Raw genomic sequence first — 110252 nt, 5'->3', positions numbered from 1 at the left:
TCGGCGAGGGTGCCGCCGACCTGGCCGGCCCCGAGAATGATGATCTTCACGCGATCACTCCTGAAAGATGGGCGATTGCCGCCGCTTCCATGTTGGGCCCGGACGGGCTGCGCCCGGGTTCAGCTTACGAATGCCGCTCGCGCGGTTGCGCTGCGATCTTGATCAGCTTGGCATAGTAGAAGCCGTCGTGGCCGTCCATCTGCGGCAGCAGCTGGCGGCCATGGGGCTGCGCCAGGCCGAAGCCGCCTGGCAGGTCCAGCTCGCGGGCGCCGGGAGTGCGCTCGAGGAAGGCGCCGATCACCTCGCGATTCTCGGTCGGCAGCACCGAGCAGGTGGCGTACAGCAGCACGCCGCCGACCTCCAGGGTCGGCCACAACGCATCGAGCATCTCGCCCTGCAGCGCGGCCAGCGGCGCAATGTCCTCGGCCTGGCGGGTCAGTTTGATGTCCGGATGGCGGCGGATCACGCCGGTGGCCGAACAGGGCGCATCGAGCAGGATGCGCTGGAACGGCTGGCCGTCCCACCACTGCGCGGTGGCGCGGGCATCGGCGGCGATCAGTTCGGCATCGAGCTGCAGCCGCTCGAGATTTTCCCGCACCCGCGCCAGGCGCTTGGGCTCGAGGTCGAGGGCGATCAGCCTGGCCAGCTGCGGCTCGCGCTCGAGCAGATGGCAGGTCTTGCCGCCCGGCGCGCAGCAGGCATCGAGCACGCGCTGGCCCGGCGCCAGCTCGAGCAGCCCGGCGGCCAGCTGCGCGGCCTCGTCCTGCACGCTGACCCGCCCTTCGGCGAAGCCGGGCAACTGCTGCACGTCGCAGGGCGTGGCCAGGCGGATGCCGTCTTCGCTGAATGCGCAGGCGAAGGCCTCGATGCCGGCGGCCTGCAGCTCGGCCAGGTAGGCGTCGCGACTGGCGTGGCGGCGGTTGACCCGCAGCATCATCGGCGGGTGCGCGTTGTTGGCCGCGCAGATGGCTTCCCAATGCTCCGGCCAGTGCGCCTTGAGCGCCTTCTGCAGCCAGCGCGGATGCGCCACACGGATCACCGGGTCGTGTTCCAGTTCGGCCAGCAGCGCCTCGCCTTCGCGCTGGGCACGGCGCAGCACGGCGTTGAGCAGGCCCTTGGCCCAGGGTTTCTTCAGCCGGTCGACGCAGCCGACGGTCTCGCCGATGGCAGCATGGGCGGGAATGCGGGTATGCAACAGCTGGTAGAGGCCGACCAGCAGCAGCGCCTCGACGTCGCGGTCGGCGGCCTTGAACGGCTTCTGCAGCAGCTTCGCCGCCAGCCCGGCCAGGCGCGGCTGCCAGCGCGCGGTGCCGAAGGCCAGTTCCTGGGTCAGGCCGCGGTCGCGCGGCTCGACCTTGCCCAGTACCTCGGGCAAGCTGCTGCCCAGCGACGCCTTGCCGGAGAGCACCACGGCGAGTGCGCGGGCCGCCGCCAGGCGCGGATTCATTGGCCGAGCACCTGGCCGGGGGCGAATTGCTCGCGGCGGCTGTTGTACAGGTCGGCGAAGGCCAGCGGCTTGCCGCCGGGCAGTTGCAGGCGGGTCAGCAGCAGCGCGCCCTCGCCGCAGGCGACGGACAGCCCTTCCTTGCCGGCGGCGAGAATCAGGCCGGGCTCGCCCTGCCCTGCGCCGAGCCGCGCGCCATGGATCTTCAGCGCCTCGCCGGCGAGCGTACTGTGGCAGATCGGCCAGGGATGGAAGGCGCGGATCAGTCGCTCCAGCTCGACGGCCGGGCGCGTCCAGTCGATGCGCGCCTCGTCCTTGTTCAGCTTGTGCGCGTAGGTGGCGAGCGCGTCGTCCTGGACCTCGGGCGCCAGCGTGCCGGCGGCCAGGGCATCCACCGCCTGTACCACGGCTTGCGCACCCAGTTCGGCGAGGCGGTCATGCAGCGTGCCGCCGGTATCGCTGGCAGCGATCGGCGTGCTCACCTTGAGCAGCATCGGGCCGGTGTCCAGCCCTGCCTCCATCTGCATCACGGTGACGCCGGATTCGCCGTCGCCGGCCTCGATCGCCCGCTGGATCGGCGCCGCGCCGCGCCAGCGTGGCAGCAGCGAGGCATGGCTGTTGATGCAGCCCAGGCGCGGCAGGTCGAGCACCGCCTGCGGCAGGATCAGGCCGTAGGCGACCACCACCATCAGCTCGGCCTGCAGGCCTGCCAGTTCCGCCTGCGCCGCCGGATCGCGCAGGGTCTGCGGCTGGTAGACGGCGATGCCGTGCTGCAGGGCGAGCTGCTTGACCGGGCTGGGCATCAGTTTCTGCCCGCGTCCGGCCGGTCGGTCCGGCTGGGTGTAGACGGCGATGACCGACTGGCCCGCATCGAGCAGGGCCTGCAGATGCCGGGCGGCGAATTCCGGGGTGCCGGCGAAAACGATGCGCATGGGGGAAGACTCGTCAATAAAAAAGGCTTGCGGTCGCAAGCCTTCGGGGATTCGGGGCTCAAGCCTGCTGGCGGTGGATCTTTTCCAGCTTCTTCTTGATCCGGTCACGCTTGAGGTTGGACAGGTAGTCGACGAACAGCTTGCCGTTGAGGTGATCGCACTCGTGCTGGATGCACACCGCCAGCAGGCCTTCGGCGATCAGCTCGTAGGGCTGGCCGTCGCGGTCCAGCGCCTTGACCCTGACCTTCTGCGGGCGCTCGACGTTCTCATAGAAACCCGGTACCGACAGGCAACCTTCCTGGTACTGCTCCATCTCCTCGGTCAGTGGTTCGAACTCGGGGTTGATGAAGACCCGCGGCTCGGACTTGTCCTCGGACAGGTCCATCACCACCACGCGCTTGTGCACATTGACCTGGGTCGCCGCCAGACCGATGCCGGGGGCGTCGTACATGGTTTCGAACATGTCGTCGACCAGCTGACGGATGCCGTCATCGACCACGTCCACCGGCTTGGCGATGGTGCGCAGCCGCGGATCGGGAAACTCAAGGATGTTCAGAATGGCCATATGCGTTTGTGATGCACTTATGGAATAAAGTCAAAAGCCGCTGCTAAGATGCCGAGCAGCTTGGAAAACGGCTTAATGCCGCGTTCCACAAGGGTTCCGCGGCGCTAGGGCGCTTTACGTGAAGGCACATAATAAAGGGATTCACCACATGAGGAAATCACTACTCGCCCTGCTGCTGGTGGCTGTCGGCGGTATCGCCCAGGCCGCGGTGCAGCTCAAGGACAACCATCCGGAGCGGTATACCGTGGTGAAGGGCGACACCCTCTGGGACATTTCCGGACGCTTCCTGCGCGAGCCCTGGAAGTGGCCTGAACTGTGGCACGCCAACCCACAGATCGAGAATCCTCACCTGATCTACCCGGGCGACTCGCTCAACCTCGTCTACATCGACGGCCAGCCGCGGCTGGTGCTCGACCGCGGTGCCTCGCGCGGCACCATCAAGCTGTCGCCCACCGTGCGCACCACGCCGATGGCCGAAGCCATCCCGACCATTCCGCTGGAGGCGATCAACAGCTTCCTGCTGAGCAACCGCATCATCGACACCGCCGAGCAGTTCGAGGGCGCGCCCTACATCGTCGCCGGCAATGCCGAACGGGTGATCAGCGGCGCCGGCGACCGCATCTATGGGCGTGGCGACTTCAACGAACACCTGCCGGCCTACGGCATCTTCCGCCAGGGCAAGACCTACGTCGATCCGGAGACCGGCGAGTTCCTCGGCATCAATGCCGACGATGTCGGCACCGTGGAGATCGCCGAGGTCGAAGGCGACATCGCCACCATGCAGCTGACCCGCACCACCCAGGAAGCGCGTATCGGCGATCGCCTGTTCCCCAGCGAGGAGCGTGCGGTCAACTCCACCTTCATGCCCAGCGCCCCGGCCAGCGAGATCGAAGGCGTGATTCTCGACGTGCCGCGTGGCGTCACCCAGATCGGCCAGTTCGACGTGGTCACGCTGAACAAGGGGGCGCGCGACGGCCTGCAGGACGGCAACGTGCTGGCGGTCTACAAGACCGGCGAGACCGTGCGCGACCGCGTGACCGGCGAGAACGTCAAGATCCCGGACGAGCGCTCCGGGCTGCTGATGGTGTTCCGCACCTACGACAAGCTCAGCTATGGCCTGGTGCTGCAGGCGACCCGCTCGCTGGCGGTGAAGGACAAGGTTCGCAATCCGTAAGGACGAGGCCCCGCCGATGCGGGGCCTGTTTCACCTGGCCTGAGAAAACCACCGCACGGATGCGGTGCGACGAGACAAGGAGCGCTCGCCCATGCCTGCCGTTTCCCCCGCCGAGCTCGAAGCCCGGCTGCGCCTGCACCTGCTGCCCGACCTCGGGCCGCGACGCCTGCACACGTTGCTCCGCGCCTTCCCCGATGCCGCGTCCGCGCTGAGTGCGCCGGCCAGCGCCTGGCGCTCGCTGGGGTTGCCGCCCAGCTGTGCCGAACCGCGGCGCAGCGCCGAAATCCGTGAACGGGCCGGCGCCGCCTTGCTCTGGCTGGAGCAGCCCGACCATCACCTGCTGAGCTGGGACGATCCGGCCTACCCCGCCCTGCTGGCCGAACTGCCGGACGCCCCGCCGCTGCTGTTCGTCGCCGGCGCCCCGGGCCTGCTCGAGCGACCGCAGCTGGCGATGGTCGGCAGCCGTCGTGCCTCGCGCAACGGCCTGGACAATGCACGGGCCTTCGCCCGCAGCCTGGCCGGCGCAGGGTTCGTCATCACCAGCGGCCTGGCGCTGGGCATCGACGGCGCGGCCCACCAGGGTGCCCTGGACGCCGGCGGCCGGACCGTCGCGGTGCTGGGCACCGGGCTCGAACGGCTGTATCCGCAGCGTCATGCACGGCTGGCGCAGCAGATCGTCGAGCAGGGTGGCGCGCTGGTCTCGGAACTGCCGCTGGATTGCGCCCCGCAGGCGAGCAACTTTCCGCGACGCAACCGCATCATCAGCGGTTTGTCGCTCGGCGTGCTGGTGGTCGAGGCGAGCCCCTCCAGCGGCTCGCTGATCACCGCGCGGCTGGCGGCCGAGCAGGGCCGCGAGGTCTATGCGATTCCCGGCTCGATCCACCATCCCGGCGCGCGTGGCTGCCACCAACTGATCCGCCAGGGCGCGGCGCTGGTGGAGTCGGTCGAGGACGTGCTCGAGGGGCTGCGTGGCTGGCAGCGACTGGCTCCGGGGCCGGCGGCCGCGGCGGCGGATGTGCAGGCCGGGCATCCGCTGTTGCGCGAGCTACTGGCCGCGTCGCTGAGCAGCGAGGCGCTGGCCCTGGCGCTCGAGCGCCCGCTGGCGCAGGTGCTGGCCGAACTCACCGAGCTGGAAATCGAGGGACAGGTGGTTTGCGACAACGGCCTGTGGTCGGTCCGGACACTGCGGTAGGTTGGGTTGAGGAGCATAGCGACGAAGCCCAACCCACGCCGCGGTTATTAAGCCGAGACTCCCCGTGCCGGGCTTCGCTGCATTCAACCCAATTAGGCAAGCCATTCAACCCCTGCGCGCGCTGGACGGCTTGGGTACACTGCCGCCATTTATCGAGCAGAGGTCGGCATGATCGGCAGTTGGCGTGTGCAACAGGTCGCCCGGGTGGTCCGGGCCGGTGGCGTGATTGCCTATCCCACCGAAGCGGTCTGGGGGCTGGGCTGCGATCCCTGGGCGGAAGAGGCGGTGCTGCGCCTGCTGGCGCTGAAGGAGCGACCGGTGGAGAAAGGGCTGATCCTGGTCGCCGGCCATATCGAACAGTTCGAGTTCCTGCTGGACGACCTGCCCGAGCGCTGGCGCGACCGGCTGGCCGGCAGCTGGCCGGGCCCGAATACCTGGCTGGTACCCCATCGCGACCGGCTGCCCGAGTGGATCACCGGGCGTCACGACAGCGTGGCCCTGCGGGTCAGCGATCACCCGCTGGTCGCCCGCCTCTGCGCATTGACCGGGCCGCTGGTGTCCACTTCGGCCAACCCCGCCGGGCGCCCGGCGGCGCGTTCGCGACTGCGCGTGGAGCAGTACTTCCCGCAGCAGCTGGATGCCGTGCTCAACGGCCCGCTGGGTGGGCGGCGCAACCCCAGCCTCATCCGCGACTTGCGCAGCGGCGAGATCATTCGGCCGGCTTGAGCGTAAAAATCGGCAGCAGGCTTCAGGCCACAGGCGGTAAGGAAAAGCGCAAAGCTGCCTGACGGGGCGCGCGCAGGCCCGCACATCGATTCGCCTGAAGCTTGAAAAGCATCGCCCCGGGGGCGGGCCTCCCACCAAAAACAGCCGATGCACTCCGCATCCTTTGTGGGCGCGCCCCCGCGGCGATTGCAGGCCGGCCGGCCTGCCAAAGGCATGAAGCCCGAAACCTATGGCACCAGCACGGTCGAACCGGTGGTTTCCCGCCCGGCCAGCTTGCGCTGGGCGGCGGCGGCCTCGCCGAGCGGGAAGCGCTGGCCGATCTCGACCTGGATCTGGCCGCTGGCGATCATCGCGAACAGCTCGTCCGCCATCGCCTGCAGGCGCTCCGGGGTGTCGGCATAGCCGGCGAGGGTCGGCCGGGTGACGAACAACGAGCCTTTTTGCGCCAGCACGCCTAGGTTCACGCCGTTGACGGCGCCGGAGGCGTTGCCGAAGCTGACCAGCAGCCCGCGCGGTGCCACGCAGTCCAGCGAGACGTCCCAGGTGTCCTTGCCCACCGAGTCGTAGACCACCGGGCATTTCTTGCCGTCGGTGAGTTCCAGTACGCGCTGCACCACGTCCTCGTGGCTGCGGTCGATGGTTGCCCAGGCGCCGAGCGCCTTGGCCCGCGCGGCCTTCTCCGCCGAGCCGACCACGCCGATCAGCCGCGCGCCGAGGGCACGGGCCCACTGGCAGGCAATCGAGCCGACCCCACCGGCGGCGGCATGGAAGAGGATGGTTTCGCCGGCCTGCAGCGGGTGGATCTGGCGCAGCAGGTACTGGCAGGTCAGGCCCTTGAGCATCACCGCGGCGGCCTGCTCGAAGCTGATCGACTCCGGCAGCTTGACCAGATGCCGCGCCGGCAACGTATGGTGCTCGCCATAGGCGCCCAGCGGCCCGGTGCCATAGCCGACCCGGTCGCCGGGACGAAAGCCGCTGACGCCCTCGCCTACCGCCTCGACCACCCCGGCGCCTTCCATGCCCAGCCCCGAGGGCAGGCTCGGCGGCGCATAGAGGCCGTCGCGGAAATAGGTGTCGATGAAATTCAGGCCAATGGCATGGTTGCGCACGCGTACCTCGCCGGCGCCCGGTTCGCTGAGCGTGACCTCGACCTGCTCCAGGACTTCGGGACCACCGTGCTGGCTGAATTGGATGCGCTTGGACATGTCTGACTCCTGGTTGCCGGGGGAAAAGGCTTCTATCCAACCTGCCGCGATCGAGTTCGTCAATCGGCCAGGTGCTATGCTTGGCCGGCTATCGGGCCGTGGAAGCGGCCGCTACCCTTTCCAGCACCGGCCTGCCCGGCGGCCGTGCGGTTTTTCCAAGGTGATTTCGTGAACGACAGGACCGAAGCCGTCAAAGCCTATCTGCTCGATCTGCAGGATCGAATCTGCGCAGCACTGGAGGCCGAGGACAGCAGCACGCGCTTCGTCGAGGACGCCTGGACGCGTCCGGGCGGCGGCGGCGGCAGAACCCGGGTGATCGAGAATGGCGCGCTGATCGAGAAAGGCGGCGTCAATTTCTCCCATGTCTACGGCGCCGGCCTGCCGCCCTCGGCCAGCGCCCATCGTCCCGAACTGGCCGGGCGCGGCTTCCAGGCCCTCGGCGTGTCGCTGGTGATCCATCCGGAAAACCCCTACGTGCCGACCTCGCATGCCAACGTGCGCTTCTTCAGCGCCGAGAAGGAAGGCGAGGCGCCGGTCTGGTGGTTCGGCGGCGGCTTCGACCTGACGCCCTACTACGGGGTCGAGGAGGACTGCGTGCACTGGCACCGGGTCGCGCGCGACGCCTGCGCGCCGTTCGGCGCGGACGTCTATCCGCGCTACAAGCAGTGGTGCGACCGCTATTTCTACCTCAAGCACCGCAACGAGCCGCGCGGCGTCGGCGGGCTGTTCTTCGACGACCTCAACCAGTGGGACTTCGATACCTGCTTCGCCTTCATGCGCGCGGTGGGCGATGCCTACCTCGAGGCCTACCTGCCGATCGTGCAGAAGCGCAAGGCGATGCCTTACGGCGAACGCGAACGCGAGTTCCAGGCCCTGCGCCGCGGCCGCTACGTGGAATACAACCTGGTCTACGACCGCGGCACCCTGTTCGGCCTGCAGTCCGGCGGCCGCACCGAGTCCATCCTGATGTCGTTGCCGCCGCTGGTGCGCTGGGGCTACGACAAGCATCCGCAGCCGGGCACGCCGGAAGCGCGCCTGAGCGAATACTTCCTGCAGGAGCGCGACTGGCTCGCAGAGCAGCCGGAAGCCTGAAGCTGGAAGCTGGAAGAAAAAAGCTTCAAGCTTCCAGCTTTCGGCTTTCATTTTAGGATTCCCATGGACCGCTACGGCGTCTTCGGCAACCCCATCGGCCACAGCAAATCACCGCAGATCCACGCCATGTTCGCCGCGCAGACCGGCCAGGCGCTGAGCTACGAACCGCTGCTGGCGCCGCTGGACGACTTCCCGGCGTTCGCCCGCGCGTTCTTTCGCGACGGCCTGGGCGCCAACGTCACCGTGCCGTTCAAGGAGCAGGCCTACCTGCTGGCCGACCAGCTCAGCGAACGCGCCCGCCGTGCCGGTGCGGTAAACACGCTGAAGAAGCTCGACGACGGCCGCCTGCTGGGCGACAACACCGATGGCGCCGGGCTGGTCGGCGACCTGATCCATTCCGGCGTGGCGCTCGCCGGCCAGCGCATCCTGCTGCTGGGCGCCGGCGGCGCCGTGCGCGGCGTGCTCGAACCGCTGCTGGCCCACAAGCCCGCGGCGCTGATCATCGCCAACCGCACGCCGGGCAAGGCCGAGCAGCTGGCGCATGAATTCGCCGAACTCGGCGCGCTGGCGGCCTGCGGCTTCGAGCAGCTCGGCGAGCCGGTGGACCTGATCATCAACGGCACCTCGGCCAGTCTCGGCGGTGAGTTGCCGCCGCTGCCCGACAGCCTGGTGGTTGCGGGGCGGACCTTCTGCTACGACATGATGTACGGCGCGACACCCACGCCCTTCTGCCGATGGGCGACGGCACTCGGCGCGCAGGCCCGCGACGGCCTCGGCATGCTGGTGGAACAGGCGGCGGAGGCCTTCGAACTCTGGCGCGGGGTGCGCCCGGACACCGCGCCGGTGCTTGCCGAACTGCGGCGCCAACTGAGCGCCGGCTGAGTTCGGCTCAGCCGCGGAAATGGATGCGCTGGTGGATGTGCTGGGGAGACTCCAGCTCATCGACGATGCCGGCGGCGATGCGCTGCAGCTGTCGGTGGGGATTGGCGTCGCCCTTGCCGGCGGCCCCGGCCAGGGCCTCGACGCTCAGCAGGCCGCCCGAGGATGGCGTGTCCACCAGCGTCCAGCGCAGTGGGTGGGCCGCCAGCCGCTGCAGCGCCGCCGCGACCTCGGGTTGCTGCTCGATGGCCGGGAAATCGGCGATCAGCAGCAGGCGATTCACGGCGGCCCGTTCCAGCCCGCGCAGCAAGGCCAGCACCGCCTGATAGAAGTCGCGCTGGGGCGACTCGCCGCTGACGGCATCGGTGCTGGGCAGCCACGGCAGGTGGAACAGACAGATCACCGCGTCCATGCCCGCCACGCTCTCGCTGACGCTCAGCGGGTCGAAGGGGTCGCCCGGCTTGGTCCGCAGACCCGGCCGGGCGGCCATCGAATTGAGATCATCGAGCAGCACCACGGCCTCGTGCTGGCGGCTGAGCAGTTCCACCAGCAGCGCGCTGCCGAGATCCGAGTGCGCACCATAGAGGGCGAACTTCAGGCGTGGCGTTTCGGCATTGAGCATGGCACGGCTGCCGATCAGCGACGGGTGACCAGGTAGCCGATCAGTGCGCAGGCGCCAGCGGCCAGCGCCACGGTGCACAAGGGATGCTCGCGGGCGCAGTCGCGGGCCATGCGGCTGGCCTCGCGGGTGCGCTGGGACAGCTCGGCATAGTGCTTGTCCCAGTGCTGGTCGTGCCAGAGCGATTCGGCGCGCGAACGCAGGTTATCCAGATGGTGGCGCGAATCCCGTGCGGCGTCGTGGCGGAGTTCGTCCAGCGCACGCATCAGGCTGTCGATCTCGTGCTGGACTTCTTCGCGGGTGGTGGGCTTGTGGCTGAAGCGGGACATGGCGGGACCTCCCCTCGGTAAGTGTGAGCGTTAGACCCCGGAATCGCCCAGAGGTGCGCCGGCCCACGCACCCTGCCCGGCTCAGTCCAGCACCCCGTGCAGCACCTCGAAGACGATGCCGGTGGCAACGGCCACCAACAGTAGATCGCTGCCGGTGCGCCGCCATTCGTAGCCGTGGTAGTGCGGCAGGTAGCGCAGCTGTTGCGGGCTCAGGCGCTTGCCCCAGCCCCGCGGCAGCGGCTTGCCCTTGACGATGTGCACGTGTGCCGGCAATGCCGGGCCGCGGCCGATGTGGTGGCGATTGGCATGGACCGAGCGATGCACCTCCCGGAAGTCGCTGGGCGGGTTCCGGTACTGCTGGCGCGCCGGTTGCGCTTGCGTCTTGTGCGGCTGCTTCACGGCGGGCCGCTCGCGGTGCGCCGCGGCCGGTTGCTTGGCGTGCTGGCCATGCGGGTTGCTGCGGGCGGCCTGGTCGTGCGGCCCCGGTGCTGCCTGGGCCAGGGCACTGCCCAGGCAAAGGCCGATGATGCCCAGCGTGGTGACGAGACGGGAGGTTTTCATGGCGAGACCCTCGTTGCGGGAAGCCCAGTTCGGTTGAACGATGCACTGCCCTCAGGCAGCGGACGGCCCCATCCTACGGGCGAAATGGCGGCGCGGGCCGTTGTCAGCACGGCTTTACCCGGACTTTTACATATCCCCGGCTTTTGTCAGCACGGCTTTACCTTGTTGCCCGCACGACGGCTGAGCGAGTCGTCGAATGATTCCCTATACTGCAGCGCAGAGCGCCCGGGGCGCCCCTTTCCAACCCCCTTCGAGTCGGGAAACCCTATCGTGAATATTCGTCGTACGATGGCCAGCCTGCTGCTGCTCTGCATCGCCGCGCTACCCGCTATCCAGGCCCAGGCCGCAGGCAAGGCGGCCGTCCAGGAACTCGCCTCCGGCAGCGCCCTGCTGGTCGATCTGAAGACCAACGAAGTGCTCTATTCCAGCAACCCCGACATGGTGGTGCCGATCGCGTCGGTGACCAAGCTGATGACCGCCATGGTCACCCTCGACGCCAAGCTGCCGCTGGACGAACAACTGGCGGTCACCATCCGTGACGCCAAGGAAATGCAGGGCGTGTTCTCGCGCGTGCGCCTCGGCAGCGAGATCAGCCGCCGCGAACTGCTGCTGCTGACCCTGATGTCCTCGGAGAACCGCGCCGCCGCGAGCCTGGCGCACCACTATCCGGGCGGCTACACGGCGTTCGTCCAGGCGATGAACGCCAAGGCGCGGGCGCTGGGCATGACGCAGACTCACTATGTCGAGCCGACCGGGCTGTCTGAGCGCAACGTCTCCAGCGCCAAGGATCTGGTCAAGCTGGTCCGTGCCAGCCGCCAGTACCCGCTGATCCAGCAATTCAGCACCAGCGACGAGAAGACCGTGGCCTTCCGCAAGCCCAACTACACGCTGGGCTTTCGCAACACCAACGCGCTGGTGCGCAAGCACAACTGGGACATCCAGCTGAGCAAGACCGGCTTCACCAACGCCGCCGGTCACTGCCTGGTGATGAGCACCACCATGAACCAGCGCCCGGTGGCTTTCGTGGTGCTCGATGCGTTCGGCAAGTACACCCACATGGCCGATGCCAGCCGCCTGAAGAAGTGGCTGGAAACCGGCACCGTGACGCCTGTCCCTGCCGCGGCGCTCGCCTACAAGCAGCAGAAACAGGCGCAGCGCCAGCTGGCTGCCAAGTCCGGCACGGCCGCCCAGGTCATGGCCGGGGCTCGTTGACGCCGCCGACCGGCAAGCGGCGAACCGGACGGCGGTAAACCCGGGACTGCGGACGCTCGGCAACGATTCTTGAGTTTGCGCAACTCTTTTTCCTGATAAACGTTCCTATCATGAACGTCATTCGCAACTGCGCTGTTCTGGACTGTCGATGAAGCATCGCCGTCTTCCCGCCTGGCTCGCCGGCCTGGCCCTGTTGATGCACCTGCTGAGCATGCCGCTGGCCGGCATGTTGCCGGCCGACGCCAAGCGCCTGCTCGGCTGGAGCGGCCATTGCCCGGCGATGCAGGCCGCGTTGCACCGGGCACATGCGCTGCACGCCTCGGCAGCACCTGCCGAGCATGACCCGGGTAGCCACAGCGGGATGCCGCCGTGCTGTTGCTGCGCCGGTTCCGTCGGACTGGCGGCGCTGCCCAGCGCGGCGCCGTCGTTGCCGCAAGAAGCCGGTGCCAGTGTGATCAGCCGCACCGAACCGCGCAGCCATTGGCCGTTACCGCGGCAACGCTGGCCGGCGCTCAACCCCCGCGCCTCCCCCCTCGCCTGACGCCTGCCGGCGTCATTCTTCGCTGCTACGCCTGAACGCCAGCACGGCCCCCCTGGGCAGCGTGCCGGTGCCTGCCGACGGCTGCTCGCCGCGGCCATGCTGTTGCACTAAGGAAAAACGCGAGATGTTGGAACATTCTGCGCACTCGTCGCGGCGCACCGTGCTGCCGCGCCTGCTCATCGCGGCCCTGGCTGCCGCCCATCTGCCGGCGGGTTTCGCCGAAACCGCCGCCACCGCCCTGTCGCTGGGCAACAGTACCGTTACCGCCCAATCGAGCGGCGCATTGCAGACCAGCAGTGTGATCAGCTCCGTGGACCTGCTGGGCAGCGACATCCTCGAACAGCAGCCGGTGCTCTATAGCTGGGAGCTGTTCCGCCGTGCGCCGGGGGTGATGCTCACCGAGTTCGGCCAGGGCACCAGCTCCGGCAAGCTGTCCTTTCGTGGCTTCAATGGCGAGGGCGAGGTCAACGCGGTCAAGCTGCTGATCGACGGCATCCCGAGCAACAGCAACGACGGCAACATGCCCTACCTGGACATGCTGTTCCCGCTGGAGATCGACGGCATCGAGGTGGTGCGCGGTACCAACGATCCGCGCTACGGCCTGTACAACATCGCCGGCAACGTCGCCGTGCAGTCGCGCATCGGTGGCGACTACGGCAAGGCGCGGCTGCGCTACGGCAGCTACGACACGCAGGAGCTGCAGCTGGCCAAGGGCATCGAAAGCGGCAACTGGACGCAGAACTACTTCATCGGCCAGCAGAAGAGCGATGGCTACCGCGACCATGCCGGCAGCGAGCGCACCAGCCTGTCCGGCAAATGGTTCTACTCGCCGGACGTCGGCAACTGGCGCCTGGGCCTGATCGCCCGGCACTACGAGGCCGAAGCGGACGAGCCGGGGTACCTGTCCCGTGAGGACGCACGGCACTCGCCCCGCCAGTCCTATGCGCTGTCGGCCAGCGACATGGGCGAGCGGCGCATGAACCAGCTCAGCCTGCATCTGGACAGCCAGCTGGCCAGCGACCTCAGCTGGGCGACCAAGGTCTGGCTCAACACCCTGGATGACGATCGCTGGGTGCGTTTCTCCCAGGCCCAGCCGCAACAGCGGCGCACCACCGAGGAGAAGCACTACGGCGCGCGTACCTCGCTGACCTACCGCCCGGATGTCGCCTGGCTCCATGACCTGGCCCTCGAAGGCGGGCTGGACACCGAGCAGCAGCGCAACCGCAGCGAGCGCTACACCACCGTCGAACGCCAGGTCGTGACCCAGACCCGCCACCAGCGCTTCGACTACGACAGCTACGGCGCCTACCTGCAGGCGGTGATCCAGCCGGTGGAATCGCTGAAGATCATTCCGGCGTTCCGTGTCGATCGCATCAAGGGCGATTTCACCGACGAGCTCAGTGGCAACGATTACGCCGTCAACGACTACGGCAGCATCGAGCAGCCGAAGATCAGCCTGATCTACACCCCCATCGAGCAGCTGAGCCTGTATGGCAACTGGGGCCGGACCTTCCAGATCGGTACCGGCGCGGCCGCCTACAAGGTGCCGCCGCGCACCAGCGATCTCTCGCCGTCGATCAATGACGGCTGGGAAACCGGCATCAAGTTCAGCCCGGCGCACTGGATCGACGGCCGCGTCGCCTACTGGGAGCAGGTCGCCACGGACGAGGTGCGGCGCCGGCTCAACGATCCCCGCGGCGAGTCGGAAAACCTCGGCCAGACTCGGCGCTGGGGCTACGACGCCCAGCTCAATCTCTACCCCGCCAGCGATCTGAATCTGTGGCTGGCGCACTCCTGGCAGTTCTCCGAGATCGAAAAGGCCGACCCCAGCCTGCCGGCCAGCCAGGGCCAGGAGATCGACCACGTGCCGCGCCGGCTGTACTCGGCCGGCAGCAGCTACCAGGCGACGCCGGACCTGCAGCTCAGCGCCTGGCTCAACGGCCAGAGCGACTACTACCTCGAGCGCGAGAATACCCAGGGCAAGTTCGGCGGCTACGTGCTGTTCAACCTGGGCGCCAGCTACCAGCTGACCGAGCAGCTGGCCGTCGACCTGCAGCTGAAGAACCTCACCGACCGCTACCACGAATACGTCTGGTACGACGGCGCGCAGACCCTGCATGCGCCGGGCGATGGCCGCACGCTGTATGCCGCCGTGACCCTGGACTTCTGACCGGCATGAAGCGCTACCTGTACCTGATGCATCGCTGGCTCGGCATCGCCCTGGGGCTGTTCGTCCTGGCCTGGGTCGTCAGTGGCGTGGTGATGCTCTTCGTCGGCTATCCCAAGCTGACGCCGGCCGAGCATCTGGCGCGACTGGCACCGCTGGATGCCGGCTGCTGCATCGCGCCGGCTGCGGCGCTTGCCGCCAGTGGCGATCCGCGTACCCCGCTCAGTCTGCGCCTGACCGGTGCCGGCGGCGCGCCGCGCTACCTGCTGGACTATGGCGACGGACCGCTGCGGGCGGTGGACGCGCGCAGCGGTCGGCGCATCGAACGCATCGGCCCCGTCGAGGCGCTGGCCAGCGCGCGGCAGTTTGCCCGCGGGGCCGACGTGCGCCTGCTCGATCGGGTCGAAGAAGATGCCTGGACGCGCAACCATGCGCTGGCCCGCGAGCGCCCGCTGTACCGGGTGCAGGCCGACGATGCCGGACGGCACCTGCTCTACGTCTCCAGCCACAGCGGGCTGGTGGTGCGCGATGCCAGCGCCCGCGAGCGGGCCTGGAACCGGCTCGGTGCCTGGTTGCACTGGCTCTACCCGTTGCGCGAGGTGATGCCGAAGGCGGCCTGGTCGCCGCTGCTGGTCTATGGCGCCCTGCTCGGCGCGGTGCTGGTGCTGCTGGGCATGCTGATCGGCCTGCTGCGCTGGCGTTTCACCGGGCGCTACCGCAACGGCTCGCACTCGCCCTACCCGGCCGGCGCCGGTCGCCTGCATCACGTCGGCGGCCTGCTGTTCGGCGGGGTGCTGCTGCTCTGGCTGATCAGCGGCCTGCTGTCGATGGAACCCTGGGGCCTGTTCGACAAGCGCTCGACGGTCGCCGCTGGCACGCTGCAGCGGGTGCCGCTGCGTGCCGAGGCGTTGCCCACGGCGCTGGCGCCGGCCCTGCAGTGCCTGCGTCAGGCCGGCCTCGCCGCGGTGGAGCTGCAGTGGCACATGCTCGGCGATCGGCCATACCTGCTCGGTAGCGATGCCCAGGGAGCGACGCGCATCCTGCCGGCAGACTTGAGCGAGCCGGCGCGGCTGCGCTTCGAGCCTGATGAGCTGCAACGCCTAGCAAGCGCAGCTTGGCCCGGCCAGCGGCTGCGGTTCGACTGGCTGGAGCAGGAGGATTTCCACTACTACACGCGCGCCGAGCCGAGCCTGTACAGCCAACTGCCGCGCCGGTTGCCGCTGCTGCGCGTGCGCTTCGACGATCCGGCCGCCACCTGGCTGCACCTGGACCCCTACAGCGGCATGGTCATCGAACAGCTCGACCAGCGCCGGCGTGCGGTGCGCTGGGCGTTCAAGCTGCTGCACAGCTGGGACTGGCTGCCCTTGCTAGAGCGGCCGCTGCTGCGCGACGGCCTGCTGCTGGCCTTCAGTACGGGCGTGCTGGTGATCAGCCTGAGCGGCGTGTTGCTCGGCTGGCGCCGGCTCAGGCCGCGTGCCCGGCGGCGTCCGGCGCGCCGGCCGGCTCAGCCGCCGTGGTTGTCGTAGGCGTCACGAACGAAAAGGGACGGGTCGCCAACCGTTTCGGCGAAGCGCCGCGCTCAGCCGGCCAGCACCGAATCCACCAGCGCCTTGGCCTCGGCCTGGATGCGCGCCAGGTGCGCCTCGCCCTCGAAGCTCTCGGCGTAGATCTTGTACACGTCCTCGGTGCCGGACGGCCGCGCGGCGAACCAGCCGTTCGCCGTTTCCACCTTCAGCCCGCCGATGGCCGCGCCGTTGCCCGGGGCCTCGGTGAGGATGCGCGTGATCGGCTGGCCGGCCAGCTCCTTCGCCGTGACCTGCGATGCCGACAGCTTGCCCAGGCGCGCCTTCTGCTCGCGATTGGCCGCGGCGTCGATGCGCTGGTACACCGGCGCACCGAAGCGGTCGGTCAGTGCCTGGTAGCGCTCGCTCGGGTCCTTGCCGGTGACTGCGGTGATCTCCGCGGCGAGCAGGCCGAGGATCAGCCCGTCCTTGTCGGTGGACCAGGCGCCGCCCTGCTTGTCGAGGAACGAAGCGCCGGCCGATTCCTCGCCGCCGAAGCCCAGGCTGCCGTCCATCAGGCCGTCGACGAACCATTTGAAGCCCACCGGCACTTCCACCAGGCGGCGGTCGATGCCGGCGGCGACGCGGTCGATCATCGACGAGGACACCAGCGTCTTGCCGATGCCGGCCTCGGTGCTCCAGCCCGGGCGATGGGTGAACAGGTATTCGATGGCCACCGCCAGGTAATGGTTGGGGTTCATCAGCCCGCCGGAGCGGGTGACGATGCCGTGGCGGTCGTGGTCGGTGTCGCAGGCGAAGGCCACGTCGAAGCGGTCCTTGTTCTCGATCAGCCCGGCCATGGCGTGCGGCGAGCTGCAGTCCATGCGGATCTTGCCGTCCCAGTCCAGGCGCATGAAGCGGAAGGTCGGGTCGACCACCGTGGACAGCACCTCCAGCGGCAGGCCGAAGCGCTCGGCGATGCGCGGCCAGTAGTGCACACCGGCGCCGCCCAGCGGGTCGACGGCGAACTTCAGGCCCGAGCCGCGGATGGCGTCGAGGTCGATCACCCGCTCCAGCCCGCCGACATAGGCGTCGATGAAATCGAAGCGCTGGGTGGTCGCGGCTTTCAGCGCCTGGCGGTAATCCATGCGCTTGACGCCATCGAGACCGGCGACCAGCAGCGCATTGGCGCGCTCCTGAATCCACTGGGTCACGCCGGTGTCGGCCGGGCCGCCATTGCTGGGGTTGTACTTGAAGCCGCCATCGCCCGGCGGGTTGTGCGACGGCGTGATGACGATGCCATCGGCCAGCCCGCTCGCGCGGCCGCGGTTGTAGCTGAGGATCGCGTTGGAGATCGCCGGGGTCGGCGTGTAGCCCGGCTCGCCGCTGGTTTCGCTGCAGCCGGCGTCGATACGCGTCTCGATGCCGTTGGCCGCCAGCACTTCCAGTGCCGAGACGAACGCCGGCTCGGACAGCGCATGGGTGTCCATGCCCATGAACAGCGGGCCGTCGATGCCTTCCTGGCGGCGGTAATCGCAGATCGCCTGGGTGGTGGCGAGGATGTGCCACTCGTTGAAGCTGCCCTTGAGCGAGGAGCCGCGATGCCCGGAGGTGCCGAACGCCACCTGCTGCGCCGGGTCGGACGGGTCCGGCCGGTCGCTGTAGTAGCGCGCCACCAGGCGCGGCAGATGAGTCAGGGTGTGCGGGTCGGGCAGGCGTCCGGCGTTGGGGGCGATGCTCATGGGGCGGTCCTTTGTGAAGAAGGCGATACGCCGGCCGATCCGGGCGCGGCGAAGAGCGAATGAAACGCCAGTCGGCGTCGTTTATCCAGAGCTAAGACCGCAGCGACGGTGACGGTTCCCTGATCGGAGCCGCCCGCTGCGTTGTGCTCCAGCCGAACGTACCCGTCGCCCGGCATGAACCCATGCCGGGCCCGGGTAACGACTAGTAGCGAGTGGCTTGCCGTTTGGCCGGGGACGGGCTCAAACGTGTGGCCCGTCGGCACCCAGGCGCTCGCTCAGGTAATCGAGAAAACAGGCGATGCGCGAGGCCAGCGCGGTGTTGCGGTAGTACACCGCGTTGATCGGCTGGCGCACGTCGACCCGCTGCGCCGCCAGCACCTCCACCAGCTCGCCGCGCTCGCGATCCTTGCCTGTCATGAAATCCGACAGGCAGGCCAGGCCTTCGCCGGCCAGCGCCAGTTCGCGCACGGTGTCGCCGCTGGAAGCGCGCAGCGATGGCGTGATGCGCCAAGCCTCGCCGAGCTCATGGCGCAGCGGCCAGTCATTGAGGGTGTCCGGCTCGGTGAAGCCGATCAGGCTGTGTCCGGCCAGCTCTTCGACCTGTTGCGGCGTGCCATGCCGCGCCAGATAGCCCGGGCTCGCCAGCACGCGCCGAAAGCTGTGGCACAGCGGCCGCGCATGCAGGCTGGAGTCGGGCAGGGCACCGATGCGGATGGCCAGATCGATGCGTCGCTCCAGCAGATCGACGATACGGTCATCGCTGTGCAGCTCCAGCTCGATCAGCGGATAGCGCGCACGGAAATCGCCGATCAGCGGCACGATCACATGCAGCATGAACGGCGACGCGGTATTGACCCGCAAGCGCCCGGCCGGCGCCTGCCGTCGCAGCGCCATCTGTTCCTCGGCTTCCTCCACGCTGGCCAGGATGCGCCGCGCCTGGCCGAGAAATGCCTCGCCTTCCTCGGTCAGCTCCAGCCGCCGCGTGGTGCGGCGCAACAGCGTCACCGCCAGCTTCTCTTCCAGCCGACTCAACGCCCGGCTGACGCCAGAGGCGGTCTGTTCCAGCTGCTCGGCCGCAGCGCTGATCGAGCCACTGTCGACCACGCTGACAAAGGCGAGCATTTCGTCGAGGTTGGTTTTCATAAGGTGGGGGCGTGTGGATGGGAGCGGAGTGGTGGAGTCTGGCGGCAGTGGTGAATAGCTTCAACCAGGGGGTGCCGATCGCATCTTGATTGGCCGCTGCCCTGCAGCCGATCAACAGGGCGAACACCCGCACGCCCAGGGCCAATGACACATCAGGTGGCAATAGGAAAAGCGAGGATTAATCCATCGTCTGCTTTACCCGTAGGGAAGCAGTGGCTAATGTGCCATCACGCGCAGCAATTGCGCATTCGATCACGTTCCGCTGCGGCAACTTGACGTTGCACCGGCCCGTTTCCAAGGAAGGTATAGATGGCGCGCTTTTTCCCTGTTCGCTCCCAATGCCAGTTCGATACACGTGGCGAGTGGCGTTTTGCCGAGGAGAAAAGCGAGAGAAAAGGTGGCAGATTTATTATTCGCAGATGTTCCGTCCTGCTAGAAAAATAAATCTGCCCCTTTGTTATTCTAGGCAAATCAATCGAAACGCAGCTAAATGCACACCATAGGAAATTCCATGATCTTTTTCATTGCATTGGTTTTAGGTCTTATTCCAGCCATAATTGCAGCCCTTAAAGGGCGTCGCTTCTTTGTCTGGTGGATATATGGTGCTCTCATTTTTATTGTTGCCTTGCCGCACTCGCTGTTCGCGTCAATATTGAAGCGCTGTCCACAGTGCAAAGAAACTGCACGGCGCGATGCAAATATATGCCCGCACTGCAGAACAGAATTTTTACATGATAAACCAATAGCGAAAACACAAAGTCAAACGGGAGCCTCACGTTATTCATCTAACAGTTGGCCGGAATAGCTCCTGGCCGTGCCGCTTGTGCGGTAGTAAAGGCAAATTGTGGTTTTCGGTGGGCGTTTGTCTTGTCACCGAGCCGAGCTATTGGCTCTGACAAAAAAGGGACGACAAAAAAGGACCAAAAAATGGACAGATTTATTTACCTTTCAGGCCGCTAGCCTCATAAGCCATTGGAAATTTTTCGGCGTACCTTTGCCATTCAATCCCCCGAAGGTAAGCATCCATGCAGCTAACGACTCTCCTCGTCCCCACCTACACGCAAATGCTCAAAACCCTCTCAGGCTGGCTGAAGAAGGCGCAGGCCCAGCTACCGGAATCCGAGGCGCAGGCGTTGTTATCCGCGCGGTTGGCGCCCGATATGTTTCCGCTGTCGACTCAGGTTCGCTTTGCCTGCGTGCAGGCGCGAGAGGCCGTGTGCCGGCTGAGAGGCGAGGCCTTCCCGGCTGCTATCAACGAGCTGCTGGACGAGGGGCGGCAGGCCGGCGAGCGGCCGGGCACGCTGGCCGATGCCTATGCCCGGATCGATGAGACGGTGGCGTTGCTCGACGGCCTCGCGGCCGATGCGCTGGATGCCAACACGGACAAGCCAATCGCCCACGAGCTGGCAAACGGGATGATCTTCGATCTGACCGCGGAGCAATACGCCCGTGACTGGACGCTGGCGCAGTTCTATTTTCATGTGATGACCGCGTATTCGATCTTGCGTAAGGAAGGGATCGAGCTGGGCAAGGCGGATTATGTGGCGCATATGCTGCCGTATCTGCGTCCGGAATCGGTTTCGAAGGGGTAGCGAGGTAGCCTGGACGTAACGCGTGGAAAAGGCTTCGCCGTTTTCCACCCTACGCATGTCCGGTGTCGGCAGAGAAGGCCGAGTGGCGTAGGGTGGACAACGCTGCGCTTGTCCACCGATGCGAATCGACGGGCAGGGCATGTGGTTGGCGAAACGCTCGCGGGCTCGGGGCGTCCAACCGGGATGCCGCGCCCGAGCGGTCGTATTTGCGAAAGACGTTCGCCCACCTCGCCACAAAGCAGACCCTCCCATGTTGTTCCGCCGTTTCGAAAACCTGATCGATGTCTTCACGCCCAGCCCGGACGTTGCGCCGCCGGCCGGGATGCTGCGCTTCTATGCCCATTACCTGAAGCAGGTCTGGCCGTTGATGACGGCCGTGCTGGTGGTCGGCTTTTTCGCGGCGCTGATCGAGGTGGCGCTGTTCAGCTTTCTCGGCCAGTTGATCGATATGGCGCAGGCGACCGACGACGCGCGGACCTTCTTCGCCGAGCACCGCAACGCGTTGCTGTGGATGGCGGCGGTGGCGCTGATCATCCGGCCGCTGGTGTTCGGCCTGCACAACCTGCTGACGCATCAGGCGATCAACCCGGGGCTGACCAATCTGATCCGCTGGCAGAACCATCGCTACGTGCTCAAGCAGAGCCTGAACTTCTTCCAGAACGACTTCGCCGGGCGCATCGCCCAGCGCGTGATGCAGACCGGGCCGTCGCTGCGCGATTCGGCCATGCAGGTGATCGATGCGCTGTGGCATGTGATGGTCTATGCCGGCAGCGCGCTGTACCTGTTCGCCGCCGCCGATCTGCGCCTGATCGTGCCCTTGCTGCTGTGGATCGTCGGCTACAGCGCCGCGCTCTGGTACTTCGTGCCGCGTATCCGCGCGCGTTCGGCGGCGGCGTCGGCGGCGCGTTCGAAGGTGATGGGGCGGGTGGTGGACGGCTACAGCAACGTCGCCACGCTCAAGCTGTTCGCCCATTCGCGGGAGGAGGAGAGCTACGCCCGCGAGGCGATGCAGGAGCTGCTCGGCAAGTTCCGCCTGCAGTCGCGGGTGATCACCAGCCTGGATTGCCTCATCACCTGCATGAACGGCGTGCTGATCGTCGGCACCGGCGCGCTGGCGCTGTGGCTGTGGCGCGAGGCGCTGATCAGCACCGGCGCCATCGCCCTGGCGCTGGGCCTGGTGATCCGCATCAACAACATGGCCGAGTGGATCATGTGGGTGGTCAACGGCATCTTCGAGAACGTCGGCACCGTGCAGGACGGCATGAAGAGCATCGTCCGGCCGCGCGACGTGCTCGACCGTGAGGACGCCAGGCCGCTGCAGGTGGAGCAGGGCGCCGTGCGCTTCGAGGATGTGCATTTCCATTACGGCAAAAACGGCGGGGTGATCAGCGGGCTGACCATCGATATTCGCCCGGGCGAGAAGATCGGCCTGGTCGGGCCGTCCGGTGCGGGCAAGTCGACGCTGGTCAACCTGCTGCTGCGCCTCTATGACCTGGAGAGCGGGCGCATCCTGATCGACGGGCAGAACGTCGCCGAGGTCAGCCAGGAGAGCCTGCGCGCCAGTATCGGCGTGGTCACCCAGGACACCGCGCTGCTGCACCGTTCGATCCGCGACAACCTGCGCTACGGCAAGCCCGATGCCACCGAGGAAGAACTCTGGGCCGCGGCACGCAAGGCCCGCGCGGACGCGTTCATCAAGACCCTGGACGACGGCCAGGGCGGCAAGGGCTTCGAGGCGATGGTCGGCGAGCGCGGCGTGAAGCTCTCCGGCGGGCAACGGCAGCGCATCGCCATCGCCCGGGTGCTGCTCAAGGACGCGCCGATCCTGGTGCTCGACGAAGCCACCTCGGCGCTGGATTCGGAGGTCGAGGCGGCGATTCAGGAGAGCCTGGATACCCTGATGGAAGGCAAGACGGTGATCGCCATCGCCCATCGGCTGTCGACCATCGCGCGCATGGATCGGCTGGTGGTGATCGACCAGGGCCAGGTGATCGAGAGCGGCACCCACGCCGAGCTGATCGAACGCGGCGGCCTCTATGCGCGGCTGTGGCAGCACCAGACCGGTGGCTTCGTCGGGGTGGATTGAGGCTGGCCGCAGCACGGTTGCGGCAGGCGCTGGGTGGCGCAGGGAGGTGGAAAAGGCCGCGCCGTTTTCCACCCTGCGAGGATTGGCGGCGGCTCAGTCGAGGTCCGCCGCGCTGTGGCGCTCGGGCGCCTGTTCGGACTCGTCGCCCCAGCTGCGGTTGACCTTGCGCCCGCGGACGACCGCCGGGCGTGCGGCGATCTCCTTCGCCCAGCGCTGCACGTGCCGGTATTCCTGCACCGAGAGGAATTCGGCGGCGTCGTACAGCTCGCCCAGTACCAGCCCGCCGTACCAGGGCCAGATGGCCATGTCGGCGATGCTGTAGTCGTCGCCGGCGATGTAGCGATGCCCGGCCAGCTGGCGGTCGAGCACGTCGAGCTGGCGCTTGGTTTCCATGGCGTAGCGGTTGATCGGGTATTCGTACTTTTCCGGGGCGTAGGCATAGAAGTGGCCGAAACCGCCGCCGAGGAAGGGCGCCGAGCCCATCTGCCAGAACAGCCAGTTGAGCGTCTCGGTGCGCGCGCGGATTTCGGTGGGCAGGAAGGCGCCGAACTTCTCCGCCAGGTAGACCAGGATCGAACCGGACTCGAACACCCGCAACGGTTCGCCGTCGACGCTGCGATCCACCAGTGCGGGAATCTTCGAGTTCGGGTTGATCTCGACGAAGCCGCTGCCGAATTGGTCGCCATCGCCGATGCTGATCAGCCAGGCGTCGTACTCGGCGCCGCTGTGGCCGAGGGCGAGCAGCTCTTCGAGCATGATGCCGACCTTCACTCCATTGGGCGTGGCCAGCGAATACAGCTGCAGCGGGTGCTTGCCCACCGGCAGCGCCTTCTCCTCGCGCGCACCGGCGGTCGGGGCGTTGATATTGGCAAACTTGCCGCCGGAGGGCGCGTCGTGGCTCCAGACCTTCGGCGGTACGTAGGCGGTATCAGGCATGGCGATCTCCTCGAGTGGATACGGGTGTGCGCAGCATGTTACGCGTGCGACCGGGGCGGTCGAAATCGAGCCGGTCGATAGTCGTCATCGACGGTCGGTTATAGACCCCTTTCAGGCCGAGACCAAAAACTTCCGGGCGAAGTTTTGCCGCCGCTCGCAACGACCCGGCGGTGGCCGCCAGGGTTGGCCACAAAAAAGCCGCCGCCCGGATGACCGGGCGGCGGCTCTTCGATACCAGAGGGGTCAGCCGCGCGCGCCGCGTACCCCGGCACTGATCTCGCGGCACAGGCCGAGTACGCCCTCGACGGCTTGCTCGCCGGTCTTGGCATTGGCGATCTGGTCGACCAGTGCGGAACCGACGACCACGCCCTCGGCGAGACGCGCAATGGCCGCCGCCTGTTCCGGGGTGCGGATGCCGAAGCCGACGCACACCGGCAGCTCGGTGTGGCGCTTGAGGCGGGCGACGGCCTGCTCGACATGCTCCAGCGTCGCCGAACCCGCGCCGGTCACGCCGGCCACCGAGACGTAGTAGACGAAGCCCGAGCTGCCGTTCAGCACGACCGGCAGGCGCTTGTCGTCGGTGGTCGGGGTGGTCAGGCGGATGAAGTCGATGCCCGCGGCCTGGGCCGGGTCGCAGAGGTCCTCGTTGTGCTCCGGCGGCAGGTCGACGACGATCAGGCCGTCGACGCCGGCGGCCAGCGCATCCTCGACGAAGCGCGGCACGCCGTAGTGGTGGATGGGGTTGAAGTAGCCCATCAGCACCAGCGGGGTGGTCTGATCCTGCGTGCGGAATTCGCGGACCATCTGCAGCGTCTTGAGCATGTTCTGCTTGCCGGCCAGGGCGCGCAGGTTGGCCAGCTGGATCGCCGGGCCGTCGGCCATCGGGTCGGTGAACGGCATGCCCAGCTCGATCACGTCGGCACCGGCGGCCGGCAGGCCCTTGAGGATGGCCAGGGAGGTGGCATAGTCCGGGTCGCCGGCGGTGACGAAGGTGACCAGGGCGGCGCGGCCCTGCTGCTTGAGTTCGGCGAAGCGGGTCTCGAGGCGGCTCATATGCGCTCCTCCTGTTCGGCAAAGTGGTGCATGACGGTCTGCATGTCCTTGTCGCCACGGCCGGACAGGTTGACCACCATCAGATGGTCCTTCGGCAGCTTCGGCGCGCGCTTGAACACTTCGGCCAGCGCGTGGGACGACTCCAGCGCCGGGATGATGCCTTCCAGGCGGCAGCACTGGTGGAAGGCGTCGAGCGCCTCCTGGTCGGTGATCGAGGTGTACTCGACGCGGCCGATGTCGTGCAGCCAGGCATGCTCGGGGCCGATGCCGGGGTAATCCAGGCCGGCGGAGATGGAGTGGGCGTCGATGATCTGGCCGTCGTCGTCCTGCAGCAGGAAGGTGCGGTTGCCGTGCAGCACGCCGGGTTCGCCGCCGTTGAGGCTGGCCGCGTGCTTGCCGGTCTCGATGCCGTAGCCGGCGGCTTCGACGCCGATGATCTTCACGCTGGCGTCGTCGAGGAACGGGTGGAACAGGCCCATGGCGTTGGAGCCGCCGCCGATGCAGGCCACCAGCGAGTCGGGCAGGCGGCCTTCCTGGGCCTGCAGCTGGTCGCGGGTCTCCTTGCCGATCACCGCCTGGAAGTCGCGGACCATGGCCGGGTAGGGGTGCGGGCCGGCGACGGTGCCGATCAGGTAGAAGGTGCTGTCGACGTTGGTCACCCAGTCGCGCAGCGCCTCGTTCATGGCGTCCTTGAGCGTGCCGGTGCCGGCGGTGACCGGAATCACCTCGGCGCCGAGCAGCTTCATGCGGAAGACGTTGGCCTGCTGGCGGTCGATGTCGGTGGTGCCCATGTAGATCACGCACTGCATGCCGAAGCGCGCGGCCACGGTGGCGGTGGCCACGCCGTGCATGCCGGCGCCGGTCTCGGCGATGATGCGCTGCTTGCCCATGCGCCGGGCCAGGAGGATCTGGCCGATGCAGTTGTTGATCTTGTGCGCGCCGGTGTGGTTCAGCTCCTCGCGCTTGAGGTAGATCTTCGCGCCGCCGCAGAACTCGGTCAGGCGTTCGGCGAAGTACAGCGGCGAGGGGCGGCCGACGTAGTCGCGCTGGAAGTAGGCGAGCTCCTTGGCGAATTCGGGGTCCTGCTTGGCCTTCTCGTATTCGGCAGCCAGCTCGTGGATCAGCGGCATCAGGGTTTCGGCGACGTACTGGCCGCCGAACGAGCCGAACAGGCCGCGGGCGTCGGGGCCGTTGCGGTATGAAGTCATGAGCGATCTCCTGGAGTTCTTTTGTAGGAGCGGCCCTTGGCCGCGAATGAAACCACGCCAATGACCGGGCTACCGGTTCGCGGGCATGGCCCGCTCCTACGCGATTGCATGCACCCTAACCGGATGCGGCGGGGAAAAAAAGCGATAAGATCGCTGCAACTCGTCAGGAAAACTCAACTATGCAAGCCGGCCTCCCGCCACTCAACGCCTTGCGCGCCTTCGAGGCCGTGGCCCGTCTCGGCAGCCTGAAGCAGGCGGCCAGCGAGCTGCACGTCACCCACGGCGCCATCAGCCGGCAGGTTAGGCAACTGGAAGAGCAGCTTGGCCTGGCCCTGCTGGCCAAGGAAGGACGCGGCGTAAAACTCACCGATGCCGGCCTGCGCCTGCGCGATGCCGCCAGCGATGCCTTCGAGCGCCTGCGCAGCACCTGTGCCGAACTGCAGCGGCAGACCGCCGAGGCGCCGTTCGTGCTCGGTTGCCCTGGCAGCCTGCTGGCGCGCTGGTTCATCCCGCGGCTGGACCGGCTCAACCGCGAGCTGCCGGAGCTGCGCCTGCAGCTGTCGGCCAGCGAGGGCGAGCTGGACCCGCGCCGGCCCGGGCTGGACGCCACGCTGTGGTACGCCGAGCCGCCCTGGCCGGCGGACATGCGGGTGTTCGAGCTGGCCGCCGAACGCATCGGCCCGGTGCTCAGCCCGCATCATCCGCGCTGCGCCGCCCTGCGTGACGCCCCGCCCGTGGCCCTGCTCGGCGAAGCGCTGCTGCATACCGCCTCGCGCCCGCAGGCCTGGCCGCGCTGGGCGCGCGGCAACGGCCTGGAGCCGGCGCAGCTCCGGCTGGGGCAGAGCTTCGAACACCTCTATTTCCTGCTGGAGGCGGCGCTGGCCGGCCTCGGCGTGGCCATCGCCCCGCAGCAGCTGGTGGCCGACGACCTGGCCGCCGGGCGCCTGCTGGCGCCCTGGGGCTTCGTCGAAACCGAGGCGAAGCTGGCGCTGTGGGTGCCAACGCGACGCATGGACCGCCGGGCCGAGCAGCTGGCCGAATGGCTGACGCGGGAGATGCAAGGCTAATCCCCGGGACGCAGGCAGGGCGCCCGGCGCGGCTGGCATGCAACACGCATCCCATGCGTTCTCTGCGCCACGGAAACCCTGCCATGAACAAGCTGGACAATGCACTGCTCAACATTCTGATCAAGGACTCGCGTACGTCCTTCGCCGATATCGCCCGCCAGTTGAACATTTCCCGCGCGCATGCCCGTACCCGCGTGCAGGCACTGGTGGAAAGCGGGGTGATCGAGAAATTCACCGCCGTGGTCAACCCGGAAAAGCTCGGCAAGGGGATCTCCACTTTCATCGACCTGACCGTTGCGCCCGCGGCCATCGAGGCGGTGGCCGAGCGGCTGGCGGGTACCGTGGAGGTGGTCAGCCTGTACATCATGAGCGACCTGAAAAGCCTGCATATCCATACCCTCACGGACAGTTACGAGACCTTCGACGCTTTCGTCCGCGAGCACATCTTCAACCACCCGGAAATTCTCACGGTGGACTGCAAGGCCCTGCTAACGCGAGTGAAGCACCGCCGCGGTGGTGCCCGGTTATGAGACCGGCGATGCCTTATAACGGGGCCTGGCGCCTCTTCATGGTGCGTAGCTGACATTCGCTAGCCGTGACGGTTCGCTAATGCCCGATCGAATCGAAGTGGTTTCACCAAGCTGACGAATGTATCGATTCGGCAGGTCGTTCCGCCGTTTCGTCACGAAGCCGATGCCGCGGATGCGTATTTTTTGTGCAACCCAGTGAGCGGTCGATTTTTTGGAATCCAAGATAAATGATTAAAAATCAATAAGTTATAAAGATATTGGGGCTGGCACGGCTGTTGCTCCAGGGCTTGCGCACGACTTTACATCCGATAGGCACCCCGCCGATTGGAATCACGGACTGTGCAACAGGAGATCCGTCATGAGCCTCAACCGTCGTAAATTCCTCGGTGCTGGAGCCGTAGCCGCCGGCGCCGGCCTGGCCCTGGGCGCCCCGGCGATCGCGACCGCCGCCAGCGACAAGACCTTCAATTGGAAAATGACCAACGCCTATGCCCCGGGCTCGCCGTTCTATGTCCAGGGGCCGGGTAGCCCGACAGATTTCTGCAAGCGGGTCGAGGCCATGTCCAATGGCCGGCTGAAAATCCAGCATTTCGCCGCTGGCGAGCTGATTCCGGCGCTGGAGGGCTTCGACGCCGTGTCCAGCGGGCTGGTCGAGATGAATGCCGCCAACGCCTATTTCTGGGCTGGCAAGATCCCCGCCGCGCAGTATTTCACCGCCGTGCCCTTCGGCATGAACACCCAGGGCATGAATGCCTGGTTGTATAACGGTGACGCCCTGAAGCTGTGGGAGGAACTCTACGAGCCCCATGGCCTGGTGCCGATGCCGATGGGCAACACCGGCACCCAGATGACCGGCTGGTTCCGCCAGCCGCTGGATGGCGTCGACAGCCTCAAGGGCCTGAAGATGCGTATCCCCGGCCTGGCCGGCAAGGTCTACAGCGAGCTGGGCGTCGCCGTGCGGCTGTTGCCCGGCGGGGAGATCTTCCCGGCCCTGGAGCGCGGGGTGATTGATGCCGCCGAATTCGTCGGCCCTTACCAGGATCGCCGCATGGGCCTGCACAAGGCGGCCAAGAACTACTACACCACGGGCTGGCACGAGCCGACCAACGTCACTGAGCTGATCATCAACAAGAAGGCCTGGGAGAGCCTGCCGGCCGACCTGCAGGCGATCGTGCGCATCTGCGCCCAGGCCTGTAATGCCGAGAGCCTGGCCTGGTCCGATGCGGTCAACGCCGATGCGCTGGAAGACCTGGTGAGCAACGAGGGGGTGATCGCCAAGCCCTTGCCGGGCGATATCGTCACCCGCCTGCGCGAAGTGACCCAAGACACCCTGGCCAGCATGGCTGCGGCCGATCCGACGACGCGCAAGGTGCATGACCACTTCATGGCCTTCCGCAAGAAATACAGCTCCTGGTCGGCGACCGGCGAGAAAGGTTTCCTGGATCTGGGGGCCTGAGGTGATGTTTGCCGTGATCAACCGCCTGGAGCAGTTGGTCGAGACCCTGGGCGGCCTGGCACGCGGATGCGTGCTGGTGCTGGTCCTGCTGGTTTCGGCCAACGTGCTGATCCGCTATGGCTTTTCCGTGAGCCCGGTGGCGCTGCAGGAGCTGGAGTGGTTCCTGATTTCACCCATCGCCATGCTTGGCATCGCCTACGTGCTGAAGCATCGCGCCGACGTGCGGGTGGATTTCATCTACGAGAAGTTCCAACCGCGCACCCGCGCCGCGGTGGATCTGTTCAGTGCCCTGGCCACTTGCCTGATCGGCCTGTTCCTGGCCTGGGTCTGCTGGCGCTACATGATGCAGTCCTACCAGATCAGCGAAGGCTCGCCGGATCCGGGGGGCTTGCCGCATCGCTATCTGGTCAAGGCTTTCCTGCCGCTGGGATTCGCCCTGTTCGGCCTGCAAGGCATCGCCGATACCCTGCGCGCCCTGCGGGGCCTGCCCGCTCCCCAACCCATGCCCGAGGAAGCCTTGCCGTGAGTCCCAATGAATGGCTGGCGATCCTGATGGTGTTCGCCTTTTTCTCGATGATGATGGTCGGCGTGCCGGTGGCCATATCCCTGGCCGTATCCGGTTTTGTCGCCGGCCTGATCGGCTTCGGCCCGATGCTCTTCAGCCTGTTGCCGGCCCGCATGTTCGGCGTGGTCAGCAACTACACGCTGCTGGCGATACCGCTGTTCACCTTCATGGGCGTGATGCTGGAGAAATCCAGGGTTGCCGAAGACATGCTGGAAACGGTCGGCCAGGCCATGGGCGGCCTGAATGGCGGCATGGGCCTGGCCATCGTGCTGGTGGGCGTGCTGCTCGGCGCCTCCACCGGGATCGTCGGCGCCACCGTGGTCACCATCGGCCTGCTGACCCTGCCGGTGTTGCTGCGGCGGGGCTACAAGCCGAGCGTGGCCTGCGGCACCATCTGCGCTTCTGGCACCCTCGGGCAGATCATTCCGCCGAGCCTGGTGCTGATCCTGCTGGCCGACATCCTCGGCGAGTCGGTGGGTTCGATCTTCGCCGCGGCGTTCATCCCCAGCCTGATGCTGGCCGGAGTCTATGTCGCCTACATGCTGCTGCTCGGCTGGCTGCGCCCGCAGTGGGTCCCGGCGATCCCTGCCGAAGAGCGCGCGCTGATCAGCCGCAAACAGTTGCGGCAGAACATCGCCAAATCGGTATTGCCGCCGCTGCTGCTGGTGGTCTGCGTGCTCGGCTCGATCATCGGCGGGCTGGCCGCACCCACCGAGGCTGCATCCATCGGTGCCCTGGGCGCCCTGGTGATTGCCGGCTGCGCCGGCCGGCTGAACCGCGACACCCTCAAGCAGACCCTGCACGGCACCCTGAGCATCAGCGCGATGATCTTCCTCATCCTGCTCTGCTCGCAGCCCTTCTCCCTGGCCTTCCGCGGCCTGGGTGGCGAGGCGCTGGTGCATGACCTGTTCGACCTGCTGCCCGGCGGTGAACTGGGAGCGATCCTGTTCCTCATGGTGCTGTTGTTCGTGCTCGGCTTCTTCCTGGAGTGGATCGAGATCTCCTACATCGCCTTGCCGATGTTCCTGCCGGTGTTCATGGGCTATGGCACCGATATGGTCTGGCTGGCGATCCTGGTGGCGCTGAACCTGCAGATGTCGTTCCTCACGCCCCCCTTCGGCTGGTCGCTATTCTTCCTCAAGGGGGTGGCGCCGCCGGGCATCAGTACCCGGGACATCTATGCCGGTGCCCTGCCTTTCGTCGGGCTGCAGATCCTGGCCGTGGCCCTGGTGTTTTGCTTCCCGACTCTTGCCACCTGGTTGCCCAAGGCCGTCGGCTGGTAATGCCTGGAGAATCGATCATGGAATTCTTTTCTACCTACAGCCCGCTGTGGCTGGCCGGGCTGGTCAGCGCCCTGCTGTTGACGGGGGCGGTAGCCGGCATCCTCGCCGGCCTGCTTGGGGTCGGTGGCGGCATCGTCATCGTGCCGGTGCTGTATCACCTGTTCACCCTGCTCGGCCTCGATCCCGAGGTGCGCATGCACGTGGCCGTCGGGACCTCGCTGGCGGCCATCGTGCCGACGTCGATCATCTCGGCACGCGCCCATTACCGGCGTGGCGGCCTCAAGCCGGAGCTGCTCAAGCCATTGATCCCCGGCACCCTGATCGGCGTGCTCATCGGTGCGCTGCTCAGCGGCTACCTCAGTGGCCAGTTGCTGGCGGCGATCTTCGCCGTGATCGCCCTGCTGGTGGCACTGAACATGGCTTTCGAGCGCAACCTCAGCCTGCGCGACGGCCTGCCCGGCGCAGCGGGCACCGGGGTGCTGGGAGTGCTCATCGGCAGCCTGTCGACGCTGATGGGCATCGGTGGCGGCACCCTCAGCGTGCCGATCCTCAATGCCTGTCGCACGCCCATGCATATCGCGGTCGGCACCGGCGCGGCCCTGGGGGTGGTGATCAGCCTGCCCGGCGCGTTCGCCTATCTGGTCAACGGCCTGGGCGCGAGCCACTTGCCGCCGGCCACCCTGGGTTACGTCAACCTGCTCGGGCTGGCGCTGATCGTCCCGGTGACCATGCTCACCGCGCCCTGGGGGGCCCGTATCGCCCATGCCATCAACGCGAGCCTGCTGCGCCGCCTGTTCGCCCTGTTCCTCGCCCTGACGGCTGTCCGCATGCTGTTCGGCGCTTTCTCGCTCTAAGGATCGCTCATGCTGAAAAGTACCCACGCCACCCGCGGCATCTTCGTCGCGCCCCATCACCTGGCCGCCCAGGCCGGCCGCGATGTGCTCAAGGCCGGTGGCAATGCCGTCGAAGCCATGGTCGCCGCGGCTGCCAGCATCGCCGTGGTCTATCCGCACATGAACGCCCTCGGCGGCGACGGCTTCTGGCTGATCCATGAACCGGGCAAGGCGCCTGTGGCCATCGATGCCTGCGGTAGCAGCGCGGCCCTGGCCAGCCGCGACTTCTATGCCGGCTGCGAGCAGATTCCCAGCCGTGGGCCCAAGGCGGCGCTGACCGTGGCCGGCACCATCGGCGGTTGGGCCAAGGCTCTGGAGGTGGCCGCCGGCTGGGGGAACCCGTTGCCGTTGCGCGACCTGCTGGGCGAGGCCATCGGCCAAGCACGCGGCGGCATCGTGGTCAGCCGCAGCCAGGCGCACCTCACGCGGGTGAAGTTCGACGAACTCAAGGATGTGCCCGGCTTCGCCGACGTCTACCTGACCGACGACGGGCAGGTGCCGAGCGAAGGCAGCCTGATGAAGCAGGCTGCCCTCGCCAGCACCCTGGAGCAGTTGGCAGAAAGGGGCCTGGATGACTTCTACCGGGGCGAGCTGGCGGCCAGCATGGCCGCCGAACTGGAGCGGTTTGGCAGCCCGTTGCGCCTAGCCGATCTTCAGGCCTACCGGGCGCAGCTGGTTACCCCGCTGCAGGTACGCCTGGGTGACGCGACGCTGTACAACATGCCGCCGCCGACCCAGGGACTGGCCTCGCTGCTGATCCTTGGCGTGTTCGAACGCCTCAAGGTGGCCGAGGCCGAAGGCTTCGCCCATGTGCATGGGCTGGTGGAGTCGACCAAGCAGGCATTCATGATCCGCGATCGCGTGGTCACCGACCCGCGCAGGCTGCCGGCCGATCCTCAGGAATTCCTCTCGCCTGCGAGCCTGGATGCCCTGGTGGCAGCGGTCGATCGAGACAAAGCCTTGGAATGGCCCCGCCCCGCTGCCCCGGGCGACACCATCTGGATGGGTTGCATCGACCAGCAAGGGCGCGCGGTGAGCTTCATCCAGAGCGTGTACTGGGAATTCGGTTCCGGCGTCGTGCTGCCCTCCACGGGCGTGGCCTGGCAGAACCGCGGCATCAGCTTCTCCCTCGATCCCAAGGCGCTGCAGGCGCTGGAACCGGGCCGCAAGCCCTTCCACACCCTCAATCCGGCGCTGGCGCTGTTCGACGATGGAAGGGTGCTGAGCTACGGCACCATGGGCGGCGAAGGCCAGCCGCAGACCCAGGCCGCGGTGTTCAGCCGCTACCGTCTGGGCAGCGATCTGCAGGCGGCGGTCACGGCGCCGCGCTGGCTGCTGGGCCGCACCTGGGGCGACGTCAGCACCAGCCTGAAGCTGGAAAATCGCTTCGCGCCGGAGCTGATCGAGCAACTGCGCGCGGCCGGGCACGTGGTCGAGGTGCTGGACGAGGCCTTCAGCGACACCATGGGCCATGCCGGAGCATTGCTGCGCCACCCCACTGGCGTACTCGAAGGCGCTGCCGATCCGCGCAGCGACGGCAGCGTCTGCGGCCTCTAGCCGGCTGCCGCTGCGCCGAGGCGGTTCAGCTGGCCAGTGCCGCCGGCGCCTTGCGTTCCTCGGCGTAGCCGCGCGGATTGCGGCTCTGCCAGCGCCAGGCATCGGCGAGCATGGTCGTCAGGTCTTTCTCGGCGCGCCAGCCGAGTTCCCGCCAGGCCTTGCCCGGGTCGGACCAGCACTGGGCGATGTCGCCGGCGCGGCGTGGCTTGATCACGTGCGGCAGCGGCCGGCCGGTGACCGCCTCGAAGGCGGCGATCATCTCGCGCACCGAATGGCCCTGGCCGGTGCCGAGGTTCCACAGCGAGACGCCGTGCACCTGTTCGAGCCGCTCCAGCGCCTTGAGATGACCCCGCACCAGATCGACCACGTGGATGTAGTCGCGCACGCCGGTGCCGTCCGGGGTCGGGTAATCGTCGCCGTAGACGTTCAGCTGCTTTCGCCGGCCCACCGCCACCTGCAGCATGTAGGGCAGCAGGTTGTTCGGCACGCCGTCGGGGTCCTCGCCGATCAGCCCGGATTCATGGGCGCCGATCGGGTTGAAGTAGCGCAGCAGGCCGATCGACCAGCGCGGGTCGGAATTGGCCAGGCCCTTGAGCACGTTCTCGGCCATCAGCTTGGACTGGCCGTAGGGGTTGGTCGGCACCCCGGTGGGGCGTTCCTCGGTGATCGGCATCAGCGGCGACTCGCCGTAGACGGTGGCCGAGGAGCTGAACACCAGCCGGAAGATGCCCGCCTCGGCCATCGCCTGGCACAGCGCGATACTGCCGCTGACGTTGGTCTCGTAGTAGCGCAGCGGTTCGCGCACGCTCTCGCCGACCGCCTTGAGCCCGGCGAAGTGCATCACCGCGCTGATCGGATAGGCGGCGAACAATGCGTTGAGCAGGGCGCGGTTGCGCACGTCGCCCTTGACGAAATGCAGCGGCCGCCCGGCCAGTTGCTCGACCCGGTCCAGCGCCAGCTGCGAGCTGTTGCACAGGTTGTCCAGCACCAGCACCTCATGCCCGGCCTGCAGCAGTTCGAGCACCGCATGCGAGCCTATGTAGCCAGCTCCACCTGTCACCAGAATCATCGTCTACCTCCGAAATTCGCAGTTTTTTCGCACACGTTCGGGACACTGCGGCTGGCCGGGCTGGCGCTGCATGAGTCTCCGTGATCGGGATCGGCGTAACGGAACAGAACGGCGACGGCGGGCTGCGCGCGGGTTCCGATGCCGGGTCTACTGGCGTCCTGCAGATAGGGACGGAACAACCTCCGGCCAAGTTCCATCGATCCGCCAGCCGGGCGGCCGTGGCCCCACCATCGGATGATTGGCGGGAACCTGCAACGCCGCTTGCCGTCCATTACCGGCAGGCGGCGTTGCGAGCCGGGCCCCGAATGCCCCCGCGGCGCGCCGTGACGACACGCCTTACGCAGGGCTGCGCTGGCTTTTGAATGTGCCGAGCGTCCGGGCTGGAACCGCCAGGGACGCCGCCGCTCGAAACGAGGTGCCAGATGAGCTGGGCCGGCCCTTTCCAATACGACATCGGCAAATCCCGCGATGCGCGGCAGGCGCCGGCCGAGGTGGTCTTCGACGAGCAGGTGCCGACCCTGCTGTGCCTGTCGCACCTGCGCTGGAGCTTCGTCTACCAGCGCCCGCAGCACCTGATGTCGCGCTTCGCCCGCGACTACAACGTGCTGTTCCACGAGGAACCGATCCCCACCGAGGACGCCGAGCCCTGGCTGGAGGTGCGCCCCGAGGAGAACGGCGTGCAGGTGCTGATCCCGCGCCTGCCGGCCGGCTGCGAGGGCGAGGAGGCGGACCGCGCGCAGCGCCGGCTGCTCGACGACTACCTGCAGCGGCTCGGCGTCGACGAATTGCTGCTCTGGTACTACACGCCGATGAGCCTGGCGTTCTCCGGCCACCTGGCGCCGAGCCTGATCGTCTATGACTGCATGGACGAGCTGTCGGCCTTCCGCGGCGCGCCGCCGCGGCTGATCGAGCGCGAGGTGGAGCTGATGTGCCGCGCCAACCTGGTCTTCACCGGCGGCCACAGCCTCTACGAGGCCAAGCGCCAGCGCCACGACAACGCCCACCCGTTCCCCAGCAGCGTCGACGTCGAGCACTTCGCCGCCGCACGCCGGCCGCAGCACGACCCGGACGACCAGGCGGAAATCCCCCATCCGCGCCTGGGCTTCTACGGCGTGATCGACGAACGCCTCGACCTCGCGCTGATCGAGCGGGTCGCCGCGGCGCGGCCGGACTGGCAGATCGTGCTGGTCGGCCCGGTGGTCAAGCTCGACCCGGGCGAGCTGCCGCGGCGCGACAACATCCACTACCTGGGCGGCAAGACCTACGACGAGCTGCCGCAGTACCTGGCCGGCTGGGACGTGGCGATCATGCCCTTCGCGCTGAACGAATCGACCCGCTTCATCAGCCCGACCAAGACCCCCGAATACCTCGCCGGTGGTTGCCCGGTGGTGTCCACGCCGATCACCGACGTGGTGCGCACCTATGGCGACACCGGCATCGTGCGCATCGCCGACGGCGCCGAGGCCTTCGTCGCCGCGGCCGAAGCCGCGCTGGCCGACGCCGGGGACCGCGACCGCCTGCTGGCCACGGCCGACGAAATCCTCGGCGACATGTCCTGGGACCACACCTGGAGCCTGATGAAGGAGAAGATGCAATGCGCGATCTGAGCCCGCAGGACGGCAACCCCGAACACCTCGGCGGCGCCGCCGGCGATCGACCCGCCAGCGCGGGACGCGGCTTCGACTACCTGATCGTCGGCGCCGGCTTCGCCGGCAGCGTGCTGGCCGAGCGGCTGGCGGCGGGGCTGAACAAGCGCGTGCTGGTGGTCGACCGCCGTCCGCACATCGGCGGCAACGCCTACGACCACTACGACGAGGCCGGCGTGCTGATCCACCGCTACGGCCCGCACATCTTCCACACCAACTCGCAGCGCATCGTCGACTACCTGTCGCGCTTCACCGAGTGGCGGCCCTACGAGCACCGCGTGCTGGCGCAGGTCGGCGACCAGCAGGTGCCGATCCCGATCAACATGACCACGCTGAACACGCTCTACGGCCTGAACATGAGCACCGAGCAGGAGGCGGCGGATTTCCTCGCCAGCCGCGCCGAGCCGGTGGCGGATATCCGCACCAGCGAGGACGTGGTGGTTAACGGCATCGGCCGCGAGCTGTACCAGACGTTCTTCCGCGGCTACACCCGCAAGCAGTGGGGGCTCGACCCGTCGCAGCTGGACAGGTCGGTCACCGCGCGCATCCCCACGCGCACCAACACCGACGACCGCTACTTCACCGACAGCTTCCAGCAGATGCCCAGGCACGGCTACACGAAGATGTTCGAGAAGATGCTGGCGCACCCCAACATCGAGATCATGCTCGACACCGACTACCGCGCGATCCGTGACGAGGTGCGGTACGACCAGCTGATCTTCTGCGGGCCGATCGACGAGTACTTCGACTACCGCTTCGGCAGGCTGCCGTACCGTTCGCTGAAGTTCGAGCACAAGCAGCTCGACCAGGAGCAGTTCCAGGCGGTGGGGACGGTCAACTACCCCAGCGAGGACGTGCCCTACACGCGCATCAGCGAGTACAAGCACCTCACCGGCCAGATTCATCCGAAGACCAGCGTCACCTACGAATACCCCTCGGCCGAGGGCGATCCCTACTACCCGATCCCGCGGCCGGAGAACGCCGAGCTCTACAGGCGCTACCAGCAGCTCGCCGAGGCGACGCCGAACGTCACCTTCATCGGCCGCCTGGGCACCTACAAGTACTACAACATGGACCAGGTGGTGGGGCAGGCGCTGGCCGCCTACAAGCGCATCGAGGAAGCCGAGCGCGCCCTGGCGCCGGTGGCGGGTTGAGATGCGATGAATGATGCAGAGGGGGGTGAGGTGGTGGGGTGGAGTCCGCTCGTTGGGCTTCGCTTCGCTCAACCCAACCTACGTGACATGCAGGTTGGGTTGAGGAACGCAGTGACGAAGCCCAACACCCCCCACCGGTCCCCGACACGACACAGAGGTAAACGATGCACCATCCCAGCCTGTTCGACAGTTTCTTCCTCGGCGGCTTCGAATGCTCGACCCATCGGCGCGGCGATGGCCGCCGGCTCGACCTGCTGGCCGCCACCGGCCATGACCGCTGGGCCGCCGAGGACTACGCCGCGCTGCGCCGCCACGGCATCCGCACGGTGCGCGACGGCCTGCGCTGGCACCTGATCGAGCGCCTGCCCGGCGAATACGACTGGTCCAGCTTCCTGCCGCAGCTCAGGGCGGCGAACGCCGCCGGCACCCAGGTGATCTGGGACCTGTGCCACTACGGCTGGCCGGACGACCTGGACATCTGGCGACCGCGCTTCGTCGAGCGCTTCGCCCGCTTCGCCGCCGCCGCGGCGCGGCTGCTGCGCGAGGAAAGCGACGCGCCGGCGTTCTATTCGCCGATCAATGAGATGTCCTTCTGGGCCTGGGCCGGCGGCGACCACGGCATCTTCAACCCGCTGGGCCGGGGCCGCGGCGCCGAGCTCAAGCATCAGCTGGTGCGCGCCAGCATCGCCGCCATCGAGGCGATCCGCGAAGTCGATCCGCGGGCGCGCTTCGTGCAGATCGACCCGGCCATCCACATCGGCGCCCGCAACGACCGGCCCGGGCCGCAGCGCGAGGCGGAAAACGCCCGCCAGGCCCAGTTCGAGGCCTGGGACCTGCTCTGCGGCAAGGCCTGGCCGGGCCTCGGCGGCAAGCCGGAATACCTCGACATCGTCGGCATCAACTACTACGCCGACAACCAGTGGTACCTCGGCGGGCCGACCATCGAGCGCGGGCACCCCGACTACCGACCGCTGCAGGGCATCCTCGGCGAGATCCACCAGCGCTACGGGCGGCCGCTGCTGATCGCCGAGACCGGCGCCGAGGGCGACCTGCGCGGCGAATGGCTGCGCTACGTCAGCGAACAGGTGGGCATCGCCCTGCAGCGCGGCGTGCCGATCGAGGGCATCTGCCTCTACCCGGTGCTCGACTACCCCGGCTGGGACGACGAGCGCCACTGCCCGACCGGGCTGTTCGGCTTCGCCGACGCCAACGGCGTGCGCGAGCTGCACGCCGGCCTGGCCGACGAGCTGAAGCTGCAGCAGACGCGCTTCGCCGCGTTCGAGCCCGGGCGGCACCTGGCGCCGGCATGAACGCCCCGGCCATGACGCACACCGCCGCCGGGGTGCTGCCGAGCCGGCCACTGGCGTTCCTCTGGCATTACGTGCGTGCCCGGCCCTGGCATTTCGGCGGCCTGCTGGCGCTGGTGGTGAGCGCGGCGATCTGCGCCGTGGCGGTGCAGTACGGCATGAAGCTCTTGGTCGACGCCATGGCCGAGGGCGGCGAGCGTGGCGGCGCCGACGTCTGGTTCCCGCTGTGGCTGTTCCTCGGCCTGATCGTGGTGGAGAACGTCTTCTGGCGCCTCGGCGGCTGGCTCGGCTGCCGCACCGTGGTGGCCAGCTGCGTGGACATCCGCGTCGACCTGTTCCGCTACCTCACCGGCCATCCGATGCGCTACTTCAACGAGCACTTCGCCGGCGCGCTGGGCAACCGCATCTCCGCCGTGGGCCAGGCCGCGGGCACCCTCTACGGCGGGCTGGCCTGGAAGATCGTGCCGCCGGTCGTCGACTTCCTCGGCGCGGTGGTGGTGCTGTTCACCGTCGACTGGCGCATGGCCGTGGCGCTGATCGGCTTCGTCCTGCTGGTGGCGCTGCTGATCACCGGCTTCGGCATCCGCGGGCGCGGCAGGCATCAGCGCTTCGCCGCCCAGGCCGCGCGGGTCGGCGGCGAGCTGGTGGACGCGGTGTCCAACGTCTGGACCATCAAGGCTTTCTCCGCCCGCGACCGCGAGGCCGAACGCCTGGCCCAGGAGATCGGCTACGAGGCCCACGCCCAGCGGCGCAGCTGGATGTACCTGGAAAAGGCGCGGGTGCTGCACGACATCTGCCTGTCGCTGATGGCCGGCGGCATGCTGGTCTGGGCGGTGCGCAGCTGGCTCGGCGGCGCGGTCAGCGCCGGCGACGTGGTGCTGGTCAGCGCGCTCACCTTCCGCATCCTGCACGGCTCGCGCGACCTGGCCCTGGCGCTGGTCGACACCACCCAGCAGGTCGGCGCCATCGCCGACACCCTGCGCATCATCAACCAGCCCCACGGCCTGGAAGACCCCGAGCCGGTACTGACCCTGGACGAGGGCGACATCGACTTCGAACGCATCCGCTTCGGCTATCCGGGACGCGCGCCGGTGTTCGACGATTTCAGCCTGCACATTCCCGCCGGGCAGAAGGTCGGCATCGTCGGCGCCTCGGGGGCCGGCAAGTCGACGCTGATCGCGCTGATCCAGCGCCTGGACGACGTGCAGGGCGGGCGCATCCTCATCGACGGCCAGGACATCCGCCAGGTCAGCCAGGACAGCCTGCGCGAGAAGATCGCCGTGGTGCCGCAGGAAACCGCGCTGTTCAACCGCAGCATCCTCGAGAACATCCGCTACGGCCGCCCCGAGGCCCGCGACGAGGAAGTGTTCGCGGCGGCGCGGCACGCCTTCTGCGACGGCTTCATCCGCGCCCTGCCCGACGGCTACCGGACCCTGGTCGGCGAGCGCGGGGTGATGCTCTCCGGCGGTCAGCGCCAGCGCCTGGGCATTGCCCGCGCGTTCCTCAAGGACGCGCCGATCCTGGTCCTCGACGAGGCCACCTCGGCGCTGGATACCCAGTCCGAGGCGGAGATCCAGGATGCCCTGAACCAGCTGATCCAGGGCCGCACCGTGCTGGCCGTGGCGCACCGGCTGTCGACCCTGACCCATTTCGATCGCATCGTCGTGCTGCGTGACGGGCGCATCGTCGAGGACGGCGCACCGCACGAACTGCGCCGGCGCGGCGGCGAGTTCGACGCGCTGTGGCGCATGCAGGCCGAAGGCTTCGGCCGCCCGTCCGGGCCGCGCCGGTGAAGCGCATGCCGTAGGGTGGAAAACTGCGAAGCATTTTCCACGCGTCCGGTGCGCATGAACGCGGATTCCCCTGCTTGCACCGTTGTAGGCGCCCGCTTGCGGGCGAACCATAACGGCGGCGTCCAGGCCGATCGCCGGCAAGGACTCGGCGTCCCCCTGGTTTCCTACACAAAGCATGATGCGGCTCCTGCCCACGCCGCCGTACGGGGCCCAGCGGTGGATAAGCTTCGCGTTATCCACCCTGCGCCTGAACTTCGCCGGGTACTGCTAGCCTCAATTCAGGCAGGACGCGTTCATGCGGGCGGAGCCCCGGCGAAGCAGAGGAGAGATTCATGTCGGATCACCACACCTACAAGAAGATCGAGATCGTCGGCTCGTCGCGCAACAGCATCGACGAGGCCATCCGTAATGCCATCGCCGAAGCCGGCAAGACCCTGGAGAACATCGAGTGGTTCGAGGTCGGCGAGATCCGCGGGCATGTCGCCGACGGCCAGGTCGCGCATTTCCAGGTCAGCGTGAAGATCGGCTTCCGTCTCAAGAACAGCTGACGCGCCGGCGCCGGCTGGCGCGCCAGCGCTCTTCAGCCCTGGCGCAGCCCCGCGACGATCTCGAAGGCGCGGTGGCGGTCGGCGGTCTCGTAGAGGTCGCAGGTGAAGATCAGCTCGTCGGCACGGGTCTGCTCCAGCAGCACCTCCAGCCGCGCGCGGACCTTTTGCGGCCCGCCGACCAGCGCCAGGCCGAGGAAGTCGCCCACCGCCTGCTGCTCGTGCGGCAGCCACAGCCCCTGCATGCTCTGCACCGGCGGGCGCAGCACCAGGCTCTGGCCGCGGATCAGCGCGAGGATGCGCTGGTAGACGCTGGTGGCCAGGTATTCGGCCCGCTCGTCGCTGTCGGCGGCGATCAGCGGCACGCCGAGCATCACGTAGGGTTCGTCGAGCACCGCCGAGGGCTGGAAGTTGTCGCGGTAGAGCGTGATCGCCTGGTGCATGTAGCGCGGCGCGAAGTGCGAGGCGAAGGCATACGGCAGGCCCTTGGCCGCCGCCAGCTGGGCGCTGAACAGGCTGGAGCCGAGCAGCCAGATCGGCACGTTGCTGTTCACCCCGGGCATGGCGATCACCCGCTGCTCCGGCTGGCGCGGGCCGAGCAGCATTTCCAGCTCCTCGACATCCTGTGGAAAATCGTCGGCGCTGCCCATGCGGTCGCGGCGCAGCGCTTGGGCGGTGAACTGATCGGCCCCCGGCGCGCGTCCCAGACCCAGGTCGATGCGCCCGGGGTAGAGCGCCTCCAGCGTGCCGAACTGCTCGGCGATCACCAGCGGCGCATGGTTGGGCAGCATCACCCCGCCGGCGCCGAGGCGGATGCGTTCGGTATGGGCGGCCAGATAGCCGATCAGCACGGCGGTGGCGGCGCTGGCGATGCCGTCCATGTTGTGGTGTTCGGCGACCCAGAGGCGTTCGAAGCCGAGCGCCTCGACATGCCGGGCCAGCGCCAGGGCGTTGTGCAGCGCCTGCGCCGGCGTGCCGTCGTCGCGGATCGGCGCCAGGTCGAGGGCGGAAAAACGGGTCTGGGCAATACGGGACATAGGGTTCCTCGGACAATGAAGACGGTCAGTGGCAGTGCTCGGCCTTGGCTTCGACCAGTACGTTGCGCTGCTCGTCGCGCAGCCAGCCCTGCGGGGTGAAGCCCAGCGAGCGGGCCTGGAACAGGTAGCGCCGGCCGGCCTGGAAATCGTCGTAGCGGATCACCAGGGTGCAGCGCATGGTGTGGGTTTCGCCGAACAGGCCGAAGGCGCCGCCGGTGACCTCGAATTCGTAGCGTGCCTCGAGCTCATGGGCGCCCGGCGGCACCAGGAAATAGCGGCCGTCGGGGGTGCGTTTGCGGTCCAGGCGGTCGGACATGAAGATGTCGCTGGGCTGCGCTGTCATGTCGACCCAGGCCATGTTCGGATCGTGCGGCGGCAGCGGGCTGGCGCACCCGGCCAGGGCCAGGGCGAGCAGCGGGGCGGGAAGCAGGCGCATGGGGTAACCCTCCGGCGGATGGGCGGGACGAGGCGGCCCCGTCGTCATCCGTCGAGCCTGCGCCAGATGGCGCGGCTTTTCAACGTGCGCTCAACGTCCGGCGAGGTCGCCGCAACCCTGTTCCTCGGCGCGGGCCAGCAGGTACTGGTGCTGGTCGTAGAGCTTGGCCCAGGGACGGAAGCCGTAGCCGCCGGCGACCAGGCGATAGTGCGAGCCGGCGGCGAAGCGGTCGTATGCCAGGGTCAGCCGGCAATCACGCGGCAGCGGTGCGCTGCCCGGGCCGATGTCGTCGCCGTCGACCTCGAAGCGGTAGCGCATCTCCAGCGTGCGGCTGCCGGGCATGACCTGGAAGTAGCGGTCGTCGTCCAGCGCCCGGCCGTCCACCGCCAGCGCCTGCAGACGGGTTTCGCCGTGGGGGGTGAGTTCGATCCAGGCCTGCGCCGGGTCGGGTTTGGGCAGCCACAGCGAGCAGCCGGCGAGACTGGATAGCAACAACACAAGGAGAAAGCCGCGCATTTACGAACTCCAGCCGGGAACCACGGGGCCCGGCAAGGGATTTTGCAAGAGTGATCGGCACGCGGGATTGCTTGCGGCGCGCGGCCTTTGTAGGGTGCGCCAGTCCCGACCTCTACGGTTTCCCGATGCCGAAAGCCAACGCCGCCTTGATCGACCGCCGTACCCTGCGCTGGGTTCCCGTGCTGCTTGCCGTTGGTCTGATCGGCTGCAGTAGTTACTACGGCCAACTGGCGACGGGGCAACTGCAGCTGCTGCGCCAGCGCCAGCCGATCGCGACGCTGGTCGCCGACCCGGGGCAGGACGCCATCCTGCGCCAGCGCCTGGCCGACGCGCTGCAGGCACGCGACTTCGCCAGCCGGCAACTGGCGCTGCCGGACAATGACAGCTACCGCTCGTATGCCGATATCCAGCGGCCCTATGTGGTGTGGAATGTGTTCGCCACCGAGGAATTCTCGGTGGCGCCGCTCGAGCACTGCTTCCCCATCGCCGGCTGCGTGGCCTACCGCGGCTATTACCACCCGGGCGCGGCCCGTGGTGAAGCGGCGCGCCTGCAGCTGCGCGGGCTGGATACCCACGTCGCAGGGGTGGAGGCCTATTCCACGCTCGGCTGGTTCAGCGACCCGCTGCTCAGCTCCATGTTGCGGCGCAACGACGAGCAGCTGGCGGCGCTGATCTTCCACGAGCTGGCGCACCAGCGGCTGTACCTGCCCGGCGACACGGCCTTCAACGAGTCCTACGCCAGCTTCGTCGAGCGCGAAGGCCTGCGCCAGTGGCGCGCCAGCCGCGGGCTGCCGGAGCCGGACGGGCAGGGCCGGGCACGCTACCGGCAACTGGTGGAACTGCTGCTGCAGACCCGCGAGCGGCTGGCCGGGCTGTACGCCTCGGGGCGGCCGGAAGCCGAGCTGCGAGCGCTGAAGCAGGCTGAATTCGTGCGTCTGCGCCAGCAGTACCGGGTACTGCGGGACGCGCACTGGGATGGCGACCGGCGCTTCGATCGCTGGTTCGCCCAGCCGTTGAACAATGCCACGCTGGTGCCGTTTGGGTTGTACGACCGCTGGGTCGGGGCGTTCGCGGCGTTGTTCGAGCGCAGTGGCGGGGATTGGGGGCGCTTTCATGCAGAGGTGGAGGCGTTGGCCGGGCAGCCGGCGGATGAGCGGGAAGCTGTTTTGTTGGGGTTGGAGCGGTGAAATGGGGAAACACCAAGCTGGGCGTTGTCGATATGAAAGTCTTGCTTTCAAGCCGTGCCCAGTGGGAGGCGCCCGCCCGCGGCGATAGCAGGGCACAGGCCTGCTAGAAGCCCAAGAGCAGCGTCCCGAGGTCGGGCCTCCCACAAAAGCAGCAAGTGCACGCCACCCCCCTGTGGGCGCGCCCTCGCGGCGATTGCCGGCCACAGGCCTGCCCAAAGCTCAAAAGCATCGCCCCGAGGTCGGGCCTCCCACAAAAGCAGCAAGTGCACGCCACCCCCCTGTGGGCGCGCCCTCGCGGCGATTGCCGGCCACAGGCCTGCCCAAAGCTCAAAAGCAGCGCCCCGAGGTCGGGCCTCCCACAAAAGCAGCAAGTGCACGCCACCCCCAGTGGGCGCGCCCTCGCGGCGATGCAGGCCATAGACTTGCCAGAAGCTTGAAGCCGAAAAGTACCTCTCCGGGTTGGGCAATCCGCAGGGATGTAGCGAGTTGCCGTCGGCCACCCCGCACCCAGAAAAAAGGGATGCAACCTCACGATCGCATCCCCTTTCCCAGCCTCCGGCCAGCCCTTCAGCCGCCGGCGGAGCCACCCTCATCCAAGGTACAGCCCCAGGCCTCCAGCGCCGGCCGGTCCGCTTGTGGCGGGCCGAGCCATTCGCTCATCGCGTGGCAACGCTGGTCGAAACACAGTTGGTAATCCCCTGCCTCGGGGGTTCGCCCCAGGCGCAGGAGCGGCAACGGTGGCATCTGGCGCTGGTAGTGCCAGGCCCCGTCACGCAGTTCGGCGCCATCCGGGATTTCCATCCCGGCACCAGAACCCTTGACCCGCGCTTCGCCGAGCAGCAGTCCGTCCGGCGTCACACGGTAATCCTCTTCCCAGCGGATCTTCTCGATGGTGTGGTTCCACGCCAGGGTGAAGGCGGGTGCGGGCAGTTGTGCCCACACCACCCCGGCCAGCCCCAGGCACAGGCCGATCATGCCGTCGCCGGCTCGGCGCGGCGGGCGCGCCAGAAGTGCTGGAGAAGGAAGAGCACGCCCAGGCCGAAGCCGATTTCATCGCTGATCGGCATCGACAGGACCATCGCGGCGCCGGCGGCGAAGGCCAGCGCCTTCTCCCACCAGGCCATGCTGCGCTGCAGGTAGCCGGTGAACACCGCGCCCCACAGGCCGATGGCGAAGGCGGACTTGAACAGCACGTACAGCGTCGCGCCCCAGCTGTCGCCCTGCAGCATCAGCGCCGGCTCATAGACCGCCATGAACGGCACGATGAAGCCGGCGATGGCGATGCGGATCGCCCACATGCTGATCTTCAGCCCGCGCTCCTTGGCGATCGGCGCGGCGGCGAAGCAGGCCAGCGCCACCGGCGGGGTGAGGTCGGCCATGATGCCGAAGTAGAAGACGAACATGTGCGAGACGATCAGCGGCACGCCCAGGTCCAGCAGCGCGGGAGCTGCGATCGAGCTGGTGATGATGTAGTTGGGAATGGTCGGGATGCCCATGCCCAGCACCAGGCAGGTCAGCATGGTCAGGACCAGCGAGATGAACAGGTTGTCGCGGCCGATGGCGAGGATGTAGCCGGCGAAAGTCGAGGCCACCCCGGTCAGCGAGACGACGCCGATGATCACGCCGACCAGGGCGCAGGCGATGCCCACCGGCACCGCGTGGCGCGCGCCTTCCACCAGCGCGTGCAGGCAGATGCGCAGGGTGTCGCGGCCGCCCTTGATGAACCAGCACACCGCCACCAGCACGCCGATGACGGCGAAGATCACGCCGATGCCGAGCTGGAAGAAGCCGGCACAGAGCAGCCCCAGGGCGATCCAGAAGGCGATGCGCAGGCCGACGCTGGAGACCTTGAGGATGATCGCCGAACCGAGGATGACGATGGCGGTCAGCGCCAGGCCGATGGTGCCGGCGAACATCGGCGTGCGGCCGGAGAACAGCAGCCAGACCAGCACCGCCAGCGGAATCAGCAGGTACCAGCGCTCCTTCACCGCGGCCCAGGCGCTCGGGCACTCGTCTTTCGGCAGGCCGTGCAGCTTGGCGCGCTTGGCTTCCAGGTGGACCATCCAGAACACCGAGCCGAAGTACAGCAGCGCCGGAACCAGCGCCGCCTTGGCGATCTCGACGAAGGGCACGTTGATGGTCTCGGCCATGATGAAGGCCACCGCACCCATCACCGGCGGCATGATCTGGCTGCCCATCGACGAGGTCGCCTCGACGCCGCCGGCGAAGGCCGGGCGGTAGCCGAAGCGCTTCATCAGCGGAATGGTGAACTGGCCGGTGGTGACCACGTTGGCCACGCCCGAGCCGGTGATGGTGCCCATCAGCGCCGAGGACACCACCGACACCTTGGCCGGGCCGCCGAGCTTGTGGCCGAACAGGCCCATGGCGAAGTCGGTGAACAGCTTGATCATGCCCGCCTGTTCGAGGAACGAGCCGAACAGGATGAACAGGAAGATGTAGGTGGCCGACACGTAGGTCGGCGTGCCGTACAGGCCTTCGGTGCCGAACGACAGCTGGTTGACGATCTGGTCCAGGTAATAGCCGCGGTGCGCCAGGTCGCCCGGCAGGTATTCGCCGAACAGGCCATAGGCCAGGAACAGCCCGCAGATGATCGGCAGGGCGATGCCCATCACCCGTCGCGCGGCCTCGAACACCAGCACCAGCAGGGTCAGGCCGACGACCATGTCGGTGGTGGTCATGTCGCCGGAGCGCTGGATCAGCTCGCCTTCGAAATACCACTGGTAGATGAAGGTGGCGAAACCCGCCAGGCCCAGCAACCAGGCCAGCGGCTGGAACGGCTTGCCGTTGCCCCGCGCCGGATAGCAGAGAAACACCAGCAGCAGCAGGAAGCCGACGTGACCGGCGCGCAGCACCTGGCTGGAGACCGGGTGAAAGGCGGCGGTGATGATCTGGTAGATGGAGAACAGCAGGGCGACGTAGAACAGCGCCCTCGGCCATTCGCTGGGGCTGGCGTGCAGCCCTTGGCTTTCGCTCATGGAAATCACTCTCAGGAAAAACAGCTTCAAGCTTCAAGCTGCGAGTTTCAGGCTGCAGTGAGGGGGGCGGCGTCCGTGGCTGGCATCTGAAACATGGCGTTGTTTTCAAGCTCCGCAGTCGCTGCAAGCCACCCGCTGCTTTTACTTGCAGCCAGTGGCTTGCAGCTTGCGGCTACTTGAGAACCCCGACTTCCTTGTAGTAGCGCTCGGCACCCGGGTGCAGCGGGATCGGCAGGTTCTTGGTGGCATTTTCCAGCTTGATGTCCTTGGCCGCGGAGTGGGCGTTGCCCAGCGCCGACAGGTTGTCGAACATCAGCTTGGTCATCTGGTAGGCCACCTCGTCGGAGACCTTGTCGTGGGTCACCAGGATGTTGGTGATGGCCACGGTCGGTACGTCGGCGTCCTGGCCGTCGTAGGTGCCGGCCGGAATCACGCCCGGCAGGTAGGCGTCGCTTTCGATCTTCTCGACCACCGAATCCGGGATCTCGACGAAGGTCACCGGCATGGTGCTGGCCAGGTCGCGGATGGCCGCCATGCCCAGGCCCGAGGACTGCAGGGTGGCGTCCAGCTGGCGGTTCTTGATCAGCTCGACCGACTCGGCATAGGGCAGGAATTCGACGCGGCCCATGTCCTCGTAGGCCAGGCCGGCGGCCTTGAAGATCGCGCGGGCGTTGAGTTCGGTGCCGGACTTCGGCGCGCCGACGGAGATGCGCTTGCCCTTGAGGTCTTCCAGGGTCTTGATGCCCGATTCCTTGCTGGCGACGATCTGGATGTAGTTGTTGTAGGTGCCGGCGATGGCGCGCAGGCGCTTGAGCGGCGCCTTGAAGCCGGCGTCCTCGACGCCGTTCCAGGCGTCGGCGACGGAGTCACCCAGGGAGAGGGCCAGTTCGCCACGACCGGCCTGCAGCAGGTTGAGGTTCTCGACCGAGGCCTTGGTCGCCTGCACCGAGGTCTTGGCGCCGTCGATCTTGTTGTACTGCTGCGACAGGGCTACGCCGATCGGGTAGTACACGCCGCTGGTGCCGCCGGTGAGGATGTTGATGAAGGTCGGTGCGGCGACGGCGGCGGTGCTGGCGGTGAAGGCCGCAGCGGCAGCGAGCAGGCCCAAGCGTTTGGTCAGTCTCATGGATGGATCTCCGTTTCGTTGTTATTGGTTGACGCACATCTTGACGATAGACGATTGCCACGGCGCGCATGTGCGGCCGGGTGAACAAGCAGAGAGGCGATGACACCGGAGGGCGTTCCGGGGAGGGAGGTATCGCTGGCAGCTCTTCTTGTCGTTGGAATCGCATCGAGCAATCTGCCTGTAGCAGAAGCCGTGCCATTCGCCGCAAGGGCTCTGCCACGCGGCCTCGCCGAAACGCCATGCGGTGGTATCGGCAAGAATCCGCTCATGGTGGCGTCGTCATCGGCGGGAATTCGCTCATTCCCGGACGGGAGGCACGAACCTCGGCCGGCGCCTGCATTCGAATGGCGGAGTGTTCCCCGACGGAGGTGCGGCATGAGCTCGGCAATCAGCGCGCAGGACCTGGGCATCGACATCGGCAAGGGCGAGGGCGAGCTGTTCAAGTGGTTCCTCGCCAGCTTCCTGTTCGGCAAGCGCATCCAGCAGGACATCGCCGCCGAGGCCTATCGGGTGATCGTCGACAAGCACAAGCGCGACACCCCGCGCAAACTCGGCCACTGCAGCTGGCAGCAACTGGTGGACATGCTCGGCGAAGGCCATTACGTGCGCTACGACGAATCCACCGCCGAGCGCCTGCTCAAGCTCTGCGAGAAGCTCAATGGCGAATACGGCGGCAAGCTCGGGCGCATCCACGCACTCAGCGAGAACCGCAAGGACCTGGAAAGGCGCCTGGCCGAATTCGAGGGTGTCGGCCCCAAGACCGTGGAAATCTTCCTGCGCGAGGCGGCGAAGGTCTGGTACTGAGCGGCCAGACGGCGCTTGCGCACGGCGGGCGAAGCGCTACAGTGGCGCCATCGTCTGTCCGCCGTCGTATCGAAGTTCGCCATGCGTATTTGCCTGCTCGCCTTCAGCCTGTTCCTGCCCGTGCTGGCCAGCGCCGCGCCGGCGCCCTATTACCAGTGGCAGAGCAAGCTCGACGGCACCATCGTCTGCCGCCAGAGCTCGCCCGGCCACGGCTGGGAGCGGCTCGATGACCGGGCCTTCCGCGACCTCAACTGCACGCTGCCCGCCGCCCGCGTCGAACGCCCCGCCGGCATGCCGGGTTTTCGCACCCAGCCGGGGCGCTGAACCGGCGCGAGCCCGGAACCCGCTCACACCGCATGGAAGCCTGTGGGCGCACGCGATCGACCTTTCGCGCCACCCTGTAGGAGCCCGCTTGCGGGCGAAGCGCGGCGGCGCGTAGCGCCGATCGCCGGCAAGCCGGCTCCTACAATGCGGGGCCATGAGCGACGGCTTGCCGTGCATGGGTGCCGGTGGTGGATAAGCTTCGCGTTATCCACCCTACGGACGTATCGGTAGGGTGGAAAACCGCGCAGCGTTTTCCACGCGTTGCCAGCAGGCTGCTCGATATCCCGTCTGCCCTGGCCCAGGTCGTTCTACTCGCTAGAGCGTCATGCCATCGTGCGCCAGGTGCACGTTTTCCGGCAGTTCCCGCGGCTCTTGCATGAACCAGGCATCCAGCTCGTGGCCGATATGGGTCAGCAGCGCCCGGGCCGGCTGCACCGCCTCGATGCTCTCTAATGCGCGGGTCAGGTCGTTGTGGTTGCGCGGCGCTGTCGCGCGGGGCGGTGTCGAGCAGTCGAGTACCAGCACGTCCAGTGCCAGGTCCCGGAGGACGTCGCGGGTGGCGTCCGGCAGGCCGACGGTGTCGGTGAGGTAGGCGATACGGCGTCCGCCGCCCTCCAGCAGGTAGCCGAAGGTGGGCCGCGAATGGGTCAGCGGCAGCGCGGTGACCCGCAGCGTGCCGAGCGGGCGCTGCTCGAAGGCGGCGAACGGTTCGCTGAAGTCGAGAATCCCGGGATGCTTGTAGAGGTCGGCGAGGCCCTCGGGATCGTCCGGGCCGAGTACCGGGATGCGCAGCCCGACGCCCCAGCGCAGCGCCAGCAGGCCCTGGGCATGGTCGGCGTGGTAGTGGGTCTGCAGGATGCCGGCGAAGCTGCCGGGGGCGAAGCGCTCGCACAGGTCCGGCAGGCCGCTGTCGAGCAGCCAGCGCTGGCCGCCGCACTCCACCAGCGCCGAGCAGGGGCCGCGGCGGCGGCGCGGCTCGGCGTGCGCGGCGCGGCAGGCCGGGCAGGCGCAGTTGTACACCGGCACCTGGGCGGCATCGCCGCTGCCGAGCAGGGTCAGGCGCATGGCGCGTGCTCGTCGACCAGCGCCAGCAGCCGTTCGACGCTTTCGCCCAGCGTGGCCGAGTTGTCCAGGCGGAGATAGTCGTCCAGCTCGCCGGCGAACAGCGCGTTGCGCGCCAGCCGCGCCTCGATTTCCGCGTGGGTTTCCCGGCCGCGGGCCCGCAGGCGCTGGCGCAGCACGTCATGCTCGACGCTGAGCAGCACGGCGAGCAGCTCCGGGTAGCGCGCCCGCGCCTGCTGCAGGTGGCCGCGCGAGCCATTGACCAGCACGTGCTCGCCGGCCGCCAGCCAGGCGTCGATCTGCGCCGGGATGCCGTAGGCCAGGCCGTTGGCGCGCCAGCTGAGGGCGAAGGCGTGTTGTGCTTCCAGGCGTTCGAATTCGGCCGGGCTGACCGACTGCGCGGCTTCGCCGACCGCTTCGGCCGAACGGGTGATGACCCGCCGGGCGATGCGCACGCCGCGCTCGGCGAGCAGCGTACGGGCGGCGTCGAGCAGGCTGTCCTTGCCCGCGCCGGAGGGCCCGATCAGGTAGATCAAGCGGCCTTGCATGGGGGGTACTCCCGATTGTCGCAAGCCTGCGGTGGGCAGGCAGTATAGAGCCGGCCGGGATCGGTCTGGGTGGATGATTCGACCCACGGTGGCGCATCCGGTTTTGCTGGCAGGCCTGTGGCCTGCATCGCCGCGAGGGCGCGCCTCCCACCGGTCCGGTGTGTACCGGCTGCTTTTGCTGGCAGGCCTGCTATCGCCGCGGGATCGCGCCTTCCACAAGGGTTCGGAGCGCACCCGTTGCATGCGTGGGAGGCCCGATCCCGGGGCGGTGCTTTTACGGTTCGCGGCATCAGAACACCCGCCGCCCTTGCCGCCAGACCTGCTGGATCACCGGCTGGCCGTGGCGCGAGCGGGCCTGGACCAGGTCGGCGCGCAGGCCGACGCGGATCTCGCCGCGGTCGTCGAGGCCGGCGGCGCGTGCCGGGGCCAGGCTGACGGTGGCGATGGCCTGTGGCAGATCATAGTCGTTGTCCTGCTCGGCCAGGCCCAGCGCGGCCTGCAGCAGGCTGGCCGGGTAGTAGTCGCTGGAGAGGATGTCCAGCACGCCGCGCCGGGCCAGGTCGGCGGCGGCGATGTTGCCCGAGTGCGAGCCGCCGCGGACGATGTTCGGCGCGCCCATCAGCACCTTCAGCCCGCGCGCGTGGCTGGCCTCGGCGGCCTCGAAGGTGGTCGGGAACTCGGCGATGGCCATGCCGTAGCCGGCCGATTCGGCGACGTGTTCGAGGGTCGCGTCGTCGTGGCTGGCCAGCGCCAGGCCGCGGCCCTGGCAGATGTCGACGATGGCGGCTCGCTGCGCATCGCTGTGGCGCGCCGAGTTGGCCAGCTGTTCGGCGACGAAGGCGTCCATTTCCGCCGGGCTCAGGTGGTACTTGCCCATGTAGTACTCGCGGTACTTGGCCATGCGCGCGAATTGGCGCTGGCCCGGCGCGTGGTCCATCACCGAGACCAGCTGCACCAGCGGCTGCTCGACCAGCTCGCGGAACAGTTCCAGGCATTGCGGGTGGCTGACCTCGCAGCGCAGGTGCAGGCGGTGTTCGGCGCGGGTCTGCCCGGCGGCCTCGGCATCGGCGATGGCTTCGAGCATCGTGCCCAGCTGCTGCATGCGCTTGCCCTTGGGGTTGATGTCGCCGATCGACAGCGCATCGAACACCGTGGTGATGCCGGCGGCGACGATCTGCGCGTCGTGGGTCAGCACCGCCGAGGCCGACGGCCAGTCGACGCCCGGGCGCGGGCTCATGTGCTTTTCCAGGTTGTCGGTGTGCAGTTCCACCAGCCCCGGCAGCAGCAGGTCGCCGCCGAGGTCCTGGGCCTGCGGCAGCTGGCTGGCGCCTTCGCCGATGTCGGCGATCAGGCCGTCACGGATCAGCAGGCTGCCGTGGATCACCGCCTCGGCAGTGACCAGCCGGGCGTTGCTGAGTATCTGTTCAGCCGGCATGGGCGAGGTCCTCCTGCGTCATGTCCAGGTAACGGTCGGCGACCGCCTCGCGGATCGCGCGGTCGTGGAAGATGCCGATCAGCGCGCTGCCGGCGGCTTTGGCCTCGGCGATCAGCTCGAGCACCACGCGGGCATTGGCTTCGTCCAGCGAGGCGGTGGGTTCGTCCAGCAGCAGCACCGGCCAGCCGACCATGAAGCCGCGGGCGAGGTTGACCCGCTGCTGCTCGCCGCCGGAGAAGGTGCCGGGCGCCAACTGCCAGAGCCGTTCGGGAATGTTCAGCCGGCTGAGCAGCGCCTTGGCCCGCGCCTCGGCATCGGCACGACTCCAGCCACGGGCCAGCGCCGGTTCCATCACCACCTCCAGCGCCGGCACCCGCGGGATCACCCGCAGGAACTGGCTGACGTAGCCCAGCGTCTGCCGGCGCACGGCGAGCACCTGGCGCGGCGCGGCGCCGACCAGTTCCAGCCAGTCGCCGGCGTGGCGGATGCGGATGCTGCCGGCGGCGGCCAGGTAGTTGCCGTAGAGCGTGCGCAGCAGGGTCGACTTGCCGGCGCCGGAGCGGCCGTGCAACACCAGGCATTCGCCGGCGCCGACGTGGAAGTCCAGCCCGCGCAGCACCTGCAGGCTAACGCCGTGCTGCTGGTGCAGGGTGAAGGTCTTGGCGAGGTCACGGACCTCGATCAGGGTATTCATGGGTGCACTCCTGGCGGGAAGGAAGCGGCCGGATCGCCAGCAAGCTCGCTCCTACAGATGCGGTCGGAGCGGCGCGCTGGTGGTGTAGGAGCCGGTTTGCCGGCGATGGGACGGGCGATGGCGCTCATGGCTGCAGCACCGAGGACACCAGCAACTGCGTATAGGGATGCTGCGGGTCGTCGAGGATCTGGTCGGTGAGGCCGGCCTCCACCACCCGCGAGCGGCGCATCACCATCAGCCGGTCGGCCAGCAGCCGTGCCACGGCGAGGTCGTGGGTGACGATCACCACCGCCAGGTCCAGCTCGCGCACCAGCCCGCGCAAGAGGTCGAGCAGGCGTGCCTGCACCGACACGTCGAGCCCGCCGGTGGGTTCGTCCATGAACACCAGCCTCGGTCCGGAGACCAGGTTGCGGGCGATCTGCAGGCGCTGCTGCATGCCGCCGGAGAAGGTCCGTGGCAGGTCGTCGATGCGCGCCGGGTCGATCTCCACCTGCTTGAGCCAGTCGAGTCCGGCAGTGCGCAGCCGGCCATAGTGGCGTACGCCCTGGGCCATCAGCCGTTCGCCGATGTTGGCGCCGGCCGACACGCCCATGCGCAGGCCGTCGCGCGGGTTCTGCTCGACGAAGCCCCATTCGCTGCGCAGCAGCGTGCGCCGCTCGGCCTCGCTGGCGGCGTAGAGGTCCAGCCAGTCGCCGCCGCCATCGCGGTAGAGCACGCTGCCGCGATCCGGCGGGCAGCGCCCGCAGAGCGCCGAGAGCAGGGTGGACTTGCCCGAGCCGGACTCGCCGACGATGCCCAGCACTTCGCCGGGGTAGAGCTCGAAGGAAACGCCCTGGCAGCCCTTGTCCGGGCCATACAGACGGGTCAGGTCGCGCACCGCGAACAGTGGCTCGGTGCCGACGCTCGTGGCGGGCAGCAGTTGTTCGGCGGCGCTCATGGGCGGCTCTCCTGTTGCTGGGCGCGCTGCGCGCAATAGTCGGTATCCGAGCAGACGAACTGCTTGCTGCCGGCGTCGTCGACGATCAGCTCGTCGAGGAAGGAATCGCCGCTGCCGCAGATGGCGCAGCAGGCGTCCCACTTCTGCACCTCGAAGGGATGGTCCTCGAAGTCCAGGCTGGCCACGCGGGTGTACGGCGGCACGGCGTAGAGGCGCTTCTCGCGGCCGGCGCCGAACAGCATCAGCGCCGGGCTCAGGTGAAGCTTGGGGTTGTCGAATTTGGGAATCGGCGAGGGGTCCATCACGTAGCGCCCGTCCACCGTCACCGGGTAGGCGTAGGCGGTGGCGATATGGCCGAAGGTGGCGATGTCCTCGTAGAGCTTGACGTGCATCACCCCGTAGTCGCCCAGCGCGTGCATGGTGCGCGTCTCGGTTTCCGACGGCTCGATGAAGCGCAGCGGCTCCGGAATCGGCACCTGGTAGACCATGATCTGCCCGGCGGCCAGCGGCGTTTCCGGGATGCGGTGACGGGTCTGGATCACCGTCGCCGCGGGGGTGCGTTCGGTGGTGGCGACCCCGGCGGTGCGGGCGAAGAAGCGCCGGATCGACACCGCGTTGGTGGTGTCGTCGGCGCCCTGGTCGATCACCTTGAGCACGTCGTCGGCGCCGAGGATTGCGGCGGTCAGCTGCATGCCGCCGGTGCCCCAGCCGTAGGGCAGCGGCATCTCGCGGCCGCCGAAGGGCACCTGGTAGCCGGGGATGGCGACCGCCTTGAGCAGCGCGCGGCGGATCATGCGCTTGGTCTGCTCGTCGAGGTAGGCGAAGTTGTAGCCCGCCTCGCGGGCGGGAATGGCCTGGGCATTCATGCGCGTTTCTCCTTCGCCGGCGTCTCGACGGCCATCTCGGCCGGTTCGGCCTGCGGCTGGCGCAGCTTGCGGATCAGTTCCAGCTCGGACTGGAAGTCGACGTAGTGCGGCAGCTTCAGGTGCGAGACGAAGCCGGCGGCCTCGACGTTGTCGCAGTGCATCAGGACGAATTCCTCCTGCTGCGCCGGGCCCTGCACCTCCTCGCCGTACTCGCCGGCACGCAGCGCGCGGTCGACCAGCGCCATGCCCATCGCCTTGCGCTCGGCATAGCCGAAGGCCAGGCCGTAGCCGCGGGTGAACTGCGCCTGCTCGGCGCTGTCGCCGACGAACTGGTTGACCATCTCGCACTCGGTCAGCTCGATGTCGCCGAGGCAGACCGGGAAGCCCAGCTCCTGCGGCTCGATCCAGACCTCCACCGCGCCGATGCGGATCTCGCCGGCGAACGGGTGGTTGCGGCCGTAGCCGCGCTGGGTCGAGTAGCCCAGCGCCAGCAGGAAGCCCTCGTCGCCACGGGCCAGCGCCTGCAGGCGTTCGGCGCGGCCGGCCGGCAGCGCCAGCGGCTCGCGGGTGAGGTCCGGCACCGGCTCGCCGTGGTCGGGCTCCGGGGTCATCAGGCCTTCGGCGCCGAGCAGGTCGAGCACCCGCGGGCAGTCGCCCAGGCTGGCGCCTTCGTCGACCGGCGGGCCGGGGCGTTCGCCTTCGGCGAGCAGGGCGAAGTCGAGCAGGCGGTGGGTGTAGTCGAAGGTCGGGCCGAGCAGCTGGCCGCCGGGCACGTCCTTGAAGGTTGCCGAGATGCGCCGGCTAAGCTGCATGGCGCCGGTGTCCAGCGGCAGGCTTTCGGCGAAGCGCGGCAGCGTGGTGCGGTAGGCGCGCAGGAGGAAGATCGCCTCGACCAGATCACCGGCGGCCTGCTTGATCGCCAGCGCGGCGAGTTCCTCGTCGTACAGCGAGCCTTCGCTCATCACTCGCGCCACGGCGAGCGGTAGCTGCTGGCGGATTTGCTCGACGCCGAGCTCGGCAATGCCGGTATCGCCGCGGCGCTTCTTCGCCAGCAGTGCGTGGGCGTTGTCGATGGCCTGTTCGCCACCCTTGACCGCGACGTACATCAGGCCACCTCCTGCAGCGAATCGCCGATGCGCGTGCTGCGCGGCAGGCCGAGCACCTGGCCGTCGGCACAGAACAGCGCGTCCAGCCCGCGCGGGAAGTCGATCCGCGCGGCGCGTTGCTGCCAGAACGCCGGCGCCAGCGGCAGGCCGACCAGCCGGCTGCCGTCGATGCCCGGCCCCTGCCAGCTCAGCGCCGGGCCGCGCTCGAGGCGGTCGAGCTGGACCAGCAGCGTGCAGGACTGGTCCGGGTAGCGCTCGCTGCCGGGGTAGAAGCCGGACAGGTCGTCCAGCGCGGCGGCGTCGAGCAGGGCGAACAGCGCCTCCTCGCGCGCCTCCACCACCGGGCAGCCGCAGTGGAAGGCCAGGTTGGCGCGGATCGCCGGGGTGTCGAAGGCCGGCGCCAGCCATAGCGGCGTATCGTTGTCGAGCAGGCTCAGGCACAGCGCGTAGGTGGCCGGCTGCAGGCGCTCCACGGCCTCGACGGCGGCCAGCGGCTGGCGCGTGCCGGGTTCGGCCAGGGCCTTGAGCGCGGCGCGGAAGCTCTTCTGGGCGTCCAGCACCGGATCGGCGAAGGCGGCCTGCAGCAGGTCGGATGGGAAGGCGCGATTCATCAGTCTTCTCCTCGCAGCAGCGTGAAGAACTCCACGCGGGTAGTGGCGGTTTCGGCAGCCTTGCGCGCGGCGCGGCGGGCCTGCGCGGTGGCCAGGGGTTCGATCAGCTCGGCCAGCCAGCGCGCCTGTTGCGGGCCCTGCAGGTGGGCGTCGGCGAGCGCGGCGAGCTCGGCGTGGCGCTTGTCGCGGCCGGCGCGGTAGCTGTAGCCGGTGTGGCCGTCGGCCAGGCGCACCACGCAGCGGGTGACGCTCATCTCGCCGAGGTTGAACGGCGCGCCGGTGCCGCCCATGCGCCCGCGCACCAGGGTCATGCCGATTTCCGCGGGGCGGATCAGTTGGTGGGTGCAGTCGCGCAGGGCGTGCTCGAACGGCGCCAGCTCGGCGGCGTCGGCGCGGGCCAGCACCGCCATCCAGCGCTGGCGGGCGGAGGGTTCGCAGGTGTGCATGGGGTTCTCCATCAGGGGGCTACCTGGTACTGGAAGCGGTCGGAGCGGCTCGCCGAGAGGGCGATTTCCACGGGCCGGCCGGCGGGATCGGAGGACAGGGTGAACACCGACAGCAGCGGCATGCGCAGCGGCATCAACAGCCGCGCGGCCTCGTCGCGGTCGGCCAGGCGCGCGCCGATCAGGCTGAAGCTGCGCGCCAGCGGCAGGTCGCGTTCGCCCAGGTAGTGGCGCAGCGAGCCGCCCTGGTAGTCGGCCAGCAGGTCGGCGCGGCTGGCGCAGTAACGATGGCGGATCAGGCTGACCGGCTCGCCGTCGAGCAGGCGCAGGGTGTACAGCTCGATCAGCGCGGCACCGTCCGGCAGCTGCAGGTGGCGCGCCTCCTCGGCGCTGGCGGTGAGCAGGCGGCGCTCCAGCAGGCGCGCCTCGGTGCGCACGCCGAGGGCGGCGAGGGCATCGCTGTAGGCGCTGTCGGCCTGCAGCGGATAGACCAGCGGGCGTTGCAGCACTTGGGTGCCCTTGCCCTGGCGGCGCAGCAGGCGGCCTTCCTGCACCAGCTCGTCGACGGCGCGGCGCAGGGTGTGGCGGTTGACCGCGAAGCGCCGCGCCAGCTGCATTTCGCCGGGGAGGAAGTCGCCGATACGGTAGTGACGCAACTCGCCGCGCAGCACCTGCGCCAGTTCGAGGTAGAGCGGTTCGCTTGCTTGTCTAGACAACTGCATGGTTTTTTCGAAGGCGCCAGGCGCCCACTCCGGTCAGATGAAGAGCTTGCGCAGGCGCTGGGAGAGCAGGTCGATCAGGCTCACCACGGCGATGATGATCAGCAGCAGGGCGGCGGTCTGGGCGAACTGGAAGCCGCGGATGGCTTCCCAGAGGATCACGCCGATGCCGCCGGCGCCGACCATGCCGACCACCGTGGCCGAGCGCACGTTGGATTCGAAGCGGTACAGCGAGTAGGAGATCCACAGCGGCAGCACCTGCGGGATCACCCCGAAGATGACTTCCTGCAGGGCGCTGGCGCCGGTGGCGCGCACGCCTTCCACCGGCCCCGGCTCGATGGCTTCCACCGCCTCGGCGAAGAGCTTGGCGAGCACCCCGGTGGTGCTGATCCACAGCGCCAGCACACCGGCGAAGGGGCCCAGGCCCACGGCGACGACGAAGAGCATGGCGAAGACCATCTCGTTGATCGAGCGGCAGGCGTCCATCAGCCGTCGCACCGGCTGGTAGATCCACCAGGGCACGATGTTCTCCGCGCTGAGGATGCCCAGCGGGATGGCGCAGACGATCGCCAGCAGCGTGCCCCACAGGGCGATGTGCACCGTGGTGACCATTTCCTTGAGGTACAGCCGCCAGTTGCCGAAGTCCGGCGGGAAGAAGTCGGCGGCGAAGGTCGCCATGTTGGCGCCGTCGCGAACCAGCAGCAGCGGGTTCATCTCCGCGCCCTGCCAGGCCCAGGCCAGTACGGCCAGGCACAGGCCCCAGCCGAGCAGGCGCGGCCAGCTGCGCTTGTCGTTGCCCGCCAGCGGCGGCGTGGTACTGAGTGTGGTCATGTTCTGTTCTCGGCGGCGTGGGCGACGCGAACGTGGCGCCGCAGCGCCACGCCCGACGGCGGGATCAGCTGGCCTTGGCGGCTTCGGCTTTCTGCTGGCGCTCGGCCATGCGCTGTTCCAGCGTGGCCAGCTCCTGGTCGATGCCCTGCAGCCTGGCCTGGCGCTCGCCGTCGGAGAGCTTGCTGTCGGCGGCCACTTCGCTGCGCTTCTTGAACAGTTCCAGCTGGCGGATCGGCAACAGCTGGTCGTTGTCCGAGGCGCGGAACGGTGCCCACTGCAGGCCGGCGAGGATTTCCTTCTCGGCCGGCGTGGCGCCGTAGCTCATGAAGAACTCGCGCAGGCGGCTCTTCTGCTCGTCGCTCAGGCTCTTGCGCCATACCAGCGGGTCGGCGGGGATCAGCGGCGAGGTCCAGATCACCTTGAGCTGCGCGGCCTTGTCCGGCGCGGTGATCTGCAGGCGCTCCATGCCTTCGCTGTTGAAGGTGCCGACGTCGACCTGCTTGTTGGCCACCGACAGCGCGTTCACCTCATGGCTGCCGTTGAGGCTGCGCTTGAAGATGCGGCTGGCGTCGACCTTGTTGCGGGCGAACACGTAGTAGCCGGGCACCAGGTAGCCGGAGGTGGAGTTCGGGTCGCCGTTGGCGAAGGTCAGGTCCTTGGCCTTTGCCAGCACGTCTTCGACCGAGTTCAGCGGGCTGTCCCTGTGCACGATCAGGTGGCTGTAGTAGCCGGGGCTGCCGTTGGCGGCGACGGTCTGGGCGAAGACTTCACCATTGGCGCGGTCCACCGCTTCCATCGCCGACTTGTTGCCGTACCAGGCCAGGTCGACCTTGTCGAAGCGCATGCCCTGGATCACCCCGGCGTAGTCGGGGGCGAAGAAGGCCTTCACCTGGTAGCCGGTCTGCTTGCTCATGTCGGCGAGGAAGGGGTCCCAGACGCTGCGCAGGTTCTGCGAGGATTCGGTGGAGATGATGCCGAAGGTCAGGGTCTCGGCGGCCTGGGCCGTGCCCAGCAGGGCGCCGGCCAGCAGCGTGGAGGCCGCGAGGGCATGGCTGATGCGCTTGAACATGGAGGTCACTCCTGAGGTGTGGCGTTGGTTGTCGGGTGTGCCGGCCGCGATCAGCCGTTGACCAGTTGCAATGGCCGCGTCTCGGCGGCGCGGGCGCGGTCGGAGAACAGCAGGCTGGCGTCGAGGTCGGCGCCGTAGAGATCGTTGAGCAGGCCGTCGCTGAGCGCCGCCGAAGGGCCGTCGTAATGGATGTGGCCGCCCTTGAGCGCCACCGCGCGCGGGCAGTAGCGCAGCGCGTAGTCGACCTGATGCAGGGTCACCACCACGGTCTTGCCGTCGCGGCGGTTGATGTCGGCGAGGATTTCCATGACCTTGCGCGCCGATTCCGGGTCGAGCGAGGCGATGGGCTCGTCGGCGAGGATCACCTCGGCCTGCTGGGTCAGCGCACGGGCGATCGCCACGCGCTGCTGCTGCCCGCCGGAGAGCGTCGAGGCGCGTTGCCCGGCGCGCTCGGCCAGGCCGACGCGTTCCAGCGCGGCCAGCGCCTGGCGCTTCTGCGCGTCGCTGAACATGCCCAGCGAACCGCGCCAGCGCGGCATGCGGCCGAGAAAGCCGAGCAGCACGTTGTCCAGCACGCTGAGGCGGGTGACCAGGTTGAACTGCTGGAAGATGTAGCCGATGTCGGCGCGCAGTCGGCGCACCTCGCCATGCAGGCGACCGGTGGCCTGCACCTCGCGGCCGAGCACCTCGATGCGCCCGCCGGCGGAACGGTCGCAGCAGGCCAGCCCGGCCAGGTGGCGCAGCAGGGTGGACTTGCCGGAACCGGACGCGCCGATCAGCGCCACCATCTCGCCCGGCTGCACCGCCAGGCCCAGGTCGAACAGCGCCTGCTTGCCGGCGAAGGTCTTGTTCAGTCGCTCGACTCGAATAGCCGCATTCATCGTCTTGCCCTCTTGTCTGCGCGGCCGGGGAGATCGGCCAACTTGTCTAGACGAGAAGGTAGTCAGCGACTGTTGCAGTCCGGCGAAGCGTTCATGAAGCTGCCGTGACCATTCGATGAAGCTTTCGCGGGCGGTGCTGGGCGATAAACGCACGAAGCACTTTGCCGCCGGCGGCTGGGGCCCCTAAGCTGGATGCCGTCACGCCGCGTCGCCTACACGACGGTCGGGCATTTCAGAAAAAGAGGAAGAGCATGAAACAGAAGATCGTATTCATCACCGGCGCCACCTCCGGCTTCGGCCGCGCCACTGCCCGCCGCTTCGCCGAGGCCGGCTGGGCGCTGGTGCTCAGCGGCCGGCGCAGCGAGCGCCTGGAGCAACTGAAGGGCGAGCTGTCGGCCAAAGTCCCGGTGCACACCGCCACCCTCGACGTGCGCGACGCCGCCGCCGTGCAGCAGGCGGTCGCGCAGCTGCCCGAGGCGTTCCGCCAGGTCGACTGCCTGGTCAACAACGCCGGCCTGGCCCTGGCGCCGCAGCCGGCGCAGCAGGTCGACCTCGCCGACTGGCACACCATGATCGATACCAACATCACCGGCCTGGTCAACGTCACCCATGCGCTGCTGCCGACGCTGATCGCCACCGGCAAGGGCGCCAGCATCGTCAACATCGGCTCGGTGGCTGGCCACTGGCCGTATCCGGGCGGCCACGTCTACGGCGCGACCAAGGCCTTCGTCGAGCAGTTCGGCTACAACCTGCGCTGCGACCTGCTGGGTACCGGCGTGCGCGTCACCGACATCGCCCCGGGCATGGCCGAGACCGAGTTCACCCTGGTCCGCACCAAGGGCGACCAGGCCGCCAGCGACCGGCTGTACCGCGGCACCACACCGCTGAGCGCCGAGGACATCGCCGAGCAGATCTTCTACGTCGCCACCCTGCCCGACCACATCAACATCAATCGCCTGGAAGTGATGCCCACCCGCCAGGCCTGGTCGCCGTTCAATATCGATCGCGACAAGTAGGCAGCGGGCCTGCGGCCCGCATCGCCGCGAGGGCGCGCCCGCTGGGGCCGCGTGCACCGGCTGCTTTTGTGGGAGGCCCGACCTCGGGGCGATGTTTTTCAGGCTTTTGGCAGGGGTGCGGCCTGCATCGCCCGCAGCCCTGCTTCGGCGCAGGCCTCGTCCTGGTCTTCGCTGCCGCCGGAGACGCCGATGCCGCCCAGGCAGCGGCCGTCGAGCAGGACCGGCAGGCCGCCGCCGAACAGCACCAGTCGCTCGCGCGCCGGCAGGCCGATACGCAGCCGCGGGTTCTCGTCGAGCACCTGCAGCCAGTCGCGGGTCGGGAAGCCGAAGCTGGCGGCGGTATAGGCCTTGTCCACGGCGATGCCCTCGGAATGCAGGAAGGCGCCATTCATGCGCAGGTAGGCCAGGGTGTGCCCGGCGCGGTCGACCACCGCCACATGGATGCGGATGCCCAGCGCGCAGGCCTGGGCCACCGCGGCCTCGACCGCGCGCTGAGCGGCCTGCCAGTGCAGGTCGGGTTCGTCGACCCGAAGCGTCATGACGGGCATCTCCACTTCAGCGCCTGACCTTGCTGGCCGGCTCGCCGCCGATGCCGAAGTGCCCCTTGGGCATCTCCGTGATGATCACCCGCACGCTGGCCAGCGGCGCGTCCAGCGAACGCGAGATGGCCTCGCTGACTTCGCGGATCAGGGTCTCCTTCTGTTCGTCGGTTCGACCTTCGAGGATATGGATCTGGGCGATGGGCATGCTGCTATTCCTTGGAAAAAGGCCGGCCACGGCCGGCCGTGGGTTTAGACGAAACGGGCGGAAACGCTGCCCAGCCCCTGGTAACGCACAGTGACGTTGTCCCCCGGCGCCACCGCCACGGCGGCGGTGATGCCGCCGGTCATGATGAAGGTGCCGGCCGGGATGTGCTCGCCGCGCTCGGCCAGCAGGTTGGCCAGCATCGCCACGCTGGACAGCGGATGGCCGAGCACCGCGGCGCCGGCACCGACTTCCACCACCTCGCCGTTCTTCTCCATCACCACGCCGAGGGTGCGCAGGTCGACGTCCTCGAGGCTGGCCATGCGGCCGCCGGTGATGAAGCGGGTCGAGGAGGCGTTGTCGGCCACCACGCTGATCAGGTCGAACCTGAAGTTCTCGTAGCGCGAGTCGATCACCTCGACGGTGGGAATCACGTAGTCGACCGCCGCGATCACGTCGCCGATATGGCAGCCCGGGCCCTTGAGCGGCGCCTTGGTCACCACCGAGATTTCCGCCTCGATCTTCGGATGGATCAGCTCGGCGCAGTCCACCGTGCCGCCGTCCGGCACGCTGAAGTAGTCGGCGAGGAAGCCGTAGATCGGCGTCTCGACGCCCATCTGCGCCATCTTCGCCCAGGAGGTCAGGCCCATCTTCAGGCCGACGATCCTGTTGCCGCGCGCCTCCTTACGCCGGCGGATCTCCCACTGCACGTCGTAGGCATCGGCGAAGGTCATTTGCGGATAGTCGTTGGTGACCTTGTGGATGTCGTGGGCCTGCAGTTCGGCGTTCTCGATGTGCTCGGCCAGGGCCAGCACCTGCTCGCGGGTCAGGGTACGGTTCATGCGCTCACCTTCTGGCTCTGGCGGGCCCTGGCCATGTCCAGGGCGAGGTCTTCGATCATGTCTTCCTGGCCGCCGACGGTGCCGCGCCGGCCCAGTTCGACGAGGATGTCGCGGGCCGGCACGCCGTATTTCTTCTCGGCGCGCTGGGCGAACAGCAAAAACGAGCTGTACACCCCGGCGTAGCCCAGGGTCAGGGCGTCGCGGTCGACGCGGATCGGCTGGTCCATCATCGGCACGACGAGGTCCTCGGCCACATCCATGATCCGGTAGAGGTCGATGCCGGTTTCCACGCCCATGCGCTTGCACACCGCGACGAACACCTCCAGCGGGGTGTTGCCGGCGCCGGCGCCGAGGCCCGCCACCGAGCCGTCGATGCGCGAGGCGCCGGCCTCGATGGCGGCCAGCGAGTTGGCGATGGCCATGCCCATGTTGTGGTGGCCGTGGAAACCGATCTCGGTGGCCGGGCTGAGCTCGGCGCGCAGCAGGCCGATCTTCTCGCTGACCTCGTCGGGCAGCATGTAGCCGGCCGAGTCGGTGCAGTAGATGCAGTTGGCGCCGTAGCTCTCCATCAGCCGGGCCTGCTCGAGCACTTTTTCCGCGCTGATCATGTGCGCCATCATTAGAAAGCCCACGGTGTCGGCGCCGAGCTTGCGCGCCATGCCGATATGCTGCTCGGACACGTCCGCCTCGGTGCAGTGGGTGGCCACGCGGATGGTGGAGACGCCGCAGTCCAGCGCCATCTTCAGGTGGTCGACGGTACCGATGCCGGGCAGCAGCAGGGCGGAGACCCTGGCCTGCTTCAGGCGCGGGATCACCGCGCGCAGGTACTCCTCGTCGCTGTGCGCCGGGAAGCCGTAGTTGATCGAGCGGCCGCCGAGGCCGTCGCCGTGGGTGATCTCGATCAGCGGCATGCCGGCGGCGTCGAGGCCGCTGGCCACGGCGATCATCTGCTCGATGCTGATCTGGTGGCGCTTGGCATGCATGCCGTCGCGCAGGCTCATATCGTGCAGGGTGACCTTCTTGCCTTGCAGATTCATCGTTGTTCTCCTCAGGCCAGTGCCGCTTCGCGCTACGGCAGTTGAATAGTGCCGGCGGCGATTTCCTCGGCGAACATCTCGCCGGTGCGCAGCGCGGCGGCGGTCATGATGTCGAGGTTGCCGGCGTACTTGGGCAGGTAGTCGCCGAGGCCCTCGACCTCCATGAAGATCGACACGCGGTTGCCGTCGAACACCGGGCCGTTCTTCAGGCGGTAGCCGGGTACGTACTTCTGCACCTCGCGGATCATCGCCCGGACCGATTCGCTGATGGCGTCCTGGTCCGGCTCGCCCTCGGTCAGGCAGTGGATGGTGTCGCGCATCATCAGGGGCGGCTCGGCCGGGTTGACGACGATGATCGCCTTGCCCTCCTTCGCCCCGCCGACCTTCTCGATGGCGCCGGCGGTGGTGCGGGTGAACTCGTCGATGTTCTTGCGGGTGCCCGGGCCGATCGAGCGCGAGGACACCGTGGCGACGATCTCGGCGTAGGCCACCGGCTGCACGCGGGACACCGCCGCGACCATGGGGATGGTGGCCTGGCCACCGCAGGTGACCATGTTGACGTTCATCTCCAGTTGGCCGACGTGCTGCTTGAGGTTGACCGGCGGCACGCAATAGGGGCCGATGGCGGCCGGGGTGAGGTCGACCATCAGCACGCCGAGCGCGTTGAGCTTGCGGCTGTTCTCGGCATGCACGTAGGCCGAGGTGGCATCGAAGGCGATACGGATGTCGTCGTCGAGCACGTGCGGCAGCAGCCCGTCGACGCCATCGAAGGTGGTCTTCAGGCCGAACTCGCGGGCGCGCTTCAAACCATCGGATTCGGGGTCGATGCCGACCATCCATACCGGCTCGATCCACTCGGAACGCAGCATCTTCATCACCAGATCGGTGCCGATGTTGCCCGGGCCGATGATGGCCGCTTTCAGTTTCTTGCTCATGGGTGTTTCCCCTGTTCTTGTTCTGGTCAGGTGAAGCGCACGCTGGCGCTGCCGATACCGCCGATCTCGACGCGCATGAAGTCGCCGGCCTTGACCGGCTCCAGCGGCACCAGCGAGCCGGAGAGGATCACCTCGCCGGCCTTCAGGCCGATGCCGAAGCGGCCGAGGGTGTTGGCCAGCCAGGCCACGCAGTTGACCGGCGAGCCGAGCGCGGCGGCGCCGGCGCCAGTGGAGAGCAGCTGGCCGTTCTTCTCCACCAGCATGCCGCAGGTGACCAGGTCGACCCGGCGCGGCGAGACGGCCGTATCGCCGAGCACGAACAGGCCGCAGGAGGCGTTGTCCGCCACGGTGTCCTGGATCTTGATCTGCCAGTCCTGGATGCGCGAATCGACCACCTCGAAGCAGGGGATCACGCACTCGGTGGCGGCCAGCACCTCGGCGTTGGTCACGCCGGGGCCCATCAGGTCCTTCTTGAGGATGAAGGCGATCTCGCCCTCGGCGCGCGGCTGGATCAGCTTCTCGCTGATCGGCATGGCCTCGCCGCTGTTGTAGACCATGGCGTCGGTGAGGTAGCCGAAGTCCGGCTGGTGCACGCCGAGCATGTTCTGCACGGCCTTGCTGGTGACGCCGATCTTCTTGCCGATCACCCGCTCGCCGGCCGCCAGGCGGCGTTCGAGCATGCGCAGGGAGATGTGGTAGGCGTCGTCGACGCCGATGTCGAAGCCGCGGCTGGTCAGCGGCGACACGGTCTCGCGCTGGACCATGGCTTGGTAGAGCTCGTCGCCGAGCTGGTCGATCAATGTCTTGTCCATAACGGTCTCTCTCATGAATGGGCGCGATCCGCCTCGGCGAGGAAGTCCTCGACCAGGCGGGCGAAGCGCTCGGCGTGTTCGATCTGGGTCCAGTGGCCGCACCGGCCGAAGACGTGCAGCTGGCTATTGGGGATCAGCTCGGCCAGGCGCAGCGAGGCCGCCAGCGGGATGATCCGGTCCTCGCGGCCGTGGATGACCAGCGCCTCGTGCGGCAGCGCACGGATGTCGGTTTCGCTGCTGGCGAGATCCTCGATGCCGTTCTGCCGCGGCGGCGGGAACATGGCGGCGAAGGATTCCTGGAAGCCCGGGCGGATGCTGGCCTGGTAGCGCAGCTCGGCCAGCTCGTCGTTGACCAGGTTGCGGTCGTGGGCGAACAGGTCGAGCAGCGCGCGCATGTTGGCCAGCGACGGGGTGTAGCCCCAGGCCGCCTCCAGCCCCGCGGTGAGCGGGAAGCTGACGCCGACGCTGCCCATCAGCACCAGCCGGCGCACCCGCTGCGGGTGGCGGATGGCCAGGGCCAGCGCCAGGCCGCCGCCGAAGGAGTTGCCGACGATATCGGCGCGCTCGATCCCCAGGGCGTCGAGCACGCCGATGGCATGCTCGACCCAGCGCGCCTGGCCGTACTTGCTATCTGCCGGACGCTCGCTGTAGCCGAAGCCGAGCATGTCCGGGGCGATCACCCGCCGCGTGCGCGCCAGCTGCGGGATGATCCCGCGCCAGTTGGCCCAGGCGGTGACGCCGGGGCCGGAGCCGTGGATCAACAGCAGCGGAAAGCCTTGGCCCTGGTCGTGCAGGTTGGTGCGGTAGCCGGCGGCGAGGATCTCGCGGCCGATTTCCGGGCTGTGCTCGGGTGCGTTCATGGCCGGGTCCTCAGAGCTTCACGCAGACGTTCTTCAGCTCGGTGTAGAACTCCAGCGAGTGCACCCCGCCCTCGCGGCCGATGCCCGACTGCTTGGCGCCGCCGAAGGCGGTGCGCAGGTCGCGCAGGAACCAGCTGTTGACCCAGACGATGCCGGCCTCGATGCGCCCGGCGACGCGGTGCGCGCGCGAGGCGTTCTCGGTCCAGATCGCCGAGGCCAGGCCGTAGGGCAGGCTGTTGGCCAGCGCGATGGCCTCCTCTTCCGTGTCGAACGGGCGGATATGGCAGCAGGGGCCGAAGATTTCCTCGGTGACCACCGCCGAATCGTCGGGCAGGCCGGTCCAGATGGTCGGCTGCACCCAGGCGCCGCCGGCCAGGTGCGCCGGCATCTGCGGCACGCCGCCGCCGGTGACCAGGGTGGCGCCTTCGTCGGCGGCCTTCTGGTAGTAGGAAAGGACCTTCTCGCGGTGCTTGAGGCTGACCAGCGGGCCGAAGTTGGCCTGGGGATCGTTCGGCTCGCCTATCACCAGCGCCTCGGCGCCGGCCTTCAGGCGGGCGACGAATTCGTCGAAGATCGGCCGCTCGACGTAGACCCGCTCGGTGCCCAGGCAGACCTGGCCGCAGTTGGCGAAGGCCGAGCGCAGGGTGCCCTCGATGGCCTTGTCCAGGTCGCAATCGGCGAAGACGATGCCGGCATTCTTGCCGCCCAGCTCCAGCGACACCTGGCGCACGCCCCTGGCGGCGGCGCGCATGATGGTCTCGCCGGTGCCGGTCTCGCCGGTGAAGGTGATGGCGTCGACGCCCGGATGGGCGGTGAGCAAGGCGCCGGCCGAGTCGCCGCCGAAGCCGTGCACCACGTTGTACACCCCCGGCGGCACGCCGGCGGCGTTCATCACCTCGCCGAGCAGCGCGGTGGTGCTCGGGGTTTCTTCCGATGGCTTGACCACCACGCAGTTGCCGCAGGCCAGCGCCGGGCCGACCTTCCAGGTCATCAGCAGCAGCGGCAGGTTCCACGGGCTGATCACGCCGATCACCCCCTTGGGCCGGCGCACCGCGTAGTTCAGCGCGCCGGCGCCGTCCGGAGTGGCCATCTCGAAGGCCTCGGTCGGCACGTTCCTGATCAGGTCGGCGAACACCTTGAAGTTGGCGGCGCCGCGCGGGATGTCGATGTGCGAGGCGAGGGATTTCGGCTTGCCGGTGTCCCGGCATTCGGCGTCGAGGAACTCGTCGAAGCGCGCGTTGATGCCGTCGGCGACGCGGTGCAGGATCTCGCTGCGCTCGGCCACGCTCATCCGCCCCCAGGGGCCCTTGAGCGCGGCGCGCGCCGCTTCGACCGCGGCGTCGACCTCGGCCGCGCCGGCCTCGTGGACCCGGGCGATCGGCTGGCCGGTGGCCGGGTCGACGTTGTCGAACAGCTTGCCGCTGGCCGAGCCGACGTATTCGCCGTTGATGAAGTGTCTGATTTCTTTCATGTGCACGCTCTTCTCGTCAGGCAAAAATCAGGTCAGCGCGGTGAGGAAGCGCTCGTTGAGCTGGCGGTCGTGGTAGAAGATCGCCTTGCCCAGCTGGTCGGTGGTCCAGGTCACGGTGGGCTGGTCCGGGTAGTGGTAGTCGCCGCCGCAGAACACCTCGTTGCGGTTGCCCGAGGGGTCGAAGAAGTAGATGGTCTTGCCGTGGGTCAGGCCGTGGCGGGTCGGGCCGATGTCGATCGAGGTGTTGGTCATGCTGATCAGGTCGGCGGCGCGCAGCACGTCGTCCCAGGTGTCGAGGAAGAACGACACGTGGTGCAGCTTGGCCTTCTCCGGGTGGTGGATGAACGCCACGTCGTGGGCCTTCATGCTCAGGGTGAGGAACTGCGCGATGCGCGTGCCGGTCGGGTCGAGCACCTGCTCGGCGAGGCTGAAGCCGAGCACCTCGGTGAACAGCCGCAGGGTTTCCGGCAGTTCGTCGCCGTACAGCAGGGCATGGTCGAAGCGGGTCGCGCGCATGCCCTTGAGGCCGCGCGGCCAGGCTTCCGGGTTGACCTCGGCCAGGCCCCACTTGCCGGTCATCTGCTTCTCGGCGTACAGCTCGAAGCGATGCCCGGACGGCGCGGCGAAGCGGATGCGCCGGCCGCAGCCCTTGAGCTCGCCGGCAGGGATGCTTTCGACCATGCAGCCGAAGGCCACCAGGTCCTCGGTCAGGCGGCCGAGGGTGGCGTCGTCGATGACCTTGAAGGCCATGAAGTCCATGCCCGGCTCGGCGGCTTCACGCAGCACCACGGAGAACTTGTCGGTCTCGGTCCAGCCCTTGAGGTAGACGCGGCCCTTGTCGTCGCGATCCATCTCGATCAGGCCGAGCAGCTCGACGTAGTGTTCGAGGGCCTGGGCCATGTCCAGCACGCGCAGCTGCACGTGGCCGGGACGCAATACACCTTTTTTCATGTCGACACCTTTTGTCTTTGTTGTTGGGTCATTGCGGGGGCGCTAATGCGCGGGAATGCCGGGCGTTTCGGGTCGCGGCGGGCGTTCGATGGCCAGGTCGCTGCGCGGGAACAGCCGGCAGGCCAGCACCTGGCCCCGGACGCGGGCCTGCTCGGGCACGTGCCTGCTGCTCATGCGTCCGCAGTCGAACTCGCCGCTGAGCACCTGCACCTTGCACAGGCCGCAGCCGCCGCCGCGGCAGCCGACCGGCAGGCAGTGCAGCTGCTGCTGTTCCATGGCCTGCAGCACGCTCTGGCCGCCGGTGCAGGCGAAGCTGGCGCCGCTGGTCACTTCGGTAATGCGGTAGGACGGTTCCATGCGCTCACCTCAGATGCGTTTGAACAGGGCCGAACGGGGCGCCTCGACCGCGTTGTCGGCGGCACTGAAGAAGCGCTCCATGAAGATGTCGCGCTCGAACAGGCGGCCCTGCATCAGCGTGGAGATGGCCGCGTCGATCATCGGTGGCGGCCCGCACAGGTAGGCCTTGTGCCCGCCGAAGCGGCCGTCGAAGTGCGCCTTGGCGGCGTCGTGGACGAAGCCGCGGAACCCCTGCCAGCTCGGGTCGTCATTGGCCTGGCTGAGCGCCGGCACGTAGTGGAAGTTGGCGTGCTCGGCCGCGAGCCGCTCGAACAGCTCGCGGTTGTACAGTTCGGCGAGGTTGCGCGCGCCCTGGAACAGGGTGATCTGGCGCGTATCGCCCTGCGCCAGCAGGTCGAGGATCATCGACTGCGGGCTGGACAGCCCCGAGCCGCCGGCGATGAAGATCAGGTCGCCGGGCTGCGAGCCGCGCACGAAGAACTGCCCGTAGGGGCCGGACAGCTTGAGCCGGTCGCCGACCTGCAGTTGCCGGTGGATGAAGGTGGTCGCCGCGCCGCCTTCGACCAGGCGGATATGCAGCTCGGCCTCGTCGGCGCGCCCCGGTGGGTTGGCCAGCGAGAAGGCGCGGCTGCCGTCGATGCCCGGCAGCTCGAGGTTGACGTACTGGCCGGCCTGGAAGGCCATCGGCCGATCCAGTTTCAGCCGCAGGCCCTTGATGGTCGGCGACAGCTCGACGATGGCGCTGACGCTGGCGGCATAGTCCTCCACCGGATGGCCGGCGAAGTCCGGGTCGATGTCGATGTCGGCTTCGATGGTCAGGTCGCTTTGCGGCATTGCGCAGCAGGCCAGCACCTTGCCTTCGTCGCGCTCGACGTCCATCAGGGCGAAGGGCGAGGCGGCGCCGATCTCGACCTCGCCGTCGAGCACCTGCACCTTGCAGGTCGCGCAGGTGCCGTGGCCGCAGGCGAACGGCAGCCAGACGCCCTGGCGCAGGGCCGCCTGGAGGATGGTCTGGCCCTCCTCGACCTCGATCTGTTCGCCGGTCGGTTCGATGGTCACTTGATAGCTCATGGCGATACCCTCAGCTGCAGGAGCCGGCGATGCCGTTCAGGCCAGGCGTGTCCAGGCGCAGCATGTCCTTGTGGCGCAGGCCGTTGGCCGCCAGGCTGGCGGACAGCTCGGGCTGGAACGGCTCATCGTTGAGGTACCAGGTGGCCCGGCGCAGGTCGGCGGCGGCGCTGTCCGGGTGGGCGGCGAAGGCCGGCGCGATCACCTGGTCGAGCAGTTCGGCGAAGCTCAGGGTCGGCGCCACCAGCAGCGCCAGCGGCGAGCAGAACATCAGGTGGCGGTCCCAGCCGACGTACAGCAGCTGGTTGCCATGGAAGTGCTCTTGCACATCGAGCGGGCGAAAACGGTATTCGCCGATCGCTTTGACGGTCATGGGGTGTCCCTCTTGTTCTTGGAATGGGACGGGGCGGCGCTGACCGCCCCGTTGTCGCGGGTCGTTCAGCTGGCCTCGGGCAGCTCCTCGGTGGGCGTGCCGTCCTTCCACTGCTGCCAGCGGCGCTGGTCGCGCGAGCCGGCGTAGTCGAAGTTGTCCTCGCCGAGGTTGATCCGGTAGTAGTCGCGCACCACCGACTCGACGTCGGCGCCGCCGCAGTTGCCCTGGTAGATCTGGTGCACCGGCAGCCAGGCCTGCACGTACTTCTGCGGCTCGTTCTTGAAGATGTCGCAGCAGCCGTCGGAGCAGAAGTGGTAGCGCTCGCCCTCGTGCACGTGGCTGCGGTGGCTGATCCGGGTCGGGTCGCCCGGCTCGGTGAAGATGGTCGGGATCTGGCACACCTGGCACAGCTGCGGCAGGGTCGGGTTGTAGAAGCGCTCGCCCTTCTCCTGCTGCTCGCGCCAGAAGGTGAAGCGCGCGCGGTAGTACTGGTCGAAGGTCTGCGGGTACTTGGCCGAGAGCCAGTCCATCTCCTCGTCGGTCGGCATCCAGGTGTGGAAGTTGGTGGCCTGGCTGTACTGGTAGAAGGTCGCCCAGGCCTGGTGGCTGACGTGCTGCTTGGCCTCCATGCAGTGCTCGACGTACTTCGGCGGGCGGATGCCGTAGCGCTCCAGGTCCTTGAACAGCGCGCCGCCGGCCTGCTCGAAGTAGACCTCCCAGGCCTCGGCCCAGGACATCACCTTGTTCGGCAGCATGTAGTCCATCATCATCCCGACCAGGCTGAGCAGGCGGTTGCCGCGCCAGAACCACTTGTCGATCCAGCCCTGGATGATCGGCACGTTGTCCTCGTGCTGCTCGAGCAGGAACTTGATCACCTCCAGGCCCAGGGTCATGTGCCGCGCCTCGTCGGACTGCGCCGAGAAGCCGAAGGTGACGGTGGCCATGTCGCCGTTGTAGGCGGCGCCGGACATGAACGGCACGAACAACAGGTTGGTCAGCACGTACTCGAAGGAGAACGAGATCGCCGTGAGGAACTCGAACGGCCCCGCCGTGCGCGCATCGTCGAAGAACGACTTGGGCACCGAGAGGAACCACACGCGGTCGTGCATGTGGGCGAAGTCGTGCATGCCGTCGAAGTGCTTGTTGAAGTGGCTCATGGCGTGCACCTGGGTCTGCACGTGGCGCAGCTCGTCGATCGCCTGCATCTGGCAGGCGACCCGCGCGCCGGCGCCGCCGAAGTGCCGGCCGACCCGGGCGAAGCCCTGGAACGCCTGGTACTCGCAGGGGGTGATGCCGCTGAGGAACAGCTTCAGCGCGTTGACGTAGCGCGCGTCGGAGATGTTCTGCTGGCCGTTGTTCTGCGCGAAGGCGTCGAGGATGGCGTAGAGCTTCTTCTCCTTCTCGGCCTGGTACTTCCAGTAGGCGTCCATGGTCAGGCGGAAGGGGTCTTCCCACTTGTCCCAGTCGGTGATCCTGATCCCCTCGAAGCGCTCGTAGGGGTAGATGTCTTCCTTCTTCTGGTAGCTGGGCTCCCAGTCGAGGTCGCGGGTCAGGTAGCGGTACTTGTCTTTCAGGCCGAGTTTCTTGTTGTTGCTCATCACGGGCTCCTCAGTTCTTCCACTCGAGGACGAAACGCTCGTCGTCCTCGTCGACGTTGCCGCCGATGGTGATCACGTCCAGCAGCATTTCCTGCACGTCCCAGTCGCGGCCGAGCCTTTCTTCCATGGTGTCGCGACGGATCTCCAGGCGGCCTTCGGCCTCGATGCGGATCATCGCGGGCTGGTGCTGGACCACCGCGTGGGGGTTGTCGGCGGTGATGGCGTCCACCAGGTAGCGGGCGTTGTCGTTGTCCTGCAGGGCGATATAAACGAGTGACATGACGGGCTCCCTCACTGGTTGAACAGGCCGAGTTTCTTCAGGCGCGCGGCGAAGGCCTGCTGCACCTCGGCCAGCGCGGCCTGGCCGGTGCTGACCTCGGCCAGCGGCGCCAGCGCCTCGACGACCCGGCCCTGCCAGTGGTCGATCCAGGCTTCGATCTGCGCGCGGTTCTGCGGGCTCTCGGCGGCCACGGTCTTGACCATGGCGTCGACCCAGCGGGCGCTTTCGGCGAACCAGCCGCGCATGAACTCGGTGAGCAGGCCGACGTCGCCGGCGCCCTCGGCGCTCAAGGTCTCGTCGAACTTCTGGTAGATCAGCGGGAACAGCAGGCCGTCGCTGACCAGGTTCTGCAGCAGGCTCAGCTCGAACCAGTCGCTGACCACCAGGCTGTCCTCGACCAGGCGGCGCAGCGGCTGCCAGGTGGGGTCGAGCAGCCACTGCTGCTTGGCCGCGTCGAGCGAGGTGCCGGTGCCGCCGTCGAGCAGCAGGCCGATGCGCGACAGGTACTGGGCGATGCCGAGGCGGTCCATGGCGTGGTAGATGTGCATCTGGGTGACGGTGGAGGCTGTGCCGTCGGCGGCGATGCCGCTGTTGTTCATGTTCGCCGCCAGTTCCGCGTGGCGCAGCGGGATCAGCACGCGCAGCACCCGCTCGCGCTGCTCAACGCTCAGACGCTGGAGCAGCCCGCGTTTCTCGCAGAAGGCGAACTCGTGCTCGGTGGTTTCCTGCATGCGCGCACGGGTCTGCACGTAGGCGCCGTAGTAGTACTGGCGCGGATCGCTGACCGCGTACCAGTCGCGCATGCTCAGGCAGGTGCGGGCAGGGTCGTTGAGCAGCTTGTCGGGCTGCCACAGCGGCCGGTAGTGGAAGTTGATCTTCGACTCGATGTCGTAGCTGGCTTCCTGGTAGCGGCTGGCCGGCTTGTCGCCGAAACGCCGGCGGATATGGCTGAACGTCTGGCGGATCGGCTCCACCGTGTGCGTCTTGATCTCTATGCTCATCTTGACCGTACCTTGTTGTTTTTGTGGTATCCGGTTGCCAGGTGGGCGCCGCGCTCGCGCTAGCGGTCGGCGGGCCTGGGCATGCGCGAGCCGGCCTCGCCGAAGCGCCACTTGACCATGTCCGCGTCGACGATCGCGGCCATCGCGGCATCCATGTGCTCGACCCGGTTGTGCCGGCAGAACAGCTCGAAGGCGTCGCGTGGTAGCACCAGCTCGACGAACATCTCCGGCGAACCGATGGCGAAGTCGAACTCGACGAAGCGCGCGCCCGGTGCGCTGCGAACACGGACGTAGCGCTTGAATTGTTCGAAGCTGTTTTCCGACACGGCCATGGCCCTCTCCCGGGTTGCGCTGCTTGCCGAGGGACGTCAGCAACCGCTGTGCCAACGGCGCGAGAGGAATCGCCGGGCGAAACCAACTCACTGAAAACCAAGCGTTTATTTCCAGTTGCGGGTAGCTGGCGAGGGGGTTGGCGGGCCGTTGGGGCAGGCCTGCGGAAGGGGAAGGGATTGATCAATTGATCAATGCGGGAGAGGTGCGTTGCGCAAATGATTTAATCATTTGGTTGAAAATCCCGCGGCAAAAGCATTCCATCTTGCGGGTGACCAGACAGTCATCGTTCTGCCTCGATCCGCCGACGCAAGGCTGGCGGCTCATCCCTACAAGAAGAAAACAAGGGGCGCCCAATGGCACTTAAATACAAGCCCGAGATGCAATATGCGGATCTGCAGGACCTCAGCAGCCAGATCCGTTTCGTCACCACCGAAGGCAAGATCTGGCTCGGCGAGCAGCGCATGCTGCTGATGCAGCTGTCTTCGCTGGCCAGCTTCCGCCGCGAGATGATCAGCCTGATCGGCGTCGAGCGGGCCAAGGGCTTCTTCCTGCGCCTGGGCTACCAGTCCGGCCTGAAGGATGCCGAGCTGGCGCGCAAGCTGCGCCCGGACAGCAGCGAGCTGGAGATCTTCCTCGCCGGGCCGCAGCTGCATTCGCTCAAGGGGCTGGTCAAGGTGCGCCCGCTGGAAGTGGACATCGACATCCAGAGCGGGCTCTTCCACGTCGAGATCGAGTGGATCGACTCCTTCGAGGTGGAAATCTGCCAGACCGAGCTGGGCCTGATGGACGAGCCGGCCTGCTGGACCCTGCTGGGCTATGCCTGCAGCTACAGCTCGGCGTTCATGGGCCGGGAAATCATCTTCCAGGAAGTCAGCTGCCGCGGGCGCGGCGACGACAAGTGCCGGATCATCGGCAAGACCGCCGAGGAATGGGGCGACACCAGCACCTTCCAGGCCTACTTCAAGAGCGACCCGATCATCGAGGAGCTCTACGAGCTGCAGACCCAGGTGGCCAACCTGCGCAGCCGCCTGCAGAAGTACGACGGCCAGTACTACGGCATCGGCCAGTCGCCGGCCTACAAGCGCATCTGCCAGACCATCGACAAGGCGGCGCGTGGCAAGGTCTCGGTGCTGCTGCTGGGCGAGACCGGGGTGGGCAAGGAGGTGATCGCGCGCAGCGTGCACCTGCGCAGCGAGCGGGCCGAGCAGCCCTTCGTCGCGGTCAACTGCGCGGCGATCCCGCCGGACCTGATCGAGTCGGAACTGTTCGGCGTCGACAAGGGCGCCTACACCGGCGCGGTCAACGCGCGCGCCGGGCGCTTCGAGCGGGCCAACGGCGGCACCATCTTCCTCGACGAGGTGATCGAGCTGACCCCGCGGGCCCAGGCCACCCTGCTGCGGGTGCTGCAGGAAGGCGAGCTGGAACGGGTCGGCGGCGACCGCACGCGCAAGATCGACGTGCGGGTGATCGCCGCCACCAACGAGAACCTCGAGGAGGCGGTCAGGGCCGGGCGCTTTCGCGCCGACCTGTTCTACCGGCTCAACGTCTTCCCGGTGCACATCCCGCCGCTGCGCGAGCGCGTCGAGGACATCCCGCTGCTGGCCGAGCATTTCCTGCGCAAGCACCACGAGGAATACGGCAAGAAGACCCTCGGCCTGTCCGACCGTGCGCTGGAGGCCTGCCTGCACTACCAGTGGCCGGGCAATATCCGCGAGCTGGAGAACGTCCTCGAACGCGGGGTGATCCTCACCGACCACAACGAAAGCATCAGCATCGAGGCGATGTTCCCGGGCCTGGCGACGACCACCGGCGGCGGCGACCAGCTGTCCAGCGAGGGCGAACTGGTGCAGCAGCCGTCCACCCGTGGCGAGGGCTGGCTCGAGCAGATCCTCGACCAGGGCATCAGCCTGGAGGACGTCGAGGCCGGGCTGATGCGCGAGGCGCTGAGCCGCAGCGGGCAGAACATCTCGCAGGCGGCGCGCCTGCTCGGGCTGACCCGGCCGGCGCTGGCCTACCGGCTGAAGAAGCTCGACCCGGCCTATCCGCAACAGTGAGGGCGGCGCTTCGCCGGGTTGATCAAATCGACAATCCGCCCCACTCGATTTGATGATTTGCTCAAGCGCCCGCGGCGTGCCGGGATTCCTCCTCGCGCCGCATCTTTCAAGACAAACCCTTTCAAATCAAATGGTTAACCACTAGGAACGGCCCTGCCCAGGCCATGGCACAGCGGTTGCTATGGCCTATGCACCGCTGTTCAACAAAAACAAATAGCTAGTGGTGACCCGTAATGCCGCATTCCCCTGCTTTCGTGCGCAGTGGTGCCGCTCCGCGCGCCAGCGCCTTGCGCACTCTCCTCCTGGCTGGCTTTCCCGTGCTGTTGAGTGGCTGCGAAGCCGCCCTCGACCTGACCGCCGTGCACCGGCAGGCGGACCAGCCGAGCCAGCGTATCGACTACTACCAGGCCATGGCCGGCACGCCGCGGGTGACGCTGCTGGCCGGCAATGACGGCGTGCTGCTGGCCAGCCGCGACCAGGGCGCCAGCTGGCAACGCCGGCAGATCGCCCGTGGCGCCCACGTCATCGACCTCGACGCCTGCGCCAACGGCAGCTTCGTCGCCCTGGATTTCGCCGGAGGCCTCTGGCACAGCGCCGACGACGGCACCAGCTGGCGCCGCGTCGAACTGCCCAGCCAGGAGCAGATGATGACCGCCACCTGCGCGCCGGATGGCAGCTGGTGGGTCGCCGGCAGCTACAGCACCCTGCTCAGCAGCCGCGACCGGGGCGCGAGCTGGCAGACCAGCAGCCTGGACGAGGACGCCATGCTGACCACCCTGCAGTTCATCGACGAGCGGCAGGCGGTGGCCACCGGCGAGTTCGGCCTGGTGTTCACCAGCGAGGACGGCGGCCAGAGCTGGGAGCCCGCCGGCAGCCTGCCGGACGAGTTCTACCCCCACGCGGCGCATTTTCGCAGCCTCGCCGAAGGCTGGGTCGGCGGTCTCAACGGCTTCATCTACCACACCGCCGATGGCGGCGAGACATGGCAGCGCCAGGACACGCCGACCCGCGCGCCGATCTTCGCCTTCAGCGCCGGAGCCGACGGCCTGTTCGCCATCGGCGACCATAGCAGCGTGCTGCGCCTGGCCGGCGACCGCTGGCAGGCCCTGGCGCTGCCCAGCGAGCCGGTCTACCTGCGCGCCGCGGCGATGACCGCCGAGCACCGCCTGACCGTCGCCGGCGGCAAGGGGCTGCTGCTCGGCCTCGATACCCGCCCGTCCCTGACCGCCGCCCAAGCCCAGTGAGGCCCATGCCATGTCCCTGCATCAGTTCACGCATGTCTTCTACCTGGCCAAGGTCTGGCTGTTCCGCCATCCGCGCAGCGTGCTGCTGGTCATCGCCGCGCTGACGCTGCTGTTCGCCACGCGCATCCCGGCGCTGAAGATCTACACCGACTTCGCCGACCTGCTGCCGCAGCAGCATCCCTACATCCAGCTGCACAACGGCATCAAGGACACCTTCGGCGGCGCCAACGTACTGGTGATCGGCGTCGAGTTCGCCGACGGCGACCTGTTCAGCAACGCCAACCTGGCGACCATCGACCGCCTCACCCAGGGCGTCGACAGCCTGCCCGGGGTCAACCACAACCTGGTCAGCAGCCTGACCCACCGCAACTCGCGCAAGATCTGGCTGACCGAGGTCGGCTCGATCAACTCCGAGCCCTACTACCAGCCCGAATTCGGCCCGCTGGACGACGAGCAACTGGCGGCGATGAAGGCCGACGTGGTGGCCAACCCGCGGGTCTACGGCCCGCTGGTGTCACCGGACCTGAAGGTGGCGCTGGTCAAGGCGCAGCTGATCGAGGGCCAGCTCGACTATGAACAGACCTTCGCCCAGCTGCAGGCGCTGCGCCAGGGCGAGGCGCGCGACGGGGTGAAGATCTACGCCACCGGCCAGCCGGTGCTGGTGGGCTGGGCCTACACCTACATGGAGCAGATCCTGCAGATCTTCCTGTGCACCGTGCTGGCGATGCTGGCGCTGCTGGTGTTCCACTTCCGCAAGGCCTACGGCGTGCTGATCCCGCTCGGCGGGGTGCTGGTGTCGACCGTCTGGGGCCTGGGCATCATCAGCCTGCTGGGCTTCAACCTCGATCCGCTGGGCCTGGTGATTCCCTTCCTGATCGCCGCGCGGGCCATGAGCCACGGCGTGCAGCTGGTCGAGCGCTACTACGCCGAGGTGCGCGCGCTCGGCGACGGCCCGCTGGCGGCGCGCGCCACCTTCGACAGCCTGTTCCGCCCCGGCACCCTGGGCATCGCCTCGGACGCCATCGGCCTGGCGCTGATCGCCATCGGCTCCATCGCGCTGAACACCAAGCTGGGCATCTACGCCTCGCTGTGGGCGACCACGGTGATCTTCTCGGTGCTGATCGGCGTGCCGCTGCTGCTGTCGATCCTGCCGACGCCGAAAAACCCGCAGATCAAGGAAACCTTCCTGCGCCACGTCGGCGGCGTCTGCGCCGCGACCGTCGCCCGCCCCGGCGCGGCCGGCAAGCTGCTGGGCTGCGCCGCACTGGCGATCCTCGCCGGGCTCTGGGCCTCGTCGCAGGTGACCATCGGCGACTCCGAGCCGGGCTCGCCGATCCTCTATCCGGAGCACGACTACAACGTCTCCTCCAAGCAGATCAACCAGCGCTTCCCCGGCTCCGAGGAGCTGTACATCATCGCCGAGCATGCGGAAAAGGGCGGCATCAAGCGCCCCGAGGTGCTCGGCGCGCTGCAGGCGCTGCAGGCGCACATGCTCGCCGACCCCTCGGTGGGCGGCAGCAAGGGCCTGCCGGATCTGATCAAGCAGGTCAACCGGCTGATGCACAACGACGACCCGCGCTGGTTCCAGATCCCGCATGACGCCGATTACGTCGGCGGGCTGATGTTCACCTACATGGCCTCCAGCCCGATCCCCGGCGCGCTCAACGAGTTCAACGACACCGACGACCGCATCGCCAACCTGGTCTTCTACTACAAGGACCGCCAGGGCGAGACCATCCGCCGCGCCATGCACATGGCCAAGCAGTGGATCGCCGAGCACGGCGAGGAGGTGCCCGGCCTCTCCATCCGCCTGGCCGGCGGCACCCTGGGCGTCGCCGCGGCGATGAACGAGTCGGCCTTCGACACCAACCTGCTGGTGCTGCCGCTGGTGTTCCTGCTGATCTTCGCCTTCGTCATGGTCTTCTACACCAGCTGGCACGCCGGGCTGATGATGCTGATGGCGATGCTCTTCGCCACCGTGCTGACCTACGCCTACATGGGCCTGGCCGGCATGAGCATCGACATCAACACGGTGCCGGTGATCGCCGTCGGCATCGGCGTGGGCATCGACTACTCGATCTACATGATGGACCGCATCCGCGAGGAGATGGTCAAGAGCGGCCGGCTGGCCGCCGCCGTGCACCGCGCCATCGCCACCACCGGCATGGCGGTGAGCTTCACCGCCATGACCCTGATGGCCGGCATCGTCATGTGGGTGCTGCTCTCGGACCTGCGCTTCCAGGCCGACGCCGCGCTGCTGCTGTGCGTGATGATCGTGCTCAACGGTTTCACCTCGATGCTGCTGGTGCCCGCCTGGGTGCTGGTGTTCAAGCCGCGCTTCATCACCGATGCCTACGCAGACGAGGACGGGATCATCCACGCCGATCACGATCTGCCCGCCGAATCCCTGCCGGCGACCCCGCGGGTCGAGGCCGGGCTGCCACAGGGGACGGCGTCCCCGGCCTGAGGCCGGACGCGCTGCCCCCACCCCTGATCGCAAGAGGAACTGCCATGCAGAGAACAACAAGAAAAAACCTGCGCACCCTGGGACTCGCCATGCTCGGCGCTACCGGCGTGACCCTGATGCCCCTGGCCAGCGCATTGGCCGAGGAAGAAACCCGTTATACCGGCTACTACGAGAACGCCACCCACGTGCGTGATTCGGCCGGCCTGTCGAAATTCCGCAACACCCTGCAGCTCAATGCCGACCGCGTGCTGGAAGACCGTGGCGCGTTTCGCAACATCAAGTTCCACGGCACCTTCCGCGGCACCTACGACGGCGTCTACGACCTCAACTCCAGCGAGTACGGCAGCGGCGCGGGGGGCGCCATCCAGCTGGAGAACACCGCCGGCGGCAACTCGGTGGCGCATGGCGGCGGGCTGACCGTGCCCGGCACGCTGCTCGGCTTCGACCCGGCGCGCAACCCCAACGAGGGCATGATCGTGCTCGGCGAGAACCTGCACCGGACCCGCGGCGGCGTCGGCTTCGGCGTGCCGGTGCGGCCCTGCGACAAGGACAGCCGCGGCTGCATCGACGACTACCTGGATGCGGACACCAACGACCTGCGCTTCCCCGAATTCAACGAGCGCCTGGACTTCATCCGCGAGCTGTACCTGGACTTCGACCACGGCCTGCCCAACGGCGACATGGTCAGCTGGCGGGTCGGCAAGCAGCAGGTGATCTGGGGCCGCACCGACCTGTTCCGCGTGCTCGACGTGATCAACCCGGTCGACTTCTCGCGCAACAACATCTACGACGAGCTGGAGGACATCCGCATCCCGATGTGGATCGCCAAGGCCGACTGGCGCATGGGCGCCGGCGAGGTGTTCGACGACCTCAACCTGTCGTTCGTCTGGAACTTCGACAAGTTCCGCCCGCACAACCTCGGCCAGTGCGGCACGCCCAACGCGATCCTCGATGCGGCCTGCTTCTTCCGCGGCATGAACAACCTGTGGGAGAACGGCGGCACGGTGGCCAACTTCGCCGGCGCCAGTCCGGCCGGCGGCCTGGCCACCGACTTCGGCCCCGGGCAGATCGGTATCCGCAAGGCGCACATGCCGTCGTGGAGCCTGTCCAACACCCAGTTCGGGGTGAAGCTCGAAGGGGTCTACGGCGACCTCGGCTTCAGCCTCAACGCGCTGACCTATCGCTCGCAGCTGCCCTCGTTGCGCGGCGGCATCCCGGCGACCAACGCCTTCACCGGCGAGACCGCAGTGTGGCCGAGCCTGATCGCCTTCGACATCCACTTCCCGCGGGTCAACCTGGTCGGCGGCTCGCTGGACTACTACTCGCAGGCCATCGACACGGTGTTCCGCTTCGAAGTGGCGCACACCTCCGGCGAGGAGTTCGCCAACACCCTGCAGTCGCGGCTGTTCTCCGAGTCCGACGTGACCCGCTACGTGATCGGCGCCGACAAGAACGTGTTCATCCCCTTCCTCAACCCGGGCCGCGCCTTCCTCATCTCCGGCCAGCTGTTCGGCCAGCACATCCACGAGCACCAGGAGGAGAAGCGCGCCTGGGGCAAGGCCGGCATGCCGGACTGGGAGCAGAACTGGATCGCCACCCTGCTGTTCAAGGGCTGGTGGATGAACGACCGCCTCAGCCCGCAGCTGCTCGCCGCGCACGACTTCAAGGCCCAGGCCACCGCCATCGCGCCGAGCGTCGAGTACCTGTTCAACGACAACCTGCGGATCATCGCCGGCGCCAACGTCAAGGTCGGCCGCGGCGCCCGCGAGTTCGACGACTGCCGCAGCTGCAACCCCTGGGACCCCTTCACCAGCGCCGGCCAGCCGGCCGGCTACACCCTCGGCCTGGGCGGCTACGAGCCACTCGGCCGCTTCCGCGCCGGCCCCATCGGCATGGCGCAGAAGGAAGACGAACTGCAACTGACCCTGCGCTACAGCTTCTGATCACGAGGAACGGACACTATGAACAACAAGAACATCTTCCGTCTGAGCGCCCTGGGCCTGGCGCTGCTCGCCGCTGCCGCCCGCGCGGACGTGGTGGGGAACTCCTTCCAGCCCTACGCCGAGGGCAAGCCGGGCTTCGACGGCCTGAGCGTCGGCATGACCATCGACCAGTCCAACGTCGCGCGATTCAAGGAGATCATCGACCCTGCCTTCTACAGCTTCATCGAGAAGGGCTGGGCCGCGCTGAAGGTCGGCGAGACCACCTCCTTCGACCTCAACCCCAAGTACGTCGAGGCCACCCGCAACGGCATGGACAAGGTCAGGCTGGGCGCCAAGCCGGGCGAGATCGAGGGCTGGGCCGCCGGCCGGCCGTTCCCCCAGGAGCCGGACGCCAACGATCCGCGCGCCGGCGAGAAGCTGGCCTGGAACTACAAGTACGGCTACAACTGGGGCGACAGCGCGGCGATCTACCCGTTCTACTGGAAGTACCGTGACATGAACTCGGGCAAGGTCGAGCGCACCATCAAGTTCAACTTCCACTTCCTCAACTTCACCGGGCGGGTGATCCAGGAACCGACACCGGCGATCACCCCCAACCCCTCGCAACTGTTCCGCGGCATCTACGTCAACGTGCAGGAGCCGCATGACGTGCGCAACACCCAGCTGTTGATCCACCGCGCCGAGGACGACCTCAAGCGCGACAACTCCTGGCTCTACCTCGGCTTCCAGCGCCGCGTGCGCCGCCTGGCCACCGGCCAGGTGACCGACGCCTTCCTCGGTTCGGACCTGATGATCGAGGACTTCGAGGGCTACAACGGGCGCATCTCCGACATGAACTGGAGCTACAAGGGCACCCGCTACATGCTGATGCCGTTCTACAACCACAACGAGCTCAAGCTCGACGCCGAGACGCACAAGGACGGCGACGGCTACCAGGTGGTGGCCTTCGGCGGCCAGGGCGGCTGCTTCCCGGAGATCACCTGGCAGCTGCGCAAGGTCTACGAGGTCGAGGCCGCGCCGGTGGACGCCAGCCACCCGCTGGCCAAGCGCGTGCACTACATGGACGCGCAGACCTTCACCGTGCCGCGCACCATCTCCTACGACCGCAAGGGCGCGCTGTGGAAGACCTTCACCATCGGCCAGGCCCACCCGGACCACCACCTGCCGGTCAACCAGGGCAGCGGCGTGTCGATCGACGACAGCTTCAGCATGATCGACGTGCAGGCCATGCACTGCACCTCCGGCCAGTTCAAGGGGGTGGTCGACGCCAAGCTGAGCCCGCCGGAGATGTTCAGCGTGCAGCACATGCGCGCCACCGGCAACTGACCCGCCGCGCCGCCCGGTGCCCCTGCCGGGCGGCAACCTTCCCCGCCTGACGCGCCGGCCGGCCTCGTGCCGGTGCGCCGGGTGCCGTGCAGGAACCCAATCATGCAGAACAACGCGAACGCATCGGACCCGCTGCGCGACCAGCTCGTGCTGCTGACCGACAGCCAGGCCAACATCCTCTACGCCAGCCCGGCGCTGTGCCGGCACCTCGGCCGGAGCGCGGACGCCCTGACCGGGCAGCCGGCATCCATGCTGCGCCATCCGGACATGCCGGACGGGCCGTTGAAGGACCTGTGGGCGACCCTCGGCCGCGGCCAGCCGTGGATGGGGATGATGAAGAACCGCCGCGCCGACGGCCAGCCGCTCTGGGTCGATGCCTTCATCAGCCCGGTGTTCGACGGCGGCGTGGTCAGTGAATACCAGGCGATCTACCACCTGCCGGATGTCGCCGCCATCCAGCGCGCGGGCGATATCTATCGCATCCGCAGCCAGGGCCGGCAGCCGGCGGCATTGCGCTGGCGCTGGCTGGGCCGGACCCGTGCGCAGGTGCTGCTGGCCACGCTGGCGTTCGCCCCGCTCGGCCTGCTGGCGGCGAACACCGCGCCGGCTTTCGCGCTGGCGTTGCTGGCGGGCTGTGGCGCGTTCTGCTGGCTGCTGCTGAGCCTGCATGCGCGTCCGTTCGCCCGGCTGGTGGCGCAGAGCCGGCGCCTGGTCGAGCACCCGATCAAGCAACTGATCTACACCGGGCGGATCGACGAAATCGGCCAACTGCAGCTGGGCAACCGCCTGCAGGAGGCCCGCCTGGCCTCGATGGTGGCGCGCATCGGCGACAGCAGCGGACGGGTCGCCAGCCAGGCCGAGCGCACCCGCGAGCTGCTCGGCAGCGGCAACCGTGCGGCCGAGCGGCAGCAACAGGCGCTCGACGCGATCAGCGCGGCGGTCGAACAGCTCGGCGCGACCATCCGCGAAGTGGCCGGCAACACCGGCCATGCCGCCGAGCTGACCCGCCAGGCGCAGAGGCTCAGCGTCGAGGGGCAGGACCGGGCCAGCGCCGCGCAGCAGCGCATCGGCGCGCTGGCCGGCACCCTGGACCATTCCGCCGAAGCGATCGGCGTGCTGAGCCGGCACAGCCAGGCCATCGGCGGCATCCTCGAAGTGATTCGCGGCATCGCCGAACAGACCAACCTGCTGGCCTTGAACGCCGCCATCGAAGCCGCCCGGGCCGGCGACAACGGCCGCGGTTTCGCCGTGGTCGCCGACGAGGTGCGCTCCCTGGCGCGGCGCACCCAGGCTTCCACCGACGAGATCCAGCAGATGATCGAGGCCCTGCGCCAGGGCACGGGCGAGGTGGTCAGCCGCATGCAGCAGGGGTTGGAACAATCGCGGGCCAGCGTCGAGCAGGTCGCGGCCACGTCCCGGGCGCTGGCCGACATCACCCGCCATGTCGCCGACATCGCCGCCGTCAGCGGGCAGATCGCCGAGGCGGGCACGCAGCAGGGCGCGGCGGCCGAAGAGATCAACCAGAAGCTCTGCGCCTTGCAGGAGCTGGCCCGCCACAGCCTGCAGCTGCAGCACGACAGCTATGGCGTGGCGGACGAGGTCAGCCGCCAGGCCGGGCGGCAACGAGCCTTGCTCATGCAGATGAATTGACAACCAACACGGAGAGCCGAGGATTTGTTCGCGGCCGTTACATCCAGATCAGGCGCGCCGCCTTGCCAATGGCGTAGCGCGTCCGATTCCGGGGTCGGGTAATTGGTGCGCTACGCGATCACATCACCGTCGCTGATCAGCCTACTGAGGCCAAGAGTGCGGGTGAGCCCGCTCGGGCTTCCGGTCGCATGCTCTATTCCCAGCCAGCAGAACCGCCGGGCTAGTAAATGCGGGCCTTTGGCGGCTGGCCAATGAGGATATGCGGCGGGGCCAGGTAGTCGTCGCGGGAGAACAGGCCTTTGCGACTGGTGCCGGCCTCGGGTTGGCTCATGCGGTGGCCCGTTTGGCAGCCAGTTCGGCTTCGCGTTCGGCGATGGCTCGCTCCAGCTCGGGGGAGCGCTTGGCCCATTGTTCGGGCGGCAGGGGTTGCGACCATTCGACGATGGCAGGATCGGTCAGGTCGGGTGGTGGAGACAGTTTTTTCCGCTCTATCAGGTCGATAAGCAGGGTGTTGAACACGATCAAGCCGCAGAACCCTTCCCATAGCAACGCTAGAAACCACCCCTTGCGCTGGGCCGCTTCGAGCAGATCGTCGATATAGGTGGCCCATATGCCCTTGCTGCGACTAAGACGATAGGTATTGTCGGATACGGCTTCCGGGCCGATCTCCATATAGCTGCGCATGCACTCCCATAGGCGCATGGCCGTGGTGCCGCCGCCACAACTGAAGCCCAGGGTGAAATGCCTGTCTGCCTCCCTGGCAGTCGGGTCGGGATTGGTAAAGCCGACCACCAGCAGCCCCTGGGTGGTCTTGCCATGTTGGCCGATCGAGGAAACGGCGGTGGCGGCGGCGGTCACCTGCTCCCAGGGCACGATCCAGTAGCCGCCATCCTTCTGTGGCACGCAGACTTCGCGGCGCTGACGGTTGAAACGCACAGGGAGGGGAACGGGTTGGGTCAGGCTGTGAAGCAAGATCAGGATGGGAATACCCACCATGCAAAAAGCCAGCAAGAGCATCCACCAGAAATACTCACCCGCACTCCTCTCGTTGTAGACGGCAAAAACAAAAATCAGGAATACCGGCCATATCACCATCACGGCTGAGCCAATACTGTAAGAACCGATATCGAGAAATACCTCGTTCTTGCGCCAGATGGTATTGAGCACATCCCTAGGCGGCTGACCGGTGGGGATATGGGGTGGGGCCAGGTAGTCGTCGCGGGAGAACAGGCCTTTGCGGCTGGTGCCGGCTTCGGGTTGGCTCATTCGGTGGCCCGCTCAGCGTTTAGCTCGGCCTCGCGCTCGGCGATGGCTCGCTCCAGCTCGGGGGAGCGCGTGGCCCATTGTTCGGGCGGCAGGGGTTGCGACCATTCGACGATGGCAGGATCGGTCAGGTCGGGAGGGGGAGCCAGTTTCAGGTTCTGGAGTTTCTCGGCGAAGTAGGTGCCCAGGAAGATCACGAAGAACAGACCATGCAGAACGTCCTTGATATCGCCCTTGCGCAGGCTGGTCACGATGGAGCCTATCTGGGTTTCCTCATATGGCCGCTTGCCCAGGCGTGTATCGGGTACGGCCTGCGGGCCGATCTCCATATAGCTGCGCATACACTCCCATAGGCACATAGCGGTGGTACCGCCGCCACAACTGAAGCCCTGGGTGAAATGTCTGTCCACTTCCTTGGCATTCGGATCGGGGTTGATGAACCCGACCACCAGCATGCCCTGGGTGGTCTTGCCATGCTGGCCAACCGAGGAGACGGCGGTGGCGGCGGCGGTCACCTGTTCCCAGGGCACGATCCAGTAGCTGCCATCCTTCTGTGGTACGCAGACTTCGCGGCGCTGGCGGTTGAAGCGTACGGGGGGGGGGACAGGTTGAACCAGCAGGTACAGCAGCATCAGGATAGGAAAAATCACAAGACAGAAAATAATGTACCAATAAGCAACATCGAGCTCTTTTAGCGGGGGCATCAGCCAGAGGCACAGCAACAGAGGGGGCCACATCACCATGACGAACGAGCCAATGCTGTAAGAACCGATATCGAGAAATACCTCGTTCTTGCGCCAGATGGTATTGAGCACATCCTTAGGCGGCTGGCCGGTGGGGATATGCGGTGGGGCCAGGTAGTCGTCGCGGGAAAAAAGGCCGTTGCGGCTGCTGCCGGCTTCGGGTTGGTTCATACGGTGGCCCGTTCGGCGGCCAGTTCGGCTTCGCGTTCGGCGATGGCTCTCTCCAGCTCGGGGGAGCGCTTGGCCCATTGCTCGGGCGGCAGGGGTTGCGACCATTCGACGATGGCGGGGTCGGTCAGGTCGGGAGGGGGAGACAGTTTTTTCCGCTCTATCAGGTCGATAAGCAGGGTGTTGAACACGATCAGGCCGCAGAACCCTTCCCATAGCAACGCTAGAAACCATCCCTTGCGCTGGGCCGCTTCGAGCAGATCGTCGATATAGGTGGCCCATATGCTCTTGCTGCGACTAAGACGATAGGTATTGTCGGATACGGCCTCCGGGCCGATTTCCATATAGCTGCGCATGCACTCCCATAGGCGCATGGCCGTGGTACCACCGCCACAACTGAAGCCCAGGGTGAAATGCCTGTCTGCCTCCCTGGCATTCGGATCGGGATTGGTGAAACCGACCACCAGCAGCCCCTGAGTGGTCTTGCCATGCTGGCCAATTGAGGAGACGGCGGTGGCGGCGGCGGTCACCTGTTCCCAGGGCACGATCCAGTAACTGCCATCCTTCAGCGGCACGCAGACCTCACGGCGGTGGCGGTTGAAGCGTACGGGGGGGGGCACGGGCTGGGTCAGGCTATGAAGCAGAATCAGGATGGGGATACCGAGCATAATGGAAAACAGTATCGTCAACCCAGTATTCCGCCCGACAAAACCGCCCGTGTTCCAGAGGATAAGAATAGCGAGCATCAGGCATGGCCATAGCACCATGACCGCCGAGCCAATACTGTAAGAACCGATATCGAGAAATACCTCGTTCTTGCGCCAGATGGTATTGAGCACATCCCTGGGCGGCTGGCCGGTGGGGATATGCGGCGGGGCCAGGTAGTCGTCGCGGGAGAACAGGCCGTTGCGGCTGCTGCCGGCTTCGGGTTGGCTCATGCGGAATCCTTGGGTTGCAGATACTCGGTGCCATCCAGGCGGTGGGGCGTGGCGCGGTCCAGTTCCGGGGTTGGGTCGTCGGCGCGCAGTTCAATCACCTCGCCGTCGGTCAGCAGCCCGCTGGGGCCAAGGGCGTAGGCGAGCCCACGGGGGCCGCCGATCACGTTCTCCAGGCCGGCCAGCAGGGACACCGGGCTGTGGTAGCGCAGGCGCAGCGAGGCGCGGTTCTTCGACCAGCAGCAGCCGGCCAGGTAATTCTGCATGGGGGTGGCCTGGCGCGAACAGGCATGGAGGTAGGCGCCGCCGAGGCCGAGCAGCAGCAGGTTGATCGGCCCCATGCCCAGCCTGACCGTGGGGGGAGCGCCAGCTTCGGGCTGGCTCATGCAGCGGTTCGCTCGCTGGCCAGTTCGGCTTCGCGCTGGATAATGGCCTGCTCCAGTTCGGGAGAGCGTTTGGCCCATTGCTCTGGTGGCAAGGGCTGCGACCATACGATGATGGCGGGATCGGTGAAGTCGGGCGGAGGGGCAAGTTTCCAGTGTTGCAACATCAAGATCAACGGCCCACCAAAGGCAAAGATGGTGAAACACAGCCAGAGGGCTTTTCCATATTCACCAGCCTTGAGGTGATCTCTGATACCCACGTAATAAGTCCACCATGCTCCCCAAAAAGGTCCTTTTCCTCCCAAGTTTTCATGGAGATTATCCAAGTCGTTCAAGTGAGGAACAGCCTGCGGGCCGATCTCCATATAGCTGCGCATGCACTCCCATAGGCGCATGGCGGTGGTGCCGCCGCCACAGCTGAAGCCCAGGGTGAAGTGTCTATCCGACTCCTTGGCATTTGGATCGGGGTTGATGAACCCGACCACCAGCATGCCCTGGGTGGTCTTGCCATGCTGGCCAACCGAGGAGACGGCGGTGGCGGCGGCGGTCACCTGTTCCCAGGGCACGATCCAGTAGCTGCCATCCTTCTGTGGTACGCAGACTTCGCGGCGCTGGCGGTTGAAGCGTACGGGGGGGGGGACAGGTTGAACCAGCAGGTACAGCAGCATCAGGATAGGAAAAATCACAAGACAGAAAATAATGTACCAATAAGCAACATCGAGCTCTTTTAGCGGGGGCATCAGCCAGAGGCACAGCAACAGAGGGGGCCACATCACCATGACGAACGAGCCAATGCTGTAGGAGCCGATATCGAGAAACACCTCGTTCTTGCGCCAGATGGTATTGAGCACATCCCTGGGCGGCTGGCCGGTGGGGATATGCGGCGGGGCCAGGTAGTCGTCGCGGGAGAACAAGCCTTTGCGGCTGGTGCCGGCTTCGGGTTGGCTCATACGGAATCCTTGGGTTGCAGGTGCTCGGTGCCGTCCAGGCGTTGGGCCGTGGCGCGATCCAACTCTGGGGTCGGGTCGTCGGCGCGCAGTTCGATCACTTCGCCGTCGGTCAGAAGCCCGCTGGGGCCAAGGGTGTAGGCGAGTCCGCGGGGGCCGCCGATCACGTTCTCCAGGCCGGCCAGCAGGGCCACCGGACTGTGGTAGCGCAGGCGCAATGAGGCGCAGGTCAACGGCCGGGCGAAGGCGCCGCTCAGGCGCAGGCCCTGGCCTTCACCCGTCGGTATCCAGGTGCAGCGGCTGCCGCCGAGCCAGGTGGCGCCCAGGTCGGTCGGCGTGCCTCGGGTGCCTTCGCCGAATATCCTGGCGCTGGCCGGGGTGGGATTGCCGATCAGGGCCAGTTCGACCTGCACGCTGTCGGGATCGGCCCCCGGCAGGTCGAGGGTCAGGGCGGCGATGCCGTCCTGGGTGACGGTATCGCCCGCCGTGCCGGCGATCCGCACGCTTTCTGTCCGCAGGCCCAGCCGCGGTTTATACAGCAGGGCAAGCAACTGCTCGAATTCGGCTACTTGCTGTTGCGCAGCCAAGCTTTCGCGCTTGTAGGCGCGGCCACGCGACCAGCAGCACCCGGCCAGGTAGTTCTGCAAGGGCGTGGCCTGGCGCGACCAGGCATAGAGATAGAGCCCGCCCAGCCCCAGCAACAGCAAATTGAGCGGCCCCATCCCCAATCGGAAGCGGCGGATGGCGGTGGGGGTGTCAATCCTGTTGGCCAGGCGCATTCCGGTTAGACCAAGCCCCAGAAGGCTTTGCGCGCCATAAACCGCCATCTGCCCAGTAACAGCCAGTCGTCTAGTCTCCAGCCAGGGATCGATACGGCTTTGCGCGTTTTCGATTTGTAGCTTTAGCGAATCGAGTTCGTTGCGTGCAGCAACTGCTGATATGCCTCCCACTACTCCTCCAAACAAGGTCAGGGTTGGAGCCGTGAAGGATCGGCTGAAGGGAAGTGTTGCTGTTAGTTCCTGCATCCCCCGCCCAATAATCATCCAGTTCTGCACCACCGCTGTCAGGGCCGCGGCGGCGAACAGGGTGGCGGACAGATGTTCGGCACGGCGCTGGGCGCCTTCCCCTTCGAGCAGGCCGGCCTGGCTAGCGTAGTTGCTGGCGTTCAGGGCGTTGAGCAGCAGCGCGGCCAGCGGCAGCAGGCCGCCGCTGTTCTTCACGGCCGGGGACTGCATTACGCCGGCGGCGTTGCCGCTGCGGATGGCCTGCGCGGTATTGCGCGTCCACTGTTGCAGGGCGTCGGCCTTTTCGCCCAGCAGGCGCCAGACTTCCACGCCGTTCTCCAGGCCGCGCACCAGGCGCGAGTCCTGGCCGAAGCGCGCCACCAGCAGCAGGCCCATCCACTGGCCGGCGAGGCCGGCCTGGGTCTTGCCGGCGAGCAGCGCCGCCCCCAGGCGCGAGACGGTTCCGGCCCAGTAGCCCTCGACATCGTCGGCGAGCCGCTCCAGGGCGCGCAGGGCGGCTTCGTCCAGGGTCTTGCCCAGTGCCGTGCGGGTATCGGCCAGGTTGTCGAGGCTGAGCGCGGCGGCCAGTTCGTTCAAGCGGTTGGTGCTGTTGACCGCCGCCTCCAGCGACGGACTCCAGGCATGGAAGACCAGGCGCAGGCTGCCGGGGTCGTCGGAGCGCACGTAGCCGGCGAACTGTTCGGCGCCTTGCTGGCGGCTGCACTGGGCGCTGAGGCAGGCGTCGGCCAGTTCGTCGAGCCAGCGCTGGTGCGCAGGATCGGCGTAGTCGACGAACCAGGTGCCCGAGGCATGGCGGGGCAGGAACTGGCCGCGGTCGGCATAGAGCGCCTGATGGCGTTCTTCCACCTGGCGATAGTGGGCTGGGGCCTCCTGGTCGAGCCAGGCGTCCAGCCGTTCCAGGTCGATATGCTCGGTGACCTGCGCATGGGCGCGGCCACCGGCCAGGTTGGCGACCTTTTCCTTGCGGTACTCGCGCACGACGTATTCGACTTCTCCGTGCAGATCGGGCGGTATGAAGCCGCGCACCGGTGCCGTGGTGGCGGCCACCTCGGCATGTACCCCGGCCAGTTCCGCATCGGCCTGGGCATGGTTGTAGCGACGGCCGCGCTCCTGGTTGATGCGGCTCTCTTCCCTGAACAGTGCTTCGAGCCGATGCTGGCTGGCCAGGATGGTTTCGCCCTGGTCGGGGGTGATCTGGATATCGCGGTCACGGTAGCGGTAGTTGAGCAGGTTGGCCACTTCGCCGCCGTCCTCGCGGATCAGGCTGCGGATGAAGCCACCGACGCTCTGGCGCAGGTTGTTGTCGGCGATCCAGTGCTCATGGCCAGCCTCCAGGCGTTCCTGCTCGTGGTTGAGGTCGCGCAGCACGCCCAGGTCGTCGTCGAGGGCGGCAAACACCGCATGCAGCGCGCCGGCATCGCTACGTGCCCGGGTGAGCCAGGCGTCGCTGGCGGGGACGTCCCAGGCGACCGCGCTCCATTCGCCCGGCCCCTGCTGTGCCGCTTCGGGATGGCGTGCGGCGGCCCGTTCGCGCTCGGCCAGCCAGGTGCGAGCATCCACATAGGCCTGTACGTTCTCGGCGCTGGGCGCTTCCATCATCCGCCTGCCCAGGGCGTCCACACCTTCGCGGTGGGCGCCGCCGTTGCGCGCATGCTCGTGGGCCAGGGCTTTTTCGCGCACTTCGGGCATCAGTTCCGCCAGTACCCGGTCGGCGTTGTCGAGGGTTGGGCAGTGCGGCGCTTCCAGGCTATGGGCCACTTGCGTGAGGGCGATATGACGCATGCGCTCGCCGGGATTTTCCGCCAGATGCTGGCGAGCCCCGGTGGGCAAGGGGATTTCGCTGTACAGCAGCCAGGCGTCGTGGCGTTTGTCCAGGGCGATACCGACCGACTGGCCGTTCATGGGCAGGGTGTCGTCGTCATCCAGGGCCTGTTCCAGCAGCAGGCCGTCGCTCGCCACGGCGTAGCGACGCAGAGGGCCTTCGTGGTGCCAGAGATAGAGGAAGCCGGGGCGCAGGCGGCGCAGTGCCATCGGGTGGCTTTGCGACGTGGTGCCAGGCTGGACGCAGGCATGTTCCGCCGGCTGTTCGCCCAGTGCATAACGGGTCGGGACGATGAAGACTTCCGCCTGGCGGGCCGGGCAGGCGGCAACCGGGCTGGTCAGTTCTTCCCGGGAGAAATTCCGTTGGGCGGCCTTGTTGGCGGCGGCCAGGTTCAGCGCCTGGTCCTGGGCGTCGGTGGTCATTGGGCGACTTCCTTGTCGATCAGCAATTGCCGTTGAAGTTCGAGTGCCAGATGGTCCAGGCATTGCTCGGGGCGTAACTGCGGGGTGTCGAGTATCCGGCGATAGTTCTCATGGCCCTGGTCGTGCGGGAAGTCCGCTCCCAGCACGGCGCAGAGGTTGGCCCATTGCGCAACCTGATCGGCCGCGCCATAGCCATGGGCACCGGCACCCTGGCGACAGCGGATGGCCCAGGCCTGCCGTGCGGCAGGATCGTTGCCCGCCAGGCAGTCGGGAAAGTGCTGGTCGATATGGGCGAGCAGGTGCCGGTCGAAGGTTTCCAGTTGAGCGCGGTTGAGCCGTGCGGTCTGCTCGTCGCTCAGATGCAGCCAGGGCGTGTCGTCATAGCGGGCCGCGGGAGACGGTGTCCGGCGCTGGAGTTCGATCGCCTCGGCGCCTGCTTCCGAGGGGAGACGCATGCGCAGTATCGGGCCCATCAGCCGTTCACGCTCGTCCGCCGGCAGCTCGGGTAGCCAGTGCCGCATGATCCGCGGATCGTGGTAGCGCAGCAGCACGGTGGCGCCTTGTACGTCGGCATGCACGAGGCTGCGCAGATGCTCGATCAGCTCGGGCTCGCTGGCATCGGTCTCCAGCCACAGTCCGGCCCGGGCCTGCCAGTGTTCGACGAAGTGCCGTTCCAGACGGCTGTCGGAAGCGAGCCGTATCAATACCGGGCCGGCATCGGCCAGTGGCTCGTAGCGGGTGCTCCGGTAGAGCGGGTGCAATGCAGGCGCTTCTTCCAGCTGATGGAGCTGTAGCGGCAGGTTCTCGATCTGGGCGCCGTCGAGCAGCAGATAGGTCCGGTTCATCGGTCGGCCTCCTGCTGGCAGATGGCGCAGAACGGCTGGGCCTGGACGGCAGCGCGCCGTAGCGCCTGCTCCTGCGCCTGGATCAGCAGATTACCCGCCTTGTCGGTATCGGCCGGCCGCGTCTGTCCCGGCAGGATCGGCTTCGCGCCCGGGCCCTTGCCTGGCGTGCCGCCGGAATTCATCTTGATCGCCGCGCCGTTCAGCGTTACGCCGCCCGGATCGAGCTTGAGGAAGCTGCCGCCGGCTGCGGCGGTGAGTTCCGTGCCAGCGTCGATCACCACCTTGTCGCCGGCGTAGTAGTGGATCTCGTCACCCGCCTCGACGAACTGCCCGTTGCCGATCCGGATGTGCTGGTCGCGGCCCACCGTCAGGTGGTCGCTGGCCCTGACTTCCGTTTTGCGGTTGCCGTGGGTGGTGCGGTGTTCCTCGGCCTGGAATTCGCTGTAGGCGTTGGCTTCCACGCGGTCGTGGCGCTCGTGGCCGACGCGGATCTTCTGGTCGTGCTCGATGTTCTGGTCCCAGTCGCGCTGGGCATGGAGGTAGATCTGTTCGGCGCCTGCCCTGTCCTCGATGCGCAGCTCGTTGTAGCCATCGCCGCCCGGCGAGCTGAGGGTCTTGAACACCGATCGGGTCTTGTGCGCCGGCAGCTCGTAGGGTGCGACGTGCTCGGCGTGGTAGAGGCAGCCGGTGACCAGTGGCTGGTCGGGGTCGCCTTCGAGGAAGGTGACCAGCACTTCCATGCCCACCCGCGGGATGGCGACGCCGCCGTAGCGGTCGCCGGCCCAGCTGCTGGAGACGCGCAGCCAGCAGCTGCTCTTGTCGTCGCGTGCGCCTTCGCGGTCCCAGTGCTCTCTGTCCCAGTGGAAGTGCACCTTCACGCGGCCGTACGGGTCGCAGTGGATCTCCTCGCCGGGAGGGCCGGTAACCACGGCGGTCTGGCTGCCGAGGATTTTCGGTTTCGGGTGTTTCAGGGGCGGGCGGTAGGGGATGTCCCAGGGGGTGGCGAGGAAGCGGTTGCGGTAGCCCTGTTGGAAGCCGTCGTCTGGCTGGGTATCGCTGGGCGCCGACTCTTCCAGCACTTGCGGCTGGCGGCCTTCGTGGATCACGTCGTTGAGCAGCCAGAGGTCGTTCCACTGCTGGCGCGGATGGTCGCTGAGCGCGAGGAAGTGGCCGCAGGCGAGAAAGGCGTCGCTCCGGCCCTCGGCCAGTTCATAGTCCGTGCGCAGGCGTTCCAGGCTGCGCCGGGCCAGATGCTTGCCGCGCGTGCGGTCGGTGAAGCGGCCTGGGTAGTCGTATACCTCCAGTGCCGGGCTGAACTCGCTGCGGTAGTCCGCCTCCATCTGCAGCCTGGGCTGCTCGAAATCGTAGTCGCGCCAGCTGGCGTGGGTGCTGCGGGTTTCCAGGCGCACGCCGAAGGCGCGCACCACTTCGTGCTCGGCGGCCAGGCCGCTGTCCTGCCGGTAGTTCAGCGGGGCAAGGCGGGGAAACACGGTCTGGTCGTCGCCGAACACCAGCAGGTGGCGGTCCGCGCTGTGCTGGAAGTGGAAGCTGAGGCCTTCCTCCTCGCACAGGCGCTGGATGAAGTGCAGGTCGGACTCGTCGTACTGCACGCAGTAATCGCGTTCGGGGTAGGCGTAGGGGCCGAGCTGGAAAAGGTAGTCGCTGCCGCCGAGCAGGCCGTGGTCTTCGAGCACTGCGGCGATGATCTGCGGCACCGTCCGCTGCTGGAAGATGCGCTGGTCGAAGCAGTGCCCCAGATAGGTCAGGGCCGGCCGCAGGTCGATGCGGTAGCGGGTCAGGCGCTTGCCCGAATCGCCCTGCTCGATACCGTAGACGATGCCGTGCACGCCCTTGCCGCCGGGGCCGAAGGAGAGGTAGGCGGGCTGGTTGATCAGCGCATCGAGGTCGAGATCGGGGCGCTCGCTGACCAGCTCGATATCGAAGCAATAGGGGTGGTTGAGCCTCTCCCGGCCTTCGAAGCCTGCTACCTGCAGGCCGGTTTCATGACTTGCGATGGCGAGGGTGATGTGCGCCTGGTTGGCATCCCGCATGCCTTGGCCTCCTTCCTTGGGTTAGGCGAAGGCCGGAGGGTGACCGATGGCGGTGTCCAGTTCAACAACCACGGCTCCAGAGCATGCATCAGGTCAAGAAATGCCCGATCTTGCGCGGCTCAAGCGCGCCGGTCCTCGTGCAGCCGCTCCAGCTCGCGGGTGACCGTTACGCCAGGCGTAACGTTCGCCCGGTCGGCTTGATTGATGACCCCCCGGTCACCTCCCTACTGTGCGCTCCACAAAGCGGAAAACCTGTGGAGTCGCCATGACAACAACAATCTCCCCACCGCCGCAGTGGTCGCGTCGTCGAGCCGAAAAGGCCCGTCGTCTCGATCAGGTGCAGAGCCTCGCCGATGGCGTGGTACTGCCCAGCGAGCGGATCGTCGAGGCCCTGGAACTCTTGATCGCCCCTGGCGACCGGGTGGTGCTCGAGGGCAACAACCAGAAGCAGGCGGACTTCCTCTCCCGCTCCCTGGCCAAGGCCGACCCCGGCAAGCTGCACGACCTGCACATGATCATGCCGAGCGTCAGTCGCGCCGAGCATCTGGATCTGTTCGAGCGGCAGATCGCGCGCAAGCTCGACTTCTCCTTCGCCGGCCCGCAGAGCCTGCGCATCAGCCAGCTGCTGGAAGACGGCCTGCTGGAAGTCGGCGCCATCCACACCTACATCGAACTTTACTCGCGCCTCTTGGTGGACCTGATCCCCAACGTCGCGCTGGTGGCCGGCTTTCAGGCCGACCGCCACGGCAACATCTACACCGGCCCCAGCACCGAAGACACCCCGGCGCTGGTCGAGCCGACCGCCTTCAGCGACGGCATCGTCATCGTCCAGGTCAACGAGATCGTCGACGAGCTGCCGCGCGTGGACATCCCGGCGAGCTGGGTCGATTTCGTCGTGGTGGCGGACAATCCCTTCTACATCGAGCCGCTGTTCACCCGCGACCCGCGCCACATCAAGCCGGTGCACGTGCTGATGGCGATGATGGCGATCCGCGGCATCTACGAAAAACACAACGTGCAGTCGCTCAACCACGGCATCGGTTTCAACACCGCGGCCATCGAGCTGATCCTGCCGACCTACGGCGAATCCCTCGGCCTGAAAGGCAAGATCTGCCGCAACTGGACGCTCAACCCGCACCCGACGCTGATCCCGGCGATCGAGACTGGCTGGGTCGAGAGCGTGCATTGCTTCGGCACCGAGCTGGGTATGGAGAACTACATCGCCCAGCGCCCGGACGTGTTCTTCACCGGCCGCGACGGCTCGATGCGCTCCAATCGCATGATGTGCCAGCTGGCCGGGCAGTATGCCGTGGACCTGTTCATCGGCGCCACCCTGCAGGTCGATGGTGATGGGCATTCCTCCACCGTCACCCGCGGGCGTCTGGCCGGTTTCGGCGGCGCGCCGAACATGGGCCACGACCCACGCGGTCGCCGCCATCCGACCCCGGCCTGGCTGGACATGGCCATGCCCGGCGGCGAGGCCCCGGTGACCATGCTCGAGCGCGGCAAGAAGCTCGTGGTGCAGATGGTCGAGACCTTCCAGGAAGGCGGCAAACCCACCTTCGTCGAGCAGCTCGATGCGGTGGACGTGGCGAAGAAGAGCGGCATGCCGCTGGCGCCGATCATGATCTACGGCGACGACGTCACCCACCTGCTCACCGAGGAAGGCATCGCCTACCTGTACAAGGCCCGCTCGCTGGAGGAACGCCAGGCGATGATCGCCGCGGTGGCCGGCGTGACCAGCATCGGCCTGCGGCACAACCCGAAGGACACCGAGCGCATGCGCCGCGAAGGGCTGATCGCCCTGCCGGAAGACCTCGGCATCCGTCGCAACGACGCCACCCGCGAGCTGCTCGCCGCCAAGAGCATCGCCGAGCTGGTGGAGTGGTCCGGCGGCCTCTACAACCCGCCTGCCAAGTTCAGGAGCTGGTGATGAGCGCACTCATTGCACGACAGGCGCCGTCCGCGGCCGAGCGCCTGGCCGATCTGGCGGTGCAGGCGCTGGTCGACGAGGCCGACCTGTCGCCCAAGCCGGGGCTGGTCGACCGGCGCGGCAGTGGCGCGCACAGCGATCTGCACCTGGGGCTGATGCACGCCTCGGCGCAGTCGCTGTGGCCGGCGTTCGCCGCCATGGCCGATGCCGCGCGGAGCGAAGGTCGGGTCAGCCAGGCGCTGCGTGAAACCCTCGGCCAGCTGGGCCGCGACGGCGAAGCGGAGATGCTGCGCGTCACCGCCGGGGTCAACACCCATCGCGGCGCGATCTGGGCGCTGGGGCTGCTCAGCGCAGCGGCCATGCTGGAAAGCGGCGCTTCCGGGATCGCCGCCAGCGCGGCCGCCCTGGCGCGGCTGGACGACCCGGCCGCGCCGCACAACCCGGACAGCCACGGCGCGCGGGTCTGCCGTCGCTACGGCGTGCTCGGCGCCCGCGAACAGGCGCAGCACGGCTTTCCCGCGGTCATCGAGCACGGCTTGCCGCAACTCCTGGCCAGTCGCCGCGCCGGCGCCGGCGAGCAGAACGCCAGGCTCGACGCACTGCTGGCGATCATGAGCAGCCTGACCGACACCTGCGTGCTGCATCGCGCCGGTCTTGAAGGGCTGACCCGCATGCAGGCCGGTGCCCGCGCCGTGCTCGAAGCCGGTGGTGCCGCCAGCCTCGCCGGGCGTCGCCAGCTGCGTCTGCTCGATCGCGACATGCTCGCCCTCAACGCCTCGCCGGGCGGCGCCGCCGATCTCCTGGCCGCCACCCTTTTCCTCGACCGCCTGGCGCCGCATGCGCCGGCGCCGACTGGGAGCAACTGAACATGGAAACCCTGTCTTTCGAATTCGCCGCCGGGCAACCCGCCCGCGGCAAGGCCCTGGTCGGCGTGGTCGGCTCGGGCGATCTGGAAGTGCTGCTGGAACCCGGCCAGGCCGGCAGGCTGGCGATCCAGGTCGTCACCTCGGTCAATGGTGCCGAGCAACGCTGGAAGAGCCTGTTCGAGCGGATGTTCCGCGGAGAGACGCCACCGGCATTGAACATCGATATTCACGATTTCGGGGCCACGCCCGGCGTAGTGCGTCTGCGCCTGGAGCAGGGACTGGAGGAGGTCGGCCATGACTGATGTGTCCGCTAACACCGTGGCCCGTTTACTCGCGTCGCGCAGCTTCGTCGAACTCGGTGCCCGCCAGCGTGCCCGCGCGCTGCTGGACGAAGGCAGCTTCCGCGAACTGCTCGATCCGTTCGCTCGCGTCACCTCGCCCTGGCTGCCGAAGCAGGGCATCGTCACCCAGGCCGACGACGGCGTGGTGGTCGCCAAGGGCACCCTTGACGGCCAGCCGGCGGTGATCGCCGCCATCGAAGGCGCCTTCCAGGGCGGCAGCATGGGCGAAGTCGGCGGCGCGAAGATCGCAGGCTTGCTGGAACTGGCTGCCGAAGACAACCGCAACGGCATCCCGACCCGCGCCGTGCTCCTGCTGGAAACCGGCGGCGTGCGTCTGCAGGAAGCCAACCTGGGCCTGGCCGCCATCGCCGAGATCCAGGCGGCCATCGTCGAGCTGCGCGACTACCAGCCGGTGATCGGCGTGGTCGCCGGTTCCGTCGGCTGCTTCGGCGGCATGTCCATCGCGGCCGGGCTGTGCAGCTACCTGGTCGTGACCCGCGAAGCCCGCGTCGGCCTCAACGGCCCGCAGGTGATCGAGCAGGAAGCCGGGCTCGACGAGTACGACTCGCGCGACCGCCCCTTCATCTGGAGCCTGACCGGCGGCGAGCAACGCTACGCCTCGGGTCTGGTGGACGCCTACGTGGCCGACGACACCGACGCCATCCGCGCGCAACTGCACGAACTGTTCGCCCTCGGCAAGCCGCTGCAGCCGCGCAGCCGCCGCCACGCCTGGTACCTCCAGCGCCTGGCCGACGTCGACACCCGCACGCAGCTCGATGCCGCCGCCGTGCGTGCCCTCTACGAAGGAGATGCCCCATGAGCCGTGGATTGAACTGGTTGCAAGCCCTGGCCGGCGGCCAGGTACAGGCGGGCTATCCGGCCTCGGTGAAGGTGGTCGACGGCACCCTCGGTGAGCGCGCCGCCCGCTATATCGCCGTGGTGCCGGACGCCGAGAATCCCTTCCCGCGCGCGCGCAATGGCGAGGTCGGTCTGCTCGAAGGCTGGGCCCTGGGCCAGGCGCTGGACGAGGTGATCGCGGCCGATCGCGACAAGGCGGACAAGCGTGTGGTGGTCGCCGTGGTCGACGTGCCGAGCCAGGCCTATGGCCGCCGCGAGGAGGCGCTGGGCATTCACCAGGCGCTGGCCGGTGCGGTGGACGGCTATGCCCGTGCGCGGCTGGCCGGGCACCCGGTGATCGCGCTGCTGGTGGGCAAGGCCATGTCCGGTGCCTTTCTCGCTCATGGCTATCAGGCCCAGCGGATCATCGCCCTGCGCGATCCGGGCGTGATGGTGCATGCGATGGGCAAGGCCGCCGCGGCGCGCATCACCCTGCGCAGCGTCGAGGAGCTGGAAGCCCTGGCCGAATCGGTGCCGCCGATGGCCTACGACATCGACAACTACGCGACCCTCGGCCTGCTCTGGGAAACCCTCGCCGTGGATAGCATCGAACAGCCCTCGGCGGATGATCTGGGGCGTGTGCGCGACTGTCTCGCCAAGGCCGTCGCGGACATCGGCGGCAGCAGCGACCTGCGCGGCCGTCTCGGCGCGCCGAATCGCGAGGCGTCGTCGCGGGTGCGCGAACTGTTGCGCGCGCAGTGGTAGCGAACACCTGAGCGGCGGTATCGCCGGACCCGTCAGCGACTCGACAACAACAATCACGAGGAGGCTGTAGATGCACGACACACCTCGCCCCCACGACCTGCTCTGGGGTATGCGTCCCGAGCAGTTGCCGGCCGATGCCCCGGCCTGGGCGGTGGCCGTGCTCGCCGCCGGCCAGCCGGTGGTGGTGCGTCGCGCCGTCGTCGCGCCAGGGCAGGTGGCGGTCGGCCTGCGTGGCGCCACGCGAGACCAGCGTCTGGCCGCGCTGATGCCGATCGCCGCGATCAGCCAGCGGCTGACACCGGAGCAGCTGCTCGATCGTCGCGCCAGCGAGGACCTGCCGGTGTTCCGCGTGCTGGCAGGCCTGCGTCCGCTGCTCGATGCGCTCGGCCATGCCTGGGGTGTCACCGGCTCGGCCGGCTTTCAGCTCGCCACCGGCTTGTCGGCGGCGCATCCGGACAGCGATCTGGACCTGCTGCTCAGGGCCGAACGGCCGCTGCCGCGCAGCGAGGCGCGCCCGCTGCTGCAGCTGCTTGAAGGCCGCGCCTGCCGCGTCGACCTGCAACTGGAAACCCCGCTGGGCGGTGTGGCGCTCGGCGAATGGGCCGGTGGCGCCGCACGGGTGCTGGTCAAGACCGCCGAAGGACCGCGCCTGGTCGGTAACCCCTGGGTAGAGGAGCGGGTGGCATGAGCAGCCTGTTTGCCTTTCCCGGCCAGGGCGCGCAAAAGCCCGGCATGCTCCGGCGACTGCCCGAGGCGCCGGAAGTCGCCGCGACCCTGGCCGAGGCCAGTGCCGTGCTCGGCGAGGATGCGCTGCGGCTCGATTCGGCCGAGGCGCTGCAATCGACCCGCGCGGTGCAGCTCTGCCTGCTGATCGCCGGTGTCGCCGGGGCGCGCCTGCTGATGCGCGATGGCCAGCGGCCGGACTACGTCGCCGGGCTGTCCATCGGTGCCTATGCCGCGGCGGTTGTCGCCGAGTCGCTGACGTTCGCCGACGCCCTGCGCCTGGTCGCCCTGCGCGGCGAGCTGATGCAGCAGGCCTATCCCGAGGGCTACGGCATGACCGCCATCCTCGGCCTGGCGCTGGGCACGGTGGAAAAGCTGCTGGCCGAAGCCGAAGGGTCGGTGCACCTGGGCAACATCAACGCCGACAACCAGCTCGTCATCGCCGGCAGCGATGCCGCCATGGCCGCGGTCGCCGCGCGGGCTAAGGCGCTGGGTGCCTCCTGCGCGCGACGCCTGGCGATGAGCGTGCCCTCGCACTGCGTGCTGCTCGAGCAGCCGGCGCGGGCGCTGGCCGAAGCCTTCGCCGAGGTGGAGGTGCGCGCACCGCGGATTCGCTACCTCAGCGGCTCGTCTGCACGCCCGATATTCGATATCGAGCGCCTGCGCGACGACCTGGCCTTCAACATGTGCCGCGTCGTCGACTGGCACGGCACCCTGCGCACCGCCTTTGAGCGCGGCGTGCGCCTGCACATCGAGCTGCCGCCGGGCCAGGTGCTCACCGGGCTGGCGCGGCGGGTTTTCGAACAGGGTACGCTGGTCGCCTTCGACGGCGCCCGGCTCGACACACTGGACGCCTTGCTGCGTCAGGAGGGCAGCCAGAGCCGATAGACCGCGTGCAGCACCCGGGCGAGCCTTCGCCCAGATCGATGGATAACAACAACGACCTCGACAACACGCACCGACGCCTTCTGCAGGCCCGGCGCAACCCAAAAGGACAAGAACAATGATCATCTTTGGTGTGGCCTTCCTGGCCTTGTGTACCCTCATCGGCATCTTCGTCGGTGAGCTGCTCGGCAAGCTGATCGGCGTGCCGGCCAACGTCGGCGGCGTCGGTATCGCCATGGTGCTGCTGATCCTCGTCGGCAGCTACCTGAAGAACCGTGGCCTGTTCAAGGCCGAGACCGAACAGGGCGTGAAGTTCTGGAGCGCCGTCTACATCCCGATCGTGGTCGCCATGGCCGCGCAGCAGAACGTCTACGGTGCGCTGTCCGGCGGCCCGATGGCGATCCTCGCCGGCGTCGCCGCGGTGGCCCTGGCTTTCGCCCTGGTGCCGGTGCTGGACCGCATCGGCCGAAAAAAGCCTGAGGCCGAGCCGGTTGCCGCCGCCAAGCCCGCCACCAGCAGCGCACGGGGGTAATGGCCATGTACGAGTCCCTGATGAAAGTGATTTCCGGCTACGGCCTGATCAGCGGCTTCGCCCTTATCGGCGCGACCATGTGGCTGTCCTACTGGCTGTCGGACAAGCTCACCAAGGGCCGCCTGCACGGCTCGGCGGTGGCCATCCTCATCGGCCTGCTGCTGTCCTACATCGGCGGCGTGGTCACCGGCGGGCAGAAGGGCCTGGTGGACATCGCCCTGTTCTCCGGTATCGGCCTGCTCGGCGGCGCCATGCTGCGTGACTTCGCCATCGTCGCCACCGGTTTCGGCGTCAGCGTCGAGGAACTCAAGCGCGCCGGTTTCGTCGGTGTGCTGGCGTTGTTCATCGGCGTGTTCGCCTCGTTCGTGGCGGGCGTGGGCGTGGCCATGGCCTTCGGTTACACCGATGCGGTCAGCCTGACCACCATCGGCACCGGCGCGGTGACCTACATCGTCGGTCCGGTGACCGGCGCGGCGATCGGCGCCAGCTCCGAGGTGATGGCGCTGTCGATTGCTGCCGGCCTGGTCAAGGCGATCCTGGTGATGATCGCGACCCCCTTCGTCGCCCCGCTGATCGGTCTGAACAACCCGCGCTCGGCGGTGATCTTCGGCGGCCTGATCGGCACCTCCAGCGGCGTCGCCGGCGGCCTGGCGGCCACCGATCCGAAGCTGGTGCCCTACGGCTGCCTGACCGCGGCGTTCTACACCGCCCTCGGCTGCCTGCTCGGCCCGTCGCTGCTGTTCTTCGTCATGCGCGGGCTGCTCGGCTGAGGTGCGGAAGAAGAAGCGGTGGAAAAGGCTGCGCCGTTTTCCACCCTACGGCCGGTATGCGTAGGGTGGAAAACTCGCAACGCGATTTTCCACCTGTCAGACCGTCGGCTGGCTCCTGAGCAAAGCCGGGGGGTTACAGCGGCGCTTTTTTCTGGCAGGGTGTCACCTGCGATGCGCGACCATTTGCCACAGCTGGCCAGTGACGCGCATCGATGTGCTAGCGGGAGAGACTGCCGTCAGGCAGCGCCGAAGGAGCAACCGCCCCGGAAACTCTCAGGCAAAAGGACCGCTACCACCGCTGAAACTCTGAAGAGCCGCCCGGTTTTCGTCGCCGGGCGCACCGAAGGAGCAAGCGAGCGCCGTATCGGCTCGTGAATCTCTCAGGTCCAGAACAGAGGGGGCGCCCGCCGCGCGTTGGGCGCGCGGGCTATGACCCCCTGACGTTCTGGAGCACGACAATGAAAACAATCGCAGTCATCGGTGGCGGCATCACCGGCGTCACCACCGCCTATGCCCTGGCCAAGCGCGGCTTCGCCGTCACCCTGCTGGAAAAGCACCGCTACGCGGCCATGGAGACCTCGTTCGCCAATGGCGGCCAACTCTCGGCCTCCAATGCCGAGGTGTGGAACCACTGGTCGACGATCGTCAAGGGCCTCAAGTGGATGCTCAAGAGCGACGCGCCGCTGCTGGTCAACCCCAAGCCCAGCTGGCACAAGCTGTCCTGGTTCGCCGAGTTCATCGGCTCGATCCCCAACTACCGCCAGAACACCGTCGAGACCGCTCGGCTGGCCATCGCCGCGCGCGAGCACCTGTTCGCCTGGGCCGAAGCCGAAGGCATCGACTTCGACCTGAAGAAGAAGGGCATCCTGCACATCTACCGCGACAAGGCCGGTTTCGAGCATGCCGCTGAGGTCTCGCGCCTGCTCGCCGAAGGCGGCCTGCCGCGGCGCAGCGTGACCCCCGAGGAGATGCGCGCCATCGAGCCGACCCTGGCCGGCAGCTATTACGGCGGCTACTACACCGAGTGCGATTCCACCGGCGACATCCACAAGTTCACCCATGGGCTGGCCACCGCCATCGAACGGCTCGGCGTGCGCTGCCGCTACGGCGTCGAGGTGAAGTCGGTGGCCAGCGACGGCAAGGGCGCCAGCGTGGTGCTGGCCGGCAGCGAGGGTGACGAGCGCCTGGCATTCGACGGCCTGGTGGTCTGCGCCGGCACCGCCAGCCGCGCCCTGGCCGCGCAGCTGGGCGACCGGGTGAACATCTATCCGGTCAAGGGCTACTCGATCACCGTCAACCTGAACGACGAGCTCAGTCGTGCCTCGGCGCCGACCGTCAGCCTGCTCGACGACGAGACCAAGCTGGTCAGCAGCCGCCTGGGCGACGACCGCTTCCGCGTCGCCGGCACCGCCGAGTTCAACGGTTACAACCGCGACATTCGCGCCGATCGCATCCGCCCGCTGGTGGACTGGGTCAACCAGTGCTTCCCCGGCGTCAACACCCGCAGCGTGGTGCCCTGGGCCGGTCTGCGGCCGATGCTGCCGAACATGATGCCCCGTGTCGGCCGCGGCAAATCGCCGTGCGTGTTCTACAACACCGGCCACGGCCATCTGGGCTGGACGCTGAGCGCGATCACCGCGGACATGATCGGCGATGTGGTGACGCAGAGCCTCGGCCGCCCGGCGCCGGTAGCGCCCGGGCAGCCGGTCGTCGCCTAGCTGGACATGCGCGTAGGGTGGAAGACGGCGAAGCCTCTTCCACCGGCTGTGGTGGCGACCATCCCGGCCCGAGTGGCCCCACGCCGACGCGTGGAAAACCGCTTCGCGGGTTTTCCACCCTACGCCGCTTCAGGCGCGTAGGTTGGGTTGAGGAGCGCAGCGACGAAGCCCAACACGTTGTGCCCCCTGTTGGGCTTCGCTGCGCTCAGCGCCAACCTACCGCGAGCCCAGCCAATCTGCGCCGCTTCAGCTCGGGTGCTTCAGGCTGTACATGCGGCACTCGGCGAGCAGCGCCAGCAGGTTGGGATCGCGCTCCTTGGCCTTGAGGAACACCACGCCGATATGCTGCTGCAGGTGGTAGCGCGCCTGCAGCGGGATCAACCGCACGCGTGATTCGTAGACCATCCCCACGCGCCCCGGCAGCAAGGCGTAGCCGACCCCGGAATTGACCATGCTGAGCAGGGTGAAGATGTCGTTCACCTGCATCGCCACCTTCGGTTCGAACCCCGCCAGCTGGAATACCCGGTTGCCGTCCTGGTGGGTGGCGAAACCCTGCGACAGGGTGATGAAGGTGGCGTCGCGCAGGTCGCTGAGGTCGACCTCGGATTGCTCGGCGAAGGGCGAGTCGGCCGGCGCGGCGAGGAAGATGTCGTCGGAGAACAGCGGTACCTGCTCGCAGTCCGAATCGGCGACGCTCTCGTTGAGCGACACCAGGATCGCATCCAGCTCCATGTTCTTCAGCTTGTAGAGCAGGTCGACGTTGGAACCGAGGATCAGGTCGATGTTGAGCTCGCTGCGGCGCAGCTTCAGGCCCATGATCAGCTGCGGCACGGTCTTCACCGTCAACGAATAGAGCGCGCCGAGCTTGAAGCGCTCGGCCGAGAAGCCGGCCGCCTCGCGGGTCTGGCGCACCGTCTCGAGCACGTCCTTGACCAGTTGCTGGGCGCGCTCCTCGAGCACATAGGCGCTTTCCAGCGGGATCAGGTTGCGCCCCTCATGCTTGAACAGCGGGCAGCGCAGGGCGCTTTCCAGCGAGTGGATGGCGCGGTGCACGCTGACGTTGCTGGTGTTCAGCTCCACCGCCGCCTTGCCCAGGTTGCCGCTGCGCATGAAGGCCAGAAACACTTCCAGCTTCTTCAGGGTCAGTTCTTCGTCGATCTGCATGGCTTTTGCTGCTCCGCGGGCGGGCCGTCGATTATGCCGAAGCCGCGCGCAGCGTGCTGCCGGCCGCGCCTCACCAGCGCAGCAGGCGCGGCCCGAGCAGCGCGCCGAGGGCGCTGGGCAGCAGCATGCCGAGCAGGTACCAGAGCGCCCAGAACGGCACGGCCATTTCCGGGCAATGCAGGCTGTAGGCGAGCGCGGCGATGGCCCCGGCGAGCAGGCCGGCCGCCGCGCCGGCCAGGCGCAGGCGGGTCGGCGCCAGGCCGCGCAGTGCCCAGAACATGCCGATGAAGGTCGGCACCGACAGCAGCGCGATGTTCCACGGGCACTCGCGCCAGGTGCTGCCGAGCAGCAACGGCCAGCGCGCCTCGGCCGGCGCGGCGAGCAGGATCGCCAGTGCGGCGGCCCAGACCAGCGCCACCGGTGCGGCCAGCAGCAGCCAGCAGTTGCCCGCACGCATGCCCGGGCGCGCCATGCGCGTGGCCAGCAGCAGCGCGCCGAGCAACAGCGCCGTCGGTAGCGCGAGCTTGGCCCAGAACAGCGGCGTCCCGGCGATTGCCGCGAGGTCGGCGCGAATGCCGAAACCGGTCGCGATCAGCAGTAGCGCGGCGGCCAGGCCGAGCAACAATGCCATGCCGAAACGCTTGGCGACGACGCGCCGATCCACCGGTGACACGCCGGTGGCGAGCAGGGTAATCAGGTCATCGGTGTTCATCGTGTACCTCGAATCTTCGCTGCCAGTGCCTTCAGGCCGCGGTGGATGCCGACCTTGACCGCCGAACTGGAGAGCCCGGTCAGGCGTGCGGTTTCCTCCACCGACAGTCCCTGCAGCTTCACATGGACGATCGGCAGGCGCTGGCGCGCCGGCAACTGCTCCAGCAGCTTGCCGAGGTCGCGGCGGGCCTCGGCCGGCTCGCTATCCTGCAGTGCGAGCAGCTCGGCGTTGTCGTCCAGCCGGTCGTGGCGCGCCGCATGGCGTGCGCGCGAACGGTAGTAATCGGCCAGCTTGTAGCGGCTGATGGCCTGTACCCAGGCCGTCAGCGGCTGGTCGCGGCGATAGGTCTGCCGCGCGTTGTGCACCGCCAGCAGCACTTCCTGCAGCAGGTCCTCGACATCGCCGGGCTGCTGCAGGCGCCGCTGCAGGTAGCCGCGCAGGTGCGTGCCGAGCTGGGTGAGGAATGCCCGGTACGCCGCCTCGTCGCCGTCGAGCCCGCGCAGCAGCAACGTGCGCAGCTGCGCTTCGCGTGCCTGGAGTATCTGTTGAGGAGTAGTTCGTTCCATCGAGCGCTCGGGTTACAGGTGGAGCGAGGATTCGTCGGCAGGGGCCCGGTAGGGCCGCGAATGCAACGCCGTCCACGGTAGAGGCGCGCCCGGAAAATCTCAAAATAAAATTTTCCGCTGTAACCGTGGCGGCAGGTGCGGCGAATTACCTCACGAGCCATCTGCAGATTCGCCGGTGGCCATTCAACCGATTGCGGAGAACCTTGCCATGAAGACTCTCAACCTTGCTGCCGCCGCCCTGGCGCTCGCTTCGATCGCCGCGGGCGTCCAGGCCGCCGAAACCGACAAGGGCGACATGGAGAAATGCTACGGCGTGGCCATGGCCGGCCAGAACGACTGCAAGGCCGGCGCCGGAACCAGCTGTGCCGGTACCTCGAAGCGGGACTACCAGGGCAATGCCTGGAAGCTGGTGCCCGCCGGCACCTGCACCTCGATCGAGACGCCCAAGGGCATGGGCTCGCTGACCCCGATCGAGCGCTGACGGTGGAGGCGCCGGCCATGAATGCCGTGCTCGGTGCGGGCCTCGGGCTCAAGCCCGAGCACTACGCGCAGGCGAGCGCCTGCGTGGCGGATGGGCTGTGGTTCGAGGTCCACCCGGAGAACTACATGGTCGGCGGCGGCCCCCGGCTCGAGTGGCTGGAGGCCGTGGCCGCGCGGCACCCGCTGTCGCTGCATGGCGTATCGCTGTCGCTGGCGGCCGACTGCCCGCCCGACGAGGCGCACCTGCGCCGGCTCGGGGCGCTGGCCGAACGGGTGCGGCCGGTGCTGGTCTCCGAACACCTGGCCTGGTCGAGCTGGCGCGGCCACTACCATCCCGACCTGCTGCCGTTCCCGCGTACCCACGCGGCGCTCGCACGTATCGCCGCGAACATCGAGCGGACCCAGGACGTGCTGGGGCGGCGTATCGCCATCGAGAACCCCAGCCATTACCTGCGCTTCGACCAGCACCAGTGGGACGAGATCGAATTTCTCGCCGAACTCAGCCGGCGCACCGGTTGCGGCCTGCTGCTGGACGTCAACAACGTGCAGGTCAGCGCACACAACCTGGGATTTTCCGCGACCGATTACCTGCAACGCTTCCCGGCCGAACCGGTGATGGAGATTCACCTCGCCGGGCATAGCCTGGACGGCCCGTCGGCGTTGCTGATCGATTCGCATGACGCGCCGGTGGATGCGGCCGTCTGGGCGCTGTACCGGCAACTGATCGAGCGCATCGGTCCGCGTCCGACACTGATCGAGCGCGACGACCGGCTGCCACCCTTCGACGCGCTGCTGGCCGAACGCTCGCTCGCCCAGCAGGTACTGGAGCACGTCGGAGGCTGGCAATGAACGGCTCGCTGGCGGCATTCCAGGATGCCTTCGTCGCGGCGCTCTACGACAGCCCCGACGCCGCGCCGGATGCGCTGGCCGGATTGCAGGCGCAACCCGGCTTCGCGGTGTACCGCAATAGCCTGATCAAGGGCTGCGTCGAGGCCTTGCGCGCCAATTTCCCCACCGTCGAGCGGCTGGTGGGCGGCGAGTGGTTCGCCGCCGCCGCGGCGCTGCATGCCCGCCAGGCGCCTCCCGTCAGCGGCTCGCTGCTCGAATACGGCGCAACCTTTCCGGCCTTTCTGCAGGCCTTCGAGCCGGCACGGGATCTGCCCTACCTGGGCGGGGTCGCGCAACTGGACCGGCTATGGCTCGAGGTGTTCGGCGCTGCGCAACAGCCCGTCCTGGCAGTCACTACGCTGGCCTCGCAGAGCCCCGCGACCCTGGCCCGGCAGGTGCTGCGACCCCGCGCAGCGGTGCGCTGGCAGTGGTTCGCCGAGCTGCCGGTGTACAGCATCTGGAGCTGCAACCGGGAGGCGCGCGAGGTGCCGGATACGCTGCGCTGGCAAGGCGAGGGCGTGCTGCTCAGCCGTCACGCCGGCGCGATCGGCTGGCAACCGCTGGAGCGGGCCGGCTGTGCGTTCCTCGATGCCTGCGCCAGCGGGCTCGACCTGGAACAGGCCAGCGCCGCGGCGCTGGCGATAGACCCCGAACTCGATTTCACCGACCTGCTCGGCCGGCTGCTGGCGGCAGGCGCGTTCGCCGCCGTGGTGGCGCCGGCGCAACCTGCATGAGGAGACCGTCATGGACACTTCCCAGGTCCAGCACGCCAGCGCGCCGATGCGCCTGCGCCGGCAGTGGAACCGTTTGGCGCACTGGCTGCAGCGGCTGCTCGGCGATTCGCTGCTGAGCCTGGTAGCGCGGCTGGCCGTCGCGGCGATCTTCTTCCTTTCCGGGCGCACCAAGGTGACCGGCGTGCTGGAAATTACCCCGGTGACCTTCGAGCTGTTTCGCAGCGAATACCCGCTGCCACTGCTGCCGCCATACCTGGCGGCGCACCTGGCGACCTACGCCGAACACCTGTTTCCGCTGCTGCTGGTGCTCGGCCTGTTCACCCGGCTGTCGGCCCTGGCGCTGCTGCTGATGACGCTGGTGATCCAGCTGTTCGTCTACCCCGACGCCTGGTCGACCCACCTGAGCTGGGCCGGCCTGCTGCTGCTGATCATCGGGCGCGGCGCCGGCACGGTCTCGCTGGATCGCTGGCTGGGCATCCGTTAGTGGCCTGTTTGGTCCGTTCAGTTAGTCAATTTCGGCGCCCCGGGCCCCGATACGGCGTTGCCGCTCCTCGCCATAGCCCCGCTATGGCTCGTCACAGCGCCTTGTCTCGGAGCCCGGACCATCCGAACTTGAATCAACCAACTAACCGCACAGGCCACTAGGACGCGGGGTCAGGCGAAGATCGTGTCTTCGTCGTCCGGAAGCTCATCGGTCACGAACACGCGGGCATGCCCGCTCTGCTCGTCTTCGATCCTGAGGCCGAAGTAGAGGGCATCGTTGGCGTCCCAGAACGCCTCGACCTGGGCCAGCGGAGCCTGTTCGAGCAGGACCTGGCCGGTGTGTTCGAGGATGATGGAATAGCGTTTGTCAGCGGGCATGGGGAAATGACTCTGATCATCGGGATGGGCTGCGGGCAACCGTGATGTCATTTTGTCACTTCACGGGCCCCGTTCCCCAGCCGTTCATCGCCACGAGGCAAATGCCCGCCGAATGGTC

The 110252-nt window shown here is 67.7% G+C and carries 109 protein-coding genes and 1 riboswitch (1 of these 110 running past the window's edge); of the genes, 48 read left to right on the top strand and 61 right to left on the bottom strand.

Going from position 1 to position 110252, the window contains the following annotated elements; all coding sequences use genetic code 11:
• The 4 genes from trkA to def form a co-directional block, all read right to left on the bottom strand.
• On the bottom strand, positions 1–50 hold the 5' end (the start) of the coding sequence (gene trkA / locus CXK94_RS03190) for a Trk system potassium transporter TrkA (RefSeq protein WP_102893247.1). Its footprint begins 1324 nt before the window's first position; 50 of the gene's 1374 nt are visible here — the first part of the coding sequence; it begins with the start codon at positions 48–50; its stop codon lies beyond the left edge, outside the window.
• Positions 51–124: 74 nt separating this feature from the next.
• A complete protein-coding gene (rsmB, locus tag CXK94_RS03185; protein WP_102893246.1) occupies positions 125–1447 on the bottom strand; it encodes a 16S rRNA (cytosine(967)-C(5))-methyltransferase RsmB in 1323 nt (440 codons plus the stop codon).
• On the bottom strand, positions 1444–2376 hold the full coding sequence (gene fmt / locus CXK94_RS03180) for a methionyl-tRNA formyltransferase (RefSeq protein ID WP_102893245.1): 933 nt from the start codon (positions 2374–2376) through the stop codon (positions 1444–1446). The genes rsmB and fmt overlap by 4 nt, the downstream gene beginning before the upstream one ends.
• 58 nt (positions 2377–2434) lie before the next feature.
• Complete coding sequence (gene def / locus CXK94_RS03175) at positions 2435–2941, bottom strand: peptide deformylase (RefSeq protein ID WP_102893244.1); 507 nt, start codon at positions 2939–2941, stop codon at positions 2435–2437.
• A 148-nt stretch (positions 2942–3089) separates the two neighbouring features.
• Here def and CXK94_RS03170 point away from each other — a divergent pair, with 148 nt between their 5' ends.
• The 3 genes from CXK94_RS03170 to CXK94_RS03160 all read left to right on the top strand — a co-directional run bounded on the left by CXK94_RS03170 (position 3090) and on the right by CXK94_RS03160 (position 6033).
• Entirely contained in the window at positions 3090–4115 is a 1026-nt protein-coding gene (locus CXK94_RS03170; protein ID WP_102893243.1) for a LysM peptidoglycan-binding domain-containing protein, read from the top strand.
• Positions 4116–4206: 91 nt separating this feature from the next.
• Positions 4207–5307, top strand: coding sequence for a DNA-processing protein DprA (dprA, locus tag CXK94_RS03165; RefSeq protein ID WP_102893242.1), 1101 nt, complete (start codon positions 4207–4209; stop codon positions 5305–5307).
• A gap of 168 nt (positions 5308–5475) precedes the next feature.
• Positions 5476–6033 (top strand): L-threonylcarbamoyladenylate synthase, encoded by a 558-nt coding sequence (locus tag CXK94_RS03160; RefSeq protein WP_102893241.1) that lies wholly within the window; start codon positions 5476–5478, stop codon positions 6031–6033.
• 227 nt (positions 6034–6260) lie between these two features.
• Here CXK94_RS03160 and CXK94_RS03155 read toward each other — a convergent pair whose 3' ends face one another.
• A complete protein-coding gene (locus CXK94_RS03155; RefSeq protein WP_102893240.1) occupies positions 6261–7238 on the bottom strand; it encodes a quinone oxidoreductase family protein in 978 nt (325 codons plus the stop codon).
• Positions 7239–7406: 168 nt separating this feature from the next.
• Between CXK94_RS03155 and hemF the strand changes: the two genes are divergently transcribed.
• Positions 7407–8330, top strand: coding sequence for an oxygen-dependent coproporphyrinogen oxidase (hemF, locus tag CXK94_RS03150; RefSeq protein WP_102893239.1), 924 nt, complete (start codon positions 7407–7409; stop codon positions 8328–8330).
• Positions 8331–8393: 63 nt separating this feature from the next.
• Positions 8394–9212, top strand: coding sequence for a shikimate dehydrogenase (gene aroE, locus CXK94_RS03145; RefSeq protein WP_102893238.1), 819 nt, complete (start codon positions 8394–8396; stop codon positions 9210–9212).
• A 7-nt stretch (positions 9213–9219) separates the two neighbouring features.
• Here the strand turns inward: aroE and CXK94_RS03140 are convergent, their stop codons facing one another.
• The 3 genes from CXK94_RS03140 to CXK94_RS03130 form a co-directional block, all read right to left on the bottom strand.
• A complete protein-coding gene (locus CXK94_RS03140) occupies positions 9220–9831 on the bottom strand; it encodes an NAD(P)-dependent oxidoreductase (protein ID WP_037040876.1) in 612 nt (203 codons plus the stop codon).
• 14 nt (positions 9832–9845) lie between these two features.
• Positions 9846–10157: a DUF883 family protein gene (locus CXK94_RS03135; protein WP_102893237.1), complete on the bottom strand. Its 312-nt coding sequence runs from the start codon at positions 10155–10157 to the stop codon at positions 9846–9848.
• A gap of 81 nt (positions 10158–10238) precedes the next feature.
• Positions 10239–10718 carry an anti-virulence regulator CigR family protein gene (locus CXK94_RS03130; protein WP_102893236.1) on the bottom strand — a complete coding sequence of 160 codons (480 nt, stop codon included), beginning with the start codon at positions 10716–10718 and terminating at the stop codon, positions 10239–10241.
• A gap of 270 nt (positions 10719–10988) precedes the next feature.
• On the opposite strand from CXK94_RS03130, the gene pbpG reads away from it, so the two are divergent.
• The 4 genes from pbpG (at position 10989) to CXK94_RS03110 (ending at position 16164) form a co-directional block, all read left to right on the top strand.
• A complete protein-coding gene (gene pbpG, locus CXK94_RS03125; protein ID WP_102893235.1) occupies positions 10989–11930 on the top strand; it encodes a D-alanyl-D-alanine endopeptidase in 942 nt (313 codons plus the stop codon).
• Positions 11931–12078: 148 nt separating this feature from the next.
• Positions 12079–12471 carry a DUF2946 domain-containing protein gene (locus CXK94_RS03120; protein ID WP_102893234.1) on the top strand — a complete coding sequence of 131 codons (393 nt, stop codon included), beginning with the start codon at positions 12079–12081 and terminating at the stop codon, positions 12469–12471.
• Between the two features lie 124 nt (positions 12472–12595).
• Complete coding sequence (locus tag CXK94_RS03115; protein WP_102893233.1) at positions 12596–14641, top strand: TonB-dependent receptor; 2046 nt, start codon at positions 12596–12598, stop codon at positions 14639–14641.
• A 5-nt stretch (positions 14642–14646) separates the two neighbouring features.
• Positions 14647–16164, top strand: coding sequence for a sodium:proline symporter (locus tag CXK94_RS03110; protein WP_102893232.1), 1518 nt, complete (start codon positions 14647–14649; stop codon positions 16162–16164).
• A gap of 53 nt (positions 16165–16217) precedes the next feature.
• On the opposite strand, the gene pgm is transcribed toward CXK94_RS03110, so the two are convergent.
• Complete coding sequence (gene pgm, locus CXK94_RS03105; protein WP_102893231.1) at positions 16218–17882, bottom strand: phosphoglucomutase (alpha-D-glucose-1,6-bisphosphate-dependent); 1665 nt, start codon at positions 17880–17882, stop codon at positions 16218–16220.
• 240 nt (positions 17883–18122) lie between these two features.
• Entirely contained in the window at positions 18123–19025 is a 903-nt protein-coding gene (locus tag CXK94_RS03100; protein WP_102893230.1) for a LysR substrate-binding domain-containing protein, read from the bottom strand.
• 511 nt (positions 19026–19536) lie between these two features.
• Between CXK94_RS03100 and CXK94_RS03095 the strand changes: the two genes are divergently transcribed.
• From CXK94_RS03095 to CXK94_RS03085, 3 genes are all read left to right on the top strand, one after another.
• Complete coding sequence (locus tag CXK94_RS03095; protein ID WP_146032295.1) at positions 19537–19830, top strand: zinc ribbon domain-containing protein; 294 nt, start codon at positions 19537–19539, stop codon at positions 19828–19830.
• A gap of 220 nt (positions 19831–20050) precedes the next feature.
• Positions 20051–20617, top strand: a complete 567-nt coding sequence (locus CXK94_RS03090) for a DUF1993 domain-containing protein (protein ID WP_102893229.1) — start codon at positions 20051–20053, stop codon at positions 20615–20617.
• A gap of 250 nt (positions 20618–20867) precedes the next feature.
• Positions 20868–22703, top strand: a complete 1836-nt coding sequence (locus CXK94_RS03085) for an ABC transporter ATP-binding protein (RefSeq protein ID WP_102893228.1) — start codon at positions 20868–20870, stop codon at positions 22701–22703.
• A gap of 93 nt (positions 22704–22796) precedes the next feature.
• Here the strand turns inward: CXK94_RS03085 and yghU are convergent, their stop codons facing one another.
• The 3 genes from yghU to trpB all read right to left on the bottom strand — a co-directional run bounded on the left by yghU (position 22797) and on the right by trpB (position 25900).
• Entirely contained in the window at positions 22797–23639 is an 843-nt protein-coding gene (gene yghU, locus CXK94_RS03080) for a glutathione-dependent disulfide-bond oxidoreductase (RefSeq protein WP_102893227.1), read from the bottom strand.
• 243 nt (positions 23640–23882) lie between these two features.
• Positions 23883–24692, bottom strand: coding sequence for a tryptophan synthase subunit alpha (trpA, locus tag CXK94_RS03075; RefSeq protein WP_102893226.1), 810 nt, complete (start codon positions 24690–24692; stop codon positions 23883–23885).
• Entirely contained in the window at positions 24689–25900 is a 1212-nt protein-coding gene (trpB, locus tag CXK94_RS03070; protein WP_102893225.1) for a tryptophan synthase subunit beta, read from the bottom strand. Before trpB ends, trpA begins: the two co-directional genes overlap by 4 nt.
• Before the next feature lie 179 nt (positions 25901–26079).
• On the opposite strand from trpB, the gene CXK94_RS03065 reads away from it, so the two are divergent.
• The 7 genes from CXK94_RS03065 (at position 26080) to CXK94_RS03035 (ending at position 33251) form a co-directional block, all read left to right on the top strand.
• Positions 26080–26967, top strand: coding sequence for a LysR family transcriptional regulator (locus CXK94_RS03065; protein WP_102893224.1), 888 nt, complete (start codon positions 26080–26082; stop codon positions 26965–26967).
• 83 nt (positions 26968–27050) lie between these two features.
• A complete protein-coding gene (locus CXK94_RS03060) occupies positions 27051–27497 on the top strand; it encodes an Lrp/AsnC family transcriptional regulator (protein ID WP_037044509.1) in 447 nt (148 codons plus the stop codon).
• A gap of 358 nt (positions 27498–27855) precedes the next feature.
• Complete coding sequence (locus CXK94_RS03055; protein ID WP_102893223.1) at positions 27856–28953, top strand: TRAP transporter substrate-binding protein; 1098 nt, start codon at positions 27856–27858, stop codon at positions 28951–28953.
• Positions 28954–28957: 4 nt separating this feature from the next.
• Positions 28958–29479: a TRAP transporter small permease subunit gene (locus CXK94_RS03050; RefSeq protein WP_102893222.1), complete on the top strand. Its 522-nt coding sequence runs from the start codon at positions 28958–28960 to the stop codon at positions 29477–29479.
• Positions 29476–30801: a TRAP transporter large permease gene (locus CXK94_RS03045; RefSeq protein ID WP_102893221.1), complete on the top strand. Its 1326-nt coding sequence runs from the start codon at positions 29476–29478 to the stop codon at positions 30799–30801. The genes CXK94_RS03050 and CXK94_RS03045 overlap by 4 nt, the downstream gene beginning before the upstream one ends.
• 17 nt (positions 30802–30818) lie before the next feature.
• Positions 30819–31655 (top strand): sulfite exporter TauE/SafE family protein, encoded by an 837-nt coding sequence (locus tag CXK94_RS03040; RefSeq protein ID WP_037044510.1) that lies wholly within the window; start codon positions 30819–30821, stop codon positions 31653–31655.
• A 9-nt stretch (positions 31656–31664) separates the two neighbouring features.
• Complete coding sequence (locus CXK94_RS03035) at positions 31665–33251, top strand: gamma-glutamyltransferase family protein (protein ID WP_102893220.1); 1587 nt, start codon at positions 31665–31667, stop codon at positions 33249–33251.
• 25 nt (positions 33252–33276) lie between these two features.
• Here the strand turns inward: CXK94_RS03035 and galE are convergent, their stop codons facing one another.
• On the bottom strand, positions 33277–34320 hold the full coding sequence (gene galE / locus CXK94_RS03030; protein WP_037044514.1) for a UDP-glucose 4-epimerase GalE: 1044 nt from the start codon (positions 34318–34320) through the stop codon (positions 33277–33279).
• 422 nt (positions 34321–34742) lie between these two features.
• Between galE and CXK94_RS03025 the strand changes: the two genes are divergently transcribed.
• From CXK94_RS03025 to CXK94_RS03005, 5 genes are all read left to right on the top strand, one after another.
• Entirely contained in the window at positions 34743–35927 is a 1185-nt protein-coding gene (locus CXK94_RS03025; protein WP_037044515.1) for a glycosyltransferase family 1 protein, read from the top strand.
• Complete coding sequence (glf, locus tag CXK94_RS03020; protein WP_102893219.1) at positions 35915–37120, top strand: UDP-galactopyranose mutase; 1206 nt, start codon at positions 35915–35917, stop codon at positions 37118–37120. The genes CXK94_RS03025 and glf overlap by 13 nt, the downstream gene beginning before the upstream one ends.
• Before the next feature lie 164 nt (positions 37121–37284).
• On the top strand, positions 37285–38430 hold the full coding sequence (locus CXK94_RS03015; protein ID WP_102893218.1) for a beta-glucosidase: 1146 nt from the start codon (positions 37285–37287) through the stop codon (positions 38428–38430).
• On the top strand, positions 38427–40220 hold the full coding sequence (locus tag CXK94_RS03010) for an ABC transporter ATP-binding protein (RefSeq protein WP_219726480.1): 1794 nt from the start codon (positions 38427–38429) through the stop codon (positions 40218–40220). Before CXK94_RS03015 ends, CXK94_RS03010 begins: the two co-directional genes overlap by 4 nt.
• 332 nt (positions 40221–40552) lie before the next feature.
• Positions 40553–40768: a dodecin gene (locus CXK94_RS03005; RefSeq protein WP_037045112.1), complete on the top strand. Its 216-nt coding sequence runs from the start codon at positions 40553–40555 to the stop codon at positions 40766–40768.
• A 32-nt stretch (positions 40769–40800) separates the two neighbouring features.
• On the opposite strand, the gene CXK94_RS03000 is transcribed toward CXK94_RS03005, so the two are convergent.
• The 3 genes from CXK94_RS03000 to CXK94_RS02990 form a co-directional block, all read right to left on the bottom strand.
• Positions 40801–41802 carry an LLM class flavin-dependent oxidoreductase gene (locus CXK94_RS03000; RefSeq protein ID WP_102893217.1) on the bottom strand — a complete coding sequence of 334 codons (1002 nt, stop codon included), beginning with the start codon at positions 41800–41802 and terminating at the stop codon, positions 40801–40803.
• Positions 41803–41827: 25 nt separating this feature from the next.
• Positions 41828–42238 (bottom strand): hypothetical protein, encoded by a 411-nt coding sequence (locus CXK94_RS02995; RefSeq protein ID WP_102893216.1) that lies wholly within the window; start codon positions 42236–42238, stop codon positions 41828–41830.
• A 90-nt stretch (positions 42239–42328) separates the two neighbouring features.
• Complete coding sequence (locus tag CXK94_RS02990) at positions 42329–42754, bottom strand: hypothetical protein (RefSeq protein ID WP_037045117.1); 426 nt, start codon at positions 42752–42754, stop codon at positions 42329–42331.
• 125 nt (positions 42755–42879) lie between these two features.
• Here CXK94_RS02990 and CXK94_RS02985 point away from each other — a divergent pair, with 125 nt between their 5' ends.
• Positions 42880–43941, top strand: coding sequence for an aminopeptidase (locus CXK94_RS02985; RefSeq protein WP_102893215.1), 1062 nt, complete (start codon positions 42880–42882; stop codon positions 43939–43941).
• A 567-nt stretch (positions 43942–44508) separates the two neighbouring features.
• Here CXK94_RS02985 and CXK94_RS02980 read toward each other — a convergent pair.
• The 3 genes from CXK94_RS02980 to CXK94_RS02970 all read right to left on the bottom strand — a co-directional run bounded on the left by CXK94_RS02980 (position 44509) and on the right by CXK94_RS02970 (position 48063).
• Positions 44509–44916 (bottom strand): DUF1850 domain-containing protein, encoded by a 408-nt coding sequence (locus CXK94_RS02980; RefSeq protein WP_102893214.1) that lies wholly within the window; start codon positions 44914–44916, stop codon positions 44509–44511.
• Positions 44913–46937 carry a TRAP transporter permease gene (locus CXK94_RS02975; RefSeq protein WP_102893213.1) on the bottom strand — a complete coding sequence of 675 codons (2025 nt, stop codon included), beginning with the start codon at positions 46935–46937 and terminating at the stop codon, positions 44913–44915. Before CXK94_RS02975 ends, CXK94_RS02980 begins: the two co-directional genes overlap by 4 nt.
• Before the next feature lie 172 nt (positions 46938–47109).
• Positions 47110–48063, bottom strand: coding sequence for a TAXI family TRAP transporter solute-binding subunit (locus tag CXK94_RS02970; protein ID WP_037044942.1), 954 nt, complete (start codon positions 48061–48063; stop codon positions 47110–47112).
• A 375-nt stretch (positions 48064–48438) separates the two neighbouring features.
• Here CXK94_RS02970 and CXK94_RS02965 point away from each other — a divergent pair, with 375 nt between their 5' ends.
• Together CXK94_RS02965 and CXK94_RS02960 are read left to right on the top strand one after the other, a co-directional pair.
• Positions 48439–48867, top strand: a complete 429-nt coding sequence (locus tag CXK94_RS02965) for a DNA methylase (RefSeq protein ID WP_102893212.1) — start codon at positions 48439–48441, stop codon at positions 48865–48867.
• 81 nt (positions 48868–48948) lie between these two features.
• Positions 48949–49191 carry a hypothetical protein gene (locus CXK94_RS02960; protein WP_037044937.1) on the top strand — a complete coding sequence of 81 codons (243 nt, stop codon included), beginning with the start codon at positions 48949–48951 and terminating at the stop codon, positions 49189–49191.
• A 315-nt stretch (positions 49192–49506) separates the two neighbouring features.
• Here CXK94_RS02960 and phnP read toward each other — a convergent pair whose 3' ends face one another.
• The 13 genes from phnP to phnC all read right to left on the bottom strand — a co-directional run bounded on the left by phnP (position 49507) and on the right by phnC (position 60393).
• On the bottom strand, positions 49507–50256 hold the full coding sequence (phnP, locus tag CXK94_RS02955; protein WP_102893211.1) for a phosphonate metabolism protein PhnP: 750 nt from the start codon (positions 50254–50256) through the stop codon (positions 49507–49509).
• Complete coding sequence (phnN, locus tag CXK94_RS02950; protein ID WP_102893210.1) at positions 50247–50801, bottom strand: phosphonate metabolism protein/1,5-bisphosphokinase (PRPP-forming) PhnN; 555 nt, start codon at positions 50799–50801, stop codon at positions 50247–50249. Before phnN ends, phnP begins: the two co-directional genes overlap by 10 nt.
• 289 nt (positions 50802–51090) lie before the next feature.
• Entirely contained in the window at positions 51091–52236 is a 1146-nt protein-coding gene (locus tag CXK94_RS02945; protein WP_102893209.1) for an alpha-D-ribose 1-methylphosphonate 5-triphosphate diphosphatase, read from the bottom strand.
• Positions 52226–52930: a phosphonate C-P lyase system protein PhnL gene (phnL, locus tag CXK94_RS02940; RefSeq protein ID WP_037045126.1), complete on the bottom strand. Its 705-nt coding sequence runs from the start codon at positions 52928–52930 to the stop codon at positions 52226–52228. Before phnL ends, CXK94_RS02945 begins: the two co-directional genes overlap by 11 nt.
• 124 nt (positions 52931–53054) lie before the next feature.
• Positions 53055–53867 (bottom strand): phosphonate C-P lyase system protein PhnK, encoded by an 813-nt coding sequence (phnK, locus tag CXK94_RS02935; RefSeq protein WP_102893208.1) that lies wholly within the window; start codon positions 53865–53867, stop codon positions 53055–53057.
• Positions 53864–54733: an alpha-D-ribose 1-methylphosphonate 5-phosphate C-P-lyase PhnJ gene (locus CXK94_RS02930; protein WP_102893207.1), complete on the bottom strand. Its 870-nt coding sequence runs from the start codon at positions 54731–54733 to the stop codon at positions 53864–53866. Before CXK94_RS02930 ends, phnK begins: the two co-directional genes overlap by 4 nt.
• Entirely contained in the window at positions 54730–55839 is a 1110-nt protein-coding gene (locus CXK94_RS02925; protein ID WP_102893206.1) for a carbon-phosphorus lyase complex subunit PhnI, read from the bottom strand. Before CXK94_RS02925 ends, CXK94_RS02930 begins: the two co-directional genes overlap by 4 nt.
• Positions 55839–56450: a phosphonate C-P lyase system protein PhnH gene (gene phnH / locus CXK94_RS02920; RefSeq protein WP_102893205.1), complete on the bottom strand. Its 612-nt coding sequence runs from the start codon at positions 56448–56450 to the stop codon at positions 55839–55841. The genes CXK94_RS02925 and phnH overlap by 1 nt, the downstream gene beginning before the upstream one ends.
• Positions 56450–56896, bottom strand: coding sequence for a phosphonate C-P lyase system protein PhnG (phnG, locus tag CXK94_RS02915; RefSeq protein ID WP_102893204.1), 447 nt, complete (start codon positions 56894–56896; stop codon positions 56450–56452). The genes phnH and phnG overlap by 1 nt, the downstream gene beginning before the upstream one ends.
• An 11-nt stretch (positions 56897–56907) precedes the next feature.
• Positions 56908–57615, bottom strand: coding sequence for a phosphonate metabolism transcriptional regulator PhnF (gene phnF, locus CXK94_RS02910; RefSeq protein ID WP_037042660.1), 708 nt, complete (start codon positions 57613–57615; stop codon positions 56908–56910).
• A gap of 33 nt (positions 57616–57648) precedes the next feature.
• A complete protein-coding gene (phnE, locus tag CXK94_RS02905; protein WP_037042657.1) occupies positions 57649–58443 on the bottom strand; it encodes a phosphonate ABC transporter, permease protein PhnE in 795 nt (264 codons plus the stop codon).
• A 64-nt stretch (positions 58444–58507) separates the two neighbouring features.
• Entirely contained in the window at positions 58508–59512 is a 1005-nt protein-coding gene (phnD, locus tag CXK94_RS02900; RefSeq protein WP_037042656.1) for a phosphonate ABC transporter substrate-binding protein, read from the bottom strand.
• A 50-nt stretch (positions 59513–59562) separates the two neighbouring features.
• Positions 59563–60393 (bottom strand): phosphonate ABC transporter ATP-binding protein, encoded by an 831-nt coding sequence (gene phnC / locus CXK94_RS02895; protein WP_037042655.1) that lies wholly within the window; start codon positions 60391–60393, stop codon positions 59563–59565.
• Between the two features lie 251 nt (positions 60394–60644).
• On the opposite strand from phnC, the gene CXK94_RS02890 reads away from it, so the two are divergent.
• Positions 60645–61409 (top strand): SDR family NAD(P)-dependent oxidoreductase, encoded by a 765-nt coding sequence (locus CXK94_RS02890; protein WP_037042654.1) that lies wholly within the window; start codon positions 60645–60647, stop codon positions 61407–61409.
• 98 nt (positions 61410–61507) lie between these two features.
• On the opposite strand, the gene CXK94_RS02885 is transcribed toward CXK94_RS02890, so the two are convergent.
• The 16 genes from CXK94_RS02885 to CXK94_RS02810 all read right to left on the bottom strand — a co-directional run bounded on the left by CXK94_RS02885 (position 61508) and on the right by CXK94_RS02810 (position 74070).
• Positions 61508–61948 carry a GlcG/HbpS family heme-binding protein gene (locus tag CXK94_RS02885; RefSeq protein ID WP_102893203.1) on the bottom strand — a complete coding sequence of 147 codons (441 nt, stop codon included), beginning with the start codon at positions 61946–61948 and terminating at the stop codon, positions 61508–61510.
• A gap of 16 nt (positions 61949–61964) precedes the next feature.
• Positions 61965–62186 (bottom strand): 4-oxalocrotonate tautomerase, encoded by a 222-nt coding sequence (locus CXK94_RS02880; RefSeq protein ID WP_256046209.1) that lies wholly within the window; start codon positions 62184–62186, stop codon positions 61965–61967.
• A 14-nt stretch (positions 62187–62200) separates the two neighbouring features.
• On the bottom strand, positions 62201–62995 hold the full coding sequence (dmpH, locus tag CXK94_RS02875; protein WP_102893201.1) for a 2-oxo-3-hexenedioate decarboxylase: 795 nt from the start codon (positions 62993–62995) through the stop codon (positions 62201–62203).
• Positions 62992–64032, bottom strand: coding sequence for a 4-hydroxy-2-oxovalerate aldolase (dmpG, locus tag CXK94_RS02870; RefSeq protein ID WP_102893200.1), 1041 nt, complete (start codon positions 64030–64032; stop codon positions 62992–62994). The genes dmpH and dmpG overlap by 4 nt, the downstream gene beginning before the upstream one ends.
• Positions 64033–64064: 32 nt before the next feature.
• On the bottom strand, positions 64065–64967 hold the full coding sequence (locus tag CXK94_RS02865; RefSeq protein ID WP_102893199.1) for an acetaldehyde dehydrogenase (acetylating): 903 nt from the start codon (positions 64965–64967) through the stop codon (positions 64065–64067).
• Positions 64968–64993: 26 nt separating this feature from the next.
• Positions 64994–65779, bottom strand: a complete 786-nt coding sequence (dmpE, locus tag CXK94_RS02860) for a 2-oxopent-4-enoate hydratase (protein ID WP_102893198.1) — start codon at positions 65777–65779, stop codon at positions 64994–64996.
• Between the two features lie 11 nt (positions 65780–65790).
• A complete protein-coding gene (locus tag CXK94_RS02855) occupies positions 65791–66639 on the bottom strand; it encodes an alpha/beta fold hydrolase (protein WP_102893197.1) in 849 nt (282 codons plus the stop codon).
• 10 nt (positions 66640–66649) lie between these two features.
• The gene (locus CXK94_RS02850) at positions 66650–68110 is read right to left on the bottom strand and encodes a 2-hydroxymuconic semialdehyde dehydrogenase (RefSeq protein ID WP_102893196.1); all 1461 of its coding nucleotides are present in this window, start codon (positions 68108–68110) and stop codon (positions 66650–66652) included.
• A 27-nt stretch (positions 68111–68137) separates the two neighbouring features.
• Positions 68138–69061 (bottom strand): catechol 2,3-dioxygenase, encoded by a 924-nt coding sequence (locus CXK94_RS02845; protein ID WP_102893195.1) that lies wholly within the window; start codon positions 69059–69061, stop codon positions 68138–68140.
• Between the two features lie 42 nt (positions 69062–69103).
• Positions 69104–69418 carry a 2Fe-2S iron-sulfur cluster-binding protein gene (locus CXK94_RS02840; protein ID WP_102893194.1) on the bottom strand — a complete coding sequence of 105 codons (315 nt, stop codon included), beginning with the start codon at positions 69416–69418 and terminating at the stop codon, positions 69104–69106.
• 9 nt (positions 69419–69427) lie between these two features.
• Positions 69428–70489, bottom strand: coding sequence for an NADH:ubiquinone reductase (Na(+)-transporting) subunit F (locus CXK94_RS02835; protein ID WP_102893193.1), 1062 nt, complete (start codon positions 70487–70489; stop codon positions 69428–69430).
• Positions 70490–70499: 10 nt separating this feature from the next.
• Positions 70500–70859: a phenol hydroxylase subunit P4 gene (locus CXK94_RS02830; RefSeq protein ID WP_102893192.1), complete on the bottom strand. Its 360-nt coding sequence runs from the start codon at positions 70857–70859 to the stop codon at positions 70500–70502.
• Positions 70860–70924: 65 nt separating this feature from the next.
• The gene (locus CXK94_RS02825) at positions 70925–72457 is read right to left on the bottom strand and encodes an aromatic/alkene/methane monooxygenase hydroxylase/oxygenase subunit alpha (RefSeq protein WP_102893191.1); all 1533 of its coding nucleotides are present in this window, start codon (positions 72455–72457) and stop codon (positions 70925–70927) included.
• Positions 72458–72467: 10 nt separating this feature from the next.
• Entirely contained in the window at positions 72468–72737 is a 270-nt protein-coding gene (locus CXK94_RS02820; protein ID WP_102893190.1) for an MmoB/DmpM family protein, read from the bottom strand.
• Between the two features lie 11 nt (positions 72738–72748).
• Positions 72749–73738, bottom strand: coding sequence for an aromatic/alkene monooxygenase hydroxylase subunit beta (locus CXK94_RS02815; RefSeq protein WP_102893189.1), 990 nt, complete (start codon positions 73736–73738; stop codon positions 72749–72751).
• Between the two features lie 59 nt (positions 73739–73797).
• Entirely contained in the window at positions 73798–74070 is a 273-nt protein-coding gene (locus tag CXK94_RS02810) for a phenol hydroxylase subunit (protein ID WP_102893188.1), read from the bottom strand.
• 354 nt (positions 74071–74424) lie between these two features.
• Between CXK94_RS02810 and CXK94_RS02805 the strand changes: the two genes are divergently transcribed.
• From CXK94_RS02805 to CXK94_RS02780, 6 genes are all read left to right on the top strand, one after another.
• Positions 74425–76125: a sigma-54-dependent Fis family transcriptional regulator gene (locus tag CXK94_RS02805; protein ID WP_102893187.1), complete on the top strand. Its 1701-nt coding sequence runs from the start codon at positions 74425–74427 to the stop codon at positions 76123–76125.
• Between the two features lie 233 nt (positions 76126–76358).
• Positions 76359–77369 carry a YCF48-related protein gene (locus tag CXK94_RS02800; RefSeq protein WP_102893186.1) on the top strand — a complete coding sequence of 337 codons (1011 nt, stop codon included), beginning with the start codon at positions 76359–76361 and terminating at the stop codon, positions 77367–77369.
• A gap of 10 nt (positions 77370–77379) precedes the next feature.
• Positions 77380–79836 (top strand): efflux RND transporter permease subunit, encoded by a 2457-nt coding sequence (locus CXK94_RS02795; RefSeq protein ID WP_102893185.1) that lies wholly within the window; start codon positions 77380–77382, stop codon positions 79834–79836.
• 44 nt (positions 79837–79880) lie between these two features.
• The gene (locus tag CXK94_RS02790; RefSeq protein WP_219726479.1) at positions 79881–81779 is read left to right on the top strand and encodes a DUF1302 domain-containing protein; all 1899 of its coding nucleotides are present in this window, start codon (positions 79881–79883) and stop codon (positions 81777–81779) included.
• Positions 81780–81797: 18 nt separating this feature from the next.
• Entirely contained in the window at positions 81798–83105 is a 1308-nt protein-coding gene (locus CXK94_RS02785) for a DUF1329 domain-containing protein (protein ID WP_102893183.1), read from the top strand.
• Positions 83106–83207: 102 nt separating this feature from the next.
• The gene (locus CXK94_RS02780; RefSeq protein WP_102893182.1) at positions 83208–84755 is read left to right on the top strand and encodes a methyl-accepting chemotaxis protein; all 1548 of its coding nucleotides are present in this window, start codon (positions 83208–83210) and stop codon (positions 84753–84755) included.
• 327 nt (positions 84756–85082) lie between these two features.
• On the opposite strand, the gene CXK94_RS02775 is transcribed toward CXK94_RS02780, so the two are convergent.
• Genes CXK94_RS02775 through tssI form a run of 8 tightly spaced genes read right to left on the bottom strand, consistent with a single transcriptional unit; the run spans position 85083 to position 95359 of the window.
• Positions 85083–86021: a DUF6708 domain-containing protein gene (locus CXK94_RS02775; RefSeq protein ID WP_102893181.1), complete on the bottom strand. Its 939-nt coding sequence runs from the start codon at positions 86019–86021 to the stop codon at positions 85083–85085.
• Positions 86018–86932: a DUF6708 domain-containing protein gene (locus CXK94_RS02770; RefSeq protein ID WP_102893180.1), complete on the bottom strand. Its 915-nt coding sequence runs from the start codon at positions 86930–86932 to the stop codon at positions 86018–86020. Before CXK94_RS02770 ends, CXK94_RS02775 begins: the two co-directional genes overlap by 4 nt.
• Complete coding sequence (locus tag CXK94_RS02765) at positions 86929–87867, bottom strand: DUF6708 domain-containing protein (RefSeq protein WP_102893179.1); 939 nt, start codon at positions 87865–87867, stop codon at positions 86929–86931. The genes CXK94_RS02770 and CXK94_RS02765 overlap by 4 nt, the downstream gene beginning before the upstream one ends.
• A complete protein-coding gene (locus CXK94_RS02760) occupies positions 87864–88250 on the bottom strand; it encodes a hypothetical protein (protein ID WP_146032294.1) in 387 nt (128 codons plus the stop codon). The genes CXK94_RS02765 and CXK94_RS02760 overlap by 4 nt, the downstream gene beginning before the upstream one ends.
• Positions 88247–89197, bottom strand: coding sequence for a DUF6708 domain-containing protein (locus tag CXK94_RS02755; RefSeq protein WP_102893177.1), 951 nt, complete (start codon positions 89195–89197; stop codon positions 88247–88249). The genes CXK94_RS02760 and CXK94_RS02755 overlap by 4 nt, the downstream gene beginning before the upstream one ends.
• Entirely contained in the window at positions 89194–92463 is a 3270-nt protein-coding gene (locus tag CXK94_RS02750; protein WP_102893176.1) for a toxin VasX, read from the bottom strand. Before CXK94_RS02750 ends, CXK94_RS02755 begins: the two co-directional genes overlap by 4 nt.
• The gene (locus CXK94_RS02745) at positions 92460–93308 is read right to left on the bottom strand and encodes a DUF4123 domain-containing protein (protein WP_102893175.1); all 849 of its coding nucleotides are present in this window, start codon (positions 93306–93308) and stop codon (positions 92460–92462) included. Before CXK94_RS02745 ends, CXK94_RS02750 begins: the two co-directional genes overlap by 4 nt.
• The gene (gene tssI / locus CXK94_RS02740) at positions 93305–95359 is read right to left on the bottom strand and encodes a type VI secretion system tip protein VgrG (protein ID WP_102893174.1); all 2055 of its coding nucleotides are present in this window, start codon (positions 95357–95359) and stop codon (positions 93305–93307) included. The genes CXK94_RS02745 and tssI overlap by 4 nt, the downstream gene beginning before the upstream one ends.
• Before the next feature lie 265 nt (positions 95360–95624).
• Between tssI and mdcA the strand changes: the two genes are divergently transcribed.
• From mdcA to CXK94_RS02690, 10 genes are all read left to right on the top strand, one after another.
• Positions 95625–97292 (top strand): malonate decarboxylase subunit alpha, encoded by a 1668-nt coding sequence (gene mdcA / locus CXK94_RS02735; protein WP_102893173.1) that lies wholly within the window; start codon positions 95625–95627, stop codon positions 97290–97292.
• Complete coding sequence (locus CXK94_RS02730) at positions 97292–98158, top strand: triphosphoribosyl-dephospho-CoA synthase (RefSeq protein WP_102893172.1); 867 nt, start codon at positions 97292–97294, stop codon at positions 98156–98158. The genes mdcA and CXK94_RS02730 overlap by 1 nt, the downstream gene beginning before the upstream one ends.
• Before the next feature lie 2 nt (positions 98159–98160).
• A complete protein-coding gene (locus CXK94_RS02725) occupies positions 98161–98460 on the top strand; it encodes a malonate decarboxylase subunit delta (protein WP_102893171.1) in 300 nt (99 codons plus the stop codon).
• A complete protein-coding gene (locus CXK94_RS02720; protein ID WP_037044607.1) occupies positions 98453–99319 on the top strand; it encodes a biotin-independent malonate decarboxylase subunit beta in 867 nt (288 codons plus the stop codon). Before CXK94_RS02725 ends, CXK94_RS02720 begins: the two co-directional genes overlap by 8 nt.
• On the top strand, positions 99316–100101 hold the full coding sequence (gene mdcE / locus CXK94_RS02715) for a biotin-independent malonate decarboxylase subunit gamma (RefSeq protein WP_037044609.1): 786 nt from the start codon (positions 99316–99318) through the stop codon (positions 100099–100101). The genes CXK94_RS02720 and mdcE overlap by 4 nt, the downstream gene beginning before the upstream one ends.
• A 70-nt stretch (positions 100102–100171) precedes the next feature.
• The gene (locus tag CXK94_RS02710) at positions 100172–100789 is read left to right on the top strand and encodes a malonate decarboxylase holo-ACP synthase (protein ID WP_037044611.1); all 618 of its coding nucleotides are present in this window, start codon (positions 100172–100174) and stop codon (positions 100787–100789) included.
• Positions 100786–101712 (top strand): malonate decarboxylase subunit epsilon, encoded by a 927-nt coding sequence (gene mdcH, locus CXK94_RS02705; RefSeq protein ID WP_102893170.1) that lies wholly within the window; start codon positions 100786–100788, stop codon positions 101710–101712. The genes CXK94_RS02710 and mdcH overlap by 4 nt, the downstream gene beginning before the upstream one ends.
• A gap of 115 nt (positions 101713–101827) precedes the next feature.
• Positions 101828–102241, top strand: a complete 414-nt coding sequence (madL, locus tag CXK94_RS02700) for a malonate transporter subunit MadL (RefSeq protein WP_037044613.1) — start codon at positions 101828–101830, stop codon at positions 102239–102241.
• A gap of 5 nt (positions 102242–102246) precedes the next feature.
• Positions 102247–103011 (top strand): malonate transporter subunit MadM, encoded by a 765-nt coding sequence (madM, locus tag CXK94_RS02695; RefSeq protein WP_037044617.1) that lies wholly within the window; start codon positions 102247–102249, stop codon positions 103009–103011.
• Positions 103012–103222: 211 nt separating this feature from the next.
• Positions 103223–103310: riboswitch (glycine riboswitch) on the top strand.
• Positions 103311–103469: 159 nt separating this feature from the next.
• Positions 103470–104729: a D-amino acid dehydrogenase gene (locus tag CXK94_RS02690; RefSeq protein ID WP_102893169.1), complete on the top strand. Its 1260-nt coding sequence runs from the start codon at positions 103470–103472 to the stop codon at positions 104727–104729.
• Between the two features lie 246 nt (positions 104730–104975).
• Here the strand turns inward: CXK94_RS02690 and CXK94_RS02685 are convergent, their stop codons facing one another.
• From CXK94_RS02685 to CXK94_RS02675, 3 genes are all read right to left on the bottom strand, one after another.
• A complete protein-coding gene (locus CXK94_RS02685; RefSeq protein ID WP_102893168.1) occupies positions 104976–105893 on the bottom strand; it encodes a LysR family transcriptional regulator in 918 nt (305 codons plus the stop codon).
• Between the two features lie 70 nt (positions 105894–105963).
• On the bottom strand, positions 105964–106605 hold the full coding sequence (locus tag CXK94_RS02680; protein ID WP_102893167.1) for a DUF1109 domain-containing protein: 642 nt from the start codon (positions 106603–106605) through the stop codon (positions 105964–105966).
• Positions 106602–107171, bottom strand: a complete 570-nt coding sequence (locus tag CXK94_RS02675) for a sigma-70 family RNA polymerase sigma factor (RefSeq protein ID WP_037045060.1) — start codon at positions 107169–107171, stop codon at positions 106602–106604. Before CXK94_RS02675 ends, CXK94_RS02680 begins: the two co-directional genes overlap by 4 nt.
• Positions 107172–107379: 208 nt before the next feature.
• On the opposite strand from CXK94_RS02675, the gene CXK94_RS02670 reads away from it, so the two are divergent.
• Genes CXK94_RS02670 through CXK94_RS02655 form a run of 4 tightly spaced genes read left to right on the top strand, consistent with a single transcriptional unit; the run spans position 107380 to position 109757 of the window.
• Positions 107380–107652 carry a DUF2282 domain-containing protein gene (locus CXK94_RS02670; protein WP_102893166.1) on the top strand — a complete coding sequence of 91 codons (273 nt, stop codon included), beginning with the start codon at positions 107380–107382 and terminating at the stop codon, positions 107650–107652.
• A gap of 17 nt (positions 107653–107669) precedes the next feature.
• Positions 107670–108500: a DUF692 domain-containing protein gene (locus CXK94_RS02665; RefSeq protein ID WP_037045067.1), complete on the top strand. Its 831-nt coding sequence runs from the start codon at positions 107670–107672 to the stop codon at positions 108498–108500.
• The gene (locus CXK94_RS02660; RefSeq protein ID WP_037045058.1) at positions 108497–109273 is read left to right on the top strand and encodes a DNA-binding domain-containing protein; all 777 of its coding nucleotides are present in this window, start codon (positions 108497–108499) and stop codon (positions 109271–109273) included. Before CXK94_RS02665 ends, CXK94_RS02660 begins: the two co-directional genes overlap by 4 nt.
• Positions 109274–109283: 10 nt before the next feature.
• Positions 109284–109757: a DoxX family protein gene (locus CXK94_RS02655; RefSeq protein ID WP_037045053.1), complete on the top strand. Its 474-nt coding sequence runs from the start codon at positions 109284–109286 to the stop codon at positions 109755–109757.
• 170 nt (positions 109758–109927) lie between these two features.
• On the opposite strand, the gene CXK94_RS02650 is transcribed toward CXK94_RS02655, so the two are convergent.
• Positions 109928–110134, bottom strand: a complete 207-nt coding sequence (locus tag CXK94_RS02650; RefSeq protein WP_102893165.1) for a hypothetical protein — start codon at positions 110132–110134, stop codon at positions 109928–109930.
• Between the last annotated feature and the right edge of the window lie 118 nt (positions 110135–110252).

The sequence above is a fragment of the Stutzerimonas stutzeri genome (assembly GCF_002890915.1).
GTDB classification, from domain to species: Bacteria; Pseudomonadota; Gammaproteobacteria; order Pseudomonadales; family Pseudomonadaceae; genus Stutzerimonas; species Stutzerimonas stutzeri_AF.
This window is presented reverse-complemented; position numbering and strand designations above follow the sequence as displayed.

Excerpts from the sequence above, each read along its gene's own strand:
- CXK94_RS02930 (WP_102893207.1), bottom strand. The coding sequence starts at position 54,733 with ATGAATGCCCAGGCCATTCCCGCCCGCGAGGCGGGCTACAACTTCGCC.
- phnP (WP_102893211.1), bottom strand. The coding sequence starts at position 50,256 with ATGCGCCTGACCCTGCTCGGCAGCGGCGATGCCGCCCAGGTGCCGGTG.
- CXK94_RS02835 (WP_102893193.1), bottom strand. The coding sequence starts at position 70,489 with ATGAGCTATCAAGTGACCATCGAACCGACCGGCGAACAGATCGAGGTC.
- phnG (WP_102893204.1), bottom strand. The coding sequence starts at position 56,896 with ATGCACACCTGCGAACCCTCCGCCCGCCAGCGCTGGATGGCGGTGCTG.
- CXK94_RS02850 (WP_102893196.1), bottom strand. The coding sequence starts at position 68,110 with ATGAAAGAAATCAGACACTTCATCAACGGCGAATACGTCGGCTCGGCC.
- madM (WP_037044617.1), top strand. The coding sequence starts at position 102,247 with ATGTACGAGTCCCTGATGAAAGTGATTTCCGGCTACGGCCTGATCAGC.
- CXK94_RS02655 (WP_037045053.1), top strand. The coding sequence starts at position 109,284 with ATGGACACTTCCCAGGTCCAGCACGCCAGCGCGCCGATGCGCCTGCGC.
- CXK94_RS02780 (WP_102893182.1), top strand. The coding sequence starts at position 83,208 with ATGCAGAACAACGCGAACGCATCGGACCCGCTGCGCGACCAGCTCGTG.
- dmpE (WP_102893198.1), bottom strand. The coding sequence starts at position 65,779 with ATGGACAAGACATTGATCGACCAGCTCGGCGACGAGCTCTACCAAGCC.
- CXK94_RS03140 (WP_037040876.1), bottom strand. The coding sequence starts at position 9,831 with ATGCTCAATGCCGAAACGCCACGCCTGAAGTTCGCCCTCTATGGTGCG.
- CXK94_RS03005 (WP_037045112.1), top strand. The coding sequence starts at position 40,553 with ATGTCGGATCACCACACCTACAAGAAGATCGAGATCGTCGGCTCGTCG.
- CXK94_RS03040 (WP_037044510.1), top strand. The coding sequence starts at position 30,819 with ATGGAATTCTTTTCTACCTACAGCCCGCTGTGGCTGGCCGGGCTGGTC.
- glf (WP_102893219.1), top strand. The coding sequence starts at position 35,915 with ATGCGCGATCTGAGCCCGCAGGACGGCAACCCCGAACACCTCGGCGGC.
- CXK94_RS02985 (WP_102893215.1), top strand. The coding sequence starts at position 42,880 with ATGCCGAAAGCCAACGCCGCCTTGATCGACCGCCGTACCCTGCGCTGG.
- CXK94_RS03115 (WP_102893233.1), top strand. The coding sequence starts at position 12,596 with ATGTTGGAACATTCTGCGCACTCGTCGCGGCGCACCGTGCTGCCGCGC.
- CXK94_RS03135 (WP_102893237.1), bottom strand. The coding sequence starts at position 10,157 with ATGTCCCGCTTCAGCCACAAGCCCACCACCCGCGAAGAAGTCCAGCAC.
- CXK94_RS02785 (WP_102893183.1), top strand. The coding sequence starts at position 81,798 with ATGAACAACAAGAACATCTTCCGTCTGAGCGCCCTGGGCCTGGCGCTG.
- CXK94_RS02830 (WP_102893192.1), bottom strand. The coding sequence starts at position 70,859 with ATGACCGTCAAAGCGATCGGCGAATACCGTTTTCGCCCGCTCGATGTG.
- CXK94_RS03160 (WP_102893241.1), top strand. The coding sequence starts at position 5,476 with ATGATCGGCAGTTGGCGTGTGCAACAGGTCGCCCGGGTGGTCCGGGCC.
- trpA (WP_102893226.1), bottom strand. The coding sequence starts at position 24,692 with ATGAGCCGCCTCGAGACCCGCTTCGCCGAACTCAAGCAGCAGGGCCGC.
- CXK94_RS02690 (WP_102893169.1), top strand. The coding sequence starts at position 103,470 with ATGAAAACAATCGCAGTCATCGGTGGCGGCATCACCGGCGTCACCACC.
- mdcA (WP_102893173.1), top strand. The coding sequence starts at position 95,625 with ATGACAACAACAATCTCCCCACCGCCGCAGTGGTCGCGTCGTCGAGCC.
- madL (WP_037044613.1), top strand. The coding sequence starts at position 101,828 with ATGATCATCTTTGGTGTGGCCTTCCTGGCCTTGTGTACCCTCATCGGC.
- CXK94_RS02865 (WP_102893199.1), bottom strand. The coding sequence starts at position 64,967 with ATGAGCAAGAAACTGAAAGCGGCCATCATCGGCCCGGGCAACATCGGC.
- CXK94_RS02770 (WP_102893180.1), bottom strand. The coding sequence starts at position 86,932 with ATGAACCAACCCGAAGCCGGCAGCAGCCGCAACGGCCTTTTTTCCCGC.
- CXK94_RS02665 (WP_037045067.1), top strand. The coding sequence starts at position 107,670 with ATGAATGCCGTGCTCGGTGCGGGCCTCGGGCTCAAGCCCGAGCACTAC.
- CXK94_RS02820 (WP_102893190.1), bottom strand. The coding sequence starts at position 72,737 with ATGTCACTCGTTTATATCGCCCTGCAGGACAACGACAACGCCCGCTAC.
- CXK94_RS02885 (WP_102893203.1), bottom strand. The coding sequence starts at position 61,948 with ATGACGCTTCGGGTCGACGAACCCGACCTGCACTGGCAGGCCGCTCAG.
- CXK94_RS02685 (WP_102893168.1), bottom strand. The coding sequence starts at position 105,893 with ATGCAGATCGACGAAGAACTGACCCTGAAGAAGCTGGAAGTGTTTCTG.
- CXK94_RS02720 (WP_037044607.1), top strand. The coding sequence starts at position 98,453 with ATGACTGATGTGTCCGCTAACACCGTGGCCCGTTTACTCGCGTCGCGC.
- CXK94_RS03035 (WP_102893220.1), top strand. The coding sequence starts at position 31,665 with ATGCTGAAAAGTACCCACGCCACCCGCGGCATCTTCGTCGCGCCCCAT.
- def (WP_102893244.1), bottom strand. The coding sequence starts at position 2,941 with ATGGCCATTCTGAACATCCTTGAGTTTCCCGATCCGCGGCTGCGCACC.
- CXK94_RS02945 (WP_102893209.1), bottom strand. The coding sequence starts at position 52,236 with ATGCCGGCTGAACAGATACTCAGCAACGCCCGGCTGGTCACTGCCGAG.
- mdcH (WP_102893170.1), top strand. The coding sequence starts at position 100,786 with ATGAGCAGCCTGTTTGCCTTTCCCGGCCAGGGCGCGCAAAAGCCCGGC.
- dmpH (WP_102893201.1), bottom strand. The coding sequence starts at position 62,995 with ATGAACCGTACCCTGACCCGCGAGCAGGTGCTGGCCCTGGCCGAGCAC.
- CXK94_RS02670 (WP_102893166.1), top strand. The coding sequence starts at position 107,380 with ATGAAGACTCTCAACCTTGCTGCCGCCGCCCTGGCGCTCGCTTCGATC.
- CXK94_RS02805 (WP_102893187.1), top strand. The coding sequence starts at position 74,425 with ATGGCACTTAAATACAAGCCCGAGATGCAATATGCGGATCTGCAGGAC.
- CXK94_RS03055 (WP_102893223.1), top strand. The coding sequence starts at position 27,856 with ATGAGCCTCAACCGTCGTAAATTCCTCGGTGCTGGAGCCGTAGCCGCC.
- CXK94_RS02990 (WP_037045117.1), bottom strand. The coding sequence starts at position 42,754 with ATGCGCGGCTTTCTCCTTGTGTTGTTGCTATCCAGTCTCGCCGGCTGC.
- phnF (WP_037042660.1), bottom strand. The coding sequence starts at position 57,615 with ATGCAGTTGTCTAGACAAGCAAGCGAACCGCTCTACCTCGAACTGGCG.
- CXK94_RS03170 (WP_102893243.1), top strand. The coding sequence starts at position 3,090 with ATGAGGAAATCACTACTCGCCCTGCTGCTGGTGGCTGTCGGCGGTATC.
- fmt (WP_102893245.1), bottom strand. The coding sequence starts at position 2,376 with ATGCGCATCGTTTTCGCCGGCACCCCGGAATTCGCCGCCCGGCATCTG.
- CXK94_RS02675 (WP_037045060.1), bottom strand. The coding sequence starts at position 107,171 with ATGGAACGAACTACTCCTCAACAGATACTCCAGGCACGCGAAGCGCAG.
- CXK94_RS02765 (WP_102893179.1), bottom strand. The coding sequence starts at position 87,867 with ATGAGCCAACCCGAAGCCGGCAGCAGCCGCAACGGCCTGTTCTCCCGC.
- CXK94_RS02815 (WP_102893189.1), bottom strand. The coding sequence starts at position 73,738 with ATGAGCATAGAGATCAAGACGCACACGGTGGAGCCGATCCGCCAGACG.
- CXK94_RS02975 (WP_102893213.1), bottom strand. The coding sequence starts at position 46,937 with ATGAGCGAAAGCCAAGGGCTGCACGCCAGCCCCAGCGAATGGCCGAGG.
- CXK94_RS03120 (WP_102893234.1), top strand. The coding sequence starts at position 12,079 with ATGAAGCATCGCCGTCTTCCCGCCTGGCTCGCCGGCCTGGCCCTGTTG.
- CXK94_RS02730 (WP_102893172.1), top strand. The coding sequence starts at position 97,292 with ATGAGCGCACTCATTGCACGACAGGCGCCGTCCGCGGCCGAGCGCCTG.
- CXK94_RS02755 (WP_102893177.1), bottom strand. The coding sequence starts at position 89,197 with ATGAGCCAACCCGAAGCCGGCACCAGCCGCAAAGGCTTGTTCTCCCGC.
- CXK94_RS03015 (WP_102893218.1), top strand. The coding sequence starts at position 37,285 with ATGCACCATCCCAGCCTGTTCGACAGTTTCTTCCTCGGCGGCTTCGAA.
- CXK94_RS03060 (WP_037044509.1), top strand. The coding sequence starts at position 27,051 with ATGAACAAGCTGGACAATGCACTGCTCAACATTCTGATCAAGGACTCG.
- CXK94_RS03155 (WP_102893240.1), bottom strand. The coding sequence starts at position 7,238 with ATGTCCAAGCGCATCCAATTCAGCCAGCACGGTGGTCCCGAAGTCCTG.
- CXK94_RS02745 (WP_102893175.1), bottom strand. The coding sequence starts at position 93,308 with ATGAACCGGACCTATCTGCTGCTCGACGGCGCCCAGATCGAGAACCTG.
- CXK94_RS03000 (WP_102893217.1), bottom strand. The coding sequence starts at position 41,802 with ATGTCCCGTATTGCCCAGACCCGTTTTTCCGCCCTCGACCTGGCGCCG.
- CXK94_RS02775 (WP_102893181.1), bottom strand. The coding sequence starts at position 86,021 with ATGAGCCAACCCGAAGCCGGCACCAGCCGCAAAGGCCTGTTCTCCCGC.
- CXK94_RS02840 (WP_102893194.1), bottom strand. The coding sequence starts at position 69,418 with ATGGAACCGTCCTACCGCATTACCGAAGTGACCAGCGGCGCCAGCTTC.
- CXK94_RS03085 (WP_102893228.1), top strand. The coding sequence starts at position 20,868 with ATGTTGTTCCGCCGTTTCGAAAACCTGATCGATGTCTTCACGCCCAGC.
- phnK (WP_102893208.1), bottom strand. The coding sequence starts at position 53,867 with ATGAGCGCCGCCGAACAACTGCTGCCCGCCACGAGCGTCGGCACCGAG.
- CXK94_RS03095 (WP_146032295.1), top strand. The coding sequence starts at position 19,537 with ATGATCTTTTTCATTGCATTGGTTTTAGGTCTTATTCCAGCCATAATT.
- CXK94_RS02760 (WP_146032294.1), bottom strand. The coding sequence starts at position 88,250 with ATGAGCCAGCCCGAAGCTGGCGCTCCCCCCACGGTCAGGCTGGGCATG.
- CXK94_RS03050 (WP_102893222.1), top strand. The coding sequence starts at position 28,958 with ATGTTTGCCGTGATCAACCGCCTGGAGCAGTTGGTCGAGACCCTGGGC.
- yghU (WP_102893227.1), bottom strand. The coding sequence starts at position 23,639 with ATGCCTGATACCGCCTACGTACCGCCGAAGGTCTGGAGCCACGACGCG.
- pgm (WP_102893231.1), bottom strand. The coding sequence starts at position 17,882 with ATGAGCATCGCCCCCAACGCCGGACGCCTGCCCGACCCGCACACCCTG.
- CXK94_RS02810 (WP_102893188.1), bottom strand. The coding sequence starts at position 74,070 with ATGGCCGTGTCGGAAAACAGCTTCGAACAATTCAAGCGCTACGTCCGT.
- galE (WP_037044514.1), bottom strand. The coding sequence starts at position 34,320 with ATGATTCTGGTGACAGGTGGAGCTGGCTACATAGGCTCGCATGCGGTG.
- tssI (WP_102893174.1), bottom strand. The coding sequence starts at position 95,359 with ATGCGGGATGCCAACCAGGCGCACATCACCCTCGCCATCGCAAGTCAT.
- CXK94_RS02995 (WP_102893216.1), bottom strand. The coding sequence starts at position 42,238 with ATGCGCCTGCTTCCCGCCCCGCTGCTCGCCCTGGCCCTGGCCGGGTGC.
- CXK94_RS02800 (WP_102893186.1), top strand. The coding sequence starts at position 76,359 with ATGCCGCATTCCCCTGCTTTCGTGCGCAGTGGTGCCGCTCCGCGCGCC.
- CXK94_RS02725 (WP_102893171.1), top strand. The coding sequence starts at position 98,161 with ATGGAAACCCTGTCTTTCGAATTCGCCGCCGGGCAACCCGCCCGCGGC.
- phnN (WP_102893210.1), bottom strand. The coding sequence starts at position 50,801 with ATGCAAGGCCGCTTGATCTACCTGATCGGGCCCTCCGGCGCGGGCAAG.
- phnD (WP_037042656.1), bottom strand. The coding sequence starts at position 59,512 with ATGTTCAAGCGCATCAGCCATGCCCTCGCGGCCTCCACGCTGCTGGCC.
- CXK94_RS03025 (WP_037044515.1), top strand. The coding sequence starts at position 34,743 with ATGAGCTGGGCCGGCCCTTTCCAATACGACATCGGCAAATCCCGCGAT.
- CXK94_RS03110 (WP_102893232.1), top strand. The coding sequence starts at position 14,647 with ATGAAGCGCTACCTGTACCTGATGCATCGCTGGCTCGGCATCGCCCTG.
- trpB (WP_102893225.1), bottom strand. The coding sequence starts at position 25,900 with ATGACTTCATACCGCAACGGCCCCGACGCCCGCGGCCTGTTCGGCTCG.
- CXK94_RS02825 (WP_102893191.1), bottom strand. The coding sequence starts at position 72,457 with ATGAGCAACAACAAGAAACTCGGCCTGAAAGACAAGTACCGCTACCTG.
- CXK94_RS03130 (WP_102893236.1), bottom strand. The coding sequence starts at position 10,718 with ATGAAAACCTCCCGTCTCGTCACCACGCTGGGCATCATCGGCCTTTGC.
- phnL (WP_037045126.1), bottom strand. The coding sequence starts at position 52,930 with ATGAATACCCTGATCGAGGTCCGTGACCTCGCCAAGACCTTCACCCTG.
- CXK94_RS02845 (WP_102893195.1), bottom strand. The coding sequence starts at position 69,061 with ATGAAAAAAGGTGTATTGCGTCCCGGCCACGTGCAGCTGCGCGTGCTG.
- CXK94_RS03010 (WP_219726480.1), top strand. The coding sequence starts at position 38,427 with ATGAACGCCCCGGCCATGACGCACACCGCCGCCGGGGTGCTGCCGAGC.
- CXK94_RS03065 (WP_102893224.1), top strand. The coding sequence starts at position 26,080 with ATGCAAGCCGGCCTCCCGCCACTCAACGCCTTGCGCGCCTTCGAGGCC.
- dprA (WP_102893242.1), top strand. The coding sequence starts at position 4,207 with ATGCCTGCCGTTTCCCCCGCCGAGCTCGAAGCCCGGCTGCGCCTGCAC.
- CXK94_RS03100 (WP_102893230.1), bottom strand. The coding sequence starts at position 19,025 with ATGAAAACCAACCTCGACGAAATGCTCGCCTTTGTCAGCGTGGTCGAC.
- CXK94_RS02855 (WP_102893197.1), bottom strand. The coding sequence starts at position 66,639 with ATGAACGCACCCGAGCACAGCCCGGAAATCGGCCGCGAGATCCTCGCC.
- CXK94_RS02750 (WP_102893176.1), bottom strand. The coding sequence starts at position 92,463 with ATGACCACCGACGCCCAGGACCAGGCGCTGAACCTGGCCGCCGCCAAC.
- rsmB (WP_102893246.1), bottom strand. The coding sequence starts at position 1,447 with ATGAATCCGCGCCTGGCGGCGGCCCGCGCACTCGCCGTGGTGCTCTCC.
- CXK94_RS02980 (WP_102893214.1), bottom strand. The coding sequence starts at position 44,916 with ATGATCGGCCTGTGCCTGGGGCTGGCCGGGGTGGTGTGGGCACAACTG.
- CXK94_RS02660 (WP_037045058.1), top strand. The coding sequence starts at position 108,497 with ATGAACGGCTCGCTGGCGGCATTCCAGGATGCCTTCGTCGCGGCGCTC.
- dmpG (WP_102893200.1), bottom strand. The coding sequence starts at position 64,032 with ATGAATCTGCAAGGCAAGAAGGTCACCCTGCACGATATGAGCCTGCGC.
- CXK94_RS02970 (WP_037044942.1), bottom strand. The coding sequence starts at position 48,063 with ATGAGACTGACCAAACGCTTGGGCCTGCTCGCTGCCGCTGCGGCCTTC.
- CXK94_RS02925 (WP_102893206.1), bottom strand. The coding sequence starts at position 55,839 with ATGTACGTCGCGGTCAAGGGTGGCGAACAGGCCATCGACAACGCCCAC.
- CXK94_RS02710 (WP_037044611.1), top strand. The coding sequence starts at position 100,172 with ATGCACGACACACCTCGCCCCCACGACCTGCTCTGGGGTATGCGTCCC.
- CXK94_RS03090 (WP_102893229.1), top strand. The coding sequence starts at position 20,051 with ATGCAGCTAACGACTCTCCTCGTCCCCACCTACACGCAAATGCTCAAA.
- CXK94_RS02795 (WP_102893185.1), top strand. The coding sequence starts at position 77,380 with ATGTCCCTGCATCAGTTCACGCATGTCTTCTACCTGGCCAAGGTCTGG.
- phnE (WP_037042657.1), bottom strand. The coding sequence starts at position 58,443 with ATGACCACACTCAGTACCACGCCGCCGCTGGCGGGCAACGACAAGCGC.
- CXK94_RS02650 (WP_102893165.1), bottom strand. The coding sequence starts at position 110,134 with ATGCCCGCTGACAAACGCTATTCCATCATCCTCGAACACACCGGCCAG.
- CXK94_RS02790 (WP_219726479.1), top strand. The coding sequence starts at position 79,881 with ATGCAGAGAACAACAAGAAAAAACCTGCGCACCCTGGGACTCGCCATG.
- phnC (WP_037042655.1), bottom strand. The coding sequence starts at position 60,393 with ATGAATGCGGCTATTCGAGTCGAGCGACTGAACAAGACCTTCGCCGGC.
- CXK94_RS02960 (WP_037044937.1), top strand. The coding sequence starts at position 48,949 with ATGCGTATTTGCCTGCTCGCCTTCAGCCTGTTCCTGCCCGTGCTGGCC.
- aroE (WP_102893238.1), top strand. The coding sequence starts at position 8,394 with ATGGACCGCTACGGCGTCTTCGGCAACCCCATCGGCCACAGCAAATCA.
- CXK94_RS02680 (WP_102893167.1), bottom strand. The coding sequence starts at position 106,605 with ATGAACACCGATGACCTGATTACCCTGCTCGCCACCGGCGTGTCACCG.
- mdcE (WP_037044609.1), top strand. The coding sequence starts at position 99,316 with ATGAGCCGTGGATTGAACTGGTTGCAAGCCCTGGCCGGCGGCCAGGTA.
- CXK94_RS02965 (WP_102893212.1), top strand. The coding sequence starts at position 48,439 with ATGAGCTCGGCAATCAGCGCGCAGGACCTGGGCATCGACATCGGCAAG.
- CXK94_RS02890 (WP_037042654.1), top strand. The coding sequence starts at position 60,645 with ATGAAACAGAAGATCGTATTCATCACCGGCGCCACCTCCGGCTTCGGC.
- phnH (WP_102893205.1), bottom strand. The coding sequence starts at position 56,450 with ATGAATCGCGCCTTCCCATCCGACCTGCTGCAGGCCGCCTTCGCCGAT.